Here is a 108,758-nt window from a genome sequence, read left to right as displayed (position 1 = left end):
CCGGCGCGCGTTGTGCGCACGCAAGGCTGCAAAGTCGGGTTCTGCTGGCGCCTTGGGCTTTTGCTCAAGCAGCGCCTTGGGCGTCTTGTCGTAGGCGGCCAGGTTGAACGCGCGTTTTTCGGCGTTGTCAGCCGCAGCGGCTTCGTCGGCGACGCGGGTGGCGAAACCGTTGTCGACCGCCTCCTGCGCGGTGAACCACGTTTCGGCGTTCATCCATTCGACAATCTGCTCGGCCTTGGCGCCGGTGCGCTTGGCATAGTCATTCACCAGGCTGTTGTCGATCTTGTCGAGCAGTTCAGCGGTGGTGCGCAGGTCGTTCTTGTTGCCGTAGGCAAACGTCCAGGCGTTGTGAATCATGTAGAAGGCGGCCGAGACAATTTCAATCTCCCCGCAAGCGTTGGCCACACTGGTCGCAGCACTGGCGGCCAGGCCGTCGATATGAGCGATGGTCTTGCCGCGGAACTGAGCGATTGCGGTGGCGATGGCCCGGCCCTCAAACACGTCGCCGCCCGGGCTGTTGATGCGCACATGAAGCGTGACGCTCGGGTCGAGCGCCTGGATGGCGCTTGCCACCTCTTTGGCGGACACGCCCCAATATGCGTCAATCACGTCATAGACGTACAGCGTGGCATCGGTGCTGCCCTCCGCGCGCACCAGGGCGAGCGGCTTGCGTTCTTGCTGGGCGTTGTCGCGCAGCAGCTGGAGAAAGTTCTTCATGGTTGCTTTCCTTCGGGGGTTTCTTCCGGGTCTTCAAGGTCGTCAGCTTTGCCGGGTGTGACCGGCTTTTCTGGCGGGAAATAGATCTCTGCAGACCTGCCACCCTCAGGCGGCAAGTTCTTTTCTCCGCGCACCTGGTCAACGGTCATCCAGCCCGGGCCAGAGCCAGGACCACCCAGGGCGGCGCGGTAGTACTTGGCTTGCGCCTGGCTGTCACCCTCAAGCAGCGAGTCGCGGTCGAACTCGACAAAATATTTGGCGGTGCGGAACAACTTGCGATTCAACTCCTGCTCGATGCGCACCAGGTGGTTCTGCAGCGTGTAAGTGACAAATGCGCGGTTCATCGACTCAATGCCGCTGCCCCAGCTGGTGCTGCCGCTGGTCTCGCCAATCATGTGCGGTGGCACGCCGAAGGCGCGGGCGATATCGATCACCTGAAACTGGCGAGCCTCGATCAGTTGCGAGTCTTCTGCCGAGACACTCAACGTGTCAGCCTCCAGACCTTCGGTCAGGATCAACGGCAACTTATGAGCATTGGCCACACCGCTGTACTTGGAAGCGAAGGCCTCTCGCAGATCAGTGATAGCCTTCGGCTGCATTTCATTCTTTGTTTTGAGAACGATGGACGGGTGCGCTCCACCCGCGAAAAATTTGCCGCTGTACTCATCCATAGCCATGGCGTTACCGGCAGCGTTCCGCGCCGCCCACTGGATAACGCTCTTGCTGCGAAGGCCGTCAAAACCGAAGCCGGGGAAATGCAGCATGTCGTCCTGGTCCGCCCCCCAGGTGCGCAGGCCGTCCTGGATTGAATATTGCAGGCGGTCGTCGTCGGAGGTCTGCACCCTGCGCGGTACCACGCACGACCAGGGAAGCGGCACCAGTTCCTTGATATCCCCCATCCGGTTGCGACCGATATAAGTAAACCCATCGCCGCGCAACAGTTGAGCAGAAGACACACCCTCCCAATGGCTGGCCGCACCGTAGCGCGCGCAGGGCTGCTCATTGAGCAAATAGAACAGCGGCATGTCAGGCACCGGGCGCCGCTTGCCGCCTGCCAGCCTTTCATATTGCAGCAGCGGCATCGAGGCGATGGCGCCGGCGATTCGCTGGACGCACGCGAACACGGCAGACACCCGCATCGCCGACTCGGGAGTCACATGCACGCCGGCAGCGGACGCATTCGCACCGAACAGCTGCAGCATGCCAGGCGTATCACTGCCAATAACAAGCGCGCTATCGGTCACGTCATTTCTGACCTGTACGCTACGTGCCGCCTGCCGCGCGTCACGCCATTGCGTCAGGATGCTTGAGCCTTGAGCTGCAGCGGTCATAGTTGTACAAAGCCCTGTTTAACTGTTGTCTTCTCATGCTTGGCGGTTGCCCGACCCAGCGCCATCGCTAGGCCGACCATGCCGTCAATCTTTTGTGTGGACTTGGCGCGGTCAAACTTGATGTTCTCCGCCGCGTCCTTAGTTGCCACCACATTGGTGCCCATCCAGCGCAGCACCTTGTGCCCGCCGTGCGCTATCGCCTGGCTCATGTAGAGCCGCTCCAGTTCTTTTATGGGCCCGCTCATGCTGGCGTAGCCCTGACCGAATCCGACCATTAGCGCGCCATCGTCCTGCAGGTCGGTCACGATCTGCGATGAGTTGAACCGGTCGAAGGCTATCTCCTGCACATTGAACTGCTCGCGGTCTGCCGCAATGTCCCGCTTGATAAAGCCATAGTCACAAACATTGCCAGGCGTGACAGTGATCAACTTCTCTTCGACCCAGGTGTCGACCGGTAGGCGCTGCTTGTCGCGCATCTTTTTTATCGCGTCTTCGGGCAAATACAGCCGCACCAGCACCTGCCATTTAGGTTCAGTTTTATCGGGGGGGAACACCCAGACCAGCGCAGTAAAGTCACTGACCGACGCCAGATCGAGGCCACCAAAACACTTGCGGCCGCGTAGTGCAGACGTCTGCACGGTCGCGTTGCATTTGTCCCAGGCATCTAGGTCGAGCCAGCCCTCGCTGGCCTCAGTCCATACACAGAAATTCAGCCGGCGCACCAGGTTGCGTTTGCTCGGGATATCCCGGCCTTCCATTACCTGCTCTTGCAGGTATTGCCTGGTGACGGACACACCCAGGTTAGGGTTCGCCTTTGGCCAGCAGCTCGGGTCGTCGAATGGTTCGTCGCCTTTGTCCAGGCATGCGATGTACCCGAACCAAGAGTCGTTTTCAATGACCCCCTGCAGCACCTTTATGGTGTAGTCGTGGTGCTCAAAGCAGACGGTCGTCTGGTCGTATCCGCTGTTTGTGATTTCCACAATCAGCGCCCTGGTGCGGCCCTTGGTACCGGCGCGCATTTTCTCGACCACTGTGCCGGTCGGGTGTTCGTGCAGCTCGTCGACGATGACGATATGAGGCCGCTTGCCATCCAGCCCGCGCCCCTCGGCAGAAACCGGTCGGAAAAAACTACTTGTCGCCAGATACGAAATATTGGCCAGACCGAGCTGCAACCGATTGGCCAGCGGCGCGCAGCTCAGAACAAACTGCTTGGCATCGCTGAAACAGATTGACGCCTGGTCCTTGCTGGTCGCCGCCGAGTAGACCTCGGCACCTGCCTCGCCATCGGCCACCAAACCATAGAGCGCGATGGCGGCGCCGAGCGGGGTTTTACCGTTGCCTTTCGCAATCTCGACGTATGCGGTACGAAAGCGGCGGTGCGCCTCTGCCGCATACCACCCGAAGCACGACCCGACGACAAACCGCTGCCAGTCCGACAGGATGAACAGCTTGCCAGCCTTGACGCCCTGGTAATGCTTCAAGCACTCAATGAACTGAATGGCATGAGCCGCCATCTCTGGCCGCCAGATCAGACCGCGAAGGTGGCCAGTCTGCAGGTCCGCAAGGTGCCGCTTTGCTGCAAGTCGGACATACGGCCCGGCGAGAATTTCCCCGACTGCTACCCTGTGCGCGTAGCTGGTCGTCGAGTCGACGGCCAGCGCTTCAGCTGCGCCCACACACTACGACGCGTGCGGCAGCGCGCCGCCAGCGCTTAGGAAATTTTCCATCGGGTCATCGGGCACGCCAGGTAGGGCCATCTGCTGACCTGCCGTCGACTGGATGCGCGACGAAGGGGTCAAGCCGAATTCCTTGGCGAAACGCAACATGCGGTCGAGCGCGCGGTCGCGCACCTGACACACCGCCGCCACCTGCTTGTAGCCGCTGGGCGTCACGTCGACCAGCGCGTCAGCGCCGGCCTTGTCTTTCTTCATCAGCTCTTTGACTTTCTTTTCGACAACTGCCCATTCGCCCCAGGCCTGGCAATAGGCAGCAAGGGCCGCGCGGTCCAGCTGGGTGATAAGCCCGGCGGTCAGCAAGTGCGGCGTGATGCGCTTCCACTCGGCAGCCGCCTCGGTGCCCAGGTGCGCAGGGCAAGAGGGAATTTCAACCGGCATGCGGACAGTTTGGCCGCCGAGGTCATCCTTAGATTTTTTGCTCGGGTTTCCATTCAGCAAATGCACGTTGTTTGGCAGTGAATTTCTTCCCATGATTGACTCCTGTCTGGGGTACCCCCCCCTCCCTCATTTCCCGGCCACGCGTAAAAGATGAAGCGTACGGTCTAGACCACAAAGTTTTTAAACTTTCGACCCCCCGCCCCCTGGGCCGCCGCGCGTCAGCGCCCGAAGCCACCGTCCTCTGTTGCGGTCTTCACGTCATGGCAGGGCTTGCACAGTGGCTGCCAGTTCTTCCTGTCCCAAAACAAACTCTTGTCCCCTTTGTGCGGGACGATGTGGTCGACAACGTTGGCAGCGACTATCAAGTCTTTTGCCTCGCAGTGCACGCACAGCGGATGCTTTGCAAGGAAGCCCTCACGGGCCCTCTGCCATGCGCCGGTATATCCCCGCTCATGAGCAGTACCTCGCCTGGCATCTGCCTGCTTTCTCTCGACGTGCTTATGCAGGTCGCATCGGCTGGTGCCGTCCCTCAACAATCGACCGCAGCCAGGGTAAGTGCAGGGTCTAGGCGCGGCAATGGGCATTAAAAAACCCCGTCAAGTGCGACCTTGCGGGGTTGTGTTCGTTTTGCTGTGAACCTTTGGAGCGTTCGTTGGAAACAGCTTGCCTGAAATGTATCGAATAAGTCTATGTAGTAAAACTCTTTTCTTTTTTCGCGTGTCGTTCAATAAACCATGTGGCCAGCGCCTGGTCGGCTACACACAGCAGCGCCTTGATGGTCGACTCAGCCTTGCCGAGGTGAAGCGCAGACTCCCGCGCGGTCAGGCTTTTGACGTACGTACACTGCAGCACCGCATAGAGATGCGGCCGGCCAGGCCTGAGCGATTCGACCGCGTCATTGGTGACAGACGCATCGCAATCGTCAATCGGGATGATGGCCTCGCGGTAGCCGCCATCGACGTGCGTATTCATAAACGACGACTGAGACGGATAGCCGAGGCCGCCACCATCTTCGCGCGCCTTCCACATCGCCCAGTTTTTCAACCGTTGTTGCACCCACTCAATGCGCGCCATTCCCGACCCTTTCCGCTTCGGCCAAAACTCGCGCCTTGTAGTTGTGAAACATCGCCGCTTGCGCGTGCGTTCGCTCGAATGCTGCCTCATCCCACCGACCAAGGCCGAGCTTTTCACCCATCGCCTCGATGCCCGTGCGTGACTCGGACCAGTGCTGTGCAGACGTCGGCACGCCGTAGGTCACACCATCACGCCAGCGCGAACCCTTGAGATATCGGCGCGGCGCCTCGACGTACCCCGACTGCCACCGCGTGCTATTCGCACGCCGGGCCGCGATGTCGGCGAGTATCTCTTCGACGAACCTACCCAGGCGCTTGCGCTGCCAGATTGCCAGGCACAAAACGTAATCCTGCTTCCCTTCGTTGTCCGGCCATGCCGCCCAAAACAACTCAAAGCCTTCGCTCGCATCTTTCCTGGTAACGGTACCCGCTCCCGCTTTTGACTCGGGCAACTCGATACAGTCCTGCCCCCCTTGGGGGGTAAGGGGGGTTTGGTTAGTGATGATTAATGATGGTTTGGGTGCAATGGGCTTCACCCGTGACTGCTCAATATTGCACCCGTCATTACCTGAAATTGCACCCGTGGTTTCGGAGTTATCCACAGATTCCACGGGTGCAAGATTTGCACCCGTCGCTAGCGGTATCGGGTCGCCACCCGCCAGCCATTCCTCGCTGATGACATAGGCGTTTGTCTGCCCGCGTCGCCCGGTCGACCGCTTGTCCAGGACAAGCCAGCCAGACAAGATCATGGCGCGCAATTGGTACTGGACCGCACGCTCACTTCGTCGGGTTTTCTTGGCCAGGGACGCCACGCTCGGGAAGATGTGCGTTCCGTCGTCGTGGGCATGGTCGGCCAGGGCGAGCGCTAGCAGCATCTCGCTGGCATTGGGATAGCGGTCGAAGACGGCCGCCATAACTCTTACGGACATTCCGGCGGCGCCCCCGTCCAGCTGGCAAACACCGCGTTCCACTCTGCGACTGTGGACTCGGGAATATGCACACCTTCTTTCGGCGCGTATTCAGCAACAGGCCGGTTTCGGTAGTCGACGCGCCTGGTGCGCACGATAACCAGCAGCCCGGCCCGCTTCATATTTCGCACCGTATGCATTGCTGCCTCGCGCCCCACACAGGAACGCGTGATCAACTCGCGCATCGTCGCCGACTTTGTGGCCGTGTTCAGATCGGCAGCCGCCTTGAGCAGCGCCTGTCTAGGGTCGCCGGCGGGCCTCATGCCTGGCCAACTTCATTGAGGCGATTGAGGGCGGCCATCTGGCGATTCAGGTTTTCGATACCCGCCGCGATGGTCTCCTGCAGCGCCTGCTTCTGCGCGTCAGCATCGACAGGCATGGCTTTGTAGCCGGTATTGAGCGCAAAGTAATCCATGCCCGCATGGAAGTTGATGCGGCGTCCCTCGCGCAGCAGCCAGACAACCTGCTCGGGCGACAGCTTTTCACGACGGTCGCCCTTTAAACAATGCCGCAGCCAGTCGTCGCCGTTTTCGTCATCGGGCCGAAGCCGGCCAGCCACTTTTTTGTAGCCGCCCAGCGCCATCACAACGCTCTTGAGCGCGTCGCTCAAGTTGTCAAAACACTCGCCTATTTCCGCTTGAGTAGCCATCATTTCCCCCTCTTATGACCCCTGTACCGGCCTGCCCCTAAAACAGGTACAGAGCGGTACAGACAAAAAAAACCAAAAAAAGGAGACTCAGGGCATGAGTCTCGCAATCAATAAATTCAACACACCGTCAGACGGCGACCGCACCCTCCGCGGTTACCTGCTCGGCGCCATCGACCACGCCATCGGGCACCGCCGCCAGCTCGGGCCATATCTCCAGGTAGTCGTCGGGCCACTGGTCGCAGCGCCGAAAGCCGCCGGGCTTGACAGCCTCCAGCTGGGCGGCGCGCCGCAAAAGTCGGCCCTCCGGGATAACCCCGGATTTGAGCCAGCCCGCCACGCTGGGCGGGCGAACGCGGAAAAACCTACCGGCAGCGGTAGGGCCGCCCAGCAAGGTGACAATTTCGGTTGTGGTCATCGGCATAGCGGGGATTATTAGGTGTACCTAATAATTAAGTCAAGCACACCTAACGCTTATTTCGTTAGGCTCTCCTAATGGGTACGACTCTTGCCGAACGATTACGCGAGCGCATGACTGCGCCCGAAGTGATGGTCACGGCCGCAGAGTTGGCCAGGCGCGCGGGCGTTAAACCGCCTTCGGTATTTTTGTGGCTTGATGGCACCACAAAAAACATCAAATACGCCACTTTGCTCAGAGTCGCGGCCGCCCTCAAAACTACACCCGAGTGGCTGGCCACCGGAATCGGCCGCAAATTGCCGACCGACGACATGCCAGCGCCGGCAGCGAATGAGCCCGGTGCGCACTATGGCAGAGACGCCACAATCGCCGAGGCCGTGAAGCTACTAGAAGCGATGAGCTCAAGCGCTCGGGTTGAGGCGCTATCTTTCTTGAGAGTGTTCGCCGCTAAAAAGGGGGCCCATCAGGCCCACGGCGCAGATACTACTCTTCCCGCTGCAGCCAAACATGCAGCGTGAGATTTGGGATAAATAGCTAAAGGTTTGTTTGGCGCAGCAGCGCCGAAGCCTTAGGCAAGCGACACGTCAATCGCTAGGCTTCGCAGCAGTCTGGCAGGTTTCATCAATTTTGGCGTTTTCATCAACTCCGCAGTGTAACAAGCCAAGCCTTGGCTTTAAGAATTAGGCAAACCTATTGACAAGATAATTAGGTACACCTAATAATCGGCCCCGTAACCAACCGGAGGCCGACCTTGCAACCTAATTCCCACCCATCCGGGCCCATAAGCGCCCACGGTGCAGCCGCTTTCAGCATGCCGGCAGCGGCAGCAGCGCCCCGCAAGCCGGCCCGCCGCCCGGCCACCAAGGCGGTAAAACCCCCGCACCCGAACTTTCCCACCGAGGGCACGCCGGACTATCCACTCTTCTGGCTGTATGTGTGGGCGGTGAAAGTAGCCGAATTGCAGGCCTTAAGGGACTTGCGATTTACACCATTCGTAAATAACCGCTGTCGCGTTGACGAAATTACGGGCTGTGCACTTGCCGGCGCCGAAACCCATCTCCAAGACGAAATCAGGAGAGTCCTCAAGGACGTCGTGAGTGACGGCTTCCTGCTGTTCGCGTGGGTGGGCACCACCAGGATTCCAGCATGACCGCCGGCGACTGGCTGGCCGCCGCCGCCCTAGCGTTCGCTCTTTCATCGTCAGGCCTGCTCGACGGCCCCACCGATATCCAGGCCGAGCGCGACACCGCCGAAGCCGTCAAGGCACTGGGCCAGCCATGACCACGCCCAGCACCAAACCCGTCACCCGGGAAACCAGCGCCTACGTGCGGGACAAGAACCTGCGCCCGGTCATCGTCACGGTGCACGGCAGCCTGATCATTCTGCGCGCCAAAGGCCTGCGCACCCGCGAATACGTCGACATTGGCGCCCTCTACTTGAAGGCCGTCAAGGACCGCGTCGCCCTCGAAAAAGCCGAGCGCAAAGCCGCCCGCCGCCGCAAGTAATCCCCGTCACCACCACCCACCCAAGGAAGTCCCATGCCCAACCTCACCGCGACCCAATGGCTGCAAGCCGGCCTCATCCTCATCCTGCTGGTGCTGCTTGCGCTGTACACCGCCAAGCAATGGCAGCGCGCACGCCAGACCAGGAACAACTACCGCACCGCCAACGGCCGCGAGATTGACGCCCAGTCAAAGGCCATCCTACACACACCCATGGCCGTCGCGTATGGCTCCCGTCGCCTGCGCGCCGGCCAGGTCGCCGGCTTGCACATTGTGCCGACCCCGCACTCGATGCCCTCGGAGCTTCATCAAGTGCGCGCCCAGCGCAGGCATGAGCACGCGGCATCCGCGAACGGCTACGGAGAGAATAACCAGGCTAGCGTGCGCGGCACCGCGGCAGCGCTATACGACATGGGCCACGGCGGCAAACGTCGCGCCGGTCCTTACACGATAGGCAGCACCCAGCACGCCGACTGGCTCAAGGCATACGAAGCCGCCTACATCCCCAAGCCGGCCACCGTGCAGACGTCTGCACAGTCCGCCGAAGAGCCCGCAGCGGCCTGATTGCCCGCCGTGTCGACCACACCCGCACCCGAAGTCGCCGCCGAGGAAATCCGCGCCGTCGTCACGGTGCGGGCGTTCCTCACCAGCCGGCCCACCGAATGCATTGCCGCGCCCCACATGAACGCAAAGCGCGGGCTGCATATTGCCGGCCGCGACACCACAGGCGTGCTCGGAACCGGCTTTACCGCTCAGTGGCTCGGCGACGACGCCCTCAAATTCATGGCCGAGCACGGGGCAGAACTCAAGCCCGGGCGCTGCCTCGACCTTGAGCTGTACCACCTCACCCCCTACGACAACGCCTTACGCGCCCGCGTGAAGTCCTGCCAGCTGGCGCCCCTCGCGCCGAGCTGGGTCGCCCACGAAGAAAAGTTACGCCAGTCAACCCAAGAGAAAGCGCCCGCATGAAACACCCCAAAATCGTCGGCCTCACCGGCCCCAAGCGCGTCGGTAAAACCACCGTCGCCAACATCCTGGCCAATCACGCCGGCTTTAGCGCCCTCGCGTTCGGCGACCTGCTGCGGCATGAAGCCGCCCTCGGCTTCCTTGTCGACGTTTCCCTGTTCACCGACGACGGCAAAAAAGACGTAGCCATCGAGGCCCTAGCTATCGAGCGGTGCGTCGCCCTGGGCTTCGTTGGCGCCATGGTTCAGCACTATCGCCCATCACCACCCAGCGACTTTGATATTCAGCCACTGGACCCGCTGGAGCATCTCCAGGGCTTTGAGCTGGACCCGACGGCGCGGCTGATGCACGAACTGACCAAGCCGCGCAGCCCGCGCGAAATCATGATCTTGTGGGCCGAGGTGTTCCGCAAACCCAACAACGGCGCCGGCTACTTCGACAGCGCAGTGGTTAACAAGGTGTACCTGCAGCAATCGCGCCACCAGTTGCGCCACGTCGTGCATGACGTGCGCTTCCCAACCAACGCCAAAGCCATCCGCGACATGGGCGGCGTAATCTGGCAGATCACGAAGCCCGGGTGCATTGCCGACAAGAACGACCCGACCGAAACTGACGGCAGCGAATACGCGCCCGAGGTAGTCATCGACAACGCCCACGGCCTGGACCACCTGCAGGCCATCGTGCTGGGCGAATGGATGCGCCACGAAACTGGCCTCGGCTGGAAAGACCTTGCAAACATCGGCGTCGTCGCCATCGAAAGGGTCTAGCCATGCTTGACCGCACACCATCCCCGGCCACCATCCGGCACCAGGCAAGCGTAAGCATCCGCCGTCGCATGCGCGCCGAACTGAGCCAGCCCACACCCGCAAGGGCTACGCCGCAGCCAGCCGCCACAGCGGTACCGCGCGTTGCCGCACCCGCACCCGCACCCGCGCCCGCGCCCGCACCGGCAGCCGGCGACCAGGTCCAGCTGGCCGACCTGCCCTACCTCACCCGCCGCGTGCTGCGCATCGTAGCAATCGAGCCCGGCATCCGCATTAACGCCCTCGACATAAAGGCCGACCTTGACCCGCCCGGGGCCCGCCCGCACGCCGACAGCCTGGTCCTGCACGGCCTAGTGGTGCGCGAGGAAGCCCTCTACACGCTCACCCCGGCCGGCATGCACGCCCTACAGGCCAGCCTCGCCCCCTCAGATCACGACCTCGCCAGGCGCGCAGCCGCCTACCTCAAGCACAACCGCCAGTAACAGCAACACCACACCGGAGCACAACATGACAAAGAAAACCACCAAAACCAAACCCAGCACCAGCCTCGCCGGCAAGGTGGTCAAGCTGCTGCACAGCCTGCTTGACGATGACGGCCAGCCGCACCCGTACGCCGGGCAAGAGGTCACCATCGTAGGCAGGATCAAACGCGCTGGCGCCGAGTCCTACGTCGCCACGACAGCCGACCAGACCGAAATAGACGTCAAGCACGACGACTGGGGCCCCACCGATGCCGAGATGCAAAAGGTGATTTCAGGCGAGAGCGGCACAACACCGCCCGACCTGGTCGAAGCACTTGCGGCGCCCGTCCTTGCCGAGCAGCTGGCCACCATTGCGCTTTATACCGACCCCACGCTCAACGTCGTCCAAAACATCGATCTTGACCTGATCGACGACTCACCATTCCAGTCGCGCACCGTCTACCCCGAGGACTACATCCAGGGCCTGGCCGAATCCATGAAGGTTGCCGGCATGCTGTCCGCAATGCTGCTGCGCCCTAAGGCTGACGGGCGGTTCGAGAACGTCTTCGGCCACTGCCGCAAGCGCGGCGCCAGGCTAGCCGGCGTGACGCATGGCCCCGCCATCGTGCGCGAGCTGACCGACGCCGAAAGCGCCCAGCTGCAGGCCATCGAGAACCTGCAGCGCAAAGACCTCGACCCCATCGACGAAGCCCGCAGCTTCGCCGACTACATCACGGCGCACAAGTGCACCAAAGATGAATTTTGCCGCCGTACCGGCCTGAGCCGCACACTGGTCTATAACCGCTTGAAGCTCGCCACCCTGGGTAAGGAAGGCCGCGACGCCATGCGCGCCGGCAAGATCAAGGCCGAGGTCGCCACGCTCATCGCCCGCGTGCCTAACGAAAAACACCAGGCCCAGGCCGTGAAGATGATTCTTGACAAGACCTGGAACGTCGAAGCGCCCGACGAAGTAATGACAACGCGCAAAGCCCGCGACATGCTGCGCGAAAAGTTCACCCTCACCCTCAAGGGCGTGCTGTGGGCGCAAGATGACGCCACCCTGGTACCCAGTGCAGGCGCCTGCACGGTATGCCCCAAACGGTCCGGCGTCGACCCGGTCCTCTACCAAGACCTGCTCGGGGATACCCGCTCGTACTACAGCCACCCCAAGGGCGAGAACGTGTGCACGGACCCCGCATGCTTCGATAGCAAAAAGACTGCGCAGCTCAAGGCGAATCAGACAGTGCTGGAGTCGAAAGGCAAGACGGTTATCGCCGGCAACAAAGCGCGGCAGGCCATCGGCGCCGATGGGCAGGTCAAAAACGGTTACATCCCCCTTTCAGAGGTGCGCGATGCGATCAAAAAGGCCACCGTTAAAGGCAAGCCCGCGCCCGAGGTTGTCATCAGCGTTATTCAGAATCCGCGGGACGGCAAAACAGTTGAGGTCGTCAAGATTGATGAGGTCAAGGCTGCCGGTGTCAAGGTCGCAGCGAGGCCCAAAAGCAACCATACGCACTACGGCTCACCAGAATGGAAGGAACAAGAAAAACAACGTGAGGCCGCGCGCGAAAAGTTGCGACAAGAGCAAGAACTACAGACGCGTTTCAACATGCACGTACTCGATAAGGTACGCGAAGCTGCTGCCCTGGTGACACGCAATGTGTTCGACCTGCAGCTTGTCGCTCGGGTTGCGCTGGACGGCGTCGCGCACCACGACACAGGCGCGCTCGAAAAGCTTTATAAGGTCGGCAGCATTGCCACACTGCACAAGATGGTCGGCTCGATGGACGCGACAGCGCTCGGGCAGCTCACCCTCGACTGCGCCCTGGTGTTCCATGTCAATGCCGCCCAATACGGCGCGAAACCACCCGGGCCGCTGCTGCAAGCAGCAAAGCACTACGGCGTGAACGTGGAAGAACTCAAGCGCATCGCCAAGTCTGCCGGCGCCGAAGTGAGCACAGGCAAGGCCGCGAAGGGCGCCAAGGGCAAAGCCAAAGCCGCAGCGCCAGCCGAGGCCGATGAAGAGCAGGAAGAGGGCGCTGAGGTAGAAGCATGAGCGCAAACACCAAAATCGAATGGGCCGACCACACCTTCAATCCGTGGGAGGGTTGCGTTAAGGTCGGCCCGGGGTGCGACAACTGCTATGCCGAGGCGCGCAATGCACGCTTTGGCGGCGGCGTTGCCGTCAACTGGGGGCCAGCTGCACCCAGGCGGCACACCAGCGCCGCTAACTGGCGCCAGCCTATCGCATGGGACAACGCACACGCCGAATTCCACGCCGCCCACGGCCGGCGCCAGCGCGTATTTTGTGCCAGCCTGGCCGACGTGTTCGACAACGCGGTGCCGGTCGCCTGGCGCATCGAGCTGCTCTACCTGATTTACCGCACGCCTCATCTCGACTGGATGCTGCTTACCAAGCGCATCGGCAATGCCCTCTACATGCTGGAACAAGCCGCGCGCAACCTGGTCGGCGGCCCACCTACCTGGTGGAATGCCAAGGCTTGGCCTAACGTCTGGATTGGCGCCACCATCGTCAACCAGGAAGAGGCCGACCGCGATATCGCCAAGCTGCTGCAGGTGAATGCCGCCGTGCGCTTCTTGAGCATGGAACCACTGCTCGGCCCGGTTACCTTCCGCTGGGCGTCATGGGTTGACCACGACAAGATGACCAAGGCGCACGGCCACGTCGACCACCTCGACGGCCTGCTCGGCATCGACTGGATAATCGCAGGCGGCGAAAGCGGGCCCAACGCTCGGCCGTCGCATCCAGACTGGTATCGCACCATCCGCGACCAGTGCACCCTGGCCGAGGTGCCGTTCCTGTTCAAGCAGTGGGGAGAATGGATTCCCCGCGATGCATGGAACCCACGGGCACCCAAGCCGCAGTGCGCCATACGACTTGACGGCAGCAACGTCGACGACGACACCACGCCGCAAGACGTGGGCGGCCACCGCCTCGAAAAAATCGGCAAGAAAGCCGCAGGCCGCGAACTCGACGGCCGCACGCACGACGACTTCCCCGAAGGGTGGCCAGCATGAACGCCTGCACCCATGACACGCCAGCGCGATCTGCAGTGACGGAATCGGAAATAGAGGCCGCCTTGACCGCCTGGAATCGATACGACCCTGGCGAAGAAAGGCTCGCCATGGGAGCAGCCCTTACTACGTTCCTGAACTCTCGCCAGAAACCTGCGCCCGCACCCCCTGACACACCAATCAAGCAACTCAAGGGCGGCGACCTGGCCAGGCTTGCCGGCATCTGGTGCAACGATCCCGATTTTCAGAAATGGATCATGGCAATAGACGCCTTGTCGGCAAAGAAAAAAATCTGCCTCAAGTGCGGCATAACCAGCCGCGCCGAACTCGACCACAACAAGCAGGCGGCGTATTACTTTCACAGGCTGATTCGTGAGCCGTACCGCCAGCACCTTCTAAGCAAAGGGGCGCCCCATGGCAGTCACTGAAAACGCCGCCACATCAGCCGCAGCCCTGGCCAGGTGGCGGGCTGACATGCAGACCATGACCGCAGCCGAACTGCTGGGCCAGCAGCTGGTGCAGCGCGGCGGCGAGCATGCCCTCATGGAGCTGCAGCGGCTGGGCGCCACGCCCGAGAACTGCCAGGCCATGCTGACCAGCTTGCGCGAAGGCCTGATGCTGATTCATGAAGTCGGCAATGCGCGCGGCATCCAACTGGCGAGTTACAGCCTATGAAGGCCCTCTCCATCCGCCAGCCCTGGGCATGGCTCATCGTGCAGGGTCACAAGCCGCTGGAAAATCGCACCTGGTCGACCAACTTCCGCGGCCCCATGCTCATCCATGCCAGCCAGGGCATGACACAGCAAGAGTACGAAGACGTGCACCGCTTTCTGCTCAGCAAGGAACGTCTGCAGCACCTGGCTGCGATCATCCCAGCGCCGGCCTCCCTGGAGCGCGGCGGCATCGTCGGCAGCGCCGAACTGACGGCATGCGTCAGTGAGTCCGATTCACCTTGGTACATGGGCGCATATGGCTTCATGCTGCGCAACGCCAGGCCGCTGCCATTCCGGCCATACAGGGGCGCCCTGCAGTTCTTTGAAGTGCCCGCAGAAGACTCGGCACCCGCTTCCAACATTCAACCCAGCCTCATTTAAGGAATTACCATGCCCACCAATCCACTGGAAACCACCGCCCCGCACGCCAGCCTGCAGGACTGCGCCTTCACCCTGGCATTTACCGGCGAAGGCGCTGCAGCCTTCGTCGTCACCGGTGGCTGGCCTGCAATGACCGCGCGCTACCGCATGGAAGTTTTTGGCATCGGCGCAGGCGAGCCGATTCCCAACACCGACGAATGGCAGGGCACGCTGGAGAACCTTGCGGACCTTGATGAATGTTGGGTAAACGACGAAGACGGCATACCGCTGTATTTTCACCAGGAGATAGGTGAGATATCTCAGGTGACGATTTATCGCCTGTCGTCAGACCTGCAGCCCGTCACGGCCGTGACGCACCACGCCCTGGCCGAGCTGGTGGAACTCAAGGACCTGCGCGACTCCCTGCCGGCCGACGACGACATTGAAGACACCGAAATCGCCGCGCGCTGGGTTGACTATCGGCAGCGCAAGCTGTCCGCGTGGCGGTACGCACGAGCCATCCTTGGCGCCGAGTCGCACGCATCAGCCGTGCGGCGCAGCGCCCCCTGGAGAATCGTAGAACGCATCTGCGATGCGCCCGAGGTTGACCAGGCCATCCGCAACCTGCTGGAAGACCAGACCGGCGACAATGCCGCCTTCATGGTGCGCGCAGTACTTGACGCCCTTGGCCCGCAATACGTCGCCGCCGCCGCCGAGCAGCGCCCCGACCTTCGCCACAGCGCAATCGACGTCTTGGCAGAGCGTACGCGGCAGATTGTCATACTTGACCGCGATGCCAAGCATGACGACACGGTGAACAGTCCTGGCGACCTTGCACGCGCCGCCGCAGCCTATTCACTGAGCGCCGGCGGCGAATTGAAGCAGGACTCACGGCCGCCGTCCAACGTGCCGCCGGCATGCTGGCCGTGGGGCACCAGGTGGTGGAATCCAAAAACAGCGCGCGAAGACCTGGTGCGCGCCGGCGCCCTGGTGTTGGCCGAGCTTGACCGAATTGACCGCGCATCATGAATAAATGTTTTGGCTTCGACGTCGTGCTTACCCCCGACCAGCCTAAGCTGCAGCTTGCACCAGGCGACTACATCACGCCCGCTTACCGCAAAGAAATTGACGCATGGCTGGTTGCCTTCCTCGGCACCCACAACACCCTCGCAGACGGACAAGCATTGATTGCCGAGCGGGCCGGCATCGTCTACATGAACCCCCGCACGCATACCCGCCTGCTTGCCGAGACGCGCCGCGCAGACCACCTCAGTCCCACCAAAGGAACGCTATGACAGCCACCGTGCAGACGGCTGCACCGTCGACCGTGATCTACCTTAAGCCGCTGTTCCTGGCCAGGGCGGATGCGGCGACCTACCTGTCCATATCCGAAAGCATGCTCGACAAGCTGGTCGCACAGGGCGAGCTGCAGCCGCCCCGCAAAATCAGCGCAGGGCGCTCCGGCTGGCTGGTGGAAGAGCTGGACACCTTCGGCCGCTCCAGGCCCGTCAGCGACCTCCTACCACCCCGCAACAGCGGCCACGGCCGCGCCGGCAAACAACCTTAAACTGCCTCCACCATCGAAAGGCCTGGCGTGACTGTCTTCCAACTTATTGAGCTGCTGAAAACATACCCCGGCGACATTGCAGTCGTTACGCGCGGACAAGAATACGGCGCCGACGCCGTCGAGTCCGTCGAGCTGGTGCACCTTGGTGAGGACGGGAATATGTTTAATGACCCCTGGCATGGCCGCTACAGCGTCAGCACCACCCCGAGAGAGAACTATCCACTGACAGCCCTGCACATCGGCCAGATCGCCGAGCCAGACGCCTAAGCAACCTTAGCCAGGCGCTCCAGCTCGGCCGACAGCTTACCCAGCCACAGACGCCGCTCTTTGTCATACGTGTATTCGTTGTATATGCCCTCGATTTCCGCGGGCATGTGCCCCAGGATGGCCTCTCCAACCTCTTTAATGCAGCCCAGGGACGCCAGAAGCGTCCGCCCAGCCCGTCGCAAGTGGTGAGGCGACCAGCCCGTCACCGGCAACACCAAGCCGTCGCCCTGCCGGCGTTGCGCCTTGAATGAATACGGCTGCAGGTCGTAGATGTAGGTTGACAGCCGGTGCTGCAGCAGCTGCTCGCCGTCCTCATCCGCAAACAGCCAGCCCGACGGACCCACGGCCTTAAGCCTGCGCTGCACAATCTTTTTCGCTCGGCCGACCAGCGGCACCCGAAGATCGACGGCGTCTTCGTACCGTGCATTTTTGGTCAGCGCCTTTGGCACGGTCCACCACAGCCCATCCTTTTCCTCGGCTACGTGCTCCGGCCGCATACCGAAGATCTCGACGCCGCGCGCACAGGTCCAGAGGTACATCTCGCAGGCGTCACGCGCCCACTCATGCATGTTCGGCAGCCAGGCCAGCAGCTGGCCAATCTCGGCCGCCGGCAGCGTGCGACGCTTTTGGCCGACGTGCTTGCCGCCCAATAGCTTGCCCTTGCTTTTAAGCCGCCCCTTCATGATCATCCGCCACCAATTGGGCACGTTGCCATCGAGCCTGCCGGCGTCGAGCGCATAGTCCCAGGCCGCGCCAAGCTCGGAGCGAATCTTCGCGGTCGACGTCGGCCGGTCTTTGCGCCGGTCCAGGATATCGAAGGCCTGGGCCCGGGTGATCGACGCGGCCGGCGTGCCGGCGAACTCGGCCTCGGCTTCGAGCAGCACCTCCAGGCGCCGGCGCGTGGCCTTGGCGCCTCTTGTCTGCCGGTGCTGGTCGACGTGGCCCTGCAGGTAATCGGCGACCAGCGCCTGCACCTGGTAGAGCGCAGGGTCCTGCGCCGCCACCTTCACAGCCTGGCGTGCCTCGCGGCGCAGCTGGCCAGGGTCGATGCCCTCGCCACGCTGGGCCCGAAGCTTCGCCCACTCGGCCGCTGCCGGCTGCACGGCCATCGCTGGCCATTGGCCGATGCCTATCTGTTTCATGCGGCCGGTGCCTGGCGCTTTGTAGCGATAGGTCCAGCTCTTGCGCGTGGCGCTGGCCTCCAGGCGCAGGCCGGGGCAACCGTCGACGACCAGGTGCTCGCCTGGCTGCAGCAGCTTGGCCGCGCGCGCATCAAAGAACATGGGACTTATACTCCGGGCTATGACCACCACCAGGCGGCCGGGCATGGGAAAGGGCAGCAGGTCAAAAACCTACGCCGAAACCTACGCCGAGAGTGTAAGTGCAGATAGTGGCATGTGGGCGAATGTGGGGCGGTGCAAAATGAGCCCGGCTTAAATTCCCCTCGACAGACCACAGCAAAGCGCAAAAACCTGTTGCGCATCAACAGGTTACGAAACGCGGGTGTAGTTCAATGGTAGAACGGCAGCTTCCCAAGCTTCATACGAGGGTTCGATTCCCTTCACCCGCTCCATATCTCTGTAATTGATTGATTTCTTTCAAGAATGGCGACCGCGCTGGCCGCCGTTGCGGGTCCATTCGACGAGCCTGTTAGACATGATCGCTCACTTCATCGATCGATTTGACTTTCAGATCACCGTCAAATCTGCCAGCCATGTACGCAGACAAACAATCTGAGAACTCGTCGAGGAGCGCCAACCCTTTCGGGTCGTGGTCGTTCTCGGCGGCAAGTGTGAGTCGCGAACCGTCCCAGGCGCATGTAAGGTTCGCGTGCCATTTGCGATGCTCCGCAAACTCCTTCGCGATATCGATGGCAGCCTCCGAGCCAGCATCCTTCGGAACACCGTCGCATACGAGAACGGCTCGATAGATCATGTTTAACGTTGGAGATGAGAGGCGTGGCCCGGCTCGCCGGGGCACGTCCTCTCGATTAAAGGGTTAGGTCACTGGTTGATCTCGGTACGGCGGCCAGTTCCTTCTTGCTCTAGGACCATACGATCGATCTTCCATTGCCCCATGTCTTTCGTGGCTTCTACAAACACTGTTCCCTTCCCGTTTGGACCGCTAACGCTGTAGGAGAGACTTGCGTTTCCTCGCGGACCCGAAACCTGCATGCTCCCCATAGGAAAACCGGTCTCCACCGGGCGGCCGATCTGTTGAACGCCTTCCGGGCTTGCCTGCAGCCTAGACAGAGACAGCTGAAATGCATCACTACTCTTTATCGACGCTGCGATTACAAAGAAGAGAGCGATGAACAAAGCGATGAAAGCGAAAAAGGCTATGGCGCCCCACCTAGCCCACTTTCTTTGGGTTGCCTTGAAGTGTTCGATGCTCTCCCAGCGCTTGTTTCGCCACGCCCAGGAACTGCCTTTGGCGCCAAGTACAAAGAGCATGACGAAGCCTACAAACGGAACGAACACCAGCAACGCGATGAATGTGCTGTTTCCTATACCCCAGATCCAATTCAGCAGGAATGCTCCCCAGTTCCAGCGATCGATCTCTGCGGGAACGTTCGCTAACGCTCCTTGGCCTGATGTGTTTTCCATTGGCGCCTCCTCGCGCATCGAGTGATCTAACGTTGGAGATGAAAGGCTTGCCGGGGCAAACCTGCCGCGAGAGCCGCCATGGCGATGTGATTCCATAGACGGAACACGCGGAGTTGAGGGCCGAATCTTCCCATGAGCTCTAACGTCGGAGGGAACCGGCGCCCACCCAAGGTGGCCGCGCAGCGGCCAGACGCCTCTGGGCGTCCGTGTTGACTGACCAGTTAGGGCGCATTCTCGACAAACGCGGCATCAAGCCTATTACCACGGACAGACACTTTGGCTCCAACTGGAAAGTTCTCCCACCGACGACCGGCATCATAAGAGCGTGGCTCAGATGAACAGTCTGAGCCAACGCCAGGATAAACCACCAACTGGCGAGACCCGACGGCGACCTCCGCGCTCGAACTCGCTATCACGTTCAATTCAAGAGCCAGCATGGCCTGAGGCACGCGCTCTCGCCCAAATGGAAGGATGACCTCGCGTAAGCCAACGACCTCGGCAACATAGTTGTACTTGTAGGGGTCAACCATCATTTTGCCATCCGGACCAATTTTTGGCGGCGGTGGCGAGCAAGCCATGGCAGCTTCCGCCAGAAGGCTGATCAACGTGCACGCGAGAATCTTTGCAACTTGCATGTGGGCACCCTAACGTAGAAATGACCGGACCACCAACAGTTGCGGCGAAGCCGGCTCCTGCTGTTGTGGGTCCGTGTCGATTGAAATGTTAAGACTCACACCTTAGTCCTCGGAGCCAAGACGCCTTGAAACACGCGCCCTTACCTTTTCTCTAAGCGCTGAATCGCCGCGAGGGTCCATTCCCTCCGTAACGAACACTCTGTCAGTAAACCCATCGACGTCCTTCGCTAAGGTGATGAAGCTCCCGCTATCTCTCGCAGCCTTACTGAAGCCCAAAACAGAGCTCAACTCGGCTAACAGTGCATTCACGGCGGCGGCGTTCGGGTTGTCTTACATGTGAGGCCTAACGTCGAAGCTGACCGGAACGCAACGCATGCCGCGCAGCGCCCCCCCGCAGGTGCGTTTCCGTGTCGAGCGACCAGTTAGAGCTTCTTGCCGTCGGTTTCATCGGTCACCATCTTTCCGTCCACTACGAATTCCTTCAGCGATGCGGCTTTTTTTCCCACTAAGAGGTAGTAGGCTCCGACACCGATGAATGCAAGCCCACCCAATAGAGGTTTAACCGGTACAGGTCCGTCACTGAGCAGGACGACAAGTACGATAGCAATGCCAATTAAGACTGCGCCTCCACCGGCGATCTGATTTCTCATAATTCCTCCTACAGAAAAGGTTGTGAACTGGCCGTATCACACAAGAAGCCGAGAGTGTCTGCCAAAGGCTCTAACGTTCGACGTAAGGGGCGGATTGCGCATACGCGCAAGATGCCCCTTGACGGAGGGGTTAGCCATCTGCCCGTTCACCACAGGTCTTCCTCTTTGCGCTCACCAGTTGCCATGACCTCAACTTGCATGGGGAACACGGCCTGCTCACCGAGGGCCGCTGAGAGCTCTTTGGCAGCCTGCAAAGCCAAAGCATGAAGGGCGCTGTTGAACTGGTAGGACTTTCCGCTATGAAAGACACCGAAGCATGGCCCGGTGATGTAACCCACAAGGCTCTTGCCACCTCGCGTGGTTGCTCGAACACCGAGGTATAGGTAGTTGAATGGAGAAGTCGCGGCCAGCGGAGGAAGTGGGAAAGAGTATTCGTCGTTGTTCCTGATGAGCAAGACGAGCTGTTCGACTTCTTGACGGTTGTATCCGAAGTCGACAAAGGCATCAATGTCATCGGGCTCGTAGTAGGTCGCCCACACCGGAAAGTCGATGAAATCCTGCTCGCAGAATTGGTGATTGAGCTTGGCGAGTGCGGTGTTCATAGATGGCTAACGTTTGACATGAGAGGCGCTCGGAGGCCGAAGGCTGGAAAGCGTCCTCTCGATGGAAGGGTTAGGCGCCTCTTCGCTTGAAGCAAGTGGAATCATCGAGGGCAACCCGAGCCGTCGCAGGAAGCATAGGACTGCAAGTCTTGGTTTCTGCGGCTGGTCATTATTGCCAAACATCCTGAATGGACTACGCCATAGCCGGTGCCGCCCGTCCAAGCGATGGCTTCGTACTCGCACGTGGCGTCGCGGAAGCTGAGCCAAGCTCTCTGAGCCTTTATCAACTTTTGCTTTGCAGCGGGAGTTTCCAGACTGCGCAGCAGCTTCTGATACGTCTCGTTGAGTTTGATGTCTTCGCCAACCGCATTGAGGTATGCGCATTGCCGCATGTACGGAGTTACTCCGCTACTGCAGCCCTCCTCGAGCGATTTCTTGACCTCTTCAACGGTCGTACCTTCCCGTTTAGCGATCTTCGAGATCAGTTCGTGATCGGTAGTCTCGTCTCCAGCTTTTGAACCGCACGAAATGATCAGAAAGAGAAGTGGCAATAAATGCCGGTAATGCGTAGTCATGCTCTAGGCGCCTAACGTAATTTAGACCGCAAAACCTGTGGCTTAACTTGGCGGCTGAGGTTTAACTTGGCCATAAAAATCGTCCGAAAGCCTCTTGTTTATTGGGGTTTTGGCAAATATTTTGTATTTTCATACAGGTATAAATACTTCCATGAAACCCGGCAACCCAGCGCTGCAATCGACCTGCTTGCTCGACCAGGTCAGGGAGCGGATTCGCTATCTTCACTATAGCTTCAGCACCGAGAAGCTCTATGTGTACTGGGTACGTTTTTTCATCCGCTGGCATGGTTTGAAGCATCCGCGCGACATGGGGGCGAAGGAGATTGAGGACTTTCTGACTATGTTGGCCACGGAACGCAAGGTTTCAGCATCCACACACAACCAGGCCCTGAGCGCGTTGCTGTTCTTATGCCGGGAGGTGCTTGGCGTCGATCTGCCCTGGCTCGACAACATCAACCGACCGACCCGCGCAGTGGCATAGAGCGCCGTCATCATCTGTATGAAGAGCGATTGCAGCGCAGCCTGAAGCAGGCGTTCAAGCTTGCCGGCATCGTCAGGCCGGTATCGGCGCACACGCTGCACCACAGCTTCGCCACCCATCTCCTGCAGGCGGGAACCGACATCCGCACGGTGCAGGAACTGCTGGGCCACTCTGATGTGAGCACCACCATGATTTACACGCATGTGCTGAAGGTTGAGGCCAGGCAGACAATGAGTCCGCTGGATTCGATCACTGGTGAGCAAGGAATGTCTGCTTTGCGGTGAGGCAGTCATCTATGACGAACCACCGCGCCGCTTCAACCATCTCATTAAGCCGCCGACCACAGGCAACTTCTCGTACAGTTCTTCAGCCGCATCCCAATAGTCCCGGTGCAGCGTGATGCGGCCTTCGCCATCGAGCACCAGGTGCGAGCCACCCAGAATGCACTGGGCCTTTCCCCGCTGGAACCGCTTGAAGGCAAAGTGGAATTCCCAGGTCAGGAAGCATTGCTCGCCTTGCACGATACGCCCGGTGATGACAAAGCGCGGACTCTCCAGGCTCACGTACATGTGGCGAAAAATGCGCTGAATTTCGGCCAGGCCCTGCACGTCGTTGAAGGGGTCCTTGAAGCGCGCATCGGGCGCGTAGAGGGCGCTCAAGGTTTCCACGCCGGCGGGCGTGAGGGTCTGGAAGGCGTCGACGATTCGGTCGACAGCGGAGTCGGCGGGGTTCATGGAATTTCTAGGCCTGTCTGAGGCGGCGTGTCGCCGCGAAAAACACAGGGTAAGGCAAAAGCCGCAGGGCCTTCATCCAGCGGGTGAAACGTTTGGGGAAGTGGATTTCAAATTCTCCGCGTGCCCAGCCTTTCAGGATTTCGCGTGCCGCCTGTTCGGGCGTGATCAAGGCGGGCATTTTGAACTGGTTCTGGCGCGTTAGCGGCGTGTTCACAAAGCCGGGGTTGATGATGGACACGCCCACACCCTGTGCATGCAGGTCCAGGTACAGGGTTTCGGCGAGGTTGATGAGAGCGGCCTTGGTCGGGCCGTAGGCCAGGCTGTTGGGCAGGCCGCGATAGCCGGCCACGCTGCCCATCAGGCTGATGTGGCCGCGCTGGCCGGTGTGCGTGCGGGGCGGCCGCGCCAGCAGCTGCGGCACCACGGCGTCGAGCATGTAGAGCGCGCCCAGGTAATTCACTTCGTTGTGGCGCAGCAGGTCGCCCAGGTCCATGTGGGCGGCGTCCATGGCATGGTAGTGGCCCGCGCAGTACACCACGCAATCCAGTGCGCCCTGCGCGGCCAGGTCTGCTGCCGCGGCCTTGACGGCGCGCGCGTCCGTCACGTCCAGCGGCAGGGACATGGCGCCGGCGTGCGCATCGACGAAGGCGCTGAGCGCTTCGCTGTTGCGGGCCGACACCACAACCTTCGCGCCTTGGGCGTGCAGCGCCGACGCGGTGGCGCGGCCTATGCCGGTGGAGGCGCCCACCAGCCAGACCGTACGGCCGCGCCAGTCCTGCATGCGGGAGTTCAGTGCCATGGTGTCCTATCGTTTGATAAAGGAGAGCGTCACCTCGCCCAGCCCCACGCCCCATTTGCGCATGGCGGCTTTGTTGAGCATGACTTTGTCGTTCATGAGGTACATCCAGTCATCAAACTGCACGTTGATGACCCGGCCGTCCACCGGCAAGGCCAGGGTGTAGGCCCAGTTGAAAGCGTTGCCGCTTTGCCGGCCCTCGGCCGTGCCCACCACGTCGTCCGCCTGGCCGCTGTAGCGGCCGTCGGCGTGGCGCGTCAGGCGCCAGATGCGCCGCTGGGTGGTGCCGTCCGAATAGCTGAAGGCTTCGTCGAGCACGCCGGCATCGCCCTTCCAGGTGCAGGTCATCACCACGGTAAAGCGCTTGACGACCTTGCCCGAACGGTCGGTGAAGATGCCGTAAGCGTCGAGCGTTCCATTGAAGTAGTCGCGCAGTTCCAGCACCGGGGTTTCTTTGGCGTAGTCCTGGACTTGCGGCGTGCTGCATGCGCCCAGCAAGGCGGCGCACACCAGGGCGGCAAGAAGAAGTGGGCGGTGGAAGAAGCTGCGTTGTGTCATGGGGTTTGCGGCTGGGCCGTCGGCGGGAGGATGAAAAAATGGAGCGCGCCGGCCGCAAGAGCCTTGAGCGCGCAGGGCAGGAGGCAGTAGGCGGCGGTGAGCAAGGCGGACGCATTGGCATCCCGCACACCGGGCACATAACCCAGCCAGCCCAGCAAAGGCAGGGCCAGGCCGGCGGCCAGCGCCAGGTTCAGTTTGGTGGCGAAGTTCCACCAGCCAAAGTAAGCGCCTTCAGCGCGGCCGCGGTCACCGGCCCTGGCGATGACACCTGCCAGCAGTGCGCCGGGAAGGACCAGGTCGCTGCCCAAAGCCGCGCCCGACAAGGTGCACACCAGCAAAAACCAGGGCGCATCGCCCGCGCCCAGCTGGCTCGCGCCCAGGAAAACGGCAATGGACAGCAGCATGCCGAAGCGCCAGCTGTGCACCAGCCCCCAGCGCTTGACCCCGCGCAGCCACAGCGGCATGGACAGCGCGCCGCACACAAAGTACACCGCCAGCGCGGCGGACTGCATGGCCCCGCTGGCCTGCAGGCGGTCCTGCAGGAAGAACAGCACCAGCGTCGCCGGGATGGCGCTGGCAATGCCGTTGAGCAGGTAGACGCCCAGGAGCCGGCGAAAGCCGGGGTTGCGCCACGGGTGCCAGAGCGTGTGGGGTGCCGCGGTCATGGTCGCATGGCGATGCCGCGCTGGCTGAGGCGCTGCGCGCCAGGCCCACCAGCCCCCTGCCAGGCCGAAGAACAGCAGGGCCAGCATGGCGGGCAGGCCCAGAAGCGCGGGAGTGACCGACGCGAGCAACACCCCGACCAGGCCCAGGCCTTCGCGCCAGGCCACCACGCGGCTGCGGTAGAGCGCGTCACCGCCGAGCATGGCGCCCCAGGACTGATGCGCGACCGACAAGGCGCTGTAGGCCGCATAGGTCACCACCAGCCAGAACCCTGCCCACCAAAGCAAGACCCCGGGTTCACTCACCAGCGGCACAAATAAAAAAGAAAATCCCACGGCCAGCACGGCGGCCGCCACCGCGCCCATTGCCAGCACCGCGCGCAGCGAGGCGGCATACAAGCGATCGCATAAACGGCCCAGCAGCGGATCAATGACCGCATCGAGCAGGCGCGCGCCCAGCAGCACGGCGCCCAAAGCCGCCAGCGACACCCCCCAATGGCGCGCATACAGATTGGGCATCAAGACATAAAGGGGCAGAGCGCAAAACGCCAGGGGCAGACCCAGCAGGCCGTAGCGCACGCCGTCACCCACACTCCAGGCCTGGGGTGTCGTTTCGGTTTGGACTGCCGTGCGGAGATTCATGGTGCGGCGCCCGCCGGGGCCGGTGATTTTTCCTGCGCCAGCAGCGCGCGGCGCAACTGCGGCTCGGAGGTTTGCGGTGACAGCCAGATGCCGAAGAAGAGTTTGGCAAACAGCGGGTCGCGCACTTCACCGATCAGGCGGCCATTGATCCAGAACACCGCGCCCGTGGCGGGCTGGTTCAAACCGGTGATGCGATCGCCGGCGCTGACATCGGGAAACAGCGCACGCATCTGGTTTTCCCAGGCGGTTTCCTGCGCCGAGGTGATGCTCGCCTGGCGGCGCATCTCGGCAATGGACCGTTTGGCGATGTCCGCACCCTTGAAGTCACGCAGGTAGGCCAGCTCCAACGCAAACGGACTTTGCTCATAACCCGACCCGGCAAACCCGGGGGCGACCCAGAGGGTGGCCTGGTAGACCTCAAAGCCCCAGAACCTGAACCTGGCCTGGCCGGACAGGCTGGCCGAGGGCAGGCTGGGTCGCAGTTCCTGCGGCAAGGCCTGGGCGGACACGCCAGGCAGGCAGCCGGCCACCGCCAATACCGCGCAGGCAGCCGCGTTTTTCATGCCAGTCATGCCGGAGGCGAAAGCGCGGCGGGCTTGCGCAAGGTGAACTGCATCAGGTTGATGTCACCGGTGTCAAAGGCGGCCTCGCAGTAGGCCAGGTAAAACGCCCAGATCCGCATGAAGCGCTCGTCAAAGCCGAGCGCCGCCACCTCGGCCCCGCGCGCCGTGAAGGCATCGCGCCAGCGGCGCAGGGTCTCGGCGTAGTCCGCGCCGAACGCGAACTCGTCCACCACTTCCAGCCCCGCGGCCCGGGCCTGGCGGCGAAACTCCCGCGGGCAGGGCAGGCAGCCGCCGGGGAAGATGTACTGCTGGATGAAGTCGGTCGACCTCACATAACGGTCGAACAGCGCGTCGTTGATGACGATGCTTTGCACGCAGGCCCGCGCGCCGGGTTTGAGCAGGCGGCTCACGGCGGCAAAGTACGTGGGCCAATAGGCTTGCCCCACGGCCTCCACCATCTCGATGGAGCAGATCGCGTCAAACGGCGCGTCCGGGATGTCGCGGTAGTCCTGCAGGCGCAGATCGGCGCGCCCGCCCGCGCCGGTGCTCACGCCCAGGCGCCGCATGCGCTCGTCGGCATAGGCCAGCTGCTCCGTGCTCAGTGTCACGCCCACCACGGTCGCGCCCCGTTCAATGGCGGCTTGCTCGGCCAGCGCGCCCCAGCCGCAGCCGATTTCCAGCACACGGTCGCCGGGCTTCACGCCGGCCACGTCGAGCGCGCGGCGCACCTTGGCGTTTTGCGCCTCGGGCAAGGGGCGGGACAGGTCGCCGTCGAACCAGGCGCCGGAGTAGTTCATGGTCTCATCCAGCCACAGCCGGTAAAACGCGTTGCCCAGGTCGTAGTGGGCGTGGATGTTCTTGCGGCTGTTGGCGCGGCTGTTGTGGTGCAGCAGGTGTCGGGCGCGGTACAGCAGCCGCCCGAACCATGTGCCGAAGATCATGGCATCGATCTCCCGGCGATTGGCGGAGAACAGCTTGAGCAGTTCGGTCAGGTTGGGCGTGCTCCAGTCGCCGGCGATGTAGCTCTCGGCAAAGCCGATGTCGCCGGACTTGAGCGCGGCACCGAACACCTTCCAGTTGTGCAGCGTGATGCTGGCACTGGGGTGCCCAGGCATGTGCATGTCATGCTGCTGCGGGTGCTCACCAAAGCGGCGCTGCGAGCCGTCGGGCAGGTGCAAGGTCAGCGCGCCGTGGCGCAGGTTTTGCAGCAGGCGCAGCGCGCTTCGGGCGGCAGCCGGCGCATTCTCTGGAAACGCGAGGCCTTGGGCGGTGCGGGTAACGGCGTTCATGTCGGACTCCTCAATGGGGCATATCTCCCGCGCTGGGCATCTAGCGCGAGACAAAGGTTTGCGGCGGCGGGGGTTTTCGAAAGAAAGGCACTTTTTTCAGCCACAGGCGCAGCGCCTGGACATGGATGTGCAGCACCACACCCAGGGTCATCGCGGGATAGCGCCACACGGCACTGCGCAGGACGGCCGGCGTGATGGGCCGCAGCGTGCCGCTCACACTGGTTTGCAGCACGGCGGCGTCGGCGAAAACGTCGTCGGCGTCGTCGTAAAAATCCACGCGGGCCACCGTGCGCGCCTGCTCACCGTGTTCCCCTTGTTCGCTGCGCATGAAGCGAAAACGGTAGTGGCCCTGCACGGGGTTGAAGGGCGAGACATGAAATACCTTGTCCGCACGCTGCTCCACGCCGTAGCGGGGCGCGTCCAGCACATAGCAATGCCGCTCGCCAAACGTGTTGTTGACTTCCACCACGATGGCGCGCAGGCTGCCGTCCTGGTCGCCCGCCGCGCGGTGGCAATACCAGAAGCTCACCGGCTTGAAGGTGTAGCCCAGCACGCGCGGATAAGTGTGCAGCCAGGCCTCGCCGGTCGCGTCATGAATGCCCTCGCGCTTGAGAACTTCGTCCAGCCACGCGATGGCGCCGCCCTGCTCCGGCGCGCGCCCGTCGCCGTGGTCGGTCTCGAAAAAGCTCAGCGGGCCCCCGCGGTTGATGTCCCACTGGCCGGGCTGGGGCGCCTGCCTGTGCAGGCTGCGCAGCGGCAGCATCAGGAAGTAGGTGGGGTAAACAAATGCGTGGCGCCGCGGGCGCAGGCGGCTGTGGCGCACCTGGCCAAAACCGATGAGCGGCACGGGCTGGCTCATGCGTCCGCCAACAGCTGCGCCGCGGCAGCCAGCCCGGCCTTGAGGCCGTCTTCATGAAAGCCGTAGCCCATCCAGGCGCCCGCAAAGTAGCGATGGTGTTTTCCCTGCAATGCCGGCATGCAGTGCTGTGCAGCCACGGCGACCGGGTCAAACACCGGATGGGCATAGTCGTACTCGCCGATGATGCGGTCCTGTGCGATGGGGCGCACCGGGTTCAGGGACACGATCACCGGCTGCTCCCAAGGCAGGGGCTGCAAACGGTTGAGCAGGTAGTGCAGGCACACGCGCGCGCCCTCCTGCCGGGGCAGCGCCGAGCGCTCATAGTTCCAGGCCGCCCATGCCGCCCTGCATGCCGGCAAGACGGAGGCATCCGTGTGCAGCACAGCCTTGTTGGACTGGTAGTGGATGGCGCCCAGCGTTTCACGCTCCCGCACCGTTGGCGCGGCCAGCATGTGCAGTGCCTGGTCGGAATGGGTGGCGATGATGACCTTGTCAAACAGCTCGACGCCAGCATCGGTGTGGATGCGCACGCCGCCTCTGCCGTCCGGGGTGCCGTCCAGGTGCTCGATACGGCGCACCGGGGTGTTCAGCCGCTTGTCCGCAATGCCAGCGGTGATTTTTTCGACATAGTGCCGGGCGCCGCCCTGCACGGTCCACCACTGCGGGCGGTTGGTGATTTGCAGCAGGCCGTGGTTGTGGCAAAAGCGCACCATGGTAGCGACCGGGAACTGCAGCATCTGCGCGGTGGGACAGCTCCAGATGCAGGCCATCATGGGCAGGAAATACCAGTCGCGAAACGCGGTGCTGAAGCCGTGCTCGTCCAGAAACGCGCCCAACGGCTGGCGCAGTTGCACGTCGCTTGCGTCTTGAGCCATGCGGGTGGTCAGGGTGTTGAAGCGCAGCAGGTCGCGCAGCATGCCCCAAAAGCGCGGGTTCAGCAGGTTGGCGCGTTGCGCAAACACGGTGTTCAGGCTGGAGCCGCTCCACTCCAGGACATGGCCGCTGGCGGCATCCTGGGCCCGCACCGAAAACGACATCTCTGACTTGACGGTCGCCACGTTCAGTTCCGCCAGCAGACCGATCAGTTGCGGGTAGGTCCGCTCGTTAAGGACAAGAAACCCCGTGTCCACCCCGTGGGTGACCTCACCGCGCGGCGTGGGAAGCGTCACGTCAACGGTGTGGGTGTGCCCGCCAAACCAGGCGCCCGCCTCCAGCAGCGTGATGTCCGCCTTGCCCCTGAGGGCATGGGCGGCCGCCAGGCCTGAAATACCCGAACCCACGATGGCTACTTTGATCGACACCGGCACTCCTTGAATTGCTCAGGTCAATTATATACTACATGGTATTTATTAATACCATTCAGTATTAATATTTCCTCACAATTCTTTTTTCAAACCAAACTGGCTAAAATCAAGCCATGACGAGCACCCTCCCCCCTAAGGCCTCCTTCAAGGCGCAAATGCTGCTGGCGCGTGAAGACGCCATCATCCAGTCGGTAAACCGTTTGCTGGCTGAAAAAGGCTTTGAATCCATGACGGTGGACGAAGTGGCCGCCGACGTGGGCATTGCCAAGGCCAGCCTCTACAAGCACTTCCCCAGCAAGGAAGACCTGGCGGCGGCGGCCATGGTGTCGGTCATGCGCCGGGCGCAGGCCTTTCTGGACACATTGCCCACTGAGCTGTCCGCCGTGGACAAGCTGCGCAGAGTCGTGGCGTGGACCATGGACCTGAAGCTGGCGGGTGAAATGCCTTCGCTGCCCAGCCAGAACTCCAGCCTGCGCACCGCGCTGATGGCCAACAAGGACTATATGGACGGGCTCATGGACGTGAGCGACCGCCTGGGCGCCTGGATTGAGGCGGCCCAGGCCCAAGGCGCCCTGAACCCCAAGCTCCCGCCCGTCGTCGTGCTGTACACGCTATACGCTCGCGCCTGCGATCCGGTTCTGGAGTTCCTGAAAATGGGCGAGCTCTACACCAACGATCAGATCATCGCTTTCGTACTTAGCACCTGCTTTGAGGGTCTTGAAACCAGGTAAGGGCACCGTCACGCGTGCCGGATCGCAAGATCAGCAAGCGGGTCACCGAAAAGTGTTATGGCCAGCGCGGGCCATCTCTCGATGCCGTTGAAGAGATCTGCAGGCGTCTTGTCGCATATCTGGCGCCCAGGAGGGGCGCACTTACGGGGTCAGCGGAATGAGCGCTCTAACGGCTCTGATTTCGACGAAATTCAACCGCCAGGCTTTCTTGCAGGCCGTCCACCACAGCTTGAAGTCTTCCCAGGTATGGCGCCCTGACGAGTGCGATCTGCATCTGTAAATCCAGGCCGCGCACGCTGATGGCGCGTAACCCGGACCGCTTCAAACTTGTTGCCTTGCGTTTAGGAAGCATTCCGATACCCAGGCCTCTTTCGATAAGCGATGCCTGCAGGGCCATGTCGTGGACCTCCGCCGAGATACGAAATTGCGAGCCATTCTTCTCTACTGCGCCACGCAAAGAGGCGCGCGACCCGCACAGGGTATCCGGTGTGAGAATCCAGCCGAATCTATTTAGCTCGCCAAGGGAGGGCGTTCTTGGCAGAGCCAGGTTGCGCGAGGCAAGAAAGATAAGGTCGTCGCACGCCAATACTGGGCCGGGCAACATGGCCAAGCCGTCTCTCGCTCCCGCCACCATGACAAGGGCGGCGTCCAGCTCGCCTTTGTCCACTTTTGGAATGAGTTCGTTTGTCCATCCCGCAGTCAATCGCAGGTTCAGGTCCGGAAAATTCTGCTTCAGATATTGAAGGCTGTTTACCACGCCGGATTCCGCCAGGGCATGCGCTATTCCAACCCTGAAATCCCCGGCGGGGCTTGCATCAACAGCGGCAGCGTTCTTCAGCTCCTCAAACGCGGCAAGAACCTTTCTGGCGTGCCCCAACACGGCCAGACCAGCGGAGGTTAGACGCGCCGGTTTTGCGCGACGATCCAGCAGCGTGGTGCCGAGTACTTCTTCCAGGCGCTGCAATTGCCGCGTGACAGCTGGCTGCGTCAACGGAATGCGATTTGCGACCGCTTGAATTGAGCCGGTTTCAGCAAGAAGAACAAAGGCCTTTAACTCGGCAAGCATCATGCACCTTTGGAATGAAAATTATCAAAATAATGAATTTGATTAATGTCAATCACTGAAGGATAGTGCATCGCCTGGACAAAACCAACAGGAGAAAGCATGAAATCCATAGTGATCGAAAAGAATGGCTTTGACGGACTGAAGTTGATCAGCCAGGAAGCCCCCCTGCCAGGGCCTCGGCAAGTTCTTTTGCGTGTCAGGGCGGTCGGACTGAATTACCGCGACGTTGAAATAGTGCTCGGCTCCTATCACACACCCTTCAAGTTTCCGCTCGTGCCGATGTCGGACTGCTTGGGGGAAGTGATCGAGGCAGGGAAGGACGTCACGCGCGTGAAAAAGGGCGACCGGGCCGTTGTGGCATTTTGGGAAAGGTGGCACGACGGTTCCTTTGATGCGAGTGTCGCGGGAGCGCCGCTGGGCGGCCCCTCAGACGGTGTTTTGAGCGAGCAGTTTCTGACAAGCGAAGACAGGCTTGTGGTCGTGCCACCGGAAATTAGCGACATCGAGGCGGCAAGCCTTCCTTGCGCTGCATCCACGGCGTGGAATGCCCTTGTCACTTCTGGAGGCGTAAAGCCGGGCGAGGTGGTACTGGTGCAGGGAACCGGCGGGGTGTCCTTGTTTGCCATGCAATTAGCCGCGATGGCGGGTGCTCAGGTTGTGATTACTTCCGGCAGCGATGAGAAGTTGGAGAAACTGACCACGCCGGGCATATTGGGGAAAGTAAATTACAAGAGATATCCCAACTGGTCAGTTGAGGTTCTCAAACTGACGAACGGCCGGGGTGTCGATCACGTTCTCGAGGTCGGCGGCCCCCAAAGCTTCGAACATTCACTGAAATCGATTCGCCCAGGAGGCCAAGTTAACGTGATCGGCTATCTGGGCGGCGTCGATGGGGGGATCAATCCCCTGGATATTTTCCGCAAGCAGGCGACCGTTCGGGGAATTCCGGTCGGTTCACGCCGAATGCTGCAAGAACTGGTCCAAGCGATGGCATCGACGAAGACAAAACCGATGATTGATTCCGTCACCCACTGGACAAATGCCGCGGAGGCGCTTCAGCGCCTTCATTCGGGAAAACACTTTGGCAAGGTCATTTTGTCTTTCTGAGACATTTCGTTCAGGCAAGCCAATTTGCGACCTTGCCACCAGAATTTATCCCGATTGTTCTAAAAATCGGGGGCAGTGGGTCGGCGACTTAGGGCCTGTTACCGCATCACGATGATGGCGATGCCGAGCAGTGTCAGCCCGCTGCCGGCCAGCGTGACCGCCGTGATCCTGTCCTGGTTCTTGAACAGCAGGTGGCTGAGCGGAAACACCAGGATGGGCGTGCACAGCGTCACCAGCGTGGCGACGGACAGCGGTATGTAGCGCATGGCGCCTATGACGCAGATCTGCGCGGAAATCGTCGAGACGCCTATCAGTGCGAACAGCGCCAGGCCGCCGCGATCGGCCGTGCGCAGGCGCTGCATGATCTCGCGCTTGCCGGTGCTGAACAGCAGATGCAGCGCCAGGCCGCTGAGCGCCCCGACCAGCGCGCCCAGCACGGGTTCGTTCCAGCCGCGCACGGCCGAGCCCCTGAGCACATTGCCGATGGCATAGGCCATGGAGCTGCCCACGCCCAGCAGAAACACCGACTGCATCACGCGCCCCATCGTCCGCTGCATCACGCTGGACTTGAGGGCCGCAGGCGCGGGGCCGCCGTCGGGCGGCATCACGACCACCGCATTGCGGCGCGAGAAGAAACCGGGCTTGTAGCTCACCAGCATCAGGCCGGCGATGGTCATCAGCATGCCCAGCGCCGCCAGCACGCTCAGGCGCTCGCCCAGCAGCAGCCAGGCCATCAGGGCGGTGAACAGCGGGCTGCTGATCTGGAAGATGCTGGCCTTGGCCGGGCCGAAGCGCACGACGGACTCATAAAAAAAGAAACGCCCCAAGTAGGTGGCGAAGGCGCCCGCCGCGGCGAACAGCCAGAAGGCCTGGGCGTTCCACAGCAGCGCGTCGCCGCGCAAGCCCATCTGCACCGCAAAGGCCAGGGCGGAGAAAACGACGTTGGCGGTGGTGGCGACCAGAAAGCCCAGGCCGAGATCCAGCCTGTGGGAAGCCAGCTTGGTGAGCAGGATGGACGCGGTGAAGAGCAGCAAGGCGGCGCCGGCCAGGATGTAGCCCAAGTAGCCCAAGTAGCCCAGGTAGGTGTCAGACATCCAGCCTCATCTTGTGGTCTTTTGCGGAAAAAGCGCGCGCCTTGCAAACACGCCTAGATCTTGAAGGCCTCCAGCGATTCGGGTGCGAACAGCTCTTCGGGCTTGAGCAGCCGCTTGGACAAGCCCTGCTCGAAAGAGTAGCGCAGAAAGGTCTGCAGCGTGGCCTGGTTTTTCTCGAAGCCGTAGGGCCAGAAGTCCTCGCCCATCTCACGCCTGACCTGCTCGACGTGCGAGGTCAGCCAGGGCAGCATGGCCTTGAGGGCCGCGGTTTCGTAGAGGTCTTCATAGGTGCGGCGCTGCGACTCTTCGAGCGCCTTCATCATGGAGCGCGCCACCCAGCGGTTGGCCTCGTAGACCTCGCGGCGTATCGCCACCGTGTGCATGATGGGGAAGATGCCCGTTTCTTTGAAGTAGTTGCGCTCGACCTGTTCGTAGTCCTCGAACAGGCGCAGCACCTTGCCGCCGCCCTTGAGGAAGCTCGAGGGCATGCGCGCGGTGTAGAGCGCGTCGATCTCGCCGTCGAGCAGCATCTGTGCGAGCGTCTGCTCGGGACCTATGCGCTCAACCTTGATGTTGGGCGGCAGGTCGAGCTGGATTTTTTCGGGGCGGCCGGGTTCTTCCTCACCGCCGGTGAAGTAGGTCACGCTGTCGACCGGCACGCCGTAATGGTCGGACAGGATGCCGCGTATCCATACCGGCGCCGTCATCTGGTACTCGGGGTTGCCGACGCGCTTGCCTATCAGGTCTTTGGCTTCGCGGATGCCGGCGTTGGCATTCACATAAATGCAGGAATGGCGGAAAAACCGCGAGGGGAACACCGGGATCGCCACAAAAGGCCGCGGCTCCTTGAACAGGGATACCGTGTACGAGGAGAGCGACATTTCCGCGGCGTCGAACTCCCGGTGCCGCAGCATGCGAAAGAAGGTTTCCTCCACCGGCATGTTGAGGTAGTTCAGGTCTATGCCGTCGGGCTGCACGCTCCCGTCCATCAGGGCGCGGGTGCGGTCGTAGTTCCAGCAGCCGAAGCTCAGTTTCAGTTTTGACATGTGGGGGTGTATTCCTTGAGGGAGAGTGGATGGAGGCAGAGCCGTTCACAAAACCCAGCGAAGCGGTCCTGGCTAGGCGGGCCGCCGCAGACAGTGCACCAGCACGGCAAGGCGGCCCAACAACGCCAGGAGGGTTTTGTGGACGGCTCCTATTCGGGCTTGATTCCCGAGGCGGCGATAGCCTTGGCCAGTCGCTCGTTTTCGCCGAGGATGGCTTTGCCGTAATCGGCCGGGCTGCTGCCTATGGGCTCTATGCCGGCGTTGTTGAGCGTGGCGATGACGTCCGGCATCCTGGCGATCTGCGCCATCTCGTGGCTGATGCGCTCGATGGCGCTGGCCGGTGTGCCTGTGGCGGCCAGCACGCCGACGATGGGCGCGAAGTCAAAGCCCGGAATGGTTTCGGCGATGGCCGGCACATTGGGCTCCTGGCTGGAGCGCTGTGCCGCGTTGGTGGCCAGCAGCTTGACCTGCCCGCTCTTCACAAAGCCGGACAGCGAGGGCAGCGCCGAGAACAGCACCTCGACCTGGCCGCCTATCAAGGCCGGCACCGACTGGCCGGTGCCCTTGAAGGGCACATGCGTGATCTGCAGGCCCAGCGCTGCCTTCATGGCTTCCATGGTCAGGTGGTGGGTGCTGCCTATGCCGGAGGAGCCGTAGTTCAGCGTGCCGGGCTTGGCCTTGGCCAGCGCGATGAATTCCTGGAAGCTATTGACCGGCACCTTGGGATTCACCGCCATGTACAGCGGCGCGCGCGCCGCGAGCGAGACCGGCACGAAGTCGCGCTTGTAGTCATAGCCCAGGTTTTTGTAGATGGCGGGGTTGATGGAGAACATCGAACCATCGGTCACCAGAAAGGTGTAGCCGTCCCTGGGGGCCGTGGCCAGTGCCTGCGCGGCGACCACGCCGTTGGCGCCGGGCCGGTTGTCGACCACCACCGCCTGGCCCAGTTTGTCGCCCAGGCGCTGCGCGTAGATGCGCGCCACCGTGTCGGGCAGGCCGCCGGCCGCATAGGGCACGACAAACTTGATGGCGTGGTTGGGGTAGGCGCCCTGGGCCCCGGCGAGCTGGGGCAGCAGGCCGGCCAGCAGCATCGCGCTGGCCAGCAAAAGGGAACGGCGTGGGGATTTCATGGGATTTGTCTCCTGATAATTTTTTGCTGACGTTGCGGACGGAAAGCCAATAAGGAAAAGCCGGCCTAGGTGGAGTAGGACGGCTCCAGCGCCGGCTCGCGTGTGTCCCAGACATAAGAGGCCTGGTAGGCGCGCCAGTCGGTGGTCTTGGGCACGATGGCCTGGAAAGCGACCACACTGGACGGAATGCGCAATGCGCCCGTGCCTATGGCAGCCCCGCCGGCCTGGAAAGCGCGCACGGCCTCGAGCATCTGCTTGCGGAATTCGACCACCGCCATGTCGCTGGCGCCCAGGCGCTCGTGCGTGCGGTCGGCGATCGGCCCCATGGTGACCCACATCGCGATGTCCTGGTTGGGAAAGCCGGTGATGCCGGTGAAGTTGCCGGCCTTCATGGCCTCGCGGTCCTGCCAGAAGTTGTTGGCGCGGTTGCGCAGCGGCGTATAGCTGGCGTCCAGGTCGGGGCCGATCTGCTGGCCCAGGAACCTGCGCCAGGTGTCGGTATCGGGCGTCTGCTCAGGGTGGCCCCAGGCAATGAAATAAAAGGCCGTGTTGGTGTCGTCCATGGGCACGTTGATGTTGGCGACGTTGTAGAGGTTGTTGGGCGGTATCAGCGCGGTGGCCGGCGCGACGAACACGGTGGAACGTATGTAGTCGTTGGCGGCCGCGTTCTTGATGGGGCGGCGGATGGCGGCATACCGGAAGCCGTAGCCGCCGCGCTCCACCTGCATGCGCGGCGCCTTGTCGGTGGAGGGGCGCAGCCAGTTGGTGTCGGTGGCCTCGGCGCCGTCCACGCGCGCCGGCACCATGTCCGAGGAGTGCAGGCTGGAGCTGTGGGCCGAATCGATCGCGCCTTCAAGGATTTGCGCCCAGTTGCAGGGGATCAGCGCCTTGGCGATGGTGACCCGGGCATCGGCCGTGGGTGCCCAGGCCGGCGGTTCGAACTCGGGCTGGGTTTCCTTGGGGCCCATATAGGCCCAGACAAAACCGCCCCACTCTTTCACCGGGTAGGCCAGGTGCTTGACCTTTTGCGCCATGCCGCTGGCGGCGGGCTCGGAGACCATCTCCAGCACATTGCCCTCCACGTCCATCTTCCAGCCGTGGTAGAGGCAGCGCAGGCCGCAGTCCTCATTGCGGCCGAACACCAGCGAGACGCGGCGGTGCGGGCAGTATTCGTCCATCACGCCGACACGGCCCTTGGTGTCGCGGAACACCACCAGGTCTTCACCGAACACGCGCGCCTTGACGGGCGTGCCGTCGGGCTCGCTGACCTCCTCGATCAGGCAGACCGGCGTCCAGTGGCGGCGCATCAGCTGGCCCATGGGGGCTTGGCCCTCAACACGGCAGAGCAGTTCATTTTCTTCGGCGGTCAACATCGCGAATGTCCTTTTATCGGTTTATCGGTAATGGCCCCGTGGTCGGTAGCCGTCAATCAAAACAGGTTTAAAAACAACTTGCCAATCCGGGGCAATCCAATTATTCTTAGATGACTAAGATTATCGTGATTTGGCGGTTTGTCAAGAAAATTTGTGGAGACAAAAATGAGCGTTAACCCCAGGGCCGATGGCATCCCGGTTGCGGAGCCGGATTTTTTCCCGCTGACGGTGGCGCGCAAGCAGGAGGTCGCGCAAGGCATTTATTTGTTCGAGCTGCGCCACCCCGAAGGCGCGCCCCTGCCGACTTTCATGGCCGGCTCGCATCTCACGGTGCAAGTGCCCAGCGGCGTGCGCCGCAATTACTCGCTGTGCAGCGACCCGGCCGACACCGGCGCCTGGCAGATCGCCGTCAAGCGCGACGGGCGCGGGCGCGGCGGCTCCATCAGCATGGCCGACGAGGTGCAGGCCGGGCAGTTGCTGACCGTCAGCGCGCCGCGCAACAATTTCGAACTGGCCGCGCAGGCGAGCGACTTCATTTTTATCGCGGGCGGCATAGGCATCACACCGATTCTTTCCATGATGCGGCAGCTCAAGCGCACAGGCGCCGCCGGCTTCAAGCTTTATTACTGCACACGCGACGCCGCGGGCACAGCTTTCATCAACGAACTGCAATCCGAATTTCCGGGCCAGGTGCAGATCCACCACGACAACGGCGACATCAACGAAGCGCTGGATCTGTGGCCGGTGTTTGAAAAACCGGGCGCGGCCCACGTCTACTGCTGCGGCCCCAGGGGCCTGATGGACAGCGTGGCCGACATGTCGGGCCACTGGCCCTCGGGCAAGGTGCATTTCGAGAGCTTCGGCGTCGACGCCACGGTGTTTGCGGAAAACACGCCCTTCAGCGTGCGCCTGGCCCAAAGCGGCAAGACGGTGGAAGTCAGCGTGGAGCAGACCCTGCTGCAGGCCCTGCGCGGCAGCGGCGTGCGCGTGGCCAGCTCCTGCGAAAGCGGCACCTGCGGCAGCTGCAAGACAGGCCTGCTGGCAGGCGAGGCCGAGCACCGCGACATGGTGCTGAGCGAGGAGGAAAAGGCCCATCACATCATGGTCTGCGTCTCGCGCGCAAAATCGCCGGAACTGGTACTGGACTTATGACTGGGCGCACACTCAAACTCGGCATCGTCGGCCTGGGCCGGGCTTTCACGCTGATGCTGCCCACCTTTGTGCACGACGGCCGCGTGAAGCTGGCGGGCGCGACCGACCCTATCGCCGCCGCGCGCGCGCAGTTCGAAAAAGACTTCGGCGCGCCCAGCTACGCATCCATGGAGGCCCTGTGCGCCAATCCGGCGGTGGAGGCGCTTTACATCGCCTCGCCGCACCAGTTCCACGCCGAGCACGTTCGCCTGGCCGCATCCTTCGGCAAACATGTGATGGTGGAAAAACCCATGGCGCTCACGGTGGACGAATGCAGCGCCATGATTGAAGCGGCCCGCGATGCGGGCGTTCATTTGATCGTGGGCCACAGCCACAGCTTCAACACCCCTATACGCCGCACGCGCGAGCTCATAGACAGCGGCCGCTACGGCGCGGTGAAGATGATCCACGCGCTGAACTTCACCGATTTTCTCTACCGCCCGCGCCGCCCCGAGGAACTGGACACGGCCGCCGGCGGCGGCGTGGTCCACAGCCAGGCCACCCACCAGATGGACATCGTGCGCCTGCTGGGCGGCGGCCTGGTGCGCAGCGTGCGCGCCCACACCGGCGCCTGGGACGCGAGCCGCCCCACCGAAGGCGCCTACAGCGCGCTGCTGGGTTTTGAAGGCGGCGCCTTTGCGTCGGCCAGCTACAGCGGCTACGGCCACTACGACTCGGACGAGCTGCTGGGCAACATCGGCGAGATGGGCCAGCTCAAAAACCCGGCCGACTACGGCGCGGCCCGCAAGCGCCTGCAGGGTGCGGCTACCTCCGCCGAAGAAAGCGCGCTCAAGGCGGCGCGCAACTACGGCGGCCGCCTGTACACGGCCGGCAGCGCCCTGCCCGCGGGCCAGCGGCACCAGCACTTCGGCCACATCATCGTGAGCTGCGAAAAGGCCGACCTGCGGCCCGGGCCGTCGGAAATAAGCATTTATACCGACAGCGAAAAAACCATGGAAGCCCTGCCTGTACCGACGATCCCGCGCCAGGAGGTGATTGACGAGCTGTATGCCGCCGTAGTCCATGGCAAGCCCCCGGTGCACAGCGGCGAGTGGGCTCGCGCCACCACGGCGGTCTGCCTGGCGCTGCTGGAATCCGCGCGCAGCGGCCGGGATTGCGCTCCCCCGCACCAAGTCGGTCACAATGCGGGGTCATGAGCAACGACACCCAAAACATCATCCGCCACTGGCGTGAAGCCGTGCCCAATGACCGCCTCGCGCACCTGATCCGCGATGCCTCACGCGCCTTCCACCGCGCGCTGCAGGTGCGGCTGGCGCGGCACGGGGTGCCCTTCGGCCACTGGACCTTTTTGCGCATCCTCTGGGAATCCGACGGCCTGACGCAAAAAGAGCTCAGCGAGCGCGCCGGCGTGATGGAGCCCACCACCTTCACCGCCATGAAGGCCATGGAGGCGCTGGGCTACATAGAGCGCAAGCAGCTGCCCACCAATAAAAAGAATATGTATGTGTACCTGAGCGACAAGGGCCGCGCGCTCAAGCAGCTGCTGGTACCCCTGGCCGAAGAGACCAACAATGTGAGCATAGAGGGCATAGAGCCCGAACACATCAAGATGACGCGCACCGTGCTGCTGGCCATGATCGAGAACCTGGCCCGGGACGAATTGCTGCAGGAAAAGGCCGCGCCCGCCAGGCGCAAGGCCGCCGCCGGGGGCGATCCGCAGGAAAAAACCGAAAAGGTGAAAATTACCGAAAAAAAGATATCCGGAAACAGATAAACCCGGGGGGAAATCCGCGAGATCCGGTAAAGCCAAAGCCGCCGCCTGAAAAGGCCGGCGGCTTTTGTTTTTTTAGGGCCTCAGACCAGCGTGACGCCGGTCTTGGCCTGCAGCGCTTCGCGCGTCACGCCGGGCGCCAGCTCCACCACCTTGAGGCCTTGCGGCGTCACGTCCATCACGGCCAGGTCGGTGATGATGCGGTCCACCACGCCCACACCGGTGAGCGGCAGGGTGCACTTGGGCAGTATCTTCAGGTCCTCGGTGCCGTCCTTCTTTTTGGCGACGTGTTCCATCAGGACGATGACGCGCTTGACGCCCGCCACCAGGTCCATCGCGCCGCCCATGCCCTTGACCATCTTGCCCGGGATCATCCAGTTGGCCAGGTCGCCTTTTTCGCTGACCTGCATGGCGCCCAGGATGGACAGGTTGATCTTGCCGCCGCGAATCATCGCAAAGCTGTCATGGCTGCCGAAGATGGACGAGCCCTTGATGGTGGTGACGGTCTGCTTGCCCGCGTTGATCAGGTCGGCGTCGACCTGGTCTTCGGTCGGGAAGGGGCCTATGCCCAGCATGCCGTTTTCCGACTGCAGCCAGACTTCCTTGTCGCCGGTGAAATTGGCCACCAGGGTCGGGATGCCTATGCCGAGGTTTACGTAAAAACCGTCTTCGAGTTCCTGGGCGGCGCGCGCCGCCATCTGGTCTTGGGTCCAGGGCATGGTCAAACTCCTGCTTTCTCGGTGATGGTCCGTTTCTCAATGCGTTTTTCGGGATTCGCATTGAGCACGATGCGGTGCACATAAATGCCCGGCAGGTGGATGTCGTCGGGCGCCAGTTCGCCGACTTCAACGACCTTCTCCACCTCGACGATGCAGACCTTGCCGGCCATCGCGGCGGCCGGGTTGAAATTGCGCGCCGTGAGGTTGAAACGCAGGTTGCCGGACTTGTCGGCCACATGCGCCTTGACCAGGGCCACGTCGGGCACCAGCGAGCGCTCCATCACATAGGTTTCGCCGTCGAAGTCGCGCAATTCCTTACCCTCCGCGACCTGCGTGCCCACGCCGGTCTTGGTGAAAAAAGCCGGGATGCCGGCGCCGCCGGCGCGCAGCTTTTCGGCCAGCGTGCCCTGGGGCGTGAATTCCAGCTCCAGTTCGCCGGCCAGGTATTGGCGCTCGAACTCCTTGTTCTCGCCCACGTAGCTGGAAATCATTTTTTTGATCTGCCGGGTTTCCAGCAGCTTGCCCAGGCCGAAGCCGTCAACGCCCGCGTTGTTGGAGATCACCGTCAGGTTCTTCACCTGGCTATCGCGCAGCGCGTCAATCAGCGCCTCGGGAATGCCGCACAGGCCGAAGCCGCCCACGGCCAGCAACTGGCCGTCCTTGACCACGCCCTTGAGGGCCTCCGCGGCGGAGGGAAAAAGTTTCTTCACAAATCATCTCCTTGTGTTCCAGGCAATCCATTACGATACTACTTATCAAGTTACGTAGTTTTCCCTAAAGGTTTGTACTGTGGAAGTGGATTACCAGCTCGCATTCGACCTGGCGCCGGTGGGACTGGTGCTGTCCCGCAACCGCTCGATTGTGGACTGCAACCAGCATTTATGCGAGATGTTCGGCGCCACGCGCGAGCAACTCGCGGGCCAGTCCTTCCTCATTCTCTACCCCAGCGCGGATGAGTACGAGCGCATAGGCGCGCGCATGATTCCCATCCTGAATGCCAAGGGACTGTACTCCGACGACCGCATCATGAAGCGCGTGGACGGCCGCAACAAGGGCGAGACCTTCTGGTGCCATGTCACCGGCCGCGCCCTCAACCGCAGCGCGCCGCACGAAGCCGGCATCTGGACCTTTGAAGACCTCAGCTCGCGCCGCCCCGTCACGGCCGAACTGACCGCGCGCGAACGCGAAGTGGCCGCCCACCTGATGGACGGTTTGACCTCCAAGGAAATCGGCCGCGCGCTGGTCATCAGCCACCGCACCGTCGAGATTTACCGCGCGCGCCTGATGCGCAAGTACAAGGCATCGACCACGGCCGACCTGGTGCACAAGCTGATGGCAGGTTCCTAGCCCTCTTCGCCCTCCCCCGCCAGCCGATCGAACGGCAGCGCCTGCTTGACCAGGATCACCGTGCACGGCGCCGCCATGGCGACCTTGATCGGCACCGTCACCAGCAGGCGCTGCATCTGCAAGCCGTGCGTTGCTGCCCCCATGACGATGATGCCGACCTGGTTGCCCCTGGCATAGTGCAGCAGCGCCTGCGCGACGTCGCCCGACTCGATGACGTGGAAAGACAGCGCCCGGTTGTCCAGGTTCAGCGGCTGGGCCCATTGCCTGAGCATGCCCAGGTAGCGCCGGTGCAAGGTGGTCTCATTGGCTTCGCTGTCGTTGCCGGCCGCCTTTGCCGCGTCAATCACCGTCACGCAGGCCAGCCGCGCGCCGGGCGCCGTGCCCAGCACCCGCATCACGGCGCGCCTCAGCGAATACAGCGTGGCGTCGCTCACGTCCCGGTAAGGCAGGGCCACCATGACGATGGGCGCCGCCTCAAGCTGCCGCGAAGGCAAAGGGCTGGGCCGGTAGTGCTTGCCCGCCGCGTGCAGCCAGCGCTTGAAATGCGCCCAGAAACCCGTGGCTTGCAAGCGCCGCCCCAGCTCCGTCACGGCGATCTGCGAGGGGTCCGACAAATCCAGCGCCAGGTGCGCGGCCGATGCATAACGCCGGCCGGCTTCGCCCTGCAGGCAATGCAGGATCACCTCCTGCAGCCACTCGGGCAGCTCCGGCCGCAAGGCGCGCGGCGGCACCGGGTCCATCCACAGGCGCTGGCGTAGGCCGCCCCGGGTCTGCGGGTTGCCAAAGGGCAGTTCGCGCACGGCCAGCTCATACAGCATCACGCCGACGGCAAAGATGTCGCTTCGCGGGTCGCCCCGCACACCGACCACCTGCTCGGGCGCCATCCAGGCGGGGGAACCGACGGCCGGGCGCAGTTCCTCGGCCAGCAAGTCCGGGTAATGCGCATGGCAGGACAGCCCGAAGTCCAGCAGTACCGCGCTGCCGTCGGGGCGCAGAAGCACATTCGCCGGCTTCAGGTCCAGGTGGCAGGCCTCCTGCAGGTGCAGGCTGTGCACCGCCTGGGCCACAGCCACGCCCAGACTGGCAATCTCCTGCGCGGGCACAGGCCCCGGGCTGTCGTCCAGCAGTTGTTGCAGGGTGCGGCCAGGCACGTATTCCATCACCAGGTAGGGCAGTTTCTCGAGGTCTCCGGCCGCCACCAGGCGCGGCACATGCGGCCCGGTCAGCGCCGACAGCAGCTGCAATTCCACTTCGAAGCCCACGATGTTTTCAGCGCCGTCGCCGGCCGTCATGCGCGGCACCTTCATCACCATGGGAAAAGGCGCGGCCCGCGACGGGTCGGCATAGCCCACCTGGTAGATATGCGCCATGCCGCCCGCATGCAGGCATTCACCGACGACAAAGCCGTCGACCACGGTGCCGGGCGCCATCAACCTCACAAACCCGCCTCCAGCCGCGAGGCGAAATGGCCGGGCAAACCCGCCGCGCGCACATCGGCCGCGGCGGCCAGGTGGTCGTAGGCCACACGGTGGAATGTCAACTCGGCCCGGTCTGTGTCGAACAGCGCATACATGGCCCGGGTGTCGCCGTCGCGCGGCTGGCCCACCGACCCCACGGTGGCGAGCCAGCGGCGGTGCGGCGGCACCGGGATGGGCACACCCGGCGTGGGCTCAAAGCGCATCAGTCCTTGCCCAGCGCCACGAAAATAAAGCGCCTGTTCGTGCACGTGGCCGCAGAACACATAACGCACGGCCGGGTTCGCGCAGGCGGCGTCCAGGCAAGCTTGGGCGCGGTGTTCGTTGTCGACATAAGACCAGCGCTCGGGCGCGTCGGCACTGGCATGCACCAGCAGCGCCGCATCAACGGTGGCCGTCAGCGGCAGCGCCGCCAGGAAATCCAGCGCGTCCGGGTCCAGCCGTTCGTGGGTCCATGCAGCGCCGCTCTGGTCGAGAGAATGGGCCTGGCTGGGTGGCGCCACGGCGTACCCGTCATGGTTGCCCTTGAGCACAATGGCGCCCTCGCCTGCCAGTCCGCGAATGCGCCTCACCACCTCTGCCGGCTGCGCGCCGTAGCCCACCAGGTCGCCCAGCACGGCCAGCCTGCCGGCGCCCTGCGCGGCGGCATGGGCCAGGCAGGCCTCCAGCGCGCGCAGGTTGGCGTGTATGTCCGACAGCAGGGCAATCTTCATGGGCTTGGCGCTGGTTTCATTCACCGTGAAACACGGCTTTGCCCCAAGTTTGCACCAGGCGGCAGCAAAATTTCCGCAACAGGAACAAAATCAGGGCCGGCGTTTTGGCGCCGCCCCGAATTCACCCCATCCCAGGAAAATTCCCATGTCGCTGACCCTCTACCAGGCTTCCATTCCCGTCTTCATCCGCGGCTTTCACAACCTGTCGGCCGTGCTTGAAAAAGCCCGGGCCCACGCCGAGGCCAACAAGGTCGACCTCTCGACCTACGTCAACGCCCGCCTGGCGCCCGACATGTACCCGCTATCCGGCCAGGTGCAAGGCGCCAGCGATGCCGCCAAGTTCGGCGCCGCGCGCCTGGCCGCCATCACGCCGCCCAGCTTCGCCGACACCGAAACCACGTTTGAAGAACTGCAGGCCCGCATCGCCAAGACGCTGGACTTCCTCAGGACCGTGGACGAGGCGCAAATCAATGCACGCGCCGGCGGCACCGTGACGCTCAAGGTCCGCGGCAAGGAAATGAATTTTGTCTGCGAGCCCTACCTGCTGGATTTTGTGCTGCCCAATTTATTCTTCCACCTGACCACGGCTTACGACATCCTGCGCCACCAGGGCGTGCCGCTGGGCAAGATGGACTACCTCGGGAAATTCTGAGCGCATGCGCACCCGGCCTGGAATGCGCTAAGGCGTGCCGGGCTCAGGCGCGGGTTCCCGCCGTATGGTTTCGCGGTCGCGGTGATGGTCGCGCAGCTTGCCCAGGGTGTGGTCCAGCACGCGCTTGAGCTTGTCGCTGGCGCCGCGAAAAGCCAGGTCCTGGTTGGGCGCCTGGTGGTTGACGGCCAGCGGGTCGTGGTGCGCCAGGCGCGCCTCCATCACGCAGCGCTTCTGGTCGGGGCTGGCCTTGTCGCCGTTTTCGTCGCTCATATGCACCTCGATGCGCGTGATGTCGCCCTTGAAGCGGCTCAGCGACTCATGCAACTCGCCGCTGGCCCAGCGCTCGAAAGACTCGCCGGTGTGCATCGTGTGCTTGGAATTGACCTGGATTTGCATGGGATTGTTTTCCTTTCAGGAATTGCAGCGCGCGGGCCTGCGGGCCGGGCTGCCTTGTGATCCGCCAAGGTGGCGGCTGGAAAATTCATTGTGCGCGCGATGCGCGTGCGGGTCTGTAGTCCTGGACGCAACCCTGGAGTGAGGGCGGGTTTGAACCATTCGCTTGCGTATGCACACACACGGTTGCAAACTAAGCGGTGGCCAATGCCGCGCAGCGCTCCCCGATAAACTCCCGCAGCAAACGCAGGCCCGGCGTCAACTGCCGCCGCCCCGGCAGCACCATGTACATCGGCGAGGCCTCGGTTTGCCAGTCGGTGCACAAGGCCACCAGCCGGCCCGCGGCCAGGTCGGCCGCCACGTCCAGCCGTGACTTGTACATGATGCCGCGGCCGGCCAGCGCCCACAGGCGCACCACGTCGCCGTCATTGGCGATGTTGCCGCCGCCGGCGCGCACCACCACTTCCTCGCCATCGCGCCAGAACTTCCAGCGGTCATACACCTCTTCACCGAGCATGAAACACAGGCAGCTGTGCGCGGTGAGCGCCTGCGGCGTTTCGGGCCTGCCCCTCGCCTGCAGGTAGGCGGGTGATGCGCACAGCACGCGGCGATTCGTCAGGTGCACCGGTAGCGCCAGCATGCTGGAGTCGGGCGGCTCACCCTGGCGGAAGGCCGCATCGACCAGGTCGCTGTAGACATTGGTGACGCGGTCCGACAAGTGCAGGCGGTACTGGATGCCGGGGTGCTGTTGCTGGAACGCTTCCAGCCAGGGCAGCAGCAGGTTACGGCCGAAATCGGAGGGCGCGGCCAGCTGCAGCATGCCGCTGACCTGCTGCCGGCCGCTGGCCAGCTCCAGCTGCGCATCCCGCAAGGCGGCCAGCGCGGGCCGGCAATGCGCGAGGAAGACCTCTCCCTCGCGCGTGAGGCGCAGGCTGCGCGTGGAACGCACAAACAGCGGCACCTGCAGCTCTTGCTCCAGCCGCTTGAGCGCGGCGCTGGCGGCGGCGGGCGTCAGGTCCAGGCCGCGGGCGGTGGCCGAGAGGCTGCCCGAATCCACGGTGCGGGCAAAGATTTCCAGGTCTTGCAAGGCTTTCATTTACAAATTTTATTTGTAAATAGCTTCAATTATTCACTTATTTATCTTCATTTTCAAAACCCATACAGTTCAAGCCATCCATTCCTCTTTGCAACTCTTTTAAAGGACTCCATCATGAAAGCCATTGGCTACCAGCAAGCCCACGCACTGGACCAGGCAGGCCTTGTCGACATCACCCTGCCCGACCCCACGCCCACGGGCCAGGACCTGCTGGTCGAAGTGAAGGCGATTTCCGTCAATCCGGTGGACGCCAAGGTGCGCGCGGGTGTTTCGCGCGCCGCGGGCCAGGACTACAAGGTGCTGGGCTATGACGCCAGCGGCATCGTGCGCGCCGTGGGCCCGGACGTGACGCTGTTCAAGGCCGGCGACAAGGTCTGGTATGCGGGCTCCATCACGCGCGCCGGCACCAACAGCGAACTGCACCTGGTGGACGAACGCATCGTGGGCCGCATGCCCGCCTCGCTCGACTTCGCACAGGCCGCCGCCCTGCCGCTGACCAGCATCACCGCTTGGGAAATGCTGTTCGACCGCCTCGGCCTGCAGCCGGGCAAAAAGCCCACACACAAAAAACTGCTGATCATCGGCGCCTCGGGCGGCGTCGGTTCCATCATGACGCAGCTGGCCGCGCGCCTGACGTCCCTCACGGTGATCGGCACGGCCTCCCGCCCCGAAACCCAGGCCTGGGTAAAGGAGCTGGGCGCCCACCACGTCATCGACCACAGCCAGCCACTTGCCGCGGAACTCAAGCGCATAGGCATCCCTGAAGTCGACTATGTGGTGAGCCTCACGCAAACCGATTCGCACCTGGACCAGATCGTCGAGGCGCTGGCGCCTCAAGGCCATTTCGGCCTGATCGACGACCCGAAGAACGTGGACATGACAAAGTTCAAACGCAAAAGCATTTCCATCCACTGGGAGTCCATGTTCACCCGCTCCATGTTCGGCACCGCCGACATGGCGGCGCAGCACAGGCTGCTGAGCGAGATCGCGCAGCTGGTCGATGCGGGCTTGATCCGCACCACACTGACCGAACGTTTTGGCAGCATCAATGCCGCGAATTTGCGGCGCGCGCATGCGCTGATTGAATCGGGCAAGTCGCGTGGGAAGGTAGTGTTGGAAGGGTTTCTTTGACCTGGCCGGTCGGGCTTGGTTTGGCCGGTTCTTGCTCCGGCCTTTGCGCTTTCTTCTAAGTTCTGCTGGCCGGGAGTGGCCCGGCAGCCAGTAACTTTCTTTTGCTTCGCCAAAAGAAAGTCACCAAAGAAAAGGCGACCCGCAGTCTGGGTCCCTCCGCTTCGCTGCGGGCAACCTGCGGTGCTCGAGCCAAGCGGGGTCTGGCTAAACTCGCTGCGTTTCACTCCGCTCAGACAACGCCAGCCCTGATCCGCTTGTCTCTGCGCTCCTCGGCCCAGCCAGGACGGGGAAAGCGGGAGCGGGGACAGAAAGCCAAGAAAGCAAATACAAACAAGGACACGCCTAGGCGTGTCCTTGTGGTTTTAGGTATTGGTATTTTTCTCCCACCCCCTTGTGTATGCGCCGAGGAGCGGAGGTTCAGGCGGATAAGGGATCGCGTTGTCTGAGCGGAGTGAAACGTAGCGAGTTTAGCGAGACCCCGCCTGAATCGAGCACCGCAGGTTGCCCGGAGCGAAGCGAAGGGACGCAGACACCAGGGTCGCCTTTCTTTTGCTTACTTTTGGTGTTTGCGTAACTTCGCTGCGCGAAGTGAGCAAACCCCGCGCGCGTAGCGCGCCTTTGGCGAACAAAGAAAACCCGCTTTGCGGGTTTCGCTAAAAGTGAGTTGCCGCCGGGCAACCCCGGCCAGCAAGCCTATGCAAAGGACACACCCTCGGAACAAGAACAGGCTCACTCCAAAGTCTTAAACATCACAAACGCATCCACCAACCCCAACCGCACATGCCGAAAAGCCTTCGGCAACGTCCCCACCACCTCAAACCCCAAACGTTTCCACAACCGGACAGCCCGCTCATTGGTCGACACCACCAGGTTGAACTGCATCGCCAGGAATCCCATCGCCAGCGCCTCGCGCTGCGAGTGCTCGCACATCGCCGATGCCAGGCCCTGGCCCTGGGCTTCGGGGGCGACCACATAACCGCAGTTGCAGACGTGCGCGCCCAGGCCGGGCTGGTTGGGCTTGATGAAATAGGTGCCCAGCACGGGCCCCTCACCTTCGCGCACCACGTAGGTGGCGCGCGGCGCCTCCATCCATACGGCGTGGATTTCGGCTTCGGTGCTTTGCGGCGAAAAGGCGTAGGTGTCGCCGGCCTCGAAGGTGGCGCGCAGCAGTGGCCAGACGGCCGGCCAGTCGGCTTCCTCGCAGCGGCGTATCTTGGCCTGCGTCATAGCTTGGGCGCATCCACCACTTCGGCGGCCGTGCGGAAGGCCTCGACCGCGGCGGGCAGGCCGCAGTAGATGCTGGCGTGCAGCAGCACTTCCTGGAGCTGTTCGGGTGTCACGCCGTTGTTCAGCGCACCGCGCACATGGCCCTTGAGTTCATGCTGTTTGCCCAGGGCGGTCAGCATGGCCACGGTGACCAGGCTGCGTGTCTTCAGGTCCAGCCCCGGCCGCTGCCAGACGTCGCCCCAGGCATTGCGCGTGATGTAGTGCTGGATGGGCATCGAAAAGTCGGTCGCCTTGCCGAAGGCATTGGCCACAAAGTCTTCGCCCATCACCTGCTTGCGGGTGGCCAGGCCTTTGTCGAAGTCGCTGGAAGATGTAGCGGTCACGTGAGCTCCTTGGAACAGGTTCTTGAAAGCCCAAGCGTAGTGGAAAACAAAAAAGCCCGCCCAGGCTTTCACCGGGGCGGGCAAGATCAACTTCGTTCAGTTAGGGTCAGACCAGGTCGTAACGGTCCAGGTTCATGACCTTGTTCCAGGCGGCCACAAAGTCGCGCACAAACAGATCCCGCGCGTCGCTGGAGGCATAGACCTCGGCGATGGCGCGCAGCTGGGAGTTGGAGCCAAAAACCAGGTCGTTCACGGTCGCCGTCCACTTGAGCTCGCCGCTTGCGCGGTCGCGGCCTTCCAGCACGCCCGCGTCCGCAGCCGACTTCTGCCACTTGGTGCGCATGTCGAGCAGGTTCACGAAGAAGTCATTGCTCAAGGTGCCGGGCCGCTTGGTGAAAACACCGTGCGAGGCCTGGCCGACGTTGGCATTGAGGGCGCGCATGCCGCCGACCAGCACCGTCATCTCGGGAGCGCTCAGCGTCATGAGGCTGGCCTTGTCCACCAGCAGTTCGGCGGCCCGCGCCTCCTGCCCCTTGCGGCCATAGTTGCGGAAACCGTCCGCCGTCGGCTCCAGCACGGCAAAAGCCTGCACATCGGTCTGCTCTTGCGAAGCGTCCGTGCGCCCCGGCGAAAAAGGCACTTTCACATCATGCCCGGCCCGTTTGGCGGCCGCCTCAACGGCGGCGCAGCCGCCCAGAACAATCAAATCGGCCAGCGAAATCTTCTTGCCGCCGGACTGCGCACCGTTAAATTCGGCCTGGACCTTCTCCAGCACCTTGAGCACTTTCGCCAGTTCAGCCGGCTGGTTGACTTCCCAGTCCTTTTGCGGCGCGAGGCGAATGCGCGCGCCGTTGGCGCCGCCGCGCTTGTCGCTGCCGCGGAATGTCGCGGCGGATGCCCAGGCCGTCGTGACCAGTTGGGCGATGGAAAGCCCGGATGCCAGCAGCGTGGCCTTCAGCGCGGCAATGTCGTTTTCCCCGACCAGTTCATGGTCGACCGAGGGAATCGGGTCCTGCCACAGCAACTGGCCCTTGGGAACCAGCGGGCCCAGGTATCGCGCGGCAGGGCCCATGTCGCGGTGCGTGAGCTTGTACCAAGCCTTGGCGAAAGTGTCCGCAAACTCCTGCGGGTTGGCCATGAAGCGCCGCGAGATTTTTTCGTAGGCCGGGTCCATGCGCATGGCCATGTCGGCCGTGGTCATCATGGGCGCGTGGCGCTGCGCGGGATCATGGGCGTCCGGCACGGCGCTTGCCGCGGCGGGGTCCTTGGGCTTCCACTGGTGGGCGCCCGCGGGGCTCTTGCTCAGTTCCCATTCGTAGCCGAACAGGTTCTCGAAATAACCGTTGTCCCACTTGATGGGGTTGTTGGTCCAGGCGCCCTCGATACCGCTGGTGATGGTGTGCACACCATGGCCGCCGCCGAACTTGTTGGTCCAGCCGAAACCCTGGTCTTCAAGGCTGCCGCCCTCGGGCTCGGGGCCCACGTACTTGCCCGGCTCGGCGGCGCCGTGGGCTTTGCCGAAGGTATGGCCGCCGGCGGTCAGTGCGACGGTTTCCTCGTCGTTCATGGCCATGCGGGCGAAGGTCTCTCGGATGTCGCGCGCCGAACCCAGGGGGTCCGGGTTGCCGTTCGGGCCTTCGGGGTTCACATAGATCAAGCCCATCTGGACGGCGCCCAGGGGGTTTTCGAGTTCGCGGTCACCGCTGTAGCGCTTGTCGCCCATCCACTCGGCCTCGGGCCCCCAATACACCTCTTCCGGCTCCCAGGCGTCGGGGCGCCCGCCGGCAAAACCAAAGGTCTTCAGTCCCATGGAGTCCATGGCCACGGTGCCGGCCAGCACCATCAGGTCGGCCCAGGAGATCTTGCGGCCGTACTTCTGCTTGATCGGCCACAGCAGGCGGCGCGCCTTGTCGAGGTTGCCGTTGTCGGGCCAGCTGTTCAGCGGCGCGAAGCGCTGCATGCCCGAACCCGCGCCGCCGCGGCCGTCGGCGATACGGTAGGTGCCCGCGCTGTGCCAGGCCATGCGGATGAAGAAGGGGCCGTAATGGCCGTAATCCGCGGGCCACCAGTCCTGCGAATCGGTCATCAGCGCATGGAGATCCTTGACGACGGCATGCAGGTCCAGAGTCTTGAACTCCTCGGCGTAGTTGAAGGCCTCGCCCATGGGATCGGCCTTGGGGGAGTTCTGGTGAAGAATCTTGAGGTTGAGCTGGTTGGGCCACCAGCTGGCGTTGCCTGCGGCGCCGGCCAGTGCGTGTTTGCGGGCGCCGCCCGAGAACGGGCAGGCGCTTTCGCCTTGCGTCGTGTGATCAGCCATGATGAACTCCTTCAATGTGTATGGGATGAAACGCAGTCTAGGTTTCGCAGCAAAATATGCAAAGACAATTAAAAATATTCATTTAATAGTTTTTATTAATTGCACGCGTTTTACGCCAGGCCCATGTGGCCGTATGGGCCCTCTTGCCGTTACGCTTGAGCCGAGTCACTTATAAAGCCTTTGAAGGAAACCCTCATGACCAAGCCCGCAACGCCAGGCGCAGCCCCCCGCTACCCCGCCCCCGAACTCAAGGACCTGCCCGAGGACATCAAGGCCAAGGTCCTGGAAGTGCAGGAAAAAGCCGGCTTTGTGCCCAATGTGTTCCTGGCGCTGGCGCGCCGCCCCGCCGAGTGGCGCGCCTTCTTTGCCTACCACGATGCCCTGATGCTCAAGGAAGAAGGTTCCAACCCCAACGGAACTTTGACCAAGGGCGAGCGCGAGATGATTGTCACCGCCACCAGCGCGGCCAACAACTGCCTGTATTGCGTGGTGGCGCATGGCGCCATCCTGCGGATTTATGAAAAGAAGCCGCTGGTCGCCGACCAGGTGGCGGTCAACTACCGCAAGGCCGACATCACGCCGCGCCAGCGCGCCATGCTGGACTTCGCGATGAAAGTCTGCCTGCAGGCCGACCGGATTGAAGACGCCGACTTCGAGGCGCTGTACGGCCACGGCTTTGACGACGAAGACGCCTGGGACATCGCGGCCATCACGGCCTTTTTCGGCCTCTCCAACCGCATGGCCAGCTTCAGCAACATGCAGCCCAATACCGAGTTCTACCTGATGGGCCGCGTGCCCAAACCGCCCAAGCCGGCCTGACAGGGCGGGTTGAAAGGCGTATGGCAAAGCTCAATAATGCGCATGGCCCCGCGTTCGCGCATGGCTTGATTCGAACCAGGATTTCATGACCCCAACCGCCACTCCCCTCGCCCCGGCCACACCCAACCCGGCATCGGCCAACCCGTCCGGACTGACCGTGCGCAAGCTCGAGATCGACCTGAGCCAGGGCTTTGACCGCCACTGGTATGGCGGCGACGCCTTCCTGAGCCAGTACCACAACGCCCTGTCCATGAGCTTTCCGGTCGGCGAGCAGTCCTTTATCGATGCGGTGCGCGACTGCGCCAGGCTGCTGCCCCAAACACCCGAACACGCCCTGCTGCACGACGCGGTGACGCAGTTCATAGGCCAGGAGGCCACGCACCGCCACATCCACGCGCTCTACAACGCGCACCTGGAAACCCAGGGCCTGGTCAACCGCTGGCAGCACTGGGCCACGGAGCGTATTGACTATGCGAAAAAAAGAGGCGCGCTGCCCCTGCACTTCCTCGCCGTGACCGCCGCGTATGAGCACCTCACCGCGGTGCTGGCCGACTACCTGCTGCGCCACAACAACACGCTGGACAGCGCCGACCCGCGGATGCAGACCCTCTGGCGCTGGCACGCGGCCGAGGAAACCGAACACCGCGCCGTCGCCTATGACCTTTACCATGCGGTTCAGGGCAACTACGCCTGGCGCATACGCTGGTACATCTACGCGATGCTGGTATTTACCTTCGACTCGGGTCGGCAGACGGTGCTTAACCTGTGGCACGACGGCACGCTGTTCAAGCCCGGCACCTGGTGGAGCGCGGCCAAATTCTTCTGGGGCCGCAAGGGCGCGATGTGGTACACCCTAGGCCCGCTGCTGGCCTACTTCAGGCGCGATTTCCATCCGGACCAGGAAGCGTTTGCCAAGCCCGAGCAGCAGACGCGCGGCCTGGCCAGGCGCTGGTTCAAGGAAAACGCCGACAGTTTTCGCGTAGTCCGCTGAGCCGCTCAAAAACCCTCCTGGCGTTGTTGCGCCGCCTTGCCAGGACCGCTTCGCTGGGCTTGTGAGCGGCTCTCTCTTTCTCTCAGTCCTCGACGATCTTGCGCATCCAGTCCGGCAGCGGCCGCGACTTCTGCGCGGGGAAATCCACCCAGATGGTGGTGGCCCCGCCGGCAGCGCAAACCACGCCCGGCGCATCACTGCGCTCCATGGTGGCCCAGCTCTCAAAGGTGCTGCGGCCTGGGTCGCTGACATACATCTTCATGAGCACGTCGCCCGGGTATTCGAGCTGCTTGTAGAAATTGCAAAAGGCATTGACGATCACCGGGCCCTCACCGCGCGGGTCGGGCCGGCAGCCAATCGCGTACATCCAGTCAATGCGTATGGTTTCCAGGTAACGGAAGTAGCTGCCGTTGTTGAGGTGGCCCATGGCGTCCATGTCGCCCCAGCGTATCGGAATGAGCATCTCATGGACCAGCTTTTTCTTCTCGGGGATTTCAATCTTCATGGTGAACACCGCACCTAACGGTGCGCCCTGATGGAGGCAAGAATGCCCAGCGTGAACAGCACGCAGGCGGTGAGCTGCACCAGGGTGGGCCAGCGGCCGTCCCAGGCAAAGGAATACAGCAGCGCAAAAATCGTTTCACTGACGATGAGCTGCCCGCACAGGCTGGCGCTGAGCCGCTGGCTGGCCATGTTCCACAAAATCGTGGCCAGCCAGGTCGAGCCCACGCCGGCCACCACGCACAGCAGCACAAAGGTTCCGCGGTCCGCGCGCGCGGCCAGCAGGCCAGCATCGGATCCGGCGGCCCCCCACATCAGCAGCGCGCCCAGTCCGGTGGCCACGCCCAGCCAGTTGGCCCAGTCGGTGGCGTTGACTTCCGGATGCCGCTTGAGCCAGGCGGAGTTGAGGATTGCAAAAACCGTCCAGCACACCAGCGAGCCCGCCACAAACAGCATGCCGCGCCAGAAATGCGTGGCCGCGCCTTGGGCCCCCTCGTGCGTGGAACCCATCATGAGCACCAGCCCGGCCAGCGTGAGCGCCAGCCCCGGCAGCAGTGCGGCCCAGCGCAGGCCCTGCGGTTTGCCAAGCAGCATGACCCAGATCGGGATGGTGCCTATGACCAGCGAAGGCACTTCGGTGCCCGCATCGCGTATGGCCAGCACCAGCAGCAGGTAATAGCCGCTAAAGCCCAGGATGCTCATGAGCAGCGCGGTGCCGGCCTGGCGCAGCGTGGGCAGGCGGCGGCTGCGCAGCCCGGCCAGCATCACCAGCACGGCGACCACACCGTAAACGGCAAAGCGCCCGGCCGTGAGGTCTATCGAAGAATAGCCGCCCGCGCCCATCTCGAGCATGCGCGGCGCCACAAACACCAGGCCCCACAGCGCACCCGCCGCGAGCCCGGCCAGAATGCCGGCCAGCATCTATCAGGCGGTGTGCGCGGTGGCGACCAGGCGCAGGCCGAGCAAACCCATGGCGCCGGCGGCCGTGCGGTCCACCACGGCCTTGCTGCGCAGGTAGGCGGCACGCGGCACCGACGACGACAGCACCAGCGCCACCACGGCATACCAGCCGGTCTCCATCACCAGCACACCGGCCAGCACCAGCATGGCGGCCGGCAAGGGAAACTGCGCAGGCAGCAGGGCCGCGAACACGCTGCTGTAGACCACCACAATCTTGGGATTGCTCAGCTGCGTCACCAGCCCCTGGCGAAACGACTGCAGCACCGTGCGGCGCGCCGCGCCCTTGTCCTGGCCGGCCATCTCCAGCGGCTGGCGCGCGCCGCGCCAAATCTGGATGGCAATCCACATCAGGTACAGGCCGCCCACGACCTTGAGCGCCGTGTAGACGCCGGGCAAGGCGGCCAGCAAGGCCTGCAGCCCGGCCAGCGCCAGCGCGGCAAACACCAGCGCGCCCAGGCCCATGCCCAGCGCGGCGGCCAGGCCGTCGGCGCGCGAGCGCGACACCGCGATGCGCGCAACCTGCACAAAACTCGGGCCGGGGCTGACTACGCCCGCGAGCAAGGCCAGGAAGATCAGGCCTATGGGGCCGAGGTAAGGCACTACGGAATCCATCATGTTGTTCTCCAGGATTTGATTGATGTTGTGAATATCAGGTTGCGTGTGTGTCGTAAACCGGCTGAGAGTCGCTCACAAAACCCAGCGAAGCGGTCCTGGCTAGGCGCGTCGCCGCAGACAGTGCACCAGCACGGCAAGGCGACTGCAACAACGCCAGGAGGGTTTTGTGGGCGACTCTCAGACGCCGAAGCCGTCATCCGCCGCGATCACCGCACCGTTGACAAAATGGCTCTCGCCGCTGGCCAGCATCACCAGCAGCGCGTCCAGGTCCTGCGGCTTGCCGATGCGCTTGCGCGGCAGCATCTGCACCAGCTTTTTGCCCTGCTCGGTCTCCCAGTGGTGGTGGTTGATCTCGGTGTCAATATAGCCGGGGCAGATCGCATTGACGTTGATGCCGAACTTGCCCCACTCCAGCGCCATGGCTTTGGTCATCTGCACCACGGCGGCCTTGCTCATGCAGTACACGCCGATCTGCGGCAGCACACGCAGCCCGGCCATGGAGGCGATGTTGATGATGCGCCCGCCGGCATAGTTGCCGGGCCCGGCGCCGCGCGAGCGCGCCAGCATGCGCTTGCCGACTTCCTGCGCCACAAAAAAAGCGCCCTTCACATTGGTGTTGAAAATGAAGTCGTAGTCTTCCTCGCCCACATCCTGGATGCGCTGCGTGGTGCTCACGCCCGAGTTGTTGACCAGGATGTCTATGGGGCCGACCTCGGTTTCGGCATGGGCCACGCCGGCCTTGATGCTGGCATGGTCGGTCACGTCGAGCTCGACCACATGCGCGTCGCCGCCGGCCGCCTCGATCTGCGCGCGCAGGTCCTTGAGCTTGTCCAGCCTGCGGCTGGCCAGCACCACGGCCGCGCCGGCGCGGCTCAAGGTCGTGGCGAACTGGGCACCCAGTCCACCGGAAGCGCCGGTCACGAGGGCGACACGCCCTGTCAGGTCAATGCTGTAAGCCATTAGAGGCTCCTCTCTCAATTTAAAGCACACAAAAGAGAACGACCGTTCGCATCGCTGCATTCGCGACATAAAATCCAACGCGAGACCGACAATCCTTCCTGAAAAATCATTATCAGCGAGTCCCCGATGAATACCCAAGAAATTCTGGCCCAGTTCGGCCCCCGTGAGGCGATGGAATACGACGTGGTCGTGGTGGGCGGCGGCCCCGGCGGCCTCGCCACCGCCATTCGCCTGAAGCAACTCGCGGCCGAAAAAGGCAAGGACATTTCCGTCGTGGTGCTCGAAAAAGGCTCGGAGCCCGGCGCCCACATCCTCTCGGGCGCGGTGATGGACCCGAAAGCGCTGACCGAGCTGCTGCCCGACTGGAAAGCCCAGGGCGCGCCGCTGAACCAGCCCGTCACCGCCGACGAGGTGCTGTTCCTCAGCGAAAAAAGCGCGGTCAAGACACCGGCCTTCTTTGTGCCGGACTGCTTTCACAACGAAGGCAACTACGTCATCAGCCTGGGCAATGTGGTTCGCTGGCTGGCGCAGCAGGCCGAGGGCCTGGGCGTTGAAATCTTCCCGGGCTTCGCGGCCGCTGAAGTCCTCTACAACGACGACGGCTCCGTCAAGGGCGTGGCCACCGGCAACCTCGGCATCGGCAAGGACGGCCAGCCCACCGACAACTTCCAGCTCGGCATGGAGCTGCATGGCAAGTACACCGTGTTCGCCGAAGGCGCGCGCGGCCACCTGGGCCGCCAGCTGATCAGCCGCTTCAAGCTCGACGAAGGCCGAGACCCGCAGGGCTATGCACTGGGCGTGAAAGAGCTGTGGGAGATCGACCCGGCCAAACACAAGCCCGGCCTGGTGATCCACACCGCCGGCTGGCCCATGGACAGCCAGACCTACGGCGGCGGTTTTATGTACCACCTGGGGGACAACAAGGTCACGCTGGGCATGGTCACCGGCCTGGACTACAGCAACCCTTACCTGAGCCCCTTTGAAGAGATGCAGCGCTGGAAGACGCATCCCAGCATCAAGGCCTACCTCGAAGGCGGCAAGCGCATCAGCTACGGCGCGCGTGCCATCACGGCGGGCGGCGCTTTGAGCCTGCCCAAAACCGTGTTCCCGGGCGGCGCGCTGATAGGCTGCGACGCCGGCTACCTCAACGCGGCACGCATCAAGGGCAGCCACGCGGCCATCAAGAGCGGCATGCTGGCCGCCGAAGCCGCCTATGAGGCCGTCACCGCCGGCCGCCAGCACGACGAGCTGGCCGCCTACCCCGAGGCCTATGCCAAGAGCTGGCTCGCGCAGGAACTGAACCAGTCGCGCAACTTCAAGTCCTGGTTCAAGAAGGGCCTTTACGTCGGCGCCTTCATGACCGGCATTGAGCACTGGCTGCTGCCCAAGCTGGGCTTCAAGTCGCCGCCCTGGACCATCCACAACAGCATTCCCGACTACGCCAAGCTCAAGCCGGCGGCCGAGTGCACGCCCATCGTGTACCCCAAGCCCGACAACAAGATCACCTTCGACCGCCTGAGCTCGGTGTTTGTCTCCAACACCAATCACGAAGAGCACCAGCCCGCGCACCTGACGCTGAAAGACGCCAGCGTGCCGGTCAACATCAACCTGGCCAAATACGCCGGCCCCGAAAGCCGCTACTGCCCGGCCGGTGTCTACGAATTCGTGAAGAACCCCGACAACAGCGACCGCCTGCAGATCAACGCGCAGAACTGCGTGCACTGCAAGACCTGCGACATCAAGGATCCGACGCAAAACATCGTCTGGGTCACGCCCGAAGGCGGCGGCGGGCCCAACTACGCGGGCATGTAAGCGCCGCACACCCTCTCACAAAAAGCCCGGATGCTTCCGGGCTTTTTTTATGGCCGCGCCGCATCGCGCACGCGGCCTTTGTCATACAGTCGCAAGCGCGCCACATATACACGGCGCAAGCCTTGGCAAGCTTTGTGACTTTCTGTCCGGCCCGCTACGCCGGCAGCTACCGTGCATGCCTGGTGCACACCCCGCTGGCAGGCGTTTTTCGCGTTTCACTCACAAGTGCTTACCGAACGATTCGACACGCTTTGAGGCCTGTCTCACACCCTCCGACGCAGGCTCGCGGCTTACGCTGACACGCTTTCGCCCCTTGCCGCAAAGACACTGGAACTGTCCTTGAGTCCGGGACGTGGCCGCGCCCCTTCACCGGCCGCCACGCCGCCGTGTTCCAGCTTTTTTTGCCGCATCCGCCCGCTGCCCGGCAGCTTCTTAGCCCATTGATCCATGACAGAAAACACCCCCAGCGTGCTGCTGACCGGCGGCGCCGGTTATATCGGAAGCCACACTTTTGTGGCCCTGGTGGAGGCCGGCTACCAACCGGTCATCCTTGACGATTTCTCGAACAGCCACCCCGCGGTGCTGCACCGGCTGGCACAGCTGACGGGCCGGCGCGTGCCTTGTGAAAAAGGCAATGTGCTGGATACCGCTTTTGTGGCTGAGGTGCTGCGGCGCCACCACTGCGTTGCGGCCGTGCACTTCGCCGGCGTCAAGGCCGTCGGTGAAAGCGTGCAGCAGCCCCTCATGTACTACCGCAACAACGTGAGCGGCCTCGTGAGCCTGCTCGAGGCCATGGCCGGCACCGCCGCCTGCCGGTCCGTGGTGTTTTCTTCCAGCGCCACGGTCTACGGCAACCCGGCCAGTGTGCCGATTGATGAAGGTTTTCCCTGCGCGCCCGAAAGCCCGTATGCCCAGAGCAAGCTGATGTGTGAAAACATCCTGGCCTCGCTGCGCGCCTCGGACCCTTCATGGCGCACCGGCGTGCTGCGCTACTTCAACCCGGTGGGCGCGCACCCCAGCGGCCTGATCGGCGAAGACCCCAGCGGCATTCCCAACAACCTGATGCCCTTTGTGACCCAGGTCGCCGTGGGTAAACGCGCGCGGCTGCAGGTCTTCGGCAGCGACTATCCGACCCCCGACGGCACCGGCGTGCGCGACTACCTGCATGTGTGCGACCTGGCCGACGGCCATGTGGCCGCCGTGCAGGCCCTGCTGGCCACAGGCGAAAGCTTCACCCTCAACCTGGGCACCGGCCAGGGCACCAGCGTGCTGGGTGTGGTGCGCGCCTTCGAGCGCGCCAGCGGCCGGCCCATCCCGTTTGAATTCGCGCCGCGGCGCGCGGGCGACGTGGCGCAATATTTCGCCGACGTGTCGCTGGCCCGCGGCGTCCTGGGCTGGCGCGCCACGCGCGGCATTGAAGAGATGTGCCGCGACGCGTGGCACTGGCAGCAGCGCAACCCCGACGGCTACCGGACCCAGGCGCCGGACAGCACGGCCATGCATATGCCAACGCCTGCGCGCAATAGCCCGAACGGCCCCCTGCGACCAGTGGTCAGCGCCTGATTCGTCTTGACACAAAACCGGCACCGAATGAGGACAAGACACATCTGCTTTCACCAGCACAAACCAGGCCATGGGCCGTTCGGACTATTGCCGATTGCTGCACTGCACAACACACTCATCCTCTGCCAATTTTCTGCTTTTGACAGAGAGGAAATTCAATGTTCAAAGCTCTGATGACCGCCGTTCTGGCCGCCTGGATGGCCTCCGCATCGGCCTACTCCGATTCTTCCGACCAGCCACCGCAACAAACTCTGGCCGGCAAGGCCGGCGCCGCGAAAAACACGCCCATGAAACTGCAGGCCGGCGCCGAGACGGTCAAGGTGCGCGCGGTCTACAGCCCCGACATACGCCCGAATCCGCCACAGGCTTTCGCGGCCGACGATGAGGCCGGCGTGGGCGAGTCCGGCTGGCGCTCCTACGGCATGCTGCTGGCGACGCTGGTGTTGATGGCCGTGATCGCCGTGCGGCGCTACAAGGCGGGAAGGCCCTGAGCATGAGCGGACTCGGCCGGCCCGGCGTCGCGGCGGTCAAATGGAGTGCGGCCTCCACGGTCGCGCGCTTCGCGCTGCAGCTGATGGCCCAGGTCGTCCTGGCGCGCACGCTGGGCCCGGAGATCTTCGGTATCTTCGCCATCGGCATGGTGGTGCTGACCTTCGCCACCTTTGTGTCCGGCTTCGGTTTCAGCTGGAGCCTGCTGCAGCGCGAGACCCTCAGCGACGAGGACGTGCGCTTTGCCTGGACCTGGCAGCTCATCGTGGGCCTGGCGACCACGCTGGCCGTCTACCTGCTGGCGCCCTTGCTGGCCGCCTATTTCCGCGAGCCGCGCGCGCAGGCCGTCATTGAATGGCTGTCGCTGGCCTGCCTGCTGGGCGCCGCCGCCCAGCCGGCCACCTATTTGCTGCAGCGCGACCTCAACTTCCGCGCGGTGGGCCTGGTGCAGGTGGGCAGCTATGCGGCCGGTTATATCGCGGTCGGCCTGCCGATGGCACTGATGGGCCACGGCGAAGCCTCGCTGGTGGCGGCCTGGCTGGTCCAGGTGGCCGTACAGCTGGCGGCCAGCTACGCGCTCAAACCCCATGCGGTGCGTCCGCTGCTCTGGTATGCCGATGCGCGCGCAGCCGTAGGCACCGGGCACACCGTGTTCTTCACCAACATCGTCAACTGGGTGCTCAACAACCTGGACCGCGTGCTGATAGGGCGCCTGCTCAACGCGCAGGCCCTGGGCCTGTACAACGTGGCCTACAACCTGGCCACCATGCCCAACACCTTGTTGCTGGGCGCGCTGCAGCCGGCTTTCCTCGCGGCGGGCGCGCGCCTGCAAAACGACAAACCCCGCCTGGGCCGCGCCTACCTGCAGATGCTGGCCACCATCGTGGTGCTGGGCCTGCCGGCCTTTGTGGCGCTGGCCTTTGTCTCGCGCGACATCGTGCGCGTGCTTTACGGGCCGGCCTGGAGCGACGCGGCCTGGGTGCTGGGCACGCTGTTCCTGTGCATGCCGGCCTATGTCGTCTGGGGTTTGTCGACGCCGGTGCTCTGGAACACCGGGCGCAAGCACTACGAGTTCCTGCTGCAGTTGCCGCTGCTGGCCATCGGCGCGCTGGGCTTTTACCTGCTGGCCGGCCAGGGCATCCACGTGGCCGCGGCCGTGGCCGGCGGGCTGCTGGTGCTGCGCGCGGCCCTTGTCGCCACGGCAGCCTTTCGCGCGCTGGACCTGCGCGCCACGGCCCTGCTGCCGGACGCCTTGCGCGGCCTGTTGCTGAGCGCGCTCTGCGCCGCGGGGGCGCTGGGCGCGCAGCATGCCGTGGCGAGGTTTGACATGGCCCTGCTGTCGCTGGCGGCCGGCGCGCTGGCAGCCGGCCTGCTGCCAGGGCTCTTGCTGCTGCTGCGGCCGCAACTGCTGGGACCAGACGCCTCCGACATGGTGATCCGCTTCGTGCCCGGCCTCGCGAATTTCCTGCGCCGCCCCGCGGCCGCGCCGGCTTCCGCCCTGCCCGTAGCACTGGGCGAACAGCGCCCCTGACGAAGGAACACCCTCACATGGACCAACCCGTCGTCATTGCAGTCCTCGTCGCCGGCGCCATCCTGGCGGCGCTCACGGCGGCGCTGGGCATGGCGGGCGCGGTCCACGTGACCTCGCGCCGCGCGCACGGCTACATGCACCTCATCTTCTACGCCATCCTGCTGATGGTGGCCCTGGCCAACCTGCTCTCGGGCCGCGACCTTTCCAGCAGCAACATGAAGTTCGACGAAGTCGTCGTGGTGGTGCGCCATCCGCTGGTCTCGCTGATGCAGCCCCTGGCCTCACTGCTGCTGCTCACGCTGGCCGGCGAACGCCTGATCACACACTGGATACGCCGCGACAAATCCGCGCAGGCACCTGCCGCGCTGCCGGTGGCCTTCCTGACCTTCTGGCTCTGTACCGTGGCCGCGCCGGCCCTGCTGGGCGCGCACCCGCAGCTGTCGCACGACTATGTGTACCCGCTGGTCATAGGCTTCGCGGCAGTGCTTGCCACCGCCACCGAACGCGACCTGGCCTTCGGCGCGGCGCGCAATGCCCTGCTGCTCTTCATCACCGCCGGCCTGCTGCTGCTGCCCTTCAAGCCCAGCCTGGTGCTGGACGCTTCCTACACCCAGGGCCTGCTACCCGGCGTGCCGCGGCTGGCGGGCCTGGCACCGCACGCCGTGTCGCTGGGCATGCTGGCGCAGCTGGGCCTCTTGTGCCTGCTCGCGCGCCCCTTGCAGCGCGCCTGGCTCAATCGCGCGGCCTGGACCATGGGCCTGGGCGTGCTCTTTCTCGCGCAGTCCAAGACGGCGTGGATTTCGTTTGTGCTGTGCTCGGCCTGCATCCTGGCCGTGCGCCAGGGGCCGCGCTTCATGCGCCGCGTGGGCGACCCGGTGCGGCCCGAGTTCGGCATCGTCGCGTTGCTGGCCTTTATGGCCGCCGTCGTCGGCCTGGCCGCCCTGCTGATGTTCGGCGAGGTCGACGCGCGCCTGAGCAGCTTCTTCGACAGCGCCCAGGGCGCGCAGCTGGCCTCCATGACGGGGCGCGACCAGATCTGGGCCATTGCCTATGACGAATGGCAGCGCAACCCGGTGTTCGGCTATGGGCCGACCCTGTGGGACGCGAGCTTTCGCGAAGCCATAGGCATGCCCAACGCGACCCACGCGCACAACCAGTTCATGGACACACTGTCGCGCTCGGGAAGCGTGGGCGCGGCGGCGCTGCTGTTGTATGCGCTGGTGCTGCTGGTGCTGTCGCTGCGTTATGCCCGCGCCAGCGGCGGCCTCACGCTGGCCTTGTTCGTGGCGCTGGCGCTGCGCGCCATCAGCGAAGTACCGCTGCTGCTTTTCGGCTACGGCCCCGAACTCATCGCCCACGTGCTGCTGCTGATGGCGCTGGCCGCCGCCGGGCGCGAGGCCCGCGAACGCAAACGCAGCCTGGCCAAGGCGCCGACGGCCATGCCCCGCGTCGAGCCGACCTTTGCCCGGGACCGCAGAAACCCCAGAGACCCCAAAAATCCCCTGGCCGCCGCGCGGCTCCATCCCTGACACCATGAAATTTTCCATCGTCATTCCGCTTTACAACAAGGCGCCCTATATCAGCGGCACCCTCGCATCGGTGCTGGCGCAGACCTTCACCGACTTTGAAGCCATCGTGGTCGACGACGGCTCCACCGACGGCGGCGCCGAGCTCGTGAGCTTTATCACCGACCCGCGCGTGCGCCTGGTGCGCCAGGCCAATGCCGGCGTCTCTGCGGCGCGCAACCACGGCATCGCGCTGGCGCGCGGCGAATGGGTGGCCTTTCTCGATGCCGACGACTGGCACCACCCGGACTACCTCGAGACACTGGCATGGGTGCAGGCGCGCTGCCCCGGCGCCGACACCGTGGCCAGCGACTACCTGCCGGTGCCCGACACCCTGGACATGTGGCCGCCGCGCTGGCCCGAGATGCCGCGCGCGCCGGCCATCGAGCGGATCACCGACCTGCCGCGGCGCTGGATGGCCTCGCCCACGCTGTGCACCAGCGCCGTCTCGGTGCGGCGCGCGCGGCTGCTGCGCATGCAGCCCTGTTTTCCGCCCGGCGAGTCGCATGGCGAGGACCTGGACCTGTGGTTCCGCCTGGCCGAGCAGGCGCCGGTCGCGCTGGTCCACGCGCCGCTGATGGCCTACCGGCTGGCCGTCGAAGGCAGCCTCAGCAGCGGCCATGCGCCGCTGGCCATGCCGCCCTTCCTGCAGCGCATGGAGCAGCGCGCGCTGGCCGGCGCCATGCCGCCCGCGCGGCGCGGGTCCGCGCTGTGGCTGGTGGCCCAGTACCAGCTCACGCTGGCGCGCCAGGCCCTGGCCGCCGGCAGCCGCCGCGAAGGCTGGGCCTGGCTGCTGAAGGCGCGCCGCGCGGCCGGCGGAAAACGCTGGTGGCTGACGGCCGCCATGGCGCTTTTCATGCCGGGCCCGCTGGTCAGGAACTGGCAGCGCTGGCGTGTGCGCCGCACCGTGCACGCGGCCAGCCCCATGGAGGCGGGATAAACCATGAACCCGATACCGTTTGGCAAGACGCCCGAAGCGCCGCGGCCGGCGCCGCCGCCCCCACCCGCTGCGCGCCCCTGCCGTGTCTCCGTGATCATCAAGGCGCTCAATGAGGAGCAGCGCATAGAGGCGACCGTGGAAAGCGCGCTGCGCGCGGTCGCGGCTGTGGGCGGCGAGGTGATCCTCGCGGACTCGTACTCCAGCGACCGCACGGTGGAGCTGGCCAGCGCCTACCCGATACGCATCGTCCAGCTGGCCAACCCCGAGGAGCGCTGCTGCGGCGCGGGGCCGCAGCTGGGCTACCAGCATTCGCGCGGCGAGTTCGTCTACATCCTGGACGGCGACATGCAGATGCGCGAAGGCTTTCTCGAGCAGGCCCTGGCCTTCCTGGATGCGCATGCCGACGTGGCCGGCGTGGGCGGCCGCGTGGTGGAGCAGAACACCGAGAGCCTTGAGTACATGGCGCGCGGCGAGCGCGCGTCGCCGCACTTGCAGCCCGGCCCGGTGGACAGGCTGGACGGCGGCGGGCTGTACCGGCGCAGCGGCATCGAAGCGGCCGGCTATTTTTCCGACCGCAACCTGCACAGCTATGAAGAGTTCGACCTGGCGATACGGCTGCGCGCGCTGGGCTGGCGCCTGTGGCGCCTGCCGGTCGACGCGGCCAACCATTGGGGCCACGATGCGCCGCCTTACCGCCTGCTGGTGCGGCGCTGGCGCACGCGCTACATCTGCGGGCTGGGCGAGCTGGTGCGCGCCGCGGCCGGCCAGCCGCGCCTGCCGCTGGCGCTGCAGGGCCTGCGCGAGCTGCGCCTCTACCTCGCGGTGCTGGGCTGGTGGGCGGTGCTGGCCAGCACCCCGCTGTGGCCGCTGCCGGCCAGCGTGCGCCTGGCATTGTTCTGCGCCATTGCCAGCGCGCCCGTGCTGCTGATGACCTGGCGCAAGCGTTCGGCCACCAAGGCGATATATGCCGTGGTGTCCTGGTGCTTTAACGCCGCCGGCCTGCTGCGCGGCCTGCTGCGGCCCCAGCGCCCCGCGCGCGAGGCCATCGCCAGCCGCGTGCTCAAGGAACCGGCGCAGAAGGCCATCCCTTGAAGGGCGAGACACGGCAATTCACCGGCGTGCAGGTGCTGCGCTTTGCCGCGGCCATGCTGGTCGTGGTGATGCACATCACCCAGGCGATTTCCATGCACATCAGCGGCACCGGGCCGCGCCACTACTGGGAGGCCGGCTCCGCCGGGGTGGACATCTTTTTTGTGATCAGCGGCTTCGTGATGGCCATGTCGACCGCCTCGCTGCCGTCGGACGGGCCCGCACGTATCAGTGCGGCCTGGGTGTTCATGCGCAGGCGCCTCATCAGGATCGCGCCGCTCTACTGGTTTTACACCCTGCTCAAGGTGGCCCTGCTGCTGGCCATGCCGGCGCTGGCCGCGCGTTCCTCGGTGGAGCCCGGCCACCTCGCGGCCTCGCTGCTGTTCATCCCCACCATGAGCCCCTGGGGCCTGGTGCAGCCCACACTGCCGGTCGGCTGGACGCTGAATTTTGAAATGCTGTTTTATGCGGTGTTCGCCGTGGCCATTGCCCTGGGTGCGCCGCGCATACGCTTTTGCCTGGCGGCCTTTGGGCTGGTGTTCGCAGCGGGCTACCTGCTGCCGGACTCGGTGGCGCTCAATTTTTATGCGCAGACCCTGGTGTTCGAGTTCATCCTCGGCGTCTGCATCGCCCATGCCTATTTGCATTTCCGGCGCCCGGGGCCGATAGCCGGCCTGGTGGTGATGGCGGCGGGCGCGCTGTACATGTTCGCGCCCGACTGGGGCCACTCGGCCGACCGCTTCGCCACCTGGGGCTGCGGCGCCGCACTCATCGTGCTGGGCGCCGTCTGGCTGGAACCCTGGACGGTGCGCGCGCCGCTGGCTTCGCGCCTGTCCTTCCTGGGTGATGCCTCGTATTCGATTTACCTGTCGCACACCTTTGTGGTGCCGGCCGGCGTGCAGGCCCTCAAGCGCCTGGGCGTGCAGGACAGCCTGGCCGTCGTGCTGGCCGTGGGCCTGGCCGTGGTGGTGGCGGGCTGCCTCTCCTACGTCTGGCTGGAACGACCCATGACCGCCTTCTTCAAGCGCGCCCTGTTCGGCGCGCCCAAGCTCTCTTACCAAACTCCCGGAAAGTAACCCTCCCATGCGAAGTGAATCGCTGCCGCGCAGCGCCATACGCGAACGCGAAGGCCGCTACATCTACATCGCCTGTCCCTGGACGCCGCTGGGCGGCGGCATGTTCAAGGTGGCCGACTACCTGATACAGGCCCAGGCTTCCTCGGCCGCCATCGCCTCGGCCGACGCGGCCGAACTCCGGCCGCTGGACACGCGCGGCGGCGCCAACGCCTTGTACTCCTTCTGGGTGCTGGCCACCGCGCTGGCGCGCATCGCGCGCGGCCGCTTCAGCGGCCGGCTGGCCGGCGTGCATGTCAACATGGCCGAGCGTTTAAGCCTGTTCCGCAAGGGCGCCGTCATCGCCGCCTGCCGCGCCCTGGGCGTGCCGGTGGTGCTGCACCTGCACGCCGCGCAACTGCACCATTTCTACCATTCGCTGCCGCGCCCGCTGCGGGCGCTGACGCGCTGGGTGTTCTCGCTGCCGGCCAGCGTTGTGGTGCTGGGCTCGGCCGCGCGGCGCTTTGTCATCGAAGAGCTGGGCGTGGCGCCGGACCGCGTGGACATCGTCATCAACGGCGTGCCCGAACCCACCCATGCGCGCCGCGCCGCCAGCGAAAGCGCCACGCAGCGCGTGCTCTTCCTGGGGAACCTGTCGGAGCGCAAGGGCGTGTCCGACCTGCTGCAGGCGCTGGCCCTGCCCGGCTTTGACACGGCCCGCCTCGAGGTGACCCTGGCCGGCGGCGGCGACGTGCACGGCTACGAAACCAAATCCAGAGAGCTGGGCATCAACGGCTTTGTACGTTTTGCCGGGTGGTCGGACCAGCAACAGGCAGCCAGGATGATGGCGCGCACCGACGTGCTGGTCCTGCCCTCTTACGACGAAGGCCTGCCGCTGGTGATCCTGGAAGCGCTGGCCAACGGCGTCGCGGTGGTGTGCAGCCCCGTCGGTGAAATACCCTCGGTGCTCAGCGACGGCGTCAATGCCTCATTTGTGCAGCCCGGCGATGTGGCCGGCATCGCGGCCGGCCTGCAGCATGTGCTGCGGGACGGCGAATTGCGCGCGGCGCTGGAGCGAAACGGCCGGGCGCTTTATGAACAGCAGTTTTCCATCGCGCATTTTTTCAGCAGCGTGGCGCATATCCACCAGCGCGATTTCGGCGTGGCCGGCCGGCCGCTGCGCGCCGCCGCGGTTTCACAGGACGGCAAAGCATGATCCGGGACGCCGACAGCATTCCCAACGGCAGCCGGCTGGAGGCCGATGTCTGCGTGGTCGGCGGCGGCCCGGCCGGCATCGCGCTGGCGCTTTCGCTGAGCGACCAGGGGCATGCCGTGCTGCTGCTGGAGTCCGGCCGGCTGCAGGCGCATGCGCCCACGCAAGACCTCTATGAAGGCGAAGTGGCCGACGAACAGCTGCACAGCCCGCCCGGCAAATACCGGCAGCGGCGGCTGGGCGGCTCCTCGGCGATCTGGGGCGGGCGCTGCATGCCTTTCGACCCGATCGACTTTGAAACCCGCGCCCACATCCCGCACAGCGGCTGGCCGATCTCGTATGAAGACCTGCTGCCCTGGTACCCGCGCGCCAACGCACTGGCCGAGGCCGGGCGCTTTCTCTATGACGCGGCCCAGGCCTTGGAGCCGGGGACCGGCCCGCTGATTGCCGGCTTCGACAGTGAGCGCGTGCTGAGCAACGGGCTGGAGCGTTTTTCCTGCCCCACACACTTCGGCAGCCGCTATGCCAGGCGGCTGGCGCTGGCGCCCACACTCGAGGTGCTGCTGGGCGCCAATTGCACCGCATTGCGGCTGCAGGCCGACGGCCAGGCATTGCGCGAGCTCGAGGTACGCACGCTGGCCGGCACACAGTTCACCGTCGCCGCGAAAAACACGGTGCTGGCCGCGGGCGGGCTGGAAACCGCGCGCCTGCTGCTGGCCTCGCGCGACGTGGCGCCGCAAGGCGTGGGCAATGCGCATGACGTGGTGGGGCGCTATTACATGTGCCACATCGCCGGCAATGTCGGCACGCTGACGGTGCACGGCCCCACCAGCGACGTGCGCCACGGCTATGAAATCTCGCCCGAAGGCATTTACTGCCGGCGTCGCCTCTCGGTCGCCGCCGGCGAGCAGCGGCGCCTGGGCCTGGCCAATGCGGTGGCGCGCCTGCACTTTCCGCGCATCACCGACCCGGCGCACCGCAGCGGCGTGCTGTCGGGGCTGTTCCTGGCGCGCAAGCTGATCAGCTACGAATACAGCAAGCGCCTGAAAGACGGCGCGCCGCCGACGGCCGGTGTCTACGCGCGCCACCTGCTCAACGTCATGGCCGACCCGCTGGACACCACAGCCTTCCTGTCGCACTGGTTGATGAAGCGCACCCTGGCCGAGCGCAAATTCCCCTCGGTGATCCTGCGCAACCGCAGCAACCGCTTCAGCCTGGAAGTGCATGGCGAACAGATCCCCCAGGCCCACAGCCGGATCACGCTGGCCAGCGGCGTCGATGCGCTGGGCATGCCGCGCCTGAAGGTCGACTGGCGCTACAGCCGCGCCGACATCGACTCCCTGGGCGCCAGCCTGGACGTGATGGCCGAGGAGTTCGCGCGCAGCGGCAAGGCCCGCTTCGACTACAAGCCCCACACCCTGGAAGAGGACCTGATGCGTTTCGGCGCCTACGGCGGCCACCACATCGGCACGGCGCGCATGGGCACGGACCCGCGCAGCAGCGTGGTCGACGCCGACTGCCGCGTGCATTCGGTGCGCAACCTGTTTGTCGCCGGCAGCGCGGTGTTCCCGACCTCCAGCCAGGCCAACCCGACGCTGACGCTGATCGCGCTGTCGCTGCGGCTGGGCGACTTCCTGTCGCGGCAGCTGCGCGCCGAGCGCTCTCCCCTGCAAATGAAGGAGGCCGCATGAAAGTGCTGGTACTGGGCGCTTCCGGCCACATAGGCGCGCGCCTGCTCGAGATGCTGCAGGCCACTCACTGGGCCGCGGCCACGGGCGCATCCAGGCGCATGAAAAACACCGCGAGCTGGCTGGAACTCGACAGCCGCGACCCGCGCCAGCTGGTCCAGGCCTTGAAAGGCTTTGATGCCGTGGTCAACTGCGTGGCAGGCGATGCGGCCTCGATTGCCGACGGCGCGCGCGCTCTGGTGCAGGCCGCGCTGCAGGCCGACTGCCCGCGCATCGTGCACCTGAGCACCATGTCGGTCTACGGCCCCGCCGAGGGCCTTGTGCGCGAAGACGCGCCGCTGGATCCGACTCTGGGCTGGTACGGCCAGGCCAAATGCGAGGCCGAGGCCGCCATGCACGACTTTGTGCGGCACGGCGGCGAGGCCGTGATGCTGCGGCCCGGCTGCGTTTACGGCCCCGGCAGCCAGCTGTGGGTCGGCCGCATAGGCCGCTGGCTGCAGGCCGGGCGCCTGGGCGACCTGGGCATCGCGGGCGACGGATGGGCCAACCTGGTCCATGTCGACGATGTCTGCCAGGCCCTGCTGCTGGCGCTGCGGCTGCCCGCGGCCCAGGGCAAGATACCGGTGTTCAACCTGGCGGCGCCCGACAGCCCGCGCTGGAACGATTATTTTGTGGACCTGGCCCTGGCGATCCAGGCCACACCCGTGCGCCGCCTGGGCAGCCGCCGGCTCCAGCTGGACGCCTGGCTTTGCGGCCCGCCGCTCAAGGCCGCCGAGCGGGCGCTGAAACTGCTGGGCAGCCCCGGCATAAAGCTGCCCGATGCCCTGCCGCCCGGCCTGCTGGGCCTGTGGTCGCAGCAAATACACCTGGACACCCAGGCGGCCAGCCACCGGCTCGGTGTGCAGTGGACACCTTATGCCGACGGGCTGCGCGATTCGGCCGCATGGTTTACGGCGCCCGCCGGCGCCGGCCAAGCCACCCTGGACAAAATCATATGCACGCCCTGAAAGCCGACACCCACCGAAAGTTTGGGTACACCGCCCCCCGCCTCGCGCTCAAAGGCGCGCTGCCGGACCCGGCGTTTCGTGTGCTCGTGTGCCTGCGCCTGTGCCAGGCCGCCGACAAGCTTGCGCCCCCTTGGCGCGGGCTGGCCGTGTGGCCCGCGCGCCTGCTCTACCGGCTGGTGAGCCAGCTGGCCGGCATGGAGATCCCCTGGCGCACGCAGATCGCACCGGGGCTGGCGCTCACGCATGGGCGCGGCATCGTCGTCAACGCCGGGGCGCGCATAGGCCGCAACGTCACGCTGTTCCACGGCGTCACGCTGGGCCAGCGCGACCATATCGACGCGCAGGGCCGCCGGCACACGCTGTACCCGGTGATAGAGGACGAGGTCTGGATAGGGCCGCATGCCATCATCGTGGGCGGCGTCACCGTAGGCAAGGGCAGCCGCATTGCCGGCGGCGCCTACGTCTTCGAGGACGTGCCGCCTTATTGCGTGGTGCTGGGCAACCCGGGGCAGATCGTCAGGCGCGACTGCACGCCCGATGTGCAGAACCGCTACTGCGAGGAAGACACTCCTGCGGCGCAGGCCAGCCATTCGGCGGCAACCGCCGCCGACACCGGCATCAACGCCGGTTGAGAGAAGCCAGCCGCAACGCCCGCGTGAGAAACAGCGGGTTGCCGATCACATAACGCTGGAACAGCCGGCGCGGCTCCAGCGCCAGGCGATACAGCCATTCCACCCCGGCCTTGCGCATCCACAGCGGCGCGCGCGGTGTCTTGCCGCCCAGGAAATCGATGATGGCGCCGCCGCAGACGATGAGACAGGGAAAGTCCAGCACCTGGCGCAGCTGGGCCGCGACCTCTTCCTGCCGCGGCATGCCCATGCCCAGCACGATCAGCGCCGGCCGGTGCGTGGCCGCCAGCAGGCAATAGGTGCCCGCGTCGAGAAAGCCGTTGGCGCGTGTGAGCGTGCTGTGCGGCGCGAGCTCCTCGCGCACGCGCTGCGCGGCTTTTTCGAGCCAGGGCTCGCGCGTGCCGAAAAGCGCGATGCCGCGGCCGTCAAAAGCGCGCACCAGCCGGGGGATCAGGTCGGTGCCGTTGAGGTTGAGGCCGGGCTCCATGCGCAGCAGCTTGAACAGCGTCGCCATGCCCGAGCCGTCCCTGAGCACCCTGTCGGCCGAGCGCATGGCCTCAAAAAACGGCGTCGACACCGCCATGGAATTCATCGCGTGCGCATTCGCGAAAGCCAGCACCGTTGGCACGCGGGGCTGGCTCAGCTCGGACAGCAAGGCCTGGCCTTGGTCCGGGCTTTGCACGCGCTCGATTTTCGCCAGCAGCAGCGCCCAGCGCAGGCGCCAGTCGGCGGGATTGCCGGTGGAGGGATTCAGCATGGGTTTCCCCGCTTTCGGGACTGCGGCATGAGAAAATCGGGCCCATGGCCAAAGCAATGTCCCTTGAGAATTTCCAGCGCGGCATCCGCATCGCCGCGACGCTGGCGCTCGCCATGAGTGCCGCGGTGCTCTATGTGGGCGGCGCCCAGCCGGTGGCCGTGGGCTTGTTTCCCGCGCCCTGGGACAAGCTGGCGCATTTGCTGACTTTTGCCGTGGTCGGCATGGCCGCGGGCCTGGCCGGCGGCATGCGCGGCTGGCGCATGGCCATCTGTTGCCTCGCGGGCGCACTGCTGGTCGGCGGCATGGACGAGGTGCACCAGATGTACTTGCCGGGCCGCTCCGCGAGCTGGGCCGACCTGGCCGCCGATGCGGCGGGCGGATTGCTGGGTGCGGCGGTGCTGGCCGTGCTGCACCGCCTCTCGGGCGGCCACCTCACGCATCGCCTCAAGCATCGTTAAGCACCGAGCCCACCAGGGCCACGCCGAATTCACGCAGGCTGTGCGTGAAGCGCGTCATCTGCGGCAGCGAGCTGGTGTTCTGCCGCGCCACCACCAATGCGGCGCCCGCGCGCACCGCCACCGTATGGGCGTCGGCGCATTCGCTGGCGGGGGGCGTGTCGATGATGATGATGTCGAAGTCCTGGCCCAGCGCCTGCAGCAGCCTGGAAAACTCCTGCCGGCCCAGCAGCTCCTGCGGATTCGGCGGAATCACACCGGCCGGCAGCACCGACAGATCCTGCAGCGCCGCGACGCTGACCACGGCCTCCAGCCCGGCACGGCCGGCCAGCATGTCCGACAGGCCCGCGCCCTTGCCGAGGTTGAACAGCAGGTGCTGGCGCGGCGCCCGCATGTCGGCATCGACCAGCAGGGTGCGCAGGCCCAGTTGCGAAAACACAATCGCCAGGTTGGCCGAGATATAGCTGCGCCCTTCCCGGGAGCCGGCGCTCACGATGGCCAGGCCGCGGCGGTCCGGGCCGGTGTCGAACCAGCGCAGCATCAGCTGGCTGCGCAGCGCCCGCAGCTGCTCCACCGGCTGGCTGTTGGGATGGTGGGCCGCCACCAGTTCACGGCTTAAATTGCTTTCGCGGGCCAGGTAGGGATAGTCGAACTGCACCGACAGCGCGTAGCGCACATCGTCGTCGGTCAGCAGCCCCAGCGCCTTGCCGGAATCACCGAAGCGCGCGCCGCGGTCCTTCTGGAAATGCACGATGCGCTCGGCGTCCAGCGGCGAGAGCCGCCCGGCATCGACCAGGATGGCGCCTATGGAGCGGCCCGAGCCGGTGGCCGGCTTGCTGGGCACGGTCAGGGGAACGGGGCGCACCACCGCCTGGTTGCCGTTTCTGTTCATGTTGATGCTCATGCTCATCCTCCCAAACCGAGCGCCAGCCGGCGCGGACCGCTGAGCCGGGTGTTGCCCGTGCTCGAAGAAATGCTGGCCAGCACCGGCAGCTCCAGCATCTGCACCAGGTCCTCGGCGGAGCGCACGCGGCGGTTGGCGAGCTCCAGCAGCAAGGCGCAGGCGATACCCAGCAGGGTGCCGCCGAAAGCAGCAATCAGCAGGTTGACCAGCAGCCTCGGGCTGGACGGGTTGACGGGCGCCGTCGCGACGTTGAGGCGCACCACATTGGTCTGGTTGGTCAAACTCTGCAGGCGCGTCTGCGAGGCGCTCTGGCTCACGGTCTCGTAAGCGCGCTGGGCCGACTCGACGTCGCGGCGGTAGACGTTGAGTTCGTCGCGCTGCTTGTTCAGGGCCAGCACACGCGCTTTCTGCGCGCTGACCGCGCCCTGCAGTTCGCGTTCGCGGTCCTTGCCGACGCGGTAGGTAGTTTCGATGGAGGCATTGATGCGCGCGGTCTCGCTGGCCAGCCGGCTCTTGAGGGCGGCCAGCTCGGATTCGGCGCGCTGGCGCTCGGGATGGTTCTCGCCCAGGCGCACGCTGACTTCCTGCACCTTGGCCTCCTGCCGCGCCACGTCGGCCTTCAGGCCGTTGATCAGCGGGCTTTGCATCACCTCGGCGACGGTGTCGCCGCGCGAGCCGCGCTTGCTCTGGCTGTCGGTGGTGTCGCCCTGCACCGTGGTGAGCTGGGACGATATCTCCGCCAGCTTGGTGGTTTCATAGTCCACCCGCTCGTCGCTGCTGACGATGCCGGCTTTCTGCTGGTAGTCGGACAGGCGCGCCTGGGCTTCCTCCAGCTTGGCGCGCGAGGCCTTGGTCTGCTCGTCAAACCATTCCGCGTAAATGCGCGCGGGTTCGGTCTTCAGCGCCAGGTTGATGTCCAGGTAGGCCTGGGCAAAGGCGTTGGCCACGCTCGCGGCTTCTTCGGCGTCGCTGCCTTTGTAGGTGATGTTGATCACATTGCTTTCGCGCGCGGGCCGCACGTCCAGGCGCTTTTGCAGCGAATCGGCGAGCCAGCCTTCCAGCGTGCCGCGGCCTTCCGTCGCCTCCATCCAGCGCTCCTTGGTGCGCGGGTTTTCGTCGAGCTTGAGCATCTTCACCACGCGCTGGGCCACGCGGTCGCCGCCAATGATGTCGACCTGCGTGGCCATGTAGCTGGGCGCCACCAGACCCTGTATGGGCGCGCTGCCGGCTCCGGCCACCGGGTCGGGCGAGCGCACGTCGACCAGCACGGCGGTCTGCGCCGTGTATTTTTTCGGCAGCACCAGGCTGACCGCCAGCGCCGCGGAGATCGCCAGCAGGATGATCAGCAGCGCCACCTTGTAGCGGGCGCGCAGTATCAGTAAAAATTGATGGAGTGTCATGGCTTTCCAGTCATGGCTGTTAGAAAAGGCTTTCGCGGACGTAGATCACGTCCTCGGGGCGAACCAGGTCGTTGAGGTTGGGCGTGGTTTCCACGACCTTGCCCGAGGCGTCGCGGCGGTGCAGCTTCAGGCGGTTCTGGCTGCCGCGCACGGTCGGGCCGCCGCCCTGGGCCAGCGCCTGCATGACCGTCATGCCGCGCTCGATGCGGTAGGGGCCGGGGCGCTGCGCCTCGCCGTAGATGTAGAACATGGGCGCCTTGTTGACGTACAGGGTGTCCCCGCCCGCCAGCACGATGTCATCGTCGGATTTCGCGTTGAGGAACAGCGCCGGGATGTCTATCACCTTGCGAAACGGCTTGCCGTCGCGCTGGCCGGTGACGATCAGTTCGTCGTCGCCGGTCGGGGTGGTGCCGCCGGCGGCGGCCAGCATGTCGCTGACGCGGGTGTTGAAGGTCTCCAGCGGGAAACGGCCGGGCCGGCTCACCTGGCCCAGCACCGCCACCTGGTTGCCGCGCACCTGGCGCAGCACGATGTTGACCTGCGGCACCTTGACGAAGCCGCCGCTACGCAGCGCATCGGCGATCTTCTTTTCAGCCTCGGCAATCGTCAGCCCGCCGAGCTGCACGCTGCCCACCAGCGGGTAGCTGATCACGCCGCTTTCGGAAACGCGCGCGTCGATGGACAAATCGGGACTCTGGTAGACCTGCACGCCGATGGCGTCGCCGGCGCCCAGCCGGTAGTCCTGGCTGCTCGGCAAGGCGGCCGTGGCCGCCACCGAAGCGGGCGCGACCGGCGCCGTCGTTGCAGCGGCCTGCACCGAAGAAGGAGCGGACGGCTGTGCGGTCGTCTGGGCCGGCGGGGTTTGCGCCCACAGCGGCGCGGTGGCCAGGCACAACAGCGTGGCCAGGAAATATCGGGTCATGGGTTTCAAATTCAGCAGGTTCATCTTGTCGCCTTTAGGGAAAGCAGGGATTCAGGTAAGGCCTGCTCAAAAGCTCGCGTCGGCCGACAGGCCGAAGGAATTGCTCTTGTAGTCAAAGCCCGGCTCGTTGGACTTGCGCCTGTCGCTTTGCACCGACGCCGTCAGCTTGAGCGCGCGCATGGCCTGCCATTCGAGGGCCAGGGACACCAGGTCGGTGGTGTCGCGGCGGCCGCTGGCGGCAAAGCCCGGCAGCGGCCCCTTGAAGTCGCGCGCGCCGTGGTCGTAACGCAGGCGCACCGCGGTTTTTTCGGTGGGCTTCCAGGTCGGTGCGACAAAGAAGCGCCAGCCTTCGTAGTAACTCGATGTGTTGGTCTGGTAACTGGCCAGTTCACGCACCAGGCCGCCGGCCAGCGTGCTCTTGGGCGTGATGGCCCAGGCCGCGTCAAGCTGGCCGGTCACGCCGGAAAAGTCCCGCGCCCCCACGCCGTCGTGCTCGCGATCCAGGTACGCGACCTTGGCGCGCAGCGTGGTCTTGGCACTGGGTGCCCAGTCAAGGCGGAACTCATGCTCGCGGTCGGTGAAGTTGCCGGCGATCCCCGGCGCCAGGAAGCGGCCCGGGTACTCGCCCTTGCCTTCCCGGAAGCGGTAGGCCATGGAGGTGCCCGACGGGTAGACATAACGCACGCCGGCCTCGGCACCGTGGATTTTGGAATCGGCCTCGAAGGTGTTGGGCTGGCTGTTGGAGCTGGTGCGCTCGAACAGGCCGCCCACCACGCGCCAGGCGCCGTCGAGTTCGTACTCGGCATCAAATATGGTGGAGCGGTTGGTGCGGCGGTTGATCTGCCCCGCGCCCTGCACGTCGGCATAGGTGTCGACATACTCGCGCCTGTCGCTGGTCAGGTTGCCGTGCAGGGCCGGCGTGAAGCTCCAGCGCCAGGCGGCCGCGTAGTTGACCGCCGTGAAGTCCAGGTAGGAAAAACGGCTGTAGCGGTGGTCCTCGATATTCGCGTCGAACTCGAAACGCTGCAGCCCGTAGGGCTTGTTGATCTTGAAGCCCGCCGTGGTCACCGCCACGTTGTCGTCGCGCTCGGGCCTGCCGAGCACGGCCTGCGTGTTGGCGGAATCGGGCAGCCGGAACACATTGCTGTCATGCGTCACGCTTTGCCCCAGCCGGAACTGCAGCGTGTCCAGGTCGTCAGCCTGCGCGGCCAGGGGAAACAGGCCCAGCAGCAACAAGGGAATCGGGAGGAGTTTTTGAGGGTGCTTCAAGGGCGGGTCTCCGCGGAAGGATGAAAAAAAGATACTGAGTACATGCTTGGGTGGCGATAGTCCGTTTGCCCTAATGGCAGCACTGCATAGGCAGCCTGATGAACGGGTGGATGCCATCTCCTTTCATTCTTAATAAGCCGCGCCATCCTTGAAGACCAGGCGAATGGTTTTCAGGATGATGAAAAAGTCCAGCTGCAGCGACCAGTTGCGCAGGTAGTCCAGGTCGCAGTCGATGCGCGACTGCATCTTGTCCAGCGTGTCGGTTTCGCCGCGCTGGCCGTTGACCTGGGCCCAGCCCGTGATGCCGGGCCTGACCTTGTGGCGCACCATATAGCCCTTGATGAGCGAGCGGTACATCTCGTTGTGCGCCACGGCGTGCGGGCGCGGGCCGACGATGCTCATGCGGCCTTGCAGCACGTTGATGAACTGCGGCAGCTCGTCAAGCGAGGTCTTGCGCAGGATAGCGCCCAGGCGGGTGACCCGCATGTCGTTCTTGCTGGCCTGGCGTATGGTTCCGCCGTCCTCGGTGACGGCCATGGAGCGGAATTTGTAGACCAGGATCTGCTCGCCGTCCAGGCCGTAGCGGCGCTGCTTGAAAATCACCGGCCCCGGCGAGTCCAGCTTCACCAGCAGGGCAATGACCAGCATGACGGGGAAGATCAGCAGCAGGATCAGCAGCGACAGCACAACATCGCTGGCGCGCTTGAGGAAACCGTGGACGCCGCGAAACGGCGTGTCGCAGACCGAGATCACCGTGACGCCGCACACCGTGTCGCTGCGGCCCTGGATCAGGTCGGTGATGAACATGTCGGGCACAAAATAGATCGAGGCGGTGGTGTCCTTGAGCCCGTCCAGAACCTGCAGGATGCGCGGGCGCGAGGCCATGGGCAGCGACAGGTAGATGAACTGGATGCGGTGCTGTTTGACGTAGGCCGGCAGGTCGTCGATCTTTCCGACCAGCCGGTGTTCGTCCTGCGCTTCCCTGCGGTCTTCGCCGCGGTCGTCGAAAAAGCCTTTGAGCTCTATGCCCGAGTAGGCCGAACCGGCGATGTTGCGGGCCAATGAAACGCCCTGCTCGTTCATGCCGACGATCACCGCGCCGCGCGGCGGCCCCTGCAGTTTCAGCAGCTGCGGCGCCGCCGCCCTGAGGGCCAGGTGCGCGCCGGCCTGGGCCGCGGGCGCGACCCACAGCCAGTGGCTCAGCACGGTCATGGAAAACTTGTGGAAGTACTCCGTCACATAGCCGGTCAGCAGCAGCAGGCCGGCTATCCATATCCAGTGAAAGGCGATTTTCGAGAACACCTTCCACACCGGCAGGCGCAGCTGCGAGCTGCCCGGAAAGGTCAGCGAGAACACGATGACGGACAGGATCAGGTAGGCGGGCCGCACCGAGCCCTCGAAATAAAACGCCAGCGCCCACAGCGAAAACACCAGTACCAGCGGGTCCAGCCCGGCTTCGACGGCGGTGAACAAATGGCTGCGGCCCAGCCCCATGGAACGGGGTTCGCGCTGGTTGAGCCAGGCGGACGCGGAATTGAGCTGGTTTGCCTCAGCCATATATGCCTACCCTTGTCACTTTGGAAACCGCCTGCGCGCGGTTGAAGACGTTGAGCTTCTGGAAGATGCGCTGCATGTGGTTCTTCACGGTGAAGCCGCTGATGTTGAGAATGGCGCCTATCTCGGAATTGGTTTTTCCCATGGCCACCCAGGCCATGATCTGGGTCTCGCGCTCGCTGAGGCCGCTGGCGTCTTCGGCCGGGCCGCGCATGGCGGCAAGGCGGCGCTGCTGCGGCAGCGGTGCCATCTGGCGCAAGGCGGCATCCACGCCGGGCATCAGCACGCGCAGGGCCGTGCTGCAAGGCTCGGCCGGGATGTCATCCGCGCTCATGAACACATAGAGGCACTCCTGCTGCGCCCTTTCGTCCTGCAGGCCGTGGATCAGCACCGAGCGCATGCCGCGCAGGCTGCCCGGGAAGGAGCCCGGCAAGCTCGCCTGGCCCAGCAGGTATTCAAATTCGCTGAAGTCCAGCCGGCAGGGCTGGCGCTCGGCGGCCAGCCAGCGCTCATGGAACTTGCCTAATAGAAAGGGCAGCCCGTCCGTGCCCGCGGCATAGGAGCGCGCACCGGGCAGGCTGGAGACGACGTCGTGCTGCAGGACACCCTGCTGGAAATCGCCCCAGCCCGCGAGCAGGATGTCGTGGGGGAGGCATTGCTGCATGTCGCCCTGAAGCCAGGCCAGCAGTTCAGCATGCCGCGTGACGGCCGTGCCTTGCACGAGCAGTGCCGCATAGCGCGCGGAATCTTCGCTTGAAAGCGGAGTGTGAGAATTCATTTCCGGATGTCACTTCCTGTGTTTGTCCCGCGAAATCGCCAAGTGACGGCGCTGCGGAAACAGCTGATTGAGGATCGAACACATCTGCGGGAGACGCCATGCGCCAAGCGAGACAGTTGATGTAGGAGATAAACCCAGTTTAGGGTTTTCCCGGTTGATTCATTTGACAGAAGAGCTGCGCATTCGTTGCAACAACGTAACAGCTGTGCGCTGGATGTTGGATGCCGCGCAAAACGATACTGCTTGCAACAGTTTGCTTTTTTGCGGACCCGAAGTTGCAGCCTTGCTTGATTACGCTCCAAGCATCTCCCCGCATTGATCTCATTGATCTATTCGTCATTCGACGCTTCAACGCGCACGCGCGGCCCGCGACCCGGGTGGCGGGATCTCATGCAGCATGAATAAAGGAACCCGCATCCGATGACCGGCCAAAAAATGAAACGCAGTCTTGAGGTGGACACCTTGAGGGGCATTGCCTGTGTCCTGCTGGTCCTGTTTCATGTGGTGGGGGACACCCCCAGCGTCGGATTGAAGATTCCGGAAGGCCACTGGCTGCAGGTCTTCAATGAAGCGCTGGCCTATATCCGCATGCCGCTGTTCTCCTTTATCTCGGGCTATGTCTACGGTTTTCGCCCCTACCAGGGCAATGCCCCGGGTTTTATCAAGGGCAAGGTGCGCAGGCTGCTGCTCCCGCTGATCACGGTCGGGACCATTTTTGCCGTCGTGCAGGCGCTCACGCCGGGCGCCAACAACGCCGTGGACCGCTGGTGGCTGCTGCACATCGTGCCGGTGGGGCACTTCTGGTTCCTGGAAGCGCTGTTCATCGTCTTCCTGGTGGCGGTCTTGCTGGAGCACCTGAAGGCACTGTCGACGCCGGCCGGCTTCGCGCTGGTGTGGGCGCTGAGCGCGGTGCTGTTCGACTACTTCAGCCCGCCGAATTATTTTGCCGCCCAGGGCGCCGTCTACCTGCTGCCTTTTTTCCTCGCGGGGCTGGCCTGCAAACGCTTCGAGATCAGCGGCCCGGCCGCGCGCGGCATCGCGGCGGCCGTCTTCATCTGCGCCGCGACCGCGGCCATGCTGCTGCCGCAGTATTCAGAACAAGGCAACTCCCTGGCCGCGCTGGGACTCGGTGTGTGCAGCGCCTTTTTGCTGCTGCGCAGCGGCTGGAGCTCTCCGCGCCTCGCCTATGTCGGCTCCTATTCGTTCGCGATCTACCTGCTGCATGTGTTCTTCACCGCGGCAAGCCGCATTGCCCTGAAGAAGATGGGCGTCACGGATATCTATGTGCTGATGGTGGCGGGCCTGGCCGCGGGCCTGGCCGGGCCGATTGTGTCGGCGCTGCTCATCAGCCGCTCCCCCAGCCTCAATCTCTGGCTGCTGGGCACAACCGGCGGCGGGCCCAAAACCAAAGCAAAAGCAGCGCCGGCCTGAGACAGCCACCTGGTTGACGCCTTCGCGTTAGTCCGCCTGACAGCGGTAACACCTTTGCGCTATAAGGGTAACAACCTTTTACAGGACTTTCCCTGTGCGCATGGCGAAGTTGTACCAACAAAAATGGCTGTGGATCCGGCTGCCCATGGCGCTTGTCGCCGCAGCCACGGCCACGGGCCTGTGGCTGTTCGTCTATCCCATGCCGCCCGCGCAGCTGAGCATCACCACGGCCGGCGCGGACGGCGCCTACTACCTGCACGCCCAGCGCTACGCCGAAAAATTCGCGGAGCACGGCATCACGCTCGAAATCCAGACCTCGGCCGGTTCGCAGCAAAACCTGGAGCGCCTTCGCCAGGCCGTGAATCCCTCGGACCTTGCCCTGATGCAGGGCGGCTTCGGCTACCTGGGCAGCTCGCTCGAAAGACGCGACCGCAGCCGCGTCGAAACCCTGGCCAATGTGGATGTGGAACCGGTGTGGGTTTTCACACGCGGCCGCGAAATCGATTCGCTCAACCAGCTGCAGGGCCTGCGCGTGGCCGTAGGCCCCGAAGGCAGCGGAACCCGCAAGGTGGCGCTCAAGCTGCTGGAGCAGGCGAGGATTGAGGCCGGGGACCTGACGCTCTCCCCGCTGACCAGCAGCCCCGCCGTCCAGGCCCTGCGGCAGGGAACGGTCGACGTCGTCTTCATCGTGGCGGCGCCCGAATCCTTCGTGGTGCAAAACATGCTGAGCCTGCCGGGCATCCACATGGCGAACATCCGCAAGTCCGCCGCCATCACCGAGCGCAACCCCTACCTCGAGTCGCGCCTGCTGGCGCAGGGCACGCTGGATGCGCGGCTGCCGCCGCGCGACATCACACTGCTGACCACCTCGGCCAGCCTGGTGGCGCGCGAGGGCCTGCACCCCGCCCTCAAGCGCCTGGCCATCGCGGTGGCCATGGACGCCCACGCCGGCGGCGGGCTGTTCCACCGCGCGGGCGATTTCCCCTCGCTGCGGCGCATCGACTTTCCCACCGCACCGCAGGCGCGCGAAACCCTGACGCACGGCCTGCCCTGGCTGGAGCGCGTGCTGCCCTTCTGGTGGGCCCAGGTCGCCGAGCGCATCCTGCTGATCGTGCTGCCGGTTGCGCTGCTGGCACTGTGGCTGATGCGGCTGGTGCCGGCCTACCTGCGCTGGGTGCTGGAAAGCCGGGTGAACCGCTGGTACGGCGAGCTCAAGTTCATTGAAAACGACCTGGGCCAGGAATCGCTCTCGGGGCTGGACCTGACACGCTTCCTGATACGCCTGAACGGCATCGACAAGGCCATGATGGCTTTTGCCACGCCCCGCGACCTGATGGCGCGCTGCTACACGCTGCACCAGCACATCGAGTTTGTGCGCCAGCGGCTGTACCGGATGAGGGGGCGATAGGGGCGATGAAACTGCTGCTGCTTTACCGCCGGCGCTGGTGGCTGTTCTACCTGCCGGTGCTGCTGTGCACGGCCCTGGCCCTGTGGTGGTCGGCGACCCAATGGAAAGTGCTGCCGCCCAGCGAGGTGCTCATAGGCGCGGGCTCGCCGCAGGACGGCTACTCCATGCTGGCACAGCGTTATGCCGAGCAGCTCGAGCGCATGGGCGTGCGCGCCGAGCTGGTGTATTCGGACACACAAAAAGGCTCGCTGGACAGGCTGGGCCGGCCGGGCGACGCCACCAGCATAGGTTTTGCCCAGGGCATTTACGCCAGTACCGACACCGGGGTGCAGGCGCTGGCCGTGGTAGCCCAGGAACCGGTGTGGATTTTCTCCACCACGGGCGGGCCTTTGTCGCTGGCGCAGGCCCGGGGCTTGCGCATCGCGGCGGGGCCGGCCTCGTCCTCCTCCTTCATGGCGGCCATGCTGATGCTGGCGCACGCCGGCGTGCGGCCCGCGGACGTGCAGTTCGACAGCAGCGCCGGCGTGGCGGCCGCCAATGCACTGATCGACGGCAAGGTCGATCTGGTGTTTCATGTCGCCGGTGACGACTCGCAGGCCGTGCAGCTGCTGACGCGCAGCAGCGGCATCCAGCTGCTGGGCGTCGAGCACGCCGGCGCACTGGCCGCCCAGAACCCGCGCCTGCAGCCGCTGCTGCTGCCGCAGGGCGCGATCGAGCTGCGCGGCGACATTCCGCCCAAAGACCTCACGCTGATGAGCCTGCAAACCCATTTGCTGGTGAGGCAGGACGTGCACCCGGCCCTGCAGCGCGCCCTGCTGGACGCCGCCATTGAAATCCACGAGATACCGAACTTCTTGCAGCGCCACGGCCAGTTCCCGAGTTTTCGCGGCAGCGACTTCCCGCTCTCGGCCGCGGCGCGCGGCTACAGCCTGGGCGCGCGCCCCTGGATGGAAACCCTGCTGCCCTACCGCACGGCCCAGTACGCGGAGCTGGTCTTCTACGCCATCCTGCCGCTGCTGGGCATCGCGCTGCTGATGCTGGCCTGGATCCCCAGGCTGTTCGACTGGCGCATCAGCTCCGCTTTGAACCATTTTTACGGCGACCTCAAATTCCTCGAAAGCGAGATCGATGAGGTCTCCGCCGACGACCCCGTGGCGCTGCGCCGGCTGCTGGAGCGGCTGGACAACATCGAACGCCAGGTGGTGTCGCTGGACCTGCCCGATGAATTTTCCGAGCGCTGGTACACCTTGCGCGAGCACCTGGCGGCGGCGAGCGACCGTCTGCTCAAGTTGAGGTCGCGGTAGTGCCTGTTACTGCCATGTTTATTTTCGCCCCTTCGGATGGTGATCTCGGCCCTGCGGGCCTAGTGGTGCTTACTCCTGTCTACTTGCTCGCCGTCCTCTTTTGGGCCCGCCGCAAAGGCGCTAAACAGGCCGGCGAAAAGCAAGGTGTACTGGTTCGGCGGTAAATGGATCGTCGATCAACCCTGAGAAAGCTAAAGCTTTCGCGCTCCAGCCTTAGCAAAACCTGCCAAACGAGACTTCACATCACCCGGACTTCCATCACCCCAGCGAGTAGTGATCATCAGAGTTCGGTCACCTTTCAATACCGTTACTCCGTACGCTTCCTTCTGGATATTCCACCAATATGCTTTTTCACCCATATCGGCCGCGAGGGTAAAGGTTATGTCAGCAGTACTCTTTGTGGCTTCAGAAAATTTCTTTTGCGCCATCGCTGCGTTTGGCGCCTGCACTAGCTGCACAGTCAGACTGCTCCGGTTTGCGAAAAACACGCACGAGGAAATCTTGTCCCCCTCGTATACCTGAACATTGCGATTTGGGTTGTGCTGCTTAAGTTTCTCGCCGAGCACACTCTCCGCTTCCGTTGCATTCATGAGGTCACAAGCAACCAACTCGGGTGCCGCTATAGCTGCAAGAGCATTCAGGCTCAACATCAAGGCAATCGGCACATAGTTGCTTTTCATTTCGCTCCTCCCTGTGTTTGTTATGAACGGATGTGGAATTTAAGGCTACGAGTTTCGCATGCGAAAACGAAACCAGCAATTACTTCGGCCCAGATATCTCGTTGCATCCTAGAAGTTGCACAATGACTATCCCCTAACTTGGGGGGACGTGGGTGCCGTCGAAGTTCTTTGCAAACCCACAGTGATCTGCGGACTGTCACAAGTCAGCGCCTCATCTTGTCTTTCCACTGCAGCCAAGCCGCGCAGTCCGTGAGTGCTTTCCACTTATAGCTAATCCGCTCCAGGTCCCCGCTGGAGATCGTCGTGATCTGCCGTCTTGCCGGAGCCAGGCGGCGGCCTGACCCAACCTAAAAATGCTGATCCGTAGAAGCGCAAAGCACAATACCCTTCGTCGTTATTATTTGCAGGACTATGCTGAAGAAAATCCTAATCCCGATCCTCGTCATCCTTACTGGATGTGCGACCCAATATCCCGGTCCTCGTTCCGACTCGAACTCCCAAGTGTTCGTCAAGGCGTCTGGCCTACATCCGCATCCGGCGTACCCTGATGACAAGCTACTAGTCCGTGTCTTTCTCGGTAAGCAACCTCAACTTGAGGGAGTTGGCCTGGGCGCGATCACGCTCACCCCCGAGAAGCTCTCCAGCGAGTTCAAGTTAGACCAGGGCGTGGAGTACACCCTCTGGGTAAGTACTATTGAGAGCAATTTCGGAGGCTTCACCTCGTGCGGATTTGTCCTGCCACTCACGCCCGAGAAGGACGAGAGCTATTCGATCGAGTTCCAGACGCGCAAGGTCGACTGCGATGTTCTTGTGTCGACGACGAACAAGCTAGGGACCAAGGCAAAAGTTCTGGAAGCTACAAACGTCGCTGGCAGAACGCAGTTTCGCGTAAAAGTGGTGCGCTACTAGGAACATGAGTGGCGGAGACCAAGAACAGTCATAACGGAGACAAAACACAAATGAATATCGTCATCACCGGCGGCGCCGGATTCCTGGGCGCCAGGCTGGCAAGGCAGCTGCTCGAAAAGGGAAAACTGTCCCTTGCGGGTGGTACGCCACAAACCATCCAGACCATCACACTGGTCGATCGAATTGCACCGCCCTCGGCGCTGACGGCGGATTCGAGGATTCGCGCCGTGGTCGGCGACCTGAACGAACTGCTAGCAAGCGGCGCCGCTTCGCAGGTGGTGCGCGCCGAAGACGCGCTGGTGTTCCATCTGGCCGCAGCCGTCAGCGGCGAATGCGAGGCCGACTTCGACCTCGGCATGCGCAGCAATGTCGACGCCACGCGTGCGTTGCTGCAGGCCTGCCGCCAGCTGGGAAGCTCGCCCACCGTGGTGTTCGCGAGCTCGCTCGCGGTGTTCGGCAATTCACCGGCGCAGCCCCTGCCGCCGGTGATAGACGACCGCACCCTGCCCACGCCGCAGAACAGCTACGGCATCCAGAAATTCATCGGCGAGCAGCTGGTGGCCGACTATGCGCGCAAGGGTTTCATCCGCGGGCGCAATGTGCGGCTGATGACGGTCAGCGTGCGGCCCGGCAAGCCCAACGGCGCGGCTTCCAGCTTTTTGAGCGGCATGATCCGCGAGCCGCTGGCGGGCCTGCGCGCGGCCTGCCCGGTGCCGCCCGAAACCGCCGTGGCCCTGTCGTCTCCCGCGCGAACCATTGAAGGGCTGGTGCGCGCGGCCGAGGCCGGCGATGCCGAATGGGGCGCGCGCACGGCTGTCAACCTGCCGGCGCTCAAGACCACCGTGGGCGAAATGGCCGCCGCGCTGGAACGCGCGGCCGGCAAACAAACCGCGGCCATGATTGACTGGACACCCGACCCGGCCATCGCCAACATCGTGACCAGCTGGCCGGCCACCATAGACACGGCGCGGGCCCGCGCCTTGGGCCTCTTGCCCGACAGGGACTTTGACAGCATCATCGCCGCGTACTTAAGCGAAAACCCGCGCACGCCCCCTCGGAAGCCGACGTAATAATAGGTGTGCATACGGCTTGCTGTACGCCGTCGTCGCGAATTTTTCTGAACAACGACTATTTGGAGACACCATGAAAATTTCAAAACTGCTGGTCGGCATGGCTTTGGGCCTGGGATTCATCGCATCGGTGAGCGCGCAAAGCACCATGCGCATCAGCATTTCCACCGCCCAGAACTCGCACCAGGGTGTTGCCATCGACACCTTCGCCAGGGAAGTCGAAAAACGCACGGCCGGCCGCTACAAGATCCAGACCTTCTATAACGGCGCACTGGGCGGCGAACGCGAATCCATCGAGGCCGTGCAACTGGGCACCCAGGAACTGGCCTTCTCGTCCACCGGACCGGTGCCCAATTTTGTGCCCGAGACCAAAATCCTCGACGTGCCCTTCCTGTTTCGCGACAAGGCGCATGCGCGCGCCGTGCTGGACGGCCCCATCGGCCAGGATCTCCTGACCAAATTCGACGCCAAGGGCTTCAAGGCGCTGGCCTGGGCCGAGAACGGCTTTCGCCACATGACCAACAGCAAGCGCGATGTGAAGCTGCCGGAAGACCTGAAGGGGCTGAAGATGCGCACCATGGAGAACCCGGTGCACATCGCGGCCTACAAGGGCCTGGGCATCATCACCACGCCCATGGCCTTCCCTGAAGTGTTCACCGCGCTGCAGCAGGGCACCGTCGACGGCCAGGAGAACCCGCTGTCCGTGATCATGTCCGCCAAGTTCGACCAGGTGCAAAAGCACCTGACGCTGACCGGCCATGTGTATTCGCCCTGCATTTTCCTGATGAACAAGGCCTCCTTCGACAAGCTCAGCGCCGCCGACAAGACGGCCTTCATCGACGCGGCCAAGGAGGCGACCAAAGCCAACCGCGCCCGCGTCGACCAGGACGACGCCAACGGCGTGGCCGACCTGCGCGCCAAGGGCATGACCGTGATCGAGAACGTCGACAAAGCGAAGTTCGTGGCCACGCTGGCGCCCGTCAATGCCGAATTCGAGAAGCAGTTCGGCAAGGCCAATATCGACGCGATCCGCAACTACAAGTAAGGGCGCGCAGGCTGCGGTTTTTGCCACGGTTTGCCGCAGCCGGCGTCGCTGAATACGCCCGCAGGCATCGTACTGGCGGGCGTTTTCCATCCACCTTCCCCTCTCCACCGGCCCTCTCATGAAACAAGCTTTCCTCAAACTTGAGCGATGGACCACCGGCTTTTCCATGCTGGTGGCCTGCCTGATGCTCGTCATCGCGGCGATGCTCGGGATGTTCCAGATCGTCACGCGCTTCGTCCTTGAGCAACCCGCCGAGTGGAGCGAAATCCTGATCCGCCTGAGCCTGATCTGGATGGTGTTCATGGGCATCCCCATGGCCTTCCGGCAAGGTGCCATGGTCAGCGTGGACGTGCTCTACCGCTGGAGCCCGCCGCGCGTGCGGCGCCTGCTGGACTGGCTGGTCTGCCTGGCCGCCCTGGCGTTGATCGCGGTGATCGTCTGGTGGGGCTGGGACTATTCACTGCGCGGCCGCGTGCAGTCCATGGCGGGCCTGGAATCCGTCTCGATGTTCTGGGGCTATGTGGCCATGCCGGTCGGCGGCATGTTCTGCGTGATCGGCCTCATCGGCAACCTGATCGATCCGCAGCGCAACGAACTGGAGACGGCGCAATGACCGCGGTCATGATTTCCACCATGGTGCTGTGCTTTGCGCTCACCGTTTCGGTAGCCGTGTCCATAGGCCTGGCGTCGATCTTCGGCATCCAGGCGTCCAACGCCAACATGCTGATCTCCGTCAAGGAGATGTTTTCTTCCATCAACAAGTTTCCGCTGGCAGCCATCCCCTTCTTCATCCTGGCCGGCAACCTGATGGAAACCGGCGGCATCTCGCGCCGGCTGGTCGAATTTGCCAAAAGCATCGTGGGCGGCATCCAGGGCGGCCTGCCCATGACCTGCGTGCTGACCTGCATGATTTTTGCGGCCGTGTCCGGCTCGTCGGTCGCCACGACCTTTGCCATAGGCGCCATCCTGATACCGGCGCTCATCAAGCATGGCTACCCCACCGCCTACGCCGCGGCCCTGCAGGCCACCAGCGCGGAACTGGGCGTGATCATCCCGCCGTCCATCCCCATGATTCTTTATGGCGTCAGCGCCGAGGTCTCCATCGGCGAGCTCTTTATCGCCGGCTTCGGCCCGGGCTTGCTGATCGGCTTCGCGCTCATGCTGTTCGTGCATCTGTACTGCCGCTGGAAGGGCTGGGGCAAGCACGATGGCGACGGCAGGCTGAGCTTCGGTAAGGCGGCCTGGCAGGCAGGCTGGGCGCTGCTGATGCCCGTGATCATCCTGGGCGGCATTTACGGCGGGATTTTCACGCCGACCGAGGCGTCCGCCGTGGCGGTGTTCTACGCACTGGTCGTAGGCGTCGTGATCTACCGCGAAATCAAGCTGACCGACCTCTACGCCATCCTGCGCAAGTCGGTGCTCTCCAGCGCCGTGATCATGTTCATCATCGCCAACGCCGGGCTGTTCGCCTTTTTGATCACCCGGGCCGGCGTGCCGGATGCCATCGGCCATTGGCTGGAGGCCGTGCTGCAGTCGCCCGCCCTCTTCCTGCTGGGCGTCAACGCGGCGCTGTTCGTCATCGGCATGTTCATCGAGACCAGCGCCGCCATCATCGTGCTGGCGCCCATCCTGGCCCCGGTAGCGGTGCATTTCGGCATAGACCCGGTGCACTTCGGGCTGGTGATGGTGGTCAACCTCGCGCTGGGCATGATCACACCGCCTTTTGGCGTGAACCTGTTCGCGGCCTGCACCGTCGCCAGGATATCGCTGGACCGCATCGTCACCCACCTGGTTCCCTTTGTAGTGGTCATCCTGGCCTGCCTGATGGTGATCACTTACGTACCGCAGCTGTCATTGGGCTTGCGCGACCTGGTCTACGCCAAATAGCTTTTTCGGGCAGGGGTTTCACGCGCTTGTCATCTGGGGGCCCGATGCTCAGGCTTTCATTTGAGGATGAAATCCATGCAGCTCCACAAAACCGACCGCGCCCGCGCCGAGCTCAGGCCCGGCGTGAGAACGCTTGGCCAGCGCGAGCGCACCCTGCTGCTGATGGCTGACGGCAGCAAATCCGCCCAGGATTTCCGACCGCTGTTCGACGGTGACGGCGAAGCCATTGCCCTGCGCCTGCTGCGCGAAGGCTTTCTGGAGGCGCATCCGGGCAAGACCTCCACATCGGCCGCAGCGCCCGCACCCGCGCCGGCACCCACACCCGCGCAGTTGCAGAACTTTCCCAGCCCCGAGACCACCCAGGCCATCCAGGTGTCGGCCGACCAGTTTGAAGGCAAGCGCTCGCTCGCTACGACGCGCATGTTCCTGTTCGACATCTGCGAACGCATGTTCGCCCGGCGAGATCCGGTCATGGCCGAGCGCTTTCGCGAAGCGCTGCGCAATGCCAAGGACCGCGAAAGCATGCTCACGGCCTCACGCGACATGATCGAGGAAATCGAGAAAATCGCGGGCCACGAGCGCGCCGACTCCATCAGCGAGCGCATCGCCATGCTGCTGCCGCAGCACCAGGCGGCCTAAGTTACACTTGCCGGGTCAGGAGAGAGTTTTCCCCGCGAAAACCGCCGAAGGCGCACGTACACCCCCTTTTGGTGCACTGAACGCTCAGGCAAAAGGACTGGCAACCGCCCTGCGGCGCACCACGCGGCAAGGCGTTCCCTACTGGAGAGAGGCCGTCGCCAGGACGGCCCACCGAAGGAGCAAACCCGCATCGCCGGGCGAATCTCTCAGGTAAAGTGGACAGCAGGGGCAACTCATGGATCCAGAACCTGTTTGCCCCTCCCCGGAGAATGCCTTGTCCGATTCGTCCACCTCTTCCGCCGCCCCCGAAAGCCTGCTGAAAACGCCGCTGCACGCGCTGCACCTGGAGCTGGGCGCGCGCATGGTGCCTTTCGCGGGCTACTCCATGCCGGTGCAATACCCCGCGGGCCTGATGGCCGAGCACCACCACACACGCCAGGCCGCCGGCCTCTTTGATGTGTCCCATATGGGCCAGCTGCGCCTGGTGGGCGCCGACGCCGCGGCGGCGCTGGAATCGCTGATCCCGGTCGACGTGATCGACCTGCCCGCCGGCAAGCAGCGCTACGGCCTGCTGCTCAATGACGAGGGCGGCATCATCGACGACCTGATGTTCTTCAACCGCGACTACGCCCATGGCGGCGACCTGTTCGTCATCGTCAACGGCGCCTGCAAGGTCGGCGACATCGCGCACATCCAGGCAAAGATAGGTTCTCGCTGCGAAGTCATCCCCATGCCCGAGATGGCGCTGCTGGCGCTGCAAGGCCCGCAGGCGGTCACCGCGCTGCAGCGCCTTGCGCCCGGCGTCGAAAAGCTGGTGTTCATGACCGGCGGGCGCTTCACGGTGGCCGGCTGCGACTGTTTCCTCACCCGCAGCGGCTACACCGGTGAAGACGGCTTTGAAATTTCCGTCCATGGCTCGCAGGCCGAGGCGCTGGCGCGCGCGCTGCTCGCCCAGCCCGAGGTCAAGCCCATAGGCTTGGGCGCGCGCAACTCGCTGCGCCTGGAGGCGGGCCTGTGCCTCTACGGCAACGACATAGACACCACGACCACGCCGGTGGAAGCCAGCCTCAACTGGGCCATGCAAAAAGTGCGGCGCACGGGCGGTGCGCGCGCGGGCGGTTTCCCCGGCGCGGACAAAATCCTGGCCCAGCTGGCCGACCCCGCCACGCTGGCGCGCAAACGCGTGGGCCTGGTGGCGCTGGAGCGCGTTCCCGTGCGCGACCATACAGAGCTGCAAGCCACCGACGGCACAAGCATCGGCGAAGTCACCAGCGGCCTGCTGGGCCCGACCATCAACCAGCCGGTGGCCATGGGCTATGTGAAACCCGAATTCGCCGCCCTGGGCACACGCGTGAACGCCATCGTGCGCGGCAAGGCCGTGCCCATGGAAGTCGCGGCCATGCCTTTTGTTCCCACCCGCTACTACCGTGGTTAAGCGCGGCTAAAACCTTCTTTCCCCACCCCTCAACCCTCCGGAGATTCTCATGACCGTCAAATACACCGAAGACCACGAATGGCTCAAGATTGAAGGCGACACCGCCACCGTCGGCATCACCGTGCATGCGCAGGACGCGCTGGGCGACGTGGTGTTTGTGGACCTGCCCGCCGTGGGCACGAGCTTCGCGCAAAAGGAAACCGCCGGCGTGGTCGAGTCGGTCAAAGCCGCCGCCGACGTCTACATGCCCGTGAGCGGCGAAGTGACCGCCATCAACGAAGCGCTGAAGGACGACCCGTCCCTGGCCAACAGCGACCCCATGGGCGCCGGCTGGTTCTTCAAGATCAAGCTGTCCGACCCTTCGCAGCTTGACGCACTGATGGACGAAACCCGCTACACCGCCTTCGCCGCCTGATTTTCCGGCCGACTTTTTTCTGACTCCTGCTGCCAAGCCTGACACGGAACCCGACATGTTGATGCAAACCGCCAAGCCCCTGGGCGACCTTGAAAACCCTTCCGAATTCATCGCCCGCCACATCGGCATCGACGAAACCGACGAAGTCCACATGCTCGGCGTCGTGGGCTCGGCCTCGCGCCGCGAGCTGGTCGAAGGCATTGTTCCGCGCTCCATCGCGCGCAGCACGCCCATGGCCATCCCGGCTCCGGTCACCGAGGCCGCCGCGCTCAAGCAGCTCAAGGCCATCGCGGCCAAGAACAAGGTGTTCAAGAACTTTATAGGCCAGGGCTACTACGGCACCTACACGCCGGGCGTGATCCTGCGCAACATCCTCGAGAACCCCGCCTGGTACACCGCCTACACGCCCTACCAGGCCGAGATCTCGCAGGGCCGCATGGAAGCGCTGATCAATTTCCAGACCATGGTCTGCGACCTGACCGGCATGCCGATTGCCAACGCCTCCATGCTCGACGAGGCCACGGCCGCCGCCGAGGCCATGACCCTGGCCAAGCGCAGCGTCAAAAGCAAAAGCAACGTCTTCATCGTGGCGGGCGACTGCCATCCGCAAACCATCGAAGTGATACAGACCCGGGCCAAACCGCTGGGCATCACGGTCAAGGTCAGCACGGCGGCCGTCACGGTGCCGCAGCTGATGGCCGAGGGCGACTACTTCGGCGTGCTGGCCCAGTACCCGGCCACCACCGGCAGCATCCACGACCTGCGCCCGCTCGCGGGCCAGGCCCACGTCGACGGCGCGGCCCTGTGCGTCGCGGCCGACCTGCTGGCGCTCACGCTGCTCGCCCCGCCCGGCGAATGGGACGCCGACATTGTGCTGGGCAACACCCAGCGCTTTGGCATGCCCATGGGCAACGGCGGCCCGCACGCCGCTTACCTGGCCTGCCGCGACGAGTTCAAGCGCTCGCTGCCGGGCCGCCTGGTCGGCGTCAGCGTCGACAGCCACGGCAACCCGACCTACCGCCTGGCGCTGCAGACGCGCGAGCAGCACATACGCCGCGAAAAAGCCACTTCCAACATCTGCACCGCGCAGGTGCTGCCGGCGGTGATCGCCAGCATGTACGCCGTCTACCACGGCCCGCAGGGCCTCAAGCGCATCGCCGAGCGCGTGGCGGCCTACACCGCCGTCTTTGTGCGCGGCCTGCAGGAGCTGGGCTACGAAATCACCAACACCGGCGCCTTCGATTCCGTGACCGTGAAGACCGGCGACGCGACCACCGCGATCGCCGATCGCGCGCGCCAGGCCGGCGCCAACCTGCGCTTTCGCCTGAACAACCACCTGGGCGTGTCGCTGGACGAAACCACCAGCCGCAAGGACATCGAACTGCTCTGGTCCTTCTTCGCCAAACCCGGCCAGACGATTCCCGTGGTGAGCGCCTTCGAAAAAGGCGTGGAATCGCTGATCCCCGCCGAGCTGCGCCGCGCCACGCCTTTCCTCGCGCACCCGGTGTTCAACACCCACCATTCCGAAACCGGCATGCTGCGCTACATCCGCATGCTCAGCGACAAGGACCTGGCGCTGGACCGCAGCATGATCCCGCTGGGCAGCTGCACCATGAAGCTCAACGCGACCAGCGAGATGATTCCCATCACCTGGCCCGAGTTCGCCAACATCCATCCCTTCGCGCCCGCCGATCAGCTGCAAGGCTATGCCGAGCTCGACAAGCAGTTGCGCGACTGGCTGTGCCAGGCCACCGGCTATGCCGGCATCAGCTTGCAGCCCAACGCCGGCTCGCAGGGCGAGTACGCCGGCCTGCTGGCCATCAAGGCCTTCCATGAAGCCAAGGGCCAGGGCCACCGCAACATCTGCCTGATCCCATCCTCGGCCCACGGCACCAACCCGGCCAGCGCGCAGATGGTGGGCATGAGCGTGGTCGTGACCGCCTGCGACGCGCGCGGCAACGTGGACATGGCCGACCTCCAGGCCAAATGCGAACAGCACAGCGACAAGCTGGCCTGCGTGATGATCACCTACCCGAGCACGCACGGCGTGTTTGAAACCCAGGTCAAAGAGCTCTGCGCCATGGTGCACAGCCACGGCGGCCGCGTCTACGTGGACGGCGCCAACATGAACGCGCTGGTCGGCGTGGCCGCGCCCGGCGAGTTCGGCGGCGACGTGAGCCACCTGAACCTGCACAAGACCTTCTGCATCCCGCACGGCGGCGGCGGCCCGGGCGTGGGCCCGGTCTGCGTGGTGGCCGACCTGGTGCCCTACCTGCCCGGCCATGCGACGGCGGGCATTCCCGGCAACGGCGTGGGCGCCGTCTCGGCGGCGCCCCTGGGCAATGCCGCGGTGCTGCCCATCAGCTGGATGTACTGCCGCATGATGGGCCCCGAGGGCCTGACACAGGCGACCGAGGTCGCCATCCTGAGCGCCAACTACATCAGCTCGCGCCTCAAAGACCACTACCCGACGCTGTACGCCAGCGAAAACGGCCATGTGGCCCACGAGTGCATCCTGGACCTGCGCCCGCTGAAAGAAACCAGCGGCGTCAGCGCCGAGGACGTGGCCAAGCGCCTGATGGACTACGGCTTCCATGCGCCCACGCTGAGCTTTCCCGTGCCCGGCACGCTGATGGTGGAGCCCACCGAAAGCGAAACCCTGGCCGAGCTGGACCGTTTCATTGACGCGATGATCGCGATACGCGACGAGATCCGCAAAGTCGAAGCCGGCCAATGGCCGCAGGACAACAACCCGCTCAAGCATGCGCCGCATACCGCGGCCAGCCTGCTGGGCGCCGACTGGGACAGGCCCTACTCGCGCGAAACCGGCGGCTTCCCGCTGGCCTCGCTCAAGCAGGCCAAGTACTGGCCGCCCGTGGGCCGGGTCGACAACGTCTACGGCGACCGCAACCTGTTCTGCAGCTGCGTGCCCGTGAGCGATTACGCCTGAGTTGGACGCGCAGATTGTCCTGATCGTCGCGGGCGCGGCGGCGGCGGGCTTTGTCCAGGGCCTGTCGGGCTTTGGCTTCAGCCTGGTCGCCATGTCGTTCTGGGCCTGGGCCATAGACCCGAAGCTGGCGGCTGTGATGGCGGTGTTCGGCGGGCTGACGGGCCAGCTCATGGCGGCCTTCACGGTCAGCCGCAACACCGACTGGAAGCGCCTGCTGCCGTTTCTGGCAGGCGGCCTGCTGGGGCTGCCACTGGGCTTGCTGCTGTTGCCCCGGCTTGATGTCCAGCTGTTCAAGCTGTTCCTCGGCGTGCTGCTGGCGGCATGGTGCCCGGCCATGCTGTTTTCGGGCAAGCTTCCGCGCATCCACCACGGAGGGCGCATCGCCGACGGCGCGGCAGGCGTTGCCGGCGGCTTCATGGGTGCCCTGGGTGGTTTCAGCGGCGTCATTCCGACGCTGTGGTGCACCCTGCGGGGCTACGAGAAAGCTGCCCAGCGCGCCGTCATCCAGAACTTCAACCTGGCGGTGCTGACCGTCACCATGGCCAGCTATTTCGCCGCCGGCCTGGTCAGCCGCGAGACGCTGCCCATGCTGGCCATCGTGGCACCCGCGGCGCTCATTCCCGCCTGGCTGGGCGGACGGCTTTACACGGGCATCAGCGACCTGGCCTTTCGCAGGCTGGTGCTGAGCCTGCTGACCTGCTCCGGCCTGGCCATGCTGGTCTCATCGGTGCCGGAGTTATTGCGGCGAATCGGCTAGGGCCTGTTAACGCTATTTCAAGAAGAACGGGAGCTGGCCCGCAGCTCACGAATGGCTTTGATCATGGTGGGTGCCAGCATATTCCAGTGCAAGGCCCGCAGCGACCGGCGGTAACGCAGCCCGCTGCCCCCCAGGGCGGCAGACACCAGCTCCAGTGGATCGCTCACCACGCACAGAAGCCGCTTGATCATGGGGTCCTGCTCGCTGGGCTTGCCGCCCAGGAAGGCGTCGTTCTTCCCGTCCCACAGAAGCTGGGCATTGACGTGTATGCCCCACCCGCATTCCCAGCCGTTCGCTTTCAGGTGTTCAAGGGCGGCGGCCACGTATTCGGCATCAAAAATGAAGGTGTCTGTGCGAACCCAATGGCCCAGCCAGAACTCCGCCAGCGGGCGCGCCGCCGGCGTGGCCCTGGGGATCAGGCCGCGCAGCATTTCGCCGTTCATCTCCATGTAGCGCACCCGCGCCGGGATGCCGGCGGAGCGCATCAGCGCGATCAGCAGGGTCACCTTGTCGTCGCCGTCGCCTCCGCGCGCCTCGAGCACGTCGCGGGCCGTCGGGTACTGCAGCTTGACCCGCTTGGTATAAGGCAGGTGCTTGACGAAGCGGTAGATGGCCAGCGCCTTGTCGCGGTCGGTGCGGCACAGCTGCACCAGCGCGCGAGCCTTCAGGCGCAGCTTGGTGTCGTCCAGGTCCAGCAGCGGCGTCGTGCCTAGCCAGTCCTGCGGCCGGTCGCTGACTTTTTTATACAGTCGGCGCGGCGGATCGAATTGTGCGGCAAGTGCCACCATGGGATCACCACGGAGTGAATCGTTCACGCATGGTAACCCCGCAGGCGCAATTGCGGCGAATTTCGGTTCCACGCCAGGGCCCTGGGGGTCTGGCTCCTTCTTCCTCGGGGAGAAGGCAGACATCAGGGCCCGCGGCGCTGGATGTTGCATCGCAGCATGCCATCAAAAGCGGGTGGCCTGCCGGCGCTTCAAGGAGCGCACGGGGTGCCTCCGGTATCGGCCAGCGCATTGCGCAGCTGGGTCTGTGCGATGGGCAGTTGCAGCGCCACGGCGCGCTCCACCACGGGTGCCAGGCGGCGCTGCTTCTTGTGCGCGTGGTCTTTGGCAATGTCGGCCAGGCGGTGTTCCAGAAACGGGTTGAGCAGACGGTCGCGCAACTCCACCAGGTAGGCGCGGGCCTCGGTGCCTGAGCCCTCGGCGTCAAATACCGGTAGCACCTCGTCGGCCCATGCGGCCTCCAGCAGGGCGCGCAGCGCCGGGGTGTGCATGGCCTGCACCACGGTCATGTCGGCGGCACCGCCCAGCAGCTGCCAGCGTTCGGCCAATACCGTGTGCCCCAGGTTCAGCAGCCAGAGCTTGCGCTGCTCGAAGGGGGCCAGAGCATCGGTCACCACCATGGCCGGGTGGCTGCAAGGAAGCACCATGCGCGGCTGGCGCTCGATGGCCCACAGCGCATAGGGCTCGGCGACCGCGCCGGCGGGTTCCAGCGGGGACGAGACGATGCGGTCCACCAGTGAATTGACCCACACGCAGTGCTCCCGCACGTAGCGAAGGAAGTCGGGTGCAAGGCCCCAGCCCTGCGCCAGCGTGGCTACCAGCTTGCGCAGCGTGTCGCCGTTGCGGCTGACCAGTTCGCAGGGGTACAGCGTCAGGGGAGCCTGCGGCTGCTGCTGCCAGCGGTGGTGCAAAAGCGCCACCAGCTTGGCCGGGTAGCTGCGCGGCGCCGTCGTAGGGCTGTGCAGCAGCGCCGCGGTGTCGGAGTCGTCCAGCGCATAGCCCATATCCGCCGTGTTGGAGATGACGACCTGCACGGTGGTAGCCATGGCATCGCGCAACTGTGCCCAGTCGCGGCGGGCATGCCACACGGCCTGCACCGCGTTCACCTGCACGGTTTCCTCGATACGCCGGCCCTGTTGCATGCCGCGCAATTCGACGCGGTAGCCATGTGCCAGTGCCGCGGCGCGTGCACTGCTCTGCGGGCTGTCCGTGCTCTGCACGACGGAAATGCCGCCCAGCGCCTGGCCTTGGGCCAGGGCCTGGGACACAAACAGGTCCGCATGCGCCTGCAGAAAGCGCCCGGTGCCGAACTGGAGGATGGGCGTGCTCACGGGCAGGCTCCGGTCAGCATTCGATCAGCGCCTTGACCACGCCCTGCGTGGGATCCAGCAGGGTGGCGAATTGGGCGGGTACATCGGCCAGGGCCATGCGGTGGGTATTGAGTGCCGCGGTGGGGATTTTGCCGCCGCGCATCGCCTCCAGCACCGTTTCGAAGTCTTCCATGGTGGCATTGCGGCTGCCCAGCAGCGTAGCCTCGCGTTTGTGAAACTCCGGATCGGCGAAGCTAATGTTGTCCCGTACGATCGACACCAACACATACTTGCCGCCATGGGCAATGAACTGGAAGCCGCGCTCCATGGCCCGCGCATTTCCCGTGGCGTCAAAAACGACATCGTAAAAATCTCCGTCCGTCAGTGCGCTCAGCTTGTCCACGTCGTTGTCGGCGATCAAGACACCCGCATGCGCACCCAGGTGTTGTTTGCAGAAGTCCACCCTCTCCTTTCGCGTATCCAGCGCCGTGACCTGGCCGCCACGCAGGCCGGCGAACAGCAGGACGGCCATGCCGATGGGGCCGGTCCCCACCACCAGCACGCGCTGGCCGGGCTGCACGTCGGCGCGGCGCACGGCGTGGGCACCAATGGCCAGGAATTCCAGCATGGCGGCCTGGTCCAGTGAGACACCCTCCGCCTTGCGCACAAACTGCGCGGGTACGTTGAGATACTCGGTGAAGGCGCCGTCGCGGTGCACGCCCAGCACCTGGATGTGGACGCAGCAGTTGGTCTTGCCCTGGCGGCAGGCGACACAGCGGCCGCACGACAGGTAAGGCATGACAAAGACCGTGTCGCCGGGCTGAAGGGAACTGCCCGCCGGAGCTTCCTCCACGGTACCCGCGACTTCGTGGCCCATGACGCGTGGATAGGCCAGGAAGGGTTGTGTGCCGGTGAAGATATGCAGATCGGTTCCGCACACCCCCACGCGGCGGATGCGCAGCAGCACATCGCCTTCATTGCGTATGGGCATGGCCGCGTCGACCGTGCGCAGCACGCCGGGAGTTTCGCAAATGACTGTCAGCATAGATGTCCTTGGGTGGAAGTGGTGAGTGTTAGTCGATGTGGAAGACGGATTCCATGGCGGCCCAGTGCTCGCCCGGGCCGCGGGTTTCAAGGGGGCGCTGGCAGGGGCCGCACAGGGCCCACCAACGCTGCGTTTGCGCATCGGCGGCGATAGCCGCCATGTCCGCGTCGAAGTCCTGGCCGTGGTATTCCCAGTAGCCGAACAGCAGGTTTTCCGGCTCCCGCAGAAAGATGCTGTAGTTGCGCAGCTGCGACTGGTGGATGCGCTGCAGCACAGCGGGCCAGACGGCCGCGTGCAGGCGCTTGTATTCGGCGATGTGTTGGGGGTCGATGCCAATGACCCATCCCATTCGTTGCATGCAATCTCCGTATAAATGTCAGTCAAGGTGGTACAGGCTGCGCGCATTGCCGCCGAAGATGGCTGCCATGCCGGCGTCGTGCATGCCCGGGTGGGCGCGGCACAGGGCTCGGGCCATGGCCAGCCAGCCGGGGTAGTCGGAGGCCAGCTCCAGTACCGGCCAGTCACTGCCCCAGATCAGCCGGCGCACGCCGAAGACCTTCAGCACATGGTCCACATACGGGCCCAGGGCCTGCGCGGTGGGATGGGCGCCGGCCTCGGTGAGCAGCCCGGACAGCTTGCAGTGCACCTGGGGCAGGCTAGCCAGCGTCTCGATGTGGGCGCGCCAGGGCTCCAGCCGCCCCAGGGCGATTTCAGGCTTGGCGGCGTGGTCGATGACGATGGACAGCGAGGGATGGCGCTGGGCCATGGCCTGCAGCGCCGGCAGATGCCGGGGCAGCACCAGGGCGTCGAATACCAGCCCCTGGGTTTGCATGGCGTGCAGGGCCGGGTCCAGTGCGGGGTGGGTGATCCAATCGGTATCGGGCAGGTCCTGCAGCATGGGGCGCAGCCCCTTGAGCTTGGGGTGACGCGCCAGCGCTGCGATGTGTGCGGGGGCATCCGCGGCGAGCAGGTCCACCCAGCCCACGACACCCAGCACAAAGGGATTGCGCTGCGCTATCTCCAGCAGGTAGTGGGTGTCGGCGACGGTGGGCAGCGACTGGACCAGCACGGTAGCGCCCACCTCGCATCGCTCCAGCTCAGGCCGCAAGTCGGCGGGGCCAAAGTCGCGATGGATGGCTGCCAGGGTGGCCGGCGGCCAGTGGCCGGCGCGGTCCGCCAGGTTCCAGAAATGCTGGTGCGCGTCGATCAGCATGGGGATTTCCTCAGGCTGGGCGGGAAAGGTATTTCAAATCCGTGGTGTGCATAGGCCCTCCTCCGGCAGCCGGTGCCGGAGGTATCCTTGGGTTCGGGTGGTTCAGTAGAGAACGTTCTTGGCGGCGGGCGTGTCGATGTTTTTCTTGTTGACCATCAACACACCGGTGTCGCGGAAGGCCGGCACTTTTTTGCCTTCCACAATTTCCGCCACGGTCTTTACGCCCAGGTTGCCCATCTCGAAGGCGCTTTGCACGGCAATCGCCTCGATGGTGCCGTCTTTCACAAAACCTTGCAGGTCGGAGTTGCCGTCAAAGCCGATGGCGACCACTTTGCCGGCTTTGCCCGCTTGAACCAGTGCGCGGCCCATGCCGATAGCGGTGGGTTCGTTGGCACCGAAAATGCCCTTGAGGTCGGGATTGGCGGCCAGCACGTCGGTGGTCTGGTTCAGTGCGGTACCCATCTGCGAGTTGGAGTAGAAGGGGCCCACGATCTGCAGCTTGGAGTGCTTCTTGATGTAGTCGGTGAAACCTCCCACGCGGCCGATTTCGGAACCCGAACCCGCGGTGTAGGACATGATGGCAATCTTGCCGGTGGTACCGATCTTCTCGATCAGCGTCTTGGCGGACATTTCCCCGGCCGCCTTGTTGTCGGTGGCCAGGAAGGACTGGTAGTACGCCTTGCCGGAATCCGAGGCGGCGGAGTCAATCAACACAACAGGGATCTTGGCTTCCCAGGCCTTTTTGATGGCGGGGATCAGGGCATCCGGATCCGAAGGGGCCAGCACAATGCCGGCGACCTTGCGGTTCACGGCGTTTTCCACCAGGGATACCTGCCCAGCCAGGTCGGTGTCGGATGCCGCGCCCTGGAAGGTGGCGGTGTAGCCCTTGAGGCTGCCCACGGCAGCGTTGGAGCCTTTTTTCACGTTTTGCCAGAAGTCCGAGTTGGCGGTCTTCACGATGACGGCGATTTCCTTGTCGGCGGCCAGGGCCATCGACGACGCAGCCACCAGGGCGGCTGCGATCAGGGTGTGGATAAATTTTTTCATTTCTTTCCTCATGGGTGGTTGTAGAGGTTGTCTCTCGAAGTCCCGGTAAGCCCTGCCGGTAGGGATCACTTGCGATGGCGCATCTGGTCGATCCAGACGGCCAGGAGGATGACGACGCCAATCAGAATTTGCTGGGTGAACGCGGACACGCCGCTCATGTTCAAGCCGTTGCGCAGGATGCCGATCACGAACGCGCCAATGACGGTTCCCGACACCGTGCCCACACCGCCCGTGAGCGAGGTGCCGCCTATCACCGCGGCGGCAATGGCATCCAGTTCGTACATCAGGCCCTCACTGGGCTGGGCCGTGACCAGGCGCGACATCAGCACGCAGCCGGTCAGCCCGGCCAGCAGGCCGGAAAGCACGTAGGCAAACAGCGTCACGCCCTTGACGTTCACGCCCGAAAGCCGGGCGGCTTCCAGGTTGGAGCCGATGGCGTACAGATGGCGCCCCAGCGTGGCGCGGTTCAGCAGGATGGAGACGGCCAGCGCCAGCGCGACCATGAGCACCACGGGATAGGGGATGCCGACGAACACCACGTCAGGGAAACCGTCCGCACCGATATTGACGATGCGGAACAAGGCTCCGTTGCCCAGTGCCGCAAAGCTGTCGCCCAGGCCGCTGATCGCGCGGGCGTCGGTCAGCTGCAAGGCCACGCCGCGTGCCACCAGCATCATTCCCAAGGTGGCAATAAAGGGCGGCAGCTTGAGCACCGTCACGCACAGGCCGTTGATCAGCCCGCACAGCCCGCCGACCAGCAGGCCGGCAAACATGCCCAGCGGCACGGGCGCGCCCGCCTTGACCAGCATGGCCGCCACGACGCCGGCCAGCGCCAGGATGGCGCCTACCGAGAGGTCAATACCGCCGGTGATGATCACGCAGGTCGCCGCGATGCCGAGGTAGGCAATGGACGTCACCTGGAGCGCCACGGTCATGCCGTTGCCCACGCTGAAAAAGGCGTTGCTGGTGAACGAGAAGATGGCGATGAGTCCCAGCAGGCTGGCCAGCGCGGCAAATTTTTGAAACAGGTCTTGTTGTTGTTCGGTCATGGTGGGGTCCGGGGAAAGGGTCTTGGAGGGCTCAGCTGCTCAGTTGGCAGAGGGCACGCTGCGGCCGGAGGCGTAGTGCATGACTTCCTCCTGATGAGTCTCGCGGGTGGGGCGTATGGTGACCAGGCGGCCTTCATGGAAGACCGCGACACGGTCGGTCATCCCCATGATTTCGGGCAGCTCGGAGCTGATCAACACGACGCCGATACCCTGGCCGGCGAGCTGGTCCAGCAACTGGTAGATCGCGTACTTGGCGCCCACATCAATGCCGCGTGTGGGTTCGTCAAAGAACAGCACGCGTGATTCACGGAACAGCCATTTGCTGATCACGAGTTTTTGCTGGTTGCCGCCCGAGAGCAGGCGCACGATCTGGCTGCTGCCGGGCGTGCGGATGTCGAGCGCGCCGATGTAGTGGCGTGCGGCATCCTGCTCTTTGGCAAACTGGATCATGCCCGCACGGTTGGACACGGCCTCCATATGGGCCAGCGTGATGTTCTGTGCCACGGTCATCTTCAATGCCAGCCCGTCGTGCTTGCGGTCCTCCGACAGGTAGGCCAGCCCCTGGCGCACGGCATCCCGCGGCGAGCGAATGGCCAGGCGCTGCCCGCCCAGAAACACCTCGCCGGCGTCGATGGGGTCGGCACCAAAAATGGCGCGGGCCACTTCGGTGCGGCCAGCCCCCATGAGCCCCGCAAAGCCCAGGATTTCGCCGCGGCGCAGCTCAAAGTTCACGTCGTGAAACACGCCTTGGCGCGTCAGGCCCTGCACGCGCAACAACACCTCACTGGTGGGCACGGATGTTCTCTTGGGGAATACATCGTCCAGCGGGCGCCCCACCATCTTGGCCACGATCTCTTCCACGCTGGTGTCGGCCAGCTGTTCGGTGGACACGTAGCGCCCGTCGCGCAAGACGGTGACCCGGTCCACGATGAGCGCCAGCTCGTCGAGGCGGTGGGAGATGTAGACAATACCCACCCCCGTGCGCTTGAGCTCGTGGATGATGGCAAACAGCGTCTCGGTCTCCGACTCCGTGAGGGAGGACGTGGGCTCGTCCATGATGAGCACCTGGGCGTTGAGCGACAGCGCCTTGGCAATTTCCACCATCTGCTGCTGGGCCACCGACAGGGTTTTGACCAGCGCGTCCGGTGCGATGTCCAGTCCCAGCCGGTCCAGGCACTGCTGTGCCTGGCGGCGCAGCGCCGCCCGGTCAATCAGCCAGCCTTTGCGTGGTTCGCGGGCCAAGTAAATGTTTTCGGCCACCGTGAGGTGCGGCGCCAGGTTCAGTTCCTGGTGAATGATGGCTATGCCGACAGCCTCGGATTCGGCGGGGGATTGGAACTGGCGGACCTCGCCGCGGTAGTGCAGGGCCCCCGCATCGGGCTGGTACTGGCCGCTGATCACCTTCATCAGCGTCGATTTGCCTGCGCCGTTTTCGCCGCACACCGCGTGGACCTCGCCACTTCGCACCTCAAAGCTCACGCCGTCCAGTGCCAGCACCCCTGGGAAGCGTTTGGTAATCCCTTCCAGGCGCAACAGCACGCCAGCCTCGGCGGGGCTGGGTGCCTCGGGACGGACGGGATCGGGCACGGATGACAGCAATGCGAACTCCTCTGGGCGGATCAGGGGGACGGAAGGAATGAATTTGCAGCTCTGCAAATTGGTAAGGCCACCTGACACAATTTGGCGTATTTGGCCTTACCAAGGGGTGCGTGTGTATTGGTGCTTACCCGTGGCCTCAGGGTCACAACCGGTGTGAAAAGACGAAAAAAAGCCTGCGCAATTGCACAGGCCTGACCAAGGGAGCTTAAGGGCGCGGAGCCTGGCTCATGACCATTCGCGGCGGCTCTCGACCCAGCGCTGCTCGGAGGCCTGCAGGTGCGCGCGCATGGCGGTCTGCGCGGCCAGTACGTCGCGACTCTCCAGGGCGCGCAAGATAGCCTCGTGCTCCTGCAGTGCAGTGGCCCAGCTTTGGCCGGATTCGGAATGCGCGCTCAGGCGCGCGGCAATCGGGCTGTGGCGCTCGTCGAATAACTCGCCTACCAGCCGCTCCAGTACGGAGTTGCCTGTCATGGCCGCAATCGTCTGGTGAAACTGCCGGTCAAAGGCCAGGGGCGAGCGGTTTTGCGCCATGGCGGACAGCATGTTGTCCAGAATCTGGCGCAGCGCCGACAGTGCTTCGGGCGTGGCTTTGGCGCAGGCCTGCAGCACGACGGTTCCCTCGACGGCGGCGCGCGCCTGCATCAGCTCGATCGGGCTTTCACCCATGGCGGCCAGGGCCTGCGGCTTGCGCTGGGCCGCGCTGCAGACATACACGCCGGCGCCCATGCGCACTTCCACGCTGCCCTCGATTTCCAGCGCTATCAGCGCCTCTCGCACCGAGGGGCGCGAGACGCCCAGCTGCTGGGCCAGATCGCGCTCCGGCGGCAGCCGCGCACCCGCGGCGTAGTTGCCCTTGTCAATGAAGGCGCGAATCTGGTCGGCGATTTGTTGATAGAGCCGACGGTTGTCGACCTGTTTGAGTTGGTCCAGCATGAGTCCTCTGCGTGACGTGCAGTTTATGCGACGGCGGGTTTTGCCATGGGTGATGGCCCGAAAGGTAAGGCCAATTCAATTCCAGGCACTTTGGCCTTACCAATTTTAGGGCTTTGGAGCCAAAGCAGGCCTATTGTTTCAGCACAAAGGCCGCCAGGGCCTTGAGCTCCTGCGGGCTCAGGTTGGCAAACGGCGGCATCACCACCGGCCCCCATTTGCCCGAACCACCGGCCTTGATGCTGGCTTCCAGCCTGGCCTGGGCCTGTGGGTCGCTTTTGTACCGGGCCGCGACGTCGTGGTAGGCCGGCCCGACGATTTTCTGCGCCACCGCATGGCAGCCCAGGCAGGCATTGGCCTTGAGCACGGCCTGTACATCGACGGCCGCGGCCGGGGTGCCGGGAGCTGCGGCAGGAGCCGGCGTTGCCGCCCCCACCGGCCCCAGCGTGGGTTTGGCGCCGCCATAGGTCACGGCCAGGTATTCGCCGATCTGTGCCACGTCGCCGTCGCTGAGCGGCGCGGCATAGGCATGCTCCATCTTGCGCACCTCGGCGGTCCACTGCGCGGCCGTCATGGCCGGCGGTTGCTGGCTGATGTAATCGGCCGAATGGCAGATGCCGCATTTCTGCAGCGCGAGCTGGTAACCGGCCAGCTTGGAAGGCTTGAGCCTGGCGGTTTCCAGCGGCAGGGTCACGCTCTGCACGGCTTGCGCCCATACGGCGCCGCAGCCCAGGGCCAAAGCGGCTGCGGACAGGGCACGCACGGCAATCAAGTTGAGAATGTTCATGGCGATCTCCTAGACCGCCAGCAGGCGCGTGGTTTCAACGACGTTGCGCGCATAACCGCCCGGATTCCAGCTGGCCGCGGCGGGCTGCACATCGCCCTGCATATTGGTGGCGCGCACCATGAGCCTGAGTTCGCCCTTGCGCGGCGCTGCCATGCCAAAACTCCATTCGCGGAACGAAAAACGCCCCAGGTCCTTGCCCAGCGCCGCCTCGCGCCACCGCTGCCCGTCTTCCGACACTTCGACCTTGCGTATGCCGCTACCGCCGTCAAAAGCAATGCCCTTGAGCTGCAGCGGCTTGCCCGCCGGCACGCGCGCACCGCCCGCCACGCTGGTGATGAAGGAGCGCACCGGCAGCGTGGTGATGGGCCGCGTCGCCGTGGGCGCCGTGCCGGCCGGCACACACTGGCAGGCGTTGTCGGGCACGCGGTAGGCCGTGGACATGAAAAAACCGTCAAAGCCGTGGTCCATCACGACGATCTCGCTCAGGTGCTTGACCCAGTAGGTGCCGAAATAACCGGGCACGATGAGCTTGATCGGGTAGCCGTTCAGGAAAGGAATGTCGGCGCCGTTCATGGACCAGGCCACGATGGGCTCGGCGCTGAGCGCCAGGTCTATGTTCAGGGCCTTGATGAAGTCCGGCGTCCTGGGCAGCACCGGCGTGTCCAGGCCGTTGAACGCCACCTCCTTGGCGCCGGGCAACACGCCGGCTTTTTCGAGCACGGCGCGCAGCGGCACACCCACCCAGCGCGCATTGCCCATGGAGCCGTTGCCCAGCTGGGCGCCGAAGACGCGCGGCTCAAAAAAGCCGCGGCTGTTGCCCGAGCACTGGTTGACGGCCACCACCTCGACCGGCGCGGCCAGGGCCTTGAGTTCGGCCAGCGACAGTGACAGCGACTGTTTGACATGGCCGCCCACGCGCAGCCGGTAAGCCGCGGCATCTATGCGTTTGGGGATGTTGGCCAGGTGGTAGCGCACGAAGAAGGCATTGTTGGGCGTGATCACCCCTTCACCGAAGGCGCTGAACGGTGTTTCCAGGTGCGGCGGCCGCGTGGTCACGCGCAGCAGCGGGCGCTTGCCCGGGTAGGTCACCAGCTCGCGCTCGCCATTGCCGAAGGGCAGCGTTTCATGCCCGGCCGCAAAGGCCTGGAGCGGCAAAGACCCCATGGCCGCGGCCCCAAGGCCGGCGCGCTGCAAAAAAGCTCGCCTGCGGGCATCGTGCTCATCGCGATGGTTCATGGGCGCATCCTCCTGGTGGGATTCAAGGTCTGCCGCAGGGGCGGCTGCCGACACGCCCATGATAGGCCAGCCGGCGCCGCGGCGATAATCCGCGCAGCACTCCCCGCAGTCCCCTTATCCGTGAAAACCATGAAAGCCATGATTCCCATGAAAACATTGACCGCCGCACTGGCCTGCCTCGCCTCTTTCGCGGTGTCCACCGCCGCCCTTGCCGCCGCCCCGGCCGAAACCCTGCCCAGCGGCGTCAAGGTCGTGCACACGGCCGACGGCACAGGCCCGCAGCCCAAGGCGACTGATACCGTCAAGGTGCACTACCGCGGCACGCTGGCCGACGGCAAGGAATTCGACAGCTCCTACAAACGCGGCGCGCCCGCCAGCTTTCCGCTGAACCGTGTTGTGCCCTGCTGGACCGAAGGCGTGCAAAAAATCAAGGTCGGCGGCAAGGCCACGCTGACCTGCCCGCCCGCCACGGCGTATGGCGAGCGCGGTGCCGGCGGCGTGGTGCCGCCCAATGCCACGCTGACCTTCGACATCGAGCTGCTCGCGATCGAAAAATAAGCGCTAGGCATCCAGCGCGGCCAGCAGTGCTTTGTCGAAAGCAGCGGCCCGCTCAAACTGCAGCCAGTGGCCGGCGTCCACCACCAGCGCCAGGCCCCTGAAATCCGCGGCCCGCGCCAGGGCCTCCCGCAGCGCATCCAGTTTGCCGCGGTACAGCGCATCCTCACGCCCATAAATCGCCCACACCGGGCAGCGCAGCCGCGCCAGCGACTGTGCCAGCGCATCGGTGCGCGCCAGGCTGCGGCCCTTCATGCGGTCGCGCAGCACATTGGCGATGTGCAGGCGCAGGGCCAGTTCATCGATGGCTTCTTCGTGGTGCAGCATCAGTGCCGCGAGGTTGTGCCGGTGTATCGCGTCGCGCTCGGCCGCATCGGGCAGGTGCCGCCAGGCGCGCAGGCGAATGGCTTTTTCCGGCGCCACGCCGAGGCCGGGCGCGCCCACCAGCACCACACGCGCGGCCCGGGCCGGGAAGCGCGCGGCCAGGAAGCCGGCCACCATGCCGCCAAACGAAAACCCCACCAGGTCGCAGGCCGCATCGCCCACCAGCATGGCCAGCCCCTGCTCCACCGGCTCGGGCAATACGTCGGCATCGGTGCCGCGCGGCGGCGCCGCTGAATCGCCAAAGCCGGGCAAGTCGGGCACCAGCAGCCAGCGGCCCGACGCGGCCAGCGCGGGGATGTTGCGCAGCCAGTGCATCCAGCTGCCGCTGCCGCCATGCAGGAGCACCAGCGGCGCGAGCCCGGGCCGGCGCGTGGCATGGCCCCAGCTGTGCCAGACCATGGCCCCGTCGCCGCAAGGGGTTTCAAAACGGCTGGCCGTGCGCAGCAGCGCGTGCGCCTCATGAGGTAAATGAATGTCCGGGAGATCGCTCATGCAGGGTTTATACCCTGCCACCCGTGCGGCCATCGCGAAGCTCCTAAACTGGCCCGTCGCGCTTCACTCACGAGGCGCCCCCCCAGATTTTCATGATTCCCTTTTCAGTCCTTGACCTGTCCCCCATCGTCAAAGGCGCCACCGCCGCCGACGCTTTTCGCAACACACTGGCCCTGGCCCGGCATGCCGAGCAGCTGGGCTTCAAGCGCTTCTGGCTGGCCGAGCACCACAACAACCCCGGCATCGCGAGCGCCGCCACCGCGGTGGTGATAGGCCATGTGGCCGGCGGCACCAGCACGATCCGCGTGGGATCGGGCGGTGTGATGCTGCCCAACCATTCGCCATTGGTGATCGCCGAGCAGTTCGGCACGCTGGCTTCGCTCTATCCCGGCCGCATTGATTTGGGCCTGGGCCGCGCGCCCGGCACCGACCAGCTGACCGCCCGCGCTCTGCGCCGCGACCACCAGAACAATGCCGACACCTTTCCTCAGGACGTGCAGGAACTGCGCTACTACTTTGAAGACATAGAGCCCGGCCAGAGGATCCGCGCCGTGCCGGGCGCCGGCCTGAAGGTGCCGCTCTGGATACTCGGCTCCAGCCTCTTCGGCGCCCAGCTGGCCGCCGCGCTGGGCCTGCCCTTTGCCTTTGCCTCGCACTTCGCGCCAGACATGTTGATGCAGGCCCTCGAGACCTACCGTAACCGCTTCGAACCCTCGGCGCAGCTGGACAAGCCCTACGCCATGGTCGCCGCCAATGTAGTGGCCGCCGACAGCGACGAAGCAGCGCGCTACCAGCTCACCTCGGTCCAGCAGGCCATGACCAACCTGTTGCGCGGCACCCCCGGCCCCATGCCGCCGCCCATCGATGACATTGACGCCTACTGGTCGCCGGCCGAGCGGGTGGGGGCGCAGCGGATGTTGAAATATGCGGTGGCGGGGTCTCCGGCCACTGTCCAGGAGGGTTTGCGTTCTTTTATCGCCGAGACCCAGGCGGATGAGTTGATGGTGACCACACATATTTACGACCCGGCGGTTGCCCGGCGCTCGCTGGAGATCACCGCGCAGGTGCGGGACAGGCTTTAGGCCTTCACGCCCGCCGCAGTGCCCATCAAGGCAAATCGCTATTGTTTTTATAGCTACTTGGACCCAATT

Annotated in this window: 120 protein-coding genes, 1 tRNA gene and 2 riboswitches (1 of these 123 cut by a window edge); of the genes, 58 read left to right on the top strand and 63 right to left on the bottom strand. The window is 64.4% G+C overall.

What is annotated here, in order from left to right; genetic code table 11:
- From AC1D09_RS06460 to AC1D09_RS06415, 10 genes are all read right to left on the bottom strand, one after another.
- On the bottom strand, positions 1-717 hold the 5' portion of the coding sequence (locus AC1D09_RS06460) for a head maturation protease, ClpP-related (protein WP_477663385.1). 24 nt of this gene lie to the left of the window's left edge; the window shows 717 of its 741 coding nt (coding positions 1-717); it begins with the start codon at positions 715-717; its stop codon lies off the left edge, out of view.
- On the bottom strand, positions 714-2,048 hold the full coding sequence (locus AC1D09_RS06455) for a phage portal protein (protein ID WP_477663384.1): 1,335 nt from the start codon (positions 2,046-2,048) through the stop codon (positions 714-716). Before AC1D09_RS06455 ends, AC1D09_RS06460 begins: the two co-directional genes overlap by 4 nt.
- Positions 2,045-3,724 carry a terminase large subunit gene (locus tag AC1D09_RS06450; RefSeq protein WP_477663383.1) on the bottom strand — a complete coding sequence of 560 codons (1,680 nt, stop codon included), beginning with the start codon at positions 3,722-3,724 and terminating at the stop codon, positions 2,045-2,047. Before AC1D09_RS06450 ends, AC1D09_RS06455 begins: the two co-directional genes overlap by 4 nt.
- 3 nt (positions 3,725-3,727) lie before the next feature.
- Positions 3,728-4,255 (bottom strand): phage terminase small subunit P27 family, encoded by a 528-nt coding sequence (locus AC1D09_RS06445; protein ID WP_477663382.1) that lies wholly within the window; start codon positions 4,253-4,255, stop codon positions 3,728-3,730.
- A gap of 125 nt (positions 4,256-4,380) precedes the next feature.
- Positions 4,381-4,746, bottom strand: coding sequence for an HNH endonuclease (locus AC1D09_RS06440; RefSeq protein ID WP_477663381.1), 366 nt, complete (start codon positions 4,744-4,746; stop codon positions 4,381-4,383).
- A 103-nt stretch (positions 4,747-4,849) separates the two neighbouring features.
- Positions 4,850-5,236 carry a hypothetical protein gene (locus AC1D09_RS06435; RefSeq protein ID WP_477663380.1) on the bottom strand — a complete coding sequence of 129 codons (387 nt, stop codon included), beginning with the start codon at positions 5,234-5,236 and terminating at the stop codon, positions 4,850-4,852.
- Positions 5,223-6,149, bottom strand: a complete 927-nt coding sequence (locus AC1D09_RS06430) for a helix-turn-helix domain-containing protein (RefSeq protein WP_477663379.1) — start codon at positions 6,147-6,149, stop codon at positions 5,223-5,225. The genes AC1D09_RS06435 and AC1D09_RS06430 overlap by 14 nt, the downstream gene beginning before the upstream one ends.
- A 5-nt stretch (positions 6,150-6,154) precedes the next feature.
- On the bottom strand, positions 6,155-6,466 hold the full coding sequence (locus AC1D09_RS06425) for a hypothetical protein (protein WP_477663378.1): 312 nt from the start codon (positions 6,464-6,466) through the stop codon (positions 6,155-6,157).
- Positions 6,463-6,852, bottom strand: coding sequence for a hypothetical protein (locus AC1D09_RS06420; protein WP_477663377.1), 390 nt, complete (start codon positions 6,850-6,852; stop codon positions 6,463-6,465). The genes AC1D09_RS06425 and AC1D09_RS06420 overlap by 4 nt, the downstream gene beginning before the upstream one ends.
- A gap of 127 nt (positions 6,853-6,979) precedes the next feature.
- A complete protein-coding gene (locus AC1D09_RS06415) occupies positions 6,980-7,273 on the bottom strand; it encodes a hypothetical protein (RefSeq protein WP_477663376.1) in 294 nt (97 codons plus the stop codon).
- 71 nt (positions 7,274-7,344) lie between these two features.
- Here AC1D09_RS06415 and AC1D09_RS06410 point away from each other — a divergent pair, with 71 nt between their 5' ends.
- The 17 genes from AC1D09_RS06410 to AC1D09_RS06330 all read left to right on the top strand — a co-directional run bounded on the left by AC1D09_RS06410 (position 7,345) and on the right by AC1D09_RS06330 (position 16,903).
- Positions 7,345-7,785 carry a transcriptional regulator gene (locus AC1D09_RS06410; protein ID WP_477663375.1) on the top strand — a complete coding sequence of 147 codons (441 nt, stop codon included), beginning with the start codon at positions 7,345-7,347 and terminating at the stop codon, positions 7,783-7,785.
- A gap of 233 nt (positions 7,786-8,018) precedes the next feature.
- Positions 8,019-8,417 (top strand): hypothetical protein, encoded by a 399-nt coding sequence (locus AC1D09_RS06405; RefSeq protein ID WP_477700979.1) that lies wholly within the window; start codon positions 8,019-8,021, stop codon positions 8,415-8,417.
- The gene (locus AC1D09_RS06400; RefSeq protein WP_477663374.1) at positions 8,414-8,548 is read left to right on the top strand and encodes a hypothetical protein; all 135 of its coding nucleotides are present in this window, start codon (positions 8,414-8,416) and stop codon (positions 8,546-8,548) included. The genes AC1D09_RS06405 and AC1D09_RS06400 overlap by 4 nt, the downstream gene beginning before the upstream one ends.
- Complete coding sequence (locus tag AC1D09_RS06395; protein ID WP_477663373.1) at positions 8,545-8,772, top strand: hypothetical protein; 228 nt, start codon at positions 8,545-8,547, stop codon at positions 8,770-8,772. The genes AC1D09_RS06400 and AC1D09_RS06395 overlap by 4 nt, the downstream gene beginning before the upstream one ends.
- Positions 8,773-8,805: 33 nt before the next feature.
- Entirely contained in the window at positions 8,806-9,333 is a 528-nt protein-coding gene (locus AC1D09_RS06390; RefSeq protein WP_477700978.1) for a hypothetical protein, read from the top strand.
- Positions 9,334-9,342: 9 nt separating this feature from the next.
- Entirely contained in the window at positions 9,343-9,738 is a 396-nt protein-coding gene (locus tag AC1D09_RS06385; protein WP_477663371.1) for a hypothetical protein, read from the top strand.
- Positions 9,735-10,502, top strand: a complete 768-nt coding sequence (locus AC1D09_RS06380; RefSeq protein ID WP_477663370.1) for a hypothetical protein — start codon at positions 9,735-9,737, stop codon at positions 10,500-10,502. Before AC1D09_RS06385 ends, AC1D09_RS06380 begins: the two co-directional genes overlap by 4 nt.
- A 2-nt stretch (positions 10,503-10,504) precedes the next feature.
- On the top strand, positions 10,505-10,981 hold the full coding sequence (locus tag AC1D09_RS06375; protein WP_477663369.1) for a hypothetical protein: 477 nt from the start codon (positions 10,505-10,507) through the stop codon (positions 10,979-10,981).
- A gap of 25 nt (positions 10,982-11,006) precedes the next feature.
- Positions 11,007-13,016 carry a ParB/RepB/Spo0J family partition protein gene (locus AC1D09_RS06370; protein ID WP_477663368.1) on the top strand — a complete coding sequence of 670 codons (2,010 nt, stop codon included), beginning with the start codon at positions 11,007-11,009 and terminating at the stop codon, positions 13,014-13,016.
- Positions 13,013-13,999: a phage Gp37/Gp68 family protein gene (locus AC1D09_RS06365; protein ID WP_477663367.1), complete on the top strand. Its 987-nt coding sequence runs from the start codon at positions 13,013-13,015 to the stop codon at positions 13,997-13,999. Before AC1D09_RS06370 ends, AC1D09_RS06365 begins: the two co-directional genes overlap by 4 nt.
- Entirely contained in the window at positions 13,996-14,424 is a 429-nt protein-coding gene (locus AC1D09_RS06360; RefSeq protein ID WP_477663366.1) for a hypothetical protein, read from the top strand. The genes AC1D09_RS06365 and AC1D09_RS06360 overlap by 4 nt, the downstream gene beginning before the upstream one ends.
- Positions 14,411-14,671, top strand: a complete 261-nt coding sequence (locus tag AC1D09_RS06355; RefSeq protein WP_477663365.1) for a hypothetical protein — start codon at positions 14,411-14,413, stop codon at positions 14,669-14,671. The genes AC1D09_RS06360 and AC1D09_RS06355 overlap by 14 nt, the downstream gene beginning before the upstream one ends.
- The gene (locus AC1D09_RS06350; protein WP_477663364.1) at positions 14,668-15,090 is read left to right on the top strand and encodes an ASCH domain-containing protein; all 423 of its coding nucleotides are present in this window, start codon (positions 14,668-14,670) and stop codon (positions 15,088-15,090) included. The genes AC1D09_RS06355 and AC1D09_RS06350 overlap by 4 nt, the downstream gene beginning before the upstream one ends.
- Before the next feature lie 9 nt (positions 15,091-15,099).
- On the top strand, positions 15,100-16,098 hold the full coding sequence (locus tag AC1D09_RS06345; RefSeq protein WP_477663363.1) for a hypothetical protein: 999 nt from the start codon (positions 15,100-15,102) through the stop codon (positions 16,096-16,098).
- Positions 16,095-16,364 carry a hypothetical protein gene (locus tag AC1D09_RS06340; RefSeq protein WP_477663362.1) on the top strand — a complete coding sequence of 90 codons (270 nt, stop codon included), beginning with the start codon at positions 16,095-16,097 and terminating at the stop codon, positions 16,362-16,364. Before AC1D09_RS06345 ends, AC1D09_RS06340 begins: the two co-directional genes overlap by 4 nt.
- Positions 16,361-16,636 carry a helix-turn-helix transcriptional regulator gene (locus AC1D09_RS06335; RefSeq protein ID WP_477663361.1) on the top strand — a complete coding sequence of 92 codons (276 nt, stop codon included), beginning with the start codon at positions 16,361-16,363 and terminating at the stop codon, positions 16,634-16,636. The genes AC1D09_RS06340 and AC1D09_RS06335 overlap by 4 nt, the downstream gene beginning before the upstream one ends.
- Positions 16,637-16,663: 27 nt before the next feature.
- Complete coding sequence (locus AC1D09_RS06330; RefSeq protein ID WP_477663360.1) at positions 16,664-16,903, top strand: hypothetical protein; 240 nt, start codon at positions 16,664-16,666, stop codon at positions 16,901-16,903.
- On the opposite strand, the gene AC1D09_RS06325 is transcribed toward AC1D09_RS06330, so the two are convergent.
- Positions 16,900-18,186, bottom strand: a complete 1,287-nt coding sequence (locus tag AC1D09_RS06325; RefSeq protein WP_477663359.1) for a tyrosine-type recombinase/integrase — start codon at positions 18,184-18,186, stop codon at positions 16,900-16,902. The genes AC1D09_RS06330 and AC1D09_RS06325 overlap by 4 nt on opposite strands.
- Before the next feature lie 216 nt (positions 18,187-18,402).
- Between AC1D09_RS06325 and AC1D09_RS06320 the strand changes: the two genes are divergently transcribed.
- Positions 18,403-18,476, top strand: a tRNA-Gly gene (locus tag AC1D09_RS06320).
- A gap of 77 nt (positions 18,477-18,553) precedes the next feature.
- Here AC1D09_RS06320 and AC1D09_RS06315 read toward each other — a convergent pair.
- The 6 genes from AC1D09_RS06315 to AC1D09_RS06290 form a co-directional block, all read right to left on the bottom strand.
- Entirely contained in the window at positions 18,554-18,838 is a 285-nt protein-coding gene (locus AC1D09_RS06315) for a hypothetical protein (RefSeq protein WP_477663358.1), read from the bottom strand.
- Between the two features lie 68 nt (positions 18,839-18,906).
- Positions 18,907-19,509, bottom strand: coding sequence for a cytochrome c oxidase assembly factor Coa1 family protein (locus AC1D09_RS06310; protein WP_477663357.1), 603 nt, complete (start codon positions 19,507-19,509; stop codon positions 18,907-18,909).
- A gap of 221 nt (positions 19,510-19,730) precedes the next feature.
- Entirely contained in the window at positions 19,731-20,144 is a 414-nt protein-coding gene (locus AC1D09_RS06305; protein ID WP_477663356.1) for a hypothetical protein, read from the bottom strand.
- Between the two features lie 422 nt (positions 20,145-20,566).
- Positions 20,567-20,794, bottom strand: a complete 228-nt coding sequence (locus AC1D09_RS06300) for a hypothetical protein (protein WP_477663355.1) — start codon at positions 20,792-20,794, stop codon at positions 20,567-20,569.
- A 146-nt stretch (positions 20,795-20,940) separates the two neighbouring features.
- Positions 20,941-21,396: a hypothetical protein gene (locus tag AC1D09_RS06295; protein WP_477663354.1), complete on the bottom strand. Its 456-nt coding sequence runs from the start codon at positions 21,394-21,396 to the stop codon at positions 20,941-20,943.
- Positions 21,397-21,497: 101 nt separating this feature from the next.
- Complete coding sequence (locus AC1D09_RS06290) at positions 21,498-21,971, bottom strand: lysozyme inhibitor LprI family protein (RefSeq protein ID WP_477663353.1); 474 nt, start codon at positions 21,969-21,971, stop codon at positions 21,498-21,500.
- 151 nt (positions 21,972-22,122) lie between these two features.
- On the opposite strand from AC1D09_RS06290, the gene AC1D09_RS06285 reads away from it, so the two are divergent.
- Together AC1D09_RS06285 and AC1D09_RS06280 are read left to right on the top strand one after the other, a co-directional pair.
- Positions 22,123-22,452, top strand: a complete 330-nt coding sequence (locus tag AC1D09_RS06285) for a phage integrase N-terminal SAM-like domain-containing protein (RefSeq protein WP_477663352.1) — start codon at positions 22,123-22,125, stop codon at positions 22,450-22,452.
- 29 nt (positions 22,453-22,481) lie between these two features.
- Positions 22,482-22,736 (top strand): tyrosine-type recombinase/integrase, encoded by a 255-nt coding sequence (locus tag AC1D09_RS06280; RefSeq protein WP_477663351.1) that lies wholly within the window; start codon positions 22,482-22,484, stop codon positions 22,734-22,736.
- A gap of 9 nt (positions 22,737-22,745) precedes the next feature.
- Here AC1D09_RS06280 and AC1D09_RS06275 read toward each other — a convergent pair whose 3' ends face one another.
- From AC1D09_RS06275 to AC1D09_RS06240, 8 genes are read right to left on the bottom strand one after another with little or no spacing between them, the layout of a single operon-like run.
- The gene (locus AC1D09_RS06275; protein WP_477663350.1) at positions 22,746-23,186 is read right to left on the bottom strand and encodes a nuclear transport factor 2 family protein; all 441 of its coding nucleotides are present in this window, start codon (positions 23,184-23,186) and stop codon (positions 22,746-22,748) included.
- 7 nt (positions 23,187-23,193) lie between these two features.
- Positions 23,194-23,985 (bottom strand): SDR family NAD(P)-dependent oxidoreductase, encoded by a 792-nt coding sequence (locus AC1D09_RS06270; protein ID WP_477663349.1) that lies wholly within the window; start codon positions 23,983-23,985, stop codon positions 23,194-23,196.
- Between the two features lie 6 nt (positions 23,986-23,991).
- A complete protein-coding gene (locus AC1D09_RS06265) occupies positions 23,992-24,540 on the bottom strand; it encodes a DUF3833 domain-containing protein (protein WP_477663348.1) in 549 nt (182 codons plus the stop codon).
- Positions 24,537-25,844 carry an MFS transporter gene (locus AC1D09_RS06260; protein ID WP_477663347.1) on the bottom strand — a complete coding sequence of 436 codons (1,308 nt, stop codon included), beginning with the start codon at positions 25,842-25,844 and terminating at the stop codon, positions 24,537-24,539. The genes AC1D09_RS06265 and AC1D09_RS06260 overlap by 4 nt, the downstream gene beginning before the upstream one ends.
- A complete protein-coding gene (locus tag AC1D09_RS06255; RefSeq protein WP_477663346.1) occupies positions 25,841-26,407 on the bottom strand; it encodes a chalcone isomerase family protein in 567 nt (188 codons plus the stop codon). Before AC1D09_RS06255 ends, AC1D09_RS06260 begins: the two co-directional genes overlap by 4 nt.
- Positions 26,408-26,412: 5 nt before the next feature.
- Complete coding sequence (locus AC1D09_RS06250; RefSeq protein WP_477663345.1) at positions 26,413-27,696, bottom strand: class I SAM-dependent methyltransferase; 1,284 nt, start codon at positions 27,694-27,696, stop codon at positions 26,413-26,415.
- A gap of 40 nt (positions 27,697-27,736) precedes the next feature.
- Complete coding sequence (locus AC1D09_RS06245; RefSeq protein ID WP_477663344.1) at positions 27,737-28,555, bottom strand: DUF1365 domain-containing protein; 819 nt, start codon at positions 28,553-28,555, stop codon at positions 27,737-27,739.
- Positions 28,552-29,850 (bottom strand): NAD(P)/FAD-dependent oxidoreductase, encoded by a 1,299-nt coding sequence (locus tag AC1D09_RS06240; RefSeq protein WP_477663421.1) that lies wholly within the window; start codon positions 29,848-29,850, stop codon positions 28,552-28,554. The genes AC1D09_RS06245 and AC1D09_RS06240 overlap by 4 nt, the downstream gene beginning before the upstream one ends.
- Before the next feature lie 122 nt (positions 29,851-29,972).
- Here AC1D09_RS06240 and AC1D09_RS06235 point away from each other — a divergent pair, with 122 nt between their 5' ends.
- Complete coding sequence (locus tag AC1D09_RS06235; protein ID WP_477663343.1) at positions 29,973-30,590, top strand: TetR/AcrR family transcriptional regulator; 618 nt, start codon at positions 29,973-29,975, stop codon at positions 30,588-30,590.
- Positions 30,591-30,756: 166 nt separating this feature from the next.
- Here AC1D09_RS06235 and AC1D09_RS06230 read toward each other — a convergent pair whose 3' ends face one another.
- A complete protein-coding gene (locus tag AC1D09_RS06230) occupies positions 30,757-31,659 on the bottom strand; it encodes a LysR family transcriptional regulator (protein ID WP_477700977.1) in 903 nt (300 codons plus the stop codon).
- A 96-nt stretch (positions 31,660-31,755) separates the two neighbouring features.
- On the opposite strand from AC1D09_RS06230, the gene AC1D09_RS06225 reads away from it, so the two are divergent.
- Entirely contained in the window at positions 31,756-32,763 is a 1,008-nt protein-coding gene (locus AC1D09_RS06225; protein WP_477700976.1) for a zinc-dependent alcohol dehydrogenase family protein, read from the top strand.
- A gap of 98 nt (positions 32,764-32,861) precedes the next feature.
- Here AC1D09_RS06225 and AC1D09_RS06220 read toward each other — a convergent pair whose 3' ends face one another.
- The 4 genes from AC1D09_RS06220 to AC1D09_RS06205 form a co-directional block, all read right to left on the bottom strand.
- A complete protein-coding gene (locus AC1D09_RS06220) occupies positions 32,862-33,857 on the bottom strand; it encodes a DMT family transporter (protein ID WP_477663340.1) in 996 nt (331 codons plus the stop codon).
- 53 nt (positions 33,858-33,910) lie between these two features.
- The gene (locus tag AC1D09_RS06215) at positions 33,911-34,903 is read right to left on the bottom strand and encodes a substrate-binding domain-containing protein (protein WP_477663339.1); all 993 of its coding nucleotides are present in this window, start codon (positions 34,901-34,903) and stop codon (positions 33,911-33,913) included.
- Between the two features lie 149 nt (positions 34,904-35,052).
- On the bottom strand, positions 35,053-36,033 hold the full coding sequence (locus tag AC1D09_RS06210; RefSeq protein ID WP_477663338.1) for a Bug family tripartite tricarboxylate transporter substrate binding protein: 981 nt from the start codon (positions 36,031-36,033) through the stop codon (positions 35,053-35,055).
- Positions 36,034-36,098: 65 nt separating this feature from the next.
- Entirely contained in the window at positions 36,099-37,406 is a 1,308-nt protein-coding gene (locus AC1D09_RS06205) for a Rieske 2Fe-2S domain-containing protein (protein ID WP_477663337.1), read from the bottom strand.
- A 165-nt stretch (positions 37,407-37,571) separates the two neighbouring features.
- Here AC1D09_RS06205 and AC1D09_RS06200 point away from each other — a divergent pair, with 165 nt between their 5' ends.
- From AC1D09_RS06200 to AC1D09_RS06190, 3 genes are read left to right on the top strand one after another with little or no spacing between them, the layout of a single operon-like run.
- The gene (locus AC1D09_RS06200; RefSeq protein WP_477663336.1) at positions 37,572-38,558 is read left to right on the top strand and encodes a PDR/VanB family oxidoreductase; all 987 of its coding nucleotides are present in this window, start codon (positions 37,572-37,574) and stop codon (positions 38,556-38,558) included.
- Complete coding sequence (locus tag AC1D09_RS06195) at positions 38,555-39,754, top strand: Gfo/Idh/MocA family protein (protein WP_477663335.1); 1,200 nt, start codon at positions 38,555-38,557, stop codon at positions 39,752-39,754. The genes AC1D09_RS06200 and AC1D09_RS06195 overlap by 4 nt, the downstream gene beginning before the upstream one ends.
- Positions 39,751-40,332 carry a MarR family winged helix-turn-helix transcriptional regulator gene (locus AC1D09_RS06190; RefSeq protein WP_477700975.1) on the top strand — a complete coding sequence of 194 codons (582 nt, stop codon included), beginning with the start codon at positions 39,751-39,753 and terminating at the stop codon, positions 40,330-40,332. The genes AC1D09_RS06195 and AC1D09_RS06190 overlap by 4 nt, the downstream gene beginning before the upstream one ends.
- 80 nt (positions 40,333-40,412) lie before the next feature.
- Here the strand turns inward: AC1D09_RS06190 and AC1D09_RS06185 are convergent, their stop codons facing one another.
- Together AC1D09_RS06185 and AC1D09_RS06180 are read right to left on the bottom strand one after the other, a co-directional pair.
- A complete protein-coding gene (locus AC1D09_RS06185) occupies positions 40,413-41,048 on the bottom strand; it encodes a 3-oxoacid CoA-transferase subunit B (RefSeq protein ID WP_007868823.1) in 636 nt (211 codons plus the stop codon).
- 2 nt (positions 41,049-41,050) lie between these two features.
- The gene (locus tag AC1D09_RS06180) at positions 41,051-41,758 is read right to left on the bottom strand and encodes a CoA transferase subunit A (RefSeq protein ID WP_477663591.1); all 708 of its coding nucleotides are present in this window, start codon (positions 41,756-41,758) and stop codon (positions 41,051-41,053) included.
- 79 nt (positions 41,759-41,837) lie between these two features.
- Here AC1D09_RS06180 and AC1D09_RS06175 point away from each other — a divergent pair, with 79 nt between their 5' ends.
- The gene (locus AC1D09_RS06175) at positions 41,838-42,395 is read left to right on the top strand and encodes a PAS and helix-turn-helix domain-containing protein (protein ID WP_074575460.1); all 558 of its coding nucleotides are present in this window, start codon (positions 41,838-41,840) and stop codon (positions 42,393-42,395) included.
- Here the strand turns inward: AC1D09_RS06175 and AC1D09_RS06170 are convergent.
- Both AC1D09_RS06170 and AC1D09_RS06165 read right to left on the bottom strand, forming a co-directional pair.
- Positions 42,392-43,834: a protein kinase domain-containing protein gene (locus tag AC1D09_RS06170; protein WP_477663589.1), complete on the bottom strand. Its 1,443-nt coding sequence runs from the start codon at positions 43,832-43,834 to the stop codon at positions 42,392-42,394. The genes AC1D09_RS06175 and AC1D09_RS06170 overlap by 4 nt on opposite strands.
- A complete protein-coding gene (locus AC1D09_RS06165; protein ID WP_477663588.1) occupies positions 43,831-44,583 on the bottom strand; it encodes a metallophosphoesterase family protein in 753 nt (250 codons plus the stop codon). Before AC1D09_RS06165 ends, AC1D09_RS06170 begins: the two co-directional genes overlap by 4 nt.
- Before the next feature lie 145 nt (positions 44,584-44,728).
- Between AC1D09_RS06165 and AC1D09_RS06160 the strand changes: the two genes are divergently transcribed.
- A complete protein-coding gene (locus AC1D09_RS06160) occupies positions 44,729-45,235 on the top strand; it encodes a DUF1993 domain-containing protein (RefSeq protein ID WP_477663587.1) in 507 nt (168 codons plus the stop codon).
- A gap of 27 nt (positions 45,236-45,262) precedes the next feature.
- Here AC1D09_RS06160 and AC1D09_RS06155 read toward each other — a convergent pair whose 3' ends face one another.
- Together AC1D09_RS06155 and AC1D09_RS06150 are read right to left on the bottom strand one after the other, a co-directional pair.
- A complete protein-coding gene (locus tag AC1D09_RS06155; protein WP_477663586.1) occupies positions 45,263-45,631 on the bottom strand; it encodes an HPF/RaiA family ribosome-associated protein in 369 nt (122 codons plus the stop codon).
- A gap of 190 nt (positions 45,632-45,821) precedes the next feature.
- The gene (locus tag AC1D09_RS06150; protein ID WP_477663585.1) at positions 45,822-46,724 is read right to left on the bottom strand and encodes a LysR family transcriptional regulator; all 903 of its coding nucleotides are present in this window, start codon (positions 46,722-46,724) and stop codon (positions 45,822-45,824) included.
- 114 nt (positions 46,725-46,838) lie between these two features.
- Between AC1D09_RS06150 and AC1D09_RS06145 the strand changes: the two genes are divergently transcribed.
- A complete protein-coding gene (locus AC1D09_RS06145; protein ID WP_477663584.1) occupies positions 46,839-47,855 on the top strand; it encodes a zinc-binding alcohol dehydrogenase family protein in 1,017 nt (338 codons plus the stop codon).
- Positions 47,856-48,584: 729 nt separating this feature from the next.
- On the opposite strand, the gene AC1D09_RS06140 is transcribed toward AC1D09_RS06145, so the two are convergent.
- The 3 genes from AC1D09_RS06140 to katG all read right to left on the bottom strand — a co-directional run bounded on the left by AC1D09_RS06140 (position 48,585) and on the right by katG (position 51,782).
- The gene (locus tag AC1D09_RS06140) at positions 48,585-49,082 is read right to left on the bottom strand and encodes an N-acetyltransferase family protein (protein WP_477660904.1); all 498 of its coding nucleotides are present in this window, start codon (positions 49,080-49,082) and stop codon (positions 48,585-48,587) included.
- Positions 49,079-49,408 carry a carboxymuconolactone decarboxylase family protein gene (locus AC1D09_RS06135; protein WP_477660909.1) on the bottom strand — a complete coding sequence of 110 codons (330 nt, stop codon included), beginning with the start codon at positions 49,406-49,408 and terminating at the stop codon, positions 49,079-49,081. The genes AC1D09_RS06140 and AC1D09_RS06135 overlap by 4 nt, the downstream gene beginning before the upstream one ends.
- Positions 49,409-49,571: 163 nt before the next feature.
- Positions 49,572-51,782 (bottom strand): catalase/peroxidase HPI, encoded by a 2,211-nt coding sequence (katG, locus tag AC1D09_RS06130; protein WP_477660903.1) that lies wholly within the window; start codon positions 51,780-51,782, stop codon positions 49,572-49,574.
- A gap of 195 nt (positions 51,783-51,977) precedes the next feature.
- Here katG and AC1D09_RS06125 point away from each other — a divergent pair, with 195 nt between their 5' ends.
- Positions 51,978-52,601, top strand: a complete 624-nt coding sequence (locus AC1D09_RS06125) for a peroxidase-related enzyme (protein WP_477660902.1) — start codon at positions 51,978-51,980, stop codon at positions 52,599-52,601.
- An 85-nt stretch (positions 52,602-52,686) separates the two neighbouring features.
- Positions 52,687-53,592, top strand: a complete 906-nt coding sequence (locus AC1D09_RS06120) for a metal-dependent hydrolase (protein WP_477660901.1) — start codon at positions 52,687-52,689, stop codon at positions 53,590-53,592.
- 82 nt (positions 53,593-53,674) lie between these two features.
- Here AC1D09_RS06120 and AC1D09_RS06115 read toward each other — a convergent pair whose 3' ends face one another.
- The 4 genes from AC1D09_RS06115 to AC1D09_RS06100 all read right to left on the bottom strand — a co-directional run bounded on the left by AC1D09_RS06115 (position 53,675) and on the right by AC1D09_RS06100 (position 56,628).
- Entirely contained in the window at positions 53,675-54,097 is a 423-nt protein-coding gene (locus tag AC1D09_RS06115; protein WP_477660900.1) for an acyl-CoA thioesterase, read from the bottom strand.
- Between the two features lie 14 nt (positions 54,098-54,111).
- A complete protein-coding gene (locus tag AC1D09_RS06110; protein WP_477660899.1) occupies positions 54,112-55,014 on the bottom strand; it encodes a DMT family transporter in 903 nt (300 codons plus the stop codon).
- 3 nt (positions 55,015-55,017) lie between these two features.
- Positions 55,018-55,668, bottom strand: a complete 651-nt coding sequence (locus tag AC1D09_RS06105) for a LysE family translocator (protein ID WP_477660898.1) — start codon at positions 55,666-55,668, stop codon at positions 55,018-55,020.
- 177 nt (positions 55,669-55,845) lie between these two features.
- Complete coding sequence (locus tag AC1D09_RS06100) at positions 55,846-56,628, bottom strand: SDR family oxidoreductase (protein ID WP_007868767.1); 783 nt, start codon at positions 56,626-56,628, stop codon at positions 55,846-55,848.
- A 126-nt stretch (positions 56,629-56,754) separates the two neighbouring features.
- Between AC1D09_RS06100 and AC1D09_RS06095 the strand changes: the two genes are divergently transcribed.
- From AC1D09_RS06095 to AC1D09_RS06040, 12 genes are all read left to right on the top strand, one after another.
- A complete protein-coding gene (locus AC1D09_RS06095; protein ID WP_477700974.1) occupies positions 56,755-58,440 on the top strand; it encodes an electron transfer flavoprotein-ubiquinone oxidoreductase in 1,686 nt (561 codons plus the stop codon).
- 447 nt (positions 58,441-58,887) lie between these two features.
- Entirely contained in the window at positions 58,888-60,003 is a 1,116-nt protein-coding gene (gene galE / locus AC1D09_RS06090; protein WP_477660896.1) for a UDP-glucose 4-epimerase GalE, read from the top strand.
- Positions 60,004-60,161: 158 nt separating this feature from the next.
- Positions 60,162-60,494: a hypothetical protein gene (locus tag AC1D09_RS06085; protein WP_477660895.1), complete on the top strand. Its 333-nt coding sequence runs from the start codon at positions 60,162-60,164 to the stop codon at positions 60,492-60,494.
- Positions 60,495-60,496: 2 nt separating this feature from the next.
- Positions 60,497-62,023: a lipopolysaccharide biosynthesis protein gene (locus AC1D09_RS06080; RefSeq protein ID WP_477660894.1), complete on the top strand. Its 1,527-nt coding sequence runs from the start codon at positions 60,497-60,499 to the stop codon at positions 62,021-62,023.
- A 17-nt stretch (positions 62,024-62,040) separates the two neighbouring features.
- A complete protein-coding gene (locus tag AC1D09_RS06075) occupies positions 62,041-63,552 on the top strand; it encodes an O-antigen ligase family protein (protein ID WP_477660893.1) in 1,512 nt (503 codons plus the stop codon).
- A 4-nt stretch (positions 63,553-63,556) separates the two neighbouring features.
- Positions 63,557-64,528 (top strand): glycosyltransferase family 2 protein, encoded by a 972-nt coding sequence (locus tag AC1D09_RS06070; protein ID WP_477660892.1) that lies wholly within the window; start codon positions 63,557-63,559, stop codon positions 64,526-64,528.
- 3 nt (positions 64,529-64,531) lie between these two features.
- Positions 64,532-65,620, top strand: coding sequence for a glycosyltransferase family 2 protein (locus AC1D09_RS06065; protein WP_477660891.1), 1,089 nt, complete (start codon positions 64,532-64,534; stop codon positions 65,618-65,620).
- Entirely contained in the window at positions 65,617-66,693 is a 1,077-nt protein-coding gene (locus AC1D09_RS06060; RefSeq protein WP_477660890.1) for an acyltransferase family protein, read from the top strand. The genes AC1D09_RS06065 and AC1D09_RS06060 overlap by 4 nt, the downstream gene beginning before the upstream one ends.
- Before the next feature lie 7 nt (positions 66,694-66,700).
- Positions 66,701-67,885 (top strand): glycosyltransferase family 4 protein, encoded by a 1,185-nt coding sequence (locus AC1D09_RS06055; protein ID WP_477660889.1) that lies wholly within the window; start codon positions 66,701-66,703, stop codon positions 67,883-67,885.
- Positions 67,882-69,573 carry an FAD-dependent oxidoreductase gene (locus AC1D09_RS06050; RefSeq protein ID WP_477660888.1) on the top strand — a complete coding sequence of 564 codons (1,692 nt, stop codon included), beginning with the start codon at positions 67,882-67,884 and terminating at the stop codon, positions 69,571-69,573. Before AC1D09_RS06055 ends, AC1D09_RS06050 begins: the two co-directional genes overlap by 4 nt.
- Entirely contained in the window at positions 69,570-70,577 is a 1,008-nt protein-coding gene (locus tag AC1D09_RS06045) for an NAD-dependent epimerase/dehydratase family protein (RefSeq protein ID WP_477660887.1), read from the top strand. Before AC1D09_RS06050 ends, AC1D09_RS06045 begins: the two co-directional genes overlap by 4 nt.
- Positions 70,565-71,209 carry a serine O-acetyltransferase gene (locus AC1D09_RS06040; RefSeq protein WP_477660886.1) on the top strand — a complete coding sequence of 215 codons (645 nt, stop codon included), beginning with the start codon at positions 70,565-70,567 and terminating at the stop codon, positions 71,207-71,209. The genes AC1D09_RS06045 and AC1D09_RS06040 overlap by 13 nt, the downstream gene beginning before the upstream one ends.
- On the opposite strand, the gene AC1D09_RS06035 is transcribed toward AC1D09_RS06040, so the two are convergent.
- Positions 71,196-71,963: a WecB/TagA/CpsF family glycosyltransferase gene (locus tag AC1D09_RS06035; protein ID WP_477660885.1), complete on the bottom strand. Its 768-nt coding sequence runs from the start codon at positions 71,961-71,963 to the stop codon at positions 71,196-71,198. The genes AC1D09_RS06040 and AC1D09_RS06035 overlap by 14 nt on opposite strands.
- Before the next feature lie 44 nt (positions 71,964-72,007).
- On the opposite strand from AC1D09_RS06035, the gene AC1D09_RS06030 reads away from it, so the two are divergent.
- Complete coding sequence (locus AC1D09_RS06030) at positions 72,008-72,421, top strand: VanZ family protein (protein ID WP_477660884.1); 414 nt, start codon at positions 72,008-72,010, stop codon at positions 72,419-72,421.
- On the opposite strand, the gene epsG is transcribed toward AC1D09_RS06030, so the two are convergent.
- The 6 genes from epsG to epsA form a co-directional block, all read right to left on the bottom strand.
- Complete coding sequence (gene epsG, locus AC1D09_RS06025) at positions 72,408-73,322, bottom strand: chain length determinant protein tyrosine kinase EpsG (RefSeq protein WP_477660883.1); 915 nt, start codon at positions 73,320-73,322, stop codon at positions 72,408-72,410. The genes AC1D09_RS06030 and epsG overlap by 14 nt on opposite strands.
- Positions 73,323-73,324: 2 nt before the next feature.
- Positions 73,325-74,722, bottom strand: coding sequence for a chain length determinant protein EpsF (gene epsF, locus AC1D09_RS06020; protein ID WP_477660882.1), 1,398 nt, complete (start codon positions 74,720-74,722; stop codon positions 73,325-73,327).
- Between the two features lie 19 nt (positions 74,723-74,741).
- The gene (epsE, locus tag AC1D09_RS06015) at positions 74,742-75,644 is read right to left on the bottom strand and encodes a polysaccharide export protein EpsE (protein WP_477660881.1); all 903 of its coding nucleotides are present in this window, start codon (positions 75,642-75,644) and stop codon (positions 74,742-74,744) included.
- Between the two features lie 66 nt (positions 75,645-75,710).
- Complete coding sequence (gene epsL / locus AC1D09_RS06010) at positions 75,711-76,913, bottom strand: XrtB/PEP-CTERM-associated polysaccharide biosynthesis outer membrane protein EpsL (RefSeq protein ID WP_477660880.1); 1,203 nt, start codon at positions 76,911-76,913, stop codon at positions 75,711-75,713.
- Between the two features lie 129 nt (positions 76,914-77,042).
- Positions 77,043-78,470, bottom strand: a complete 1,428-nt coding sequence (locus tag AC1D09_RS06005; RefSeq protein WP_477660879.1) for an undecaprenyl-phosphate glucose phosphotransferase — start codon at positions 78,468-78,470, stop codon at positions 77,043-77,045.
- Positions 78,463-79,245, bottom strand: a complete 783-nt coding sequence (gene epsA / locus AC1D09_RS06000; RefSeq protein WP_477660878.1) for an XrtB/PEP-CTERM-associated transcriptional regulator EpsA — start codon at positions 79,243-79,245, stop codon at positions 78,463-78,465. The genes AC1D09_RS06005 and epsA overlap by 8 nt, the downstream gene beginning before the upstream one ends.
- A gap of 435 nt (positions 79,246-79,680) precedes the next feature.
- Between epsA and AC1D09_RS05995 the strand changes: the two genes are divergently transcribed.
- From AC1D09_RS05995 to AC1D09_RS05985, 3 genes are all read left to right on the top strand, one after another.
- On the top strand, positions 79,681-80,676 hold the full coding sequence (locus tag AC1D09_RS05995; RefSeq protein WP_477660877.1) for an acyltransferase family protein: 996 nt from the start codon (positions 79,681-79,683) through the stop codon (positions 80,674-80,676).
- Between the two features lie 100 nt (positions 80,677-80,776).
- Positions 80,777-82,084 (top strand): TAXI family TRAP transporter solute-binding subunit, encoded by a 1,308-nt coding sequence (locus AC1D09_RS05990; protein WP_477700973.1) that lies wholly within the window; start codon positions 80,777-80,779, stop codon positions 82,082-82,084.
- A 5-nt stretch (positions 82,085-82,089) separates the two neighbouring features.
- The gene (locus tag AC1D09_RS05985) at positions 82,090-83,388 is read left to right on the top strand and encodes a TAXI family TRAP transporter solute-binding subunit (RefSeq protein ID WP_477660875.1); all 1,299 of its coding nucleotides are present in this window, start codon (positions 82,090-82,092) and stop codon (positions 83,386-83,388) included.
- A 191-nt stretch (positions 83,389-83,579) separates the two neighbouring features.
- Here AC1D09_RS05985 and AC1D09_RS05980 read toward each other — a convergent pair whose 3' ends face one another.
- Positions 83,580-84,068 (bottom strand): hypothetical protein, encoded by a 489-nt coding sequence (locus AC1D09_RS05980; protein WP_477660874.1) that lies wholly within the window; start codon positions 84,066-84,068, stop codon positions 83,580-83,582.
- Between the two features lie 411 nt (positions 84,069-84,479).
- On the opposite strand from AC1D09_RS05980, the gene AC1D09_RS05975 reads away from it, so the two are divergent.
- The 10 genes from AC1D09_RS05975 (at position 84,480) to AC1D09_RS05930 (ending at position 95,175) form a co-directional block, all read left to right on the top strand.
- On the top strand, positions 84,480-84,977 hold the full coding sequence (locus tag AC1D09_RS05975) for a hypothetical protein (protein WP_477660873.1): 498 nt from the start codon (positions 84,480-84,482) through the stop codon (positions 84,975-84,977).
- Positions 84,978-85,027: 50 nt separating this feature from the next.
- Positions 85,028-86,047 carry a D-erythronate dehydrogenase gene (denD, locus tag AC1D09_RS05970; protein ID WP_477660872.1) on the top strand — a complete coding sequence of 340 codons (1,020 nt, stop codon included), beginning with the start codon at positions 85,028-85,030 and terminating at the stop codon, positions 86,045-86,047.
- A 73-nt stretch (positions 86,048-86,120) separates the two neighbouring features.
- Positions 86,121-87,092 (top strand): TRAP transporter substrate-binding protein, encoded by a 972-nt coding sequence (locus AC1D09_RS05965; RefSeq protein WP_477660871.1) that lies wholly within the window; start codon positions 86,121-86,123, stop codon positions 87,090-87,092.
- A 118-nt stretch (positions 87,093-87,210) separates the two neighbouring features.
- A complete protein-coding gene (locus AC1D09_RS05960) occupies positions 87,211-87,705 on the top strand; it encodes a TRAP transporter small permease (protein ID WP_477660870.1) in 495 nt (164 codons plus the stop codon).
- A complete protein-coding gene (locus AC1D09_RS05955; protein WP_477660869.1) occupies positions 87,702-88,979 on the top strand; it encodes a TRAP transporter large permease in 1,278 nt (425 codons plus the stop codon). Before AC1D09_RS05960 ends, AC1D09_RS05955 begins: the two co-directional genes overlap by 4 nt.
- Positions 88,980-89,054: 75 nt before the next feature.
- On the top strand, positions 89,055-89,618 hold the full coding sequence (locus tag AC1D09_RS05950) for a hypothetical protein (protein WP_477660868.1): 564 nt from the start codon (positions 89,055-89,057) through the stop codon (positions 89,616-89,618).
- Positions 89,619-89,624: 6 nt separating this feature from the next.
- A riboswitch (glycine riboswitch) is annotated at positions 89,625-89,730 on the top strand.
- Positions 89,731-89,749: 19 nt separating this feature from the next.
- Positions 89,750-89,851: riboswitch (glycine riboswitch) on the top strand.
- Between the two features lie 41 nt (positions 89,852-89,892).
- Entirely contained in the window at positions 89,893-91,053 is a 1,161-nt protein-coding gene (gene gcvT, locus AC1D09_RS05945) for a glycine cleavage system aminomethyltransferase GcvT (RefSeq protein WP_477660867.1), read from the top strand.
- A 49-nt stretch (positions 91,054-91,102) separates the two neighbouring features.
- On the top strand, positions 91,103-91,468 hold the full coding sequence (gene gcvH, locus AC1D09_RS05940; protein WP_007868705.1) for a glycine cleavage system protein GcvH: 366 nt from the start codon (positions 91,103-91,105) through the stop codon (positions 91,466-91,468).
- A 55-nt stretch (positions 91,469-91,523) separates the two neighbouring features.
- Positions 91,524-94,418, top strand: a complete 2,895-nt coding sequence (gene gcvP / locus AC1D09_RS05935; RefSeq protein ID WP_477660866.1) for an aminomethyl-transferring glycine dehydrogenase — start codon at positions 91,524-91,526, stop codon at positions 94,416-94,418.
- A gap of 1 nt (position 94,419) precedes the next feature.
- On the top strand, positions 94,420-95,175 hold the full coding sequence (locus AC1D09_RS05930) for a sulfite exporter TauE/SafE family protein (protein WP_477660865.1): 756 nt from the start codon (positions 94,420-94,422) through the stop codon (positions 95,173-95,175).
- 17 nt (positions 95,176-95,192) lie between these two features.
- On the opposite strand, the gene AC1D09_RS05925 is transcribed toward AC1D09_RS05930, so the two are convergent.
- The 11 genes from AC1D09_RS05925 to sorA all read right to left on the bottom strand — a co-directional run bounded on the left by AC1D09_RS05925 (position 95,193) and on the right by sorA (position 106,176).
- A complete protein-coding gene (locus AC1D09_RS05925; RefSeq protein ID WP_477700972.1) occupies positions 95,193-95,990 on the bottom strand; it encodes a transglutaminase-like domain-containing protein in 798 nt (265 codons plus the stop codon).
- Between the two features lie 161 nt (positions 95,991-96,151).
- On the bottom strand, positions 96,152-97,291 hold the full coding sequence (locus AC1D09_RS05920) for a mannitol dehydrogenase family protein (protein WP_477660863.1): 1,140 nt from the start codon (positions 97,289-97,291) through the stop codon (positions 96,152-96,154).
- A 13-nt stretch (positions 97,292-97,304) separates the two neighbouring features.
- Complete coding sequence (locus AC1D09_RS05915; RefSeq protein ID WP_477660862.1) at positions 97,305-98,315, bottom strand: zinc-binding alcohol dehydrogenase family protein; 1,011 nt, start codon at positions 98,313-98,315, stop codon at positions 97,305-97,307.
- A gap of 28 nt (positions 98,316-98,343) precedes the next feature.
- The gene (locus tag AC1D09_RS05910; RefSeq protein ID WP_477660861.1) at positions 98,344-98,673 is read right to left on the bottom strand and encodes an L-rhamnose mutarotase; all 330 of its coding nucleotides are present in this window, start codon (positions 98,671-98,673) and stop codon (positions 98,344-98,346) included.
- 18 nt (positions 98,674-98,691) lie between these two features.
- Positions 98,692-99,528 carry an amidohydrolase family protein gene (locus AC1D09_RS05905; protein ID WP_477660860.1) on the bottom strand — a complete coding sequence of 279 codons (837 nt, stop codon included), beginning with the start codon at positions 99,526-99,528 and terminating at the stop codon, positions 98,692-98,694.
- A 102-nt stretch (positions 99,529-99,630) separates the two neighbouring features.
- Positions 99,631-100,575 (bottom strand): substrate-binding domain-containing protein, encoded by a 945-nt coding sequence (locus AC1D09_RS05900; RefSeq protein WP_477660859.1) that lies wholly within the window; start codon positions 100,573-100,575, stop codon positions 99,631-99,633.
- Positions 100,576-100,640: 65 nt separating this feature from the next.
- Positions 100,641-101,624 (bottom strand): ABC transporter permease, encoded by a 984-nt coding sequence (locus AC1D09_RS05895; protein WP_477660858.1) that lies wholly within the window; start codon positions 101,622-101,624, stop codon positions 100,641-100,643.
- 39 nt (positions 101,625-101,663) lie between these two features.
- A complete protein-coding gene (locus AC1D09_RS05890) occupies positions 101,664-103,223 on the bottom strand; it encodes a sugar ABC transporter ATP-binding protein (RefSeq protein WP_477660857.1) in 1,560 nt (519 codons plus the stop codon).
- Between the two features lie 225 nt (positions 103,224-103,448).
- Entirely contained in the window at positions 103,449-104,156 is a 708-nt protein-coding gene (locus tag AC1D09_RS05885) for a FadR/GntR family transcriptional regulator (RefSeq protein WP_477660856.1), read from the bottom strand.
- 130 nt (positions 104,157-104,286) lie between these two features.
- Positions 104,287-104,940 (bottom strand): SorB family sulfite dehydrogenase c-type cytochrome subunit, encoded by a 654-nt coding sequence (gene sorB, locus AC1D09_RS05880; protein WP_477660855.1) that lies wholly within the window; start codon positions 104,938-104,940, stop codon positions 104,287-104,289.
- Positions 104,941-104,949: 9 nt separating this feature from the next.
- Positions 104,950-106,176 (bottom strand): SorA family sulfite dehydrogenase catalytic subunit, encoded by a 1,227-nt coding sequence (gene sorA / locus AC1D09_RS05875; protein WP_477660854.1) that lies wholly within the window; start codon positions 106,174-106,176, stop codon positions 104,950-104,952.
- Between the two features lie 147 nt (positions 106,177-106,323).
- Here sorA and AC1D09_RS05870 point away from each other — a divergent pair, with 147 nt between their 5' ends.
- Positions 106,324-106,734 carry an FKBP-type peptidyl-prolyl cis-trans isomerase gene (locus tag AC1D09_RS05870; protein WP_036839335.1) on the top strand — a complete coding sequence of 137 codons (411 nt, stop codon included), beginning with the start codon at positions 106,324-106,326 and terminating at the stop codon, positions 106,732-106,734.
- 3 nt (positions 106,735-106,737) lie between these two features.
- Here the strand turns inward: AC1D09_RS05870 and AC1D09_RS05865 are convergent, their stop codons facing one another.
- Entirely contained in the window at positions 106,738-107,607 is an 870-nt protein-coding gene (locus AC1D09_RS05865; RefSeq protein ID WP_477660853.1) for an alpha/beta fold hydrolase, read from the bottom strand.
- Between the two features lie 92 nt (positions 107,608-107,699).
- On the opposite strand from AC1D09_RS05865, the gene AC1D09_RS05860 reads away from it, so the two are divergent.
- Positions 107,700-108,689 carry an LLM class flavin-dependent oxidoreductase gene (locus AC1D09_RS05860; RefSeq protein WP_477660852.1) on the top strand — a complete coding sequence of 330 codons (990 nt, stop codon included), beginning with the start codon at positions 107,700-107,702 and terminating at the stop codon, positions 108,687-108,689.
- Positions 108,690-108,758 lie beyond the last annotated feature (69 nt).

This window comes from Polaromonas sp. P1_A2, from assembly GCF_056406895.1.
The sequence above is the reverse complement of the archived record's forward strand: the minus strand, read 5'-3'. Positions and strand labels throughout refer to the sequence as shown.

Coding starts and splice junctions, on each gene's coding strand:
- AC1D09_RS05910 (WP_477660861.1), bottom strand. CDS start 98,673: ATGCAACGAATGGGATGGGTCATTGGCATCGACCCCCAACACATCGCC.
- AC1D09_RS06125 (WP_477660902.1), top strand. CDS start 51,978: ATGACCAAGCCCGCAACGCCAGGCGCAGCCCCCCGCTACCCCGCCCCC.
- AC1D09_RS06085 (WP_477660895.1), top strand. CDS start 60,162: ATGTTCAAAGCTCTGATGACCGCCGTTCTGGCCGCCTGGATGGCCTCC.
- AC1D09_RS06145 (WP_477663584.1), top strand. CDS start 46,839: ATGAAAGCCATTGGCTACCAGCAAGCCCACGCACTGGACCAGGCAGGC.
- katG (WP_477660903.1), bottom strand. CDS start 51,782: ATGGCTGATCACACGACGCAAGGCGAAAGCGCCTGCCCGTTCTCGGGC.
- AC1D09_RS06035 (WP_477660885.1), bottom strand. CDS start 71,963: ATGCTGAATCCCTCCACCGGCAATCCCGCCGACTGGCGCCTGCGCTGG.
- AC1D09_RS06185 (WP_007868823.1), bottom strand. CDS start 41,048: ATGCCCTGGACCCAAGACCAGATGGCGGCGCGCGCCGCCCAGGAACTC.
- AC1D09_RS06355 (WP_477663365.1), top strand. CDS start 14,411: ATGGCAGTCACTGAAAACGCCGCCACATCAGCCGCAGCCCTGGCCAGG.
- AC1D09_RS05915 (WP_477660862.1), bottom strand. CDS start 98,315: ATGCTGACAGTCATTTGCGAAACTCCCGGCGTGCTGCGCACGGTCGAC.
- AC1D09_RS06080 (WP_477660894.1), top strand. CDS start 60,497: ATGAGCGGACTCGGCCGGCCCGGCGTCGCGGCGGTCAAATGGAGTGCG.
- AC1D09_RS06055 (WP_477660889.1), top strand. CDS start 66,701: ATGCGAAGTGAATCGCTGCCGCGCAGCGCCATACGCGAACGCGAAGGC.
- AC1D09_RS05950 (WP_477660868.1), top strand. CDS start 89,055: ATGCAGCTCCACAAAACCGACCGCGCCCGCGCCGAGCTCAGGCCCGGC.
- AC1D09_RS05960 (WP_477660870.1), top strand. CDS start 87,211: ATGAAACAAGCTTTCCTCAAACTTGAGCGATGGACCACCGGCTTTTCC.
- AC1D09_RS06245 (WP_477663344.1), bottom strand. CDS start 28,555: ATGAGCCAGCCCGTGCCGCTCATCGGTTTTGGCCAGGTGCGCCACAGC.
- AC1D09_RS06395 (WP_477663373.1), top strand. CDS start 8,545: ATGACCACGCCCAGCACCAAACCCGTCACCCGGGAAACCAGCGCCTAC.
- AC1D09_RS06415 (WP_477663376.1), bottom strand. CDS start 7,273: ATGCCGATGACCACAACCGAAATTGTCACCTTGCTGGGCGGCCCTACC.
- AC1D09_RS06135 (WP_477660909.1), bottom strand. CDS start 49,408: ATGGGCGAAGACTTTGTGGCCAATGCCTTCGGCAAGGCGACCGACTTT.
- sorA (WP_477660854.1), bottom strand. CDS start 106,176: ATGAACCATCGCGATGAGCACGATGCCCGCAGGCGAGCTTTTTTGCAG.
- AC1D09_RS06225 (WP_477700976.1), top strand. CDS start 31,756: ATGAAATCCATAGTGATCGAAAAGAATGGCTTTGACGGACTGAAGTTG.
- AC1D09_RS05955 (WP_477660869.1), top strand. CDS start 87,702: ATGACCGCGGTCATGATTTCCACCATGGTGCTGTGCTTTGCGCTCACC.
- AC1D09_RS06205 (WP_477663337.1), bottom strand. CDS start 37,406: ATGTTGACCGCCGAAGAAAATGAACTGCTCTGCCGTGTTGAGGGCCAA.
- AC1D09_RS06210 (WP_477663338.1), bottom strand. CDS start 36,033: ATGAAATCCCCACGCCGTTCCCTTTTGCTGGCCAGCGCGATGCTGCTG.
- gcvH (WP_007868705.1), top strand. CDS start 91,103: ATGACCGTCAAATACACCGAAGACCACGAATGGCTCAAGATTGAAGGC.
- AC1D09_RS06380 (WP_477663370.1), top strand. CDS start 9,735: ATGAAACACCCCAAAATCGTCGGCCTCACCGGCCCCAAGCGCGTCGGT.
- AC1D09_RS05885 (WP_477660856.1), bottom strand. CDS start 104,156: ATGCTGGACCAACTCAAACAGGTCGACAACCGTCGGCTCTATCAACAA.
- AC1D09_RS06250 (WP_477663345.1), bottom strand. CDS start 27,696: ATGAACGCCGTTACCCGCACCGCCCAAGGCCTCGCGTTTCCAGAGAAT.
- AC1D09_RS06045 (WP_477660887.1), top strand. CDS start 69,570: ATGAAAGTGCTGGTACTGGGCGCTTCCGGCCACATAGGCGCGCGCCTG.
- AC1D09_RS06335 (WP_477663361.1), top strand. CDS start 16,361: ATGACAGCCACCGTGCAGACGGCTGCACCGTCGACCGTGATCTACCTT.
- AC1D09_RS05900 (WP_477660859.1), bottom strand. CDS start 100,575: ATGAAAAAATTTATCCACACCCTGATCGCAGCCGCCCTGGTGGCTGCG.
- galE (WP_477660896.1), top strand. CDS start 58,888: ATGACAGAAAACACCCCCAGCGTGCTGCTGACCGGCGGCGCCGGTTAT.
- AC1D09_RS05860 (WP_477660852.1), top strand. CDS start 107,700: ATGATTCCCTTTTCAGTCCTTGACCTGTCCCCCATCGTCAAAGGCGCC.
- AC1D09_RS06110 (WP_477660899.1), bottom strand. CDS start 55,014: ATGCTGGCCGGCATTCTGGCCGGGCTCGCGGCGGGTGCGCTGTGGGGC.
- AC1D09_RS05990 (WP_477700973.1), top strand. CDS start 80,777: ATGGCGAAGTTGTACCAACAAAAATGGCTGTGGATCCGGCTGCCCATG.
- AC1D09_RS06285 (WP_477663352.1), top strand. CDS start 22,123: ATGAAACCCGGCAACCCAGCGCTGCAATCGACCTGCTTGCTCGACCAG.
- AC1D09_RS05965 (WP_477660871.1), top strand. CDS start 86,121: ATGAAAATTTCAAAACTGCTGGTCGGCATGGCTTTGGGCCTGGGATTC.
- AC1D09_RS06315 (WP_477663358.1), bottom strand. CDS start 18,838: ATGATCTATCGAGCCGTTCTCGTATGCGACGGTGTTCCGAAGGATGCT.
- AC1D09_RS06435 (WP_477663380.1), bottom strand. CDS start 5,236: ATGGCGCGCATTGAGTGGGTGCAACAACGGTTGAAAAACTGGGCGATG.
- AC1D09_RS06340 (WP_477663362.1), top strand. CDS start 16,095: ATGAATAAATGTTTTGGCTTCGACGTCGTGCTTACCCCCGACCAGCCT.
- AC1D09_RS06390 (WP_477700978.1), top strand. CDS start 8,806: ATGCCCAACCTCACCGCGACCCAATGGCTGCAAGCCGGCCTCATCCTC.
- AC1D09_RS06095 (WP_477700974.1), top strand. CDS start 56,755: ATGAATACCCAAGAAATTCTGGCCCAGTTCGGCCCCCGTGAGGCGATG.
- AC1D09_RS06120 (WP_477660901.1), top strand. CDS start 52,687: ATGACCCCAACCGCCACTCCCCTCGCCCCGGCCACACCCAACCCGGCA.
- AC1D09_RS06350 (WP_477663364.1), top strand. CDS start 14,668: ATGAAGGCCCTCTCCATCCGCCAGCCCTGGGCATGGCTCATCGTGCAG.
- AC1D09_RS06140 (WP_477660904.1), bottom strand. CDS start 49,082: ATGACGCAGGCCAAGATACGCCGCTGCGAGGAAGCCGACTGGCCGGCC.
- AC1D09_RS06215 (WP_477663339.1), bottom strand. CDS start 34,903: ATGTCAAAACTGAAACTGAGCTTCGGCTGCTGGAACTACGACCGCACC.
- AC1D09_RS06445 (WP_477663382.1), bottom strand. CDS start 4,255: ATGGGAAGAAATTCACTGCCAAACAACGTGCATTTGCTGAATGGAAAC.
- AC1D09_RS05995 (WP_477660877.1), top strand. CDS start 79,681: ATGAAACGCAGTCTTGAGGTGGACACCTTGAGGGGCATTGCCTGTGTC.
- AC1D09_RS06190 (WP_477700975.1), top strand. CDS start 39,751: ATGAGCAACGACACCCAAAACATCATCCGCCACTGGCGTGAAGCCGTG.
- AC1D09_RS05985 (WP_477660875.1), top strand. CDS start 82,090: ATGAAACTGCTGCTGCTTTACCGCCGGCGCTGGTGGCTGTTCTACCTG.
- epsE (WP_477660881.1), bottom strand. CDS start 75,644: ATGACCCGATATTTCCTGGCCACGCTGTTGTGCCTGGCCACCGCGCCG.
- AC1D09_RS06005 (WP_477660879.1), bottom strand. CDS start 78,470: ATGGCTGAGGCAAACCAGCTCAATTCCGCGTCCGCCTGGCTCAACCAG.
- AC1D09_RS06070 (WP_477660892.1), top strand. CDS start 63,557: ATGAAATTTTCCATCGTCATTCCGCTTTACAACAAGGCGCCCTATATC.
- AC1D09_RS06155 (WP_477663586.1), bottom strand. CDS start 45,631: ATGCAAATCCAGGTCAATTCCAAGCACACGATGCACACCGGCGAGTCT.
- AC1D09_RS06220 (WP_477663340.1), bottom strand. CDS start 33,857: ATGTCTGACACCTACCTGGGCTACTTGGGCTACTTGGGCTACATCCTG.
- AC1D09_RS06300 (WP_477663355.1), bottom strand. CDS start 20,794: ATGAGAAATCAGATCGCCGGTGGAGGCGCAGTCTTAATTGGCATTGCT.
- AC1D09_RS06375 (WP_477663369.1), top strand. CDS start 10,505: ATGCTTGACCGCACACCATCCCCGGCCACCATCCGGCACCAGGCAAGC.
- AC1D09_RS06270 (WP_477663349.1), bottom strand. CDS start 23,985: ATGGCACTGAACTCCCGCATGCAGGACTGGCGCGGCCGTACGGTCTGG.
- AC1D09_RS06440 (WP_477663381.1), bottom strand. CDS start 4,746: ATGCCCATTGCCGCGCCTAGACCCTGCACTTACCCTGGCTGCGGTCGA.
- AC1D09_RS06230 (WP_477700977.1), bottom strand. CDS start 31,659: ATGATGCTTGCCGAGTTAAAGGCCTTTGTTCTTCTTGCTGAAACCGGC.
- AC1D09_RS06290 (WP_477663353.1), bottom strand. CDS start 21,971: ATGACTACGCATTACCGGCATTTATTGCCACTTCTCTTTCTGATCATT.
- AC1D09_RS06420 (WP_477663377.1), bottom strand. CDS start 6,852: ATGGCTACTCAAGCGGAAATAGGCGAGTGTTTTGACAACTTGAGCGAC.
- AC1D09_RS06075 (WP_477660893.1), top strand. CDS start 62,041: ATGGACCAACCCGTCGTCATTGCAGTCCTCGTCGCCGGCGCCATCCTG.
- AC1D09_RS06255 (WP_477663346.1), bottom strand. CDS start 26,407: ATGAAAAACGCGGCTGCCTGCGCGGTATTGGCGGTGGCCGGCTGCCTG.
- AC1D09_RS06260 (WP_477663347.1), bottom strand. CDS start 25,844: ATGAATCTCCGCACGGCAGTCCAAACCGAAACGACACCCCAGGCCTGG.
- AC1D09_RS06200 (WP_477663336.1), top strand. CDS start 37,572: ATGAGCGTTAACCCCAGGGCCGATGGCATCCCGGTTGCGGAGCCGGAT.
- AC1D09_RS06040 (WP_477660886.1), top strand. CDS start 70,565: ATGCACGCCCTGAAAGCCGACACCCACCGAAAGTTTGGGTACACCGCC.
- AC1D09_RS06115 (WP_477660900.1), bottom strand. CDS start 54,097: ATGAAGATTGAAATCCCCGAGAAGAAAAAGCTGGTCCATGAGATGCTC.
- AC1D09_RS06430 (WP_477663379.1), bottom strand. CDS start 6,149: ATGGCGGCCGTCTTCGACCGCTATCCCAATGCCAGCGAGATGCTGCTA.
- AC1D09_RS06065 (WP_477660891.1), top strand. CDS start 64,532: ATGAACCCGATACCGTTTGGCAAGACGCCCGAAGCGCCGCGGCCGGCG.
- AC1D09_RS06425 (WP_477663378.1), bottom strand. CDS start 6,466: ATGAGGCCCGCCGGCGACCCTAGACAGGCGCTGCTCAAGGCGGCTGCC.
- AC1D09_RS06400 (WP_477663374.1), top strand. CDS start 8,414: ATGACCGCCGGCGACTGGCTGGCCGCCGCCGCCCTAGCGTTCGCTCTT.
- AC1D09_RS06455 (WP_477663384.1), bottom strand. CDS start 2,048: ATGACCGCTGCAGCTCAAGGCTCAAGCATCCTGACGCAATGGCGTGAC.
- AC1D09_RS05865 (WP_477660853.1), bottom strand. CDS start 107,607: ATGAGCGATCTCCCGGACATTCATTTACCTCATGAGGCGCACGCGCTG.
- AC1D09_RS06370 (WP_477663368.1), top strand. CDS start 11,007: ATGACAAAGAAAACCACCAAAACCAAACCCAGCACCAGCCTCGCCGGC.
- AC1D09_RS06235 (WP_477663343.1), top strand. CDS start 29,973: ATGACGAGCACCCTCCCCCCTAAGGCCTCCTTCAAGGCGCAAATGCTG.
- AC1D09_RS06150 (WP_477663585.1), bottom strand. CDS start 46,724: ATGAAAGCCTTGCAAGACCTGGAAATCTTTGCCCGCACCGTGGATTCG.
- AC1D09_RS06295 (WP_477663354.1), bottom strand. CDS start 21,396: ATGAACACCGCACTCGCCAAGCTCAATCACCAATTCTGCGAGCAGGAT.
- AC1D09_RS06100 (WP_007868767.1), bottom strand. CDS start 56,628: ATGGCTTACAGCATTGACCTGACAGGGCGTGTCGCCCTCGTGACCGGC.
- AC1D09_RS05895 (WP_477660858.1), bottom strand. CDS start 101,624: ATGACCGAACAACAACAAGACCTGTTTCAAAAATTTGCCGCGCTGGCC.
- gcvP (WP_477660866.1), top strand. CDS start 91,524: ATGTTGATGCAAACCGCCAAGCCCCTGGGCGACCTTGAAAACCCTTCC.
- AC1D09_RS06305 (WP_477663356.1), bottom strand. CDS start 20,144: ATGCAAGTTGCAAAGATTCTCGCGTGCACGTTGATCAGCCTTCTGGCG.
- AC1D09_RS06165 (WP_477663588.1), bottom strand. CDS start 44,583: ATGAAGATTGCCCTGCTGTCGGACATACACGCCAACCTGCGCGCGCTG.
- AC1D09_RS05870 (WP_036839335.1), top strand. CDS start 106,324: ATGAAAACATTGACCGCCGCACTGGCCTGCCTCGCCTCTTTCGCGGTG.
- AC1D09_RS06265 (WP_477663348.1), bottom strand. CDS start 24,540: ATGACACAACGCAGCTTCTTCCACCGCCCACTTCTTCTTGCCGCCCTG.
- AC1D09_RS06310 (WP_477663357.1), bottom strand. CDS start 19,509: ATGGAAAACACATCAGGCCAAGGAGCGTTAGCGAACGTTCCCGCAGAG.
- denD (WP_477660872.1), top strand. CDS start 85,028: ATGAATATCGTCATCACCGGCGGCGCCGGATTCCTGGGCGCCAGGCTG.
- AC1D09_RS06030 (WP_477660884.1), top strand. CDS start 72,008: ATGGCCAAAGCAATGTCCCTTGAGAATTTCCAGCGCGGCATCCGCATC.
- AC1D09_RS06365 (WP_477663367.1), top strand. CDS start 13,013: ATGAGCGCAAACACCAAAATCGAATGGGCCGACCACACCTTCAATCCG.
- AC1D09_RS06345 (WP_477663363.1), top strand. CDS start 15,100: ATGCCCACCAATCCACTGGAAACCACCGCCCCGCACGCCAGCCTGCAG.
- AC1D09_RS06360 (WP_477663366.1), top strand. CDS start 13,996: ATGAACGCCTGCACCCATGACACGCCAGCGCGATCTGCAGTGACGGAA.
- epsF (WP_477660882.1), bottom strand. CDS start 74,722: ATGACACTCCATCAATTTTTACTGATACTGCGCGCCCGCTACAAGGTG.
- AC1D09_RS05905 (WP_477660860.1), bottom strand. CDS start 99,528: ATGCTGATCGACGCGCACCAGCATTTCTGGAACCTGGCGGACCGCGCC.
- epsG (WP_477660883.1), bottom strand. CDS start 73,322: ATGAGCATCAACATGAACAGAAACGGCAACCAGGCGGTGGTGCGCCCC.
- AC1D09_RS06105 (WP_477660898.1), bottom strand. CDS start 55,668: ATGATGGATTCCGTAGTGCCTTACCTCGGCCCCATAGGCCTGATCTTC.
- epsA (WP_477660878.1), bottom strand. CDS start 79,245: ATGAATTCTCACACTCCGCTTTCAAGCGAAGATTCCGCGCGCTATGCG.
- AC1D09_RS06195 (WP_477663335.1), top strand. CDS start 38,555: ATGACTGGGCGCACACTCAAACTCGGCATCGTCGGCCTGGGCCGGGCT.
- sorB (WP_477660855.1), bottom strand. CDS start 104,940: ATGAACATTCTCAACTTGATTGCCGTGCGTGCCCTGTCCGCAGCCGCT.
- AC1D09_RS06050 (WP_477660888.1), top strand. CDS start 67,882: ATGATCCGGGACGCCGACAGCATTCCCAACGGCAGCCGGCTGGAGGCC.
- AC1D09_RS05980 (WP_477660874.1), bottom strand. CDS start 84,068: ATGAAAAGCAACTATGTGCCGATTGCCTTGATGTTGAGCCTGAATGCT.
- AC1D09_RS05975 (WP_477660873.1), top strand. CDS start 84,480: ATGCTGAAGAAAATCCTAATCCCGATCCTCGTCATCCTTACTGGATGT.
- AC1D09_RS06275 (WP_477663350.1), bottom strand. CDS start 23,186: ATGAACCCCGCCGACTCCGCTGTCGACCGAATCGTCGACGCCTTCCAG.
- AC1D09_RS06160 (WP_477663587.1), top strand. CDS start 44,729: ATGTCGCTGACCCTCTACCAGGCTTCCATTCCCGTCTTCATCCGCGGC.
- AC1D09_RS06325 (WP_477663359.1), bottom strand. CDS start 18,186: ATGTTCTTTGATGCGCGCGCGGCCAAGCTGCTGCAGCCAGGCGAGCAC.
- AC1D09_RS06410 (WP_477663375.1), top strand. CDS start 7,345: ATGGGTACGACTCTTGCCGAACGATTACGCGAGCGCATGACTGCGCCC.